This is a genomic window from Rhizobium sp. GN54, assembly GCF_021026345.1.
Lineage (GTDB): Bacteria > Pseudomonadota > Alphaproteobacteria > Rhizobiales > Rhizobiaceae > Mycoplana.
The window spans coordinates 280,929-396,271 of sequence record NZ_JAJNCZ010000003.1 but is presented as its reverse complement, the minus strand read 5'-3'; the positions used below and the strand labels follow the sequence as shown (position 1 = coordinate 396,271).

The following is a 115,343-nucleotide window of genomic DNA, read 5'->3' as shown; positions in this document are numbered from 1 at the left end:
GCCTGCGGCGGTTCGGCCTGCGCCCGGTGCTCGACCCGGTGATGGTGGCGACCTCCGGCGACCGGCTGCTGCGTGAGGAGGCGATCGCCGCGCTGGTCGGGGAACTCGTGCCGCTGTCGCTGATCGTGACGCCGAACCTGCCGGAAGCGGCGCTGCTGACGGATACGCCGGTTGCCGCCGACTGGGCCGCGATGACCCGCCAGGCCGAGGCGATCATGAAGGCCGGCGCGGGCGCGGTCCTCGTCAAGGGCGGCCATGGCGACGGCGCCGAGAGCGCCGACCTCTATTTCGACGGCAACGAGGTGCGCCGCCTGTCGGCCCCCCGGATCGAGACGCGGCACGACCACGGCACGGGCTGCACGCTGGCAGCGGCGATCACCGCCAACCTCGCCAGGGGACACGATCTCTTCGCGGCGGCCGCCATGGCCAGGGCCTACCTGCAGCAGGCGCTCTTGGCCGGGCGCGACCTCGTCGTCGGGGGCGGCCGGGGGCCGGTGCACCATTTCCACCGCTGGTGGCCGGCTTGAGCCGGCGGCTGCTCGCATCGATGGAGGCCGTGCTCGGCCTTCTGTGCGCGCTTATCCTTGCCGCACTCCTTGCCATCGTGCTGGCCTCCGTCGTCCTGCGCTACGTCTTTCATACCGGCGTGGTCGGCGTGGAGGAGCTGTGCATATGGCTGCATGTGGCGCTGATCGCGCTCGGCATGCCGCTGGCCCTGAACGGCGCGCTGGCGATGCGGATGGACCTGTTCTCGCGCAGTCTGCCGGCACGCTTTCGACAGTTTGGCGGCGACGTCTTCAGCGTCGTGGCGGCGCTGGTGATGGTGTCCGGCAGCCGCGAGATCATGGGCCTGCTCGGCGGCATCTCGCCGATGCTGGGGCTGCCGGAATGGGTGCGGTTCGGCTTTCTCGGCGGCGGCGGCCTGCTGCTGCTCGCAGCGCTTTTGCTGCAGCGGATGGCGGAGGGCCGGCTGGCGCCGGTGCTGTCGTCCCTTGGCGTCGGGGCGGCCGGTTACCTGGCGGTGCCGCATCTGGCGGTCGGGACCACCCTGCCGCCGAGCCTGTTCCTCGCGCTCGTCGCTGGGCTCGGCCTCATGGCCGCCGCGCCGCTGCCGCATGCCTTTCTCGCCGCCGCCTATGTGGCGATCGCCTTCGGCGCGAGCCTGCCGGAGCCGGCGATCGTCTCCTCCGCCGTCTCCGGCATGTCGCGGTTCCTGCTGCTGTCGATCCCCTTCTTCCTTCTCGCCGGCGGACTTCTGACCGTTTCGGGAGCCGCCGGGCGCCTCGTCCGGCTGGCCAAGGCGCTGGTCGGCCACCGGCGCGCAGGCCTGGCGCAGACGACGCTGCTTTCGGGGGTGTTTTTCTCGGGTGCTTCCGGCTCGTCGGTCGCCAACGCTGCCTTCGGCGCGTCGACCTTCTATCCCGAACTCGTCCGTAACGGCTATCCGCCGCCGAAGGCGGGTGCGATCATCGCCGCGACCTCGGTGCTGGACAACGTCATTCCGCCATCGATCGCCTTCCTGCTGCTGGCGGCGGCGACCAGCCTGCCGGTCGGTCCGCTGCTCGTCGGCGGCGTCTTCGCCGGTGGGCTGATGGCGGCCTGCCTTGCCGTCGCCATCCACGCCTGCGCGGACGAAGGCAGTTCGGGCCGGCCGGCATCGAGAGACGACCGGAGGACGGCCGCGGCAGCCGCGCTGCCGGCGCTCGGCCTCGGCGTGATCGTCGTTGCCGGCATCCGCCTCGGCATCGTCACCGCGACGGAGGCTGCGGCGGTCGCCGCCTTCTATACGCTCGCCCTCGGGATGGCCGCAGGAACGACGGCCGGAACGCTCTGGTCTTCCTTCCGGCGGGCCGCCGCGGAGGCGGCCGCAATCGGCCTGCTGATCGGCTCGGCCGGCCCGTTCGCCGCCCTTCTCGCCATGGACGACATCGCCGGCGCGGTGGCGCAGATCGTCTCGGGTTTCGGCGGGGGGGCGCTTGCGGTGCTGCTGCTTTCGAACGCGGTGCTGCTCCTGATGGGGCTGGTGCTCGACATCGGCGCGGCGATCCTGCTGCTCGGCCCAATCCTGCTGCCTGCCGCCGTCTCGGCAGGCATCGATCCCGTCCAGTTCGGCGTGATCGTGGTCGTCAACCTGATGATCCACGGTCTGACGCCGCCGCTCGGCATGCTCGTCTATGTCGTCGGCGGTGTCACCGGGGTGCCGGCGCCGGCGCTGTTCCGCGCCGTGCTGCCCTATCTCGCAGCCCTGCTCTTCTCCCTCTTCCTTCTCAGCGCCTATGCGCTTCTGTCGTGATCGGAGCCTTCATGACCCGCCTGACCCGCCGCCTGTTCCTCCGCTCTTCCGCAACTGCCGCGATGCTGGCCGCCCCGGCGCTCGTGCGCCCGGCGCACGCACGCGCGACGACGATCACCGTCGCCTCCCTGCTCGGCGAGGACAAGCCGGAAACGAAGATCTGGCGGCAGATCGCCGAGACGGTCGAGGCGCGACTGCCCGGCCGGTTCCGCTTCAATGTCGTCGCGAACGGGGCGCTCGGCGGCGAGAAGGAGGTGGCGGAGGGGGCCAGGCTGGGCTCGGTCCAGGCGAGTCTCGCCACCCTGTCGTCGCTGGCGGGCTGGGTGCCGGAAGCGCAGATCCTCGACCTGCCGTTCCTCTATCGGGATGCGGATCACGTGCGCCGGGTCGTCGAGGGGCCCGTCGGTGAGGACCTGAAGCTCAGGCTGCAGGCGCAGAACTTCGTCGTCGGCGGGTTCATCGACTACGGCGCCCGGCACCTCCTGACCAAGGAACCGGTCACCGATCCGGCGCAGATGCAGGGGATGAAGATGCGCGTGATCCAGAGCCCGCTTCACACGAGGCTGTGGAACGCCTACGGCGCCATTCCCGTCGGCATCCCCATCACCGAGACCTACAACGCGCTGTCGACCGGCGTGGCCGATGCGATGGACCTGACGAAGTCCGCCTATGCCGGCTTCAGGCTCTACGAGGTCGTGCCGTACCTGTCCGAGACCGCCCATATCCGCGCCTCCGGCGTGGTCTATTTCGCCGCCGGCTTCTGGAACGGGCTTCCGGAAACCGAGAGGGAAGTCCTGCGGGAGGCTTCGGCGCTGGGGGCCGACGCTTTCAACCGGCTGATCGTCGAGGACGAGGCGGCGTCCGTCCGGCAGGCGGTCGCGGGCGGCGGCGTGGTCGTCGAGGTCGATGCGCGGGAGGCGTGGGAGCGCGGCGCCGAGACCGTGTGGCGGGACCTTGCGGACGTCGTCGGCGGCTGGGACAGGATTGAGGCGGTGCAAAGGGCGTAGGCCATTTTGGCGTGGCGGCGATGCGCCCTGCGCAGCCAATAGGGCTATCCCCAAAAGACCCGCCGCGGGCAGGGTCCGATTACGCGGCCCGCGTACAGGAATAAGGGGTGTAAAGGTCAGGGTTGCTGACGGCATTGCCCGCACTGCGTGTGGCGAGGGATCCTGCCGCCGCGCCTGCCGGAGCGTGCTCAATAATTCAATTTAGATCCAAGGATTTAGCTCTCACCCGATCCCGGCGGTCGCCAAATGCGTGTGCGAGCCCGATGTGATTCCCTGCAACCTGATGACCCGGCAGCGAAAAAGGCGCGGTCGGCTGCCTTCACCCGCATCATCCGGGAGAGATATGCGCGCTACCGCGCGCTTAGCGACATGGCGTAGGGATCAATCTTCTTGTGGTCCGGATGCACACCTTATCTAAGACCAAAGGTTGTGCGTTCCGTGACGGCAATGGCCACCGTGCACCCACCTTACGACTGTGAAGGCAGCCAATATCATCATTGTTAGAAGCACTTAACTTCTGGATTCCGCCTGGGGCCCGGCTGATACTTCGACACTTTCGACGGTCAAGGCTCGAGGGTATCGCGTGGTTGAAATTCATCCGACCGCCATTTTCTTCGGTAACGGCACATTGCTCCTTCGCTGCGCGGAAGCCTTCCGCGCAGCGGGCGGAAGGCTCGCCGGCATCGTCACCACCGATCCGCAGATCGCCGCCTGGGCGGAGGCCGAAGACCTCTCCCACGGGGCGTTCGACGAGGCCGAGATCGGGCAGGAGGCGGACTATATCTTCAGTGTCGCCAACCTCACTGTCCTGTCGCCGGCGACCCTGCGCAGGGCGAGGCTCGCGGCGGTCAATTTCCACGACGGGCCGCTGCCGGCGCGGGCGGGATCGAACGTTCCGGCCTGGAGCGTCATCGAGGGGGCCGCCGAGCATGCGGTGACGTGGCACGAGATGACCGGGCACGTGGACGCCGGCCGCGTGCTGAAGCAGCGGCGCTTCCAGATCGGGCCCAACGACACGGCCTTCAGCCTCAACGCGCGATGCTACGAGGCCGGTTTCGAGAGCTTCTGCGAACTGCTGCCCGAGCTGATGGAAGGGCGGTGCGCGCCATCGCCGGTCACGGGCGAACGGGTCTGGTATGCGAAGGCGAAGCGGCCCGAGGCGCTCGGCACGCTCGATTTCGCCGCGCCGGCCGGCGCGCTCTGCCGCATGGTGCGCGGCCTGAACTTCGGCGGCTACGTGAACCCGCTCGGGCTCGCCAAGCTGTGGACGGGGACGGCGCTCCTGACGGTCGGCAGGCTCGAAATCGTCACGGACGTTGCAGGAACAGCCGGAGCCGTCGTCGCCAGCGACGGCGATATGGTCACCGTCATGGCGGCCGATGCCGGCGTGCGGCTGGGCGGGCTCGCCGATCTCTCCGGCAGGCCGGTCGATCCCGTCGCAGCCGGGCTCATGCCGGGCGTCGTGCTGCCATCGGTTCGCGACTGCCCCGCGCCGGAACCGGCGGAGACGGGCAAGGCCGAGCCGGAATGGGAAGCCGAATTGCGGCGGGCCGTCCCGGCGCTGCCGCCCTATCCGCTGTCGCACACGGCCGGCAGCGGCACGGCATTGCTCGAGACGGAACGGGCGGACGCCGACACGCTTGCGGCGGCCTGGCTCGCTTGGATCGCGGGCCTGACCGGGCAGGCGCGGGCGACGATCACCTGCCTCGAACCGGACGCCCAGGCTCCCCGGCCGTCCCGGGTCCCCTGGCTTTCGGACCGGCGCCCGGTCACGCTCGACATCACAGCCGGCATGACGCCGCACGATGCGACGGAGGCGTTGCGGCTTGCGCGGCAGGCCGCGTTCGCGCGGGCGCCGATGGCGGCGGATCTGCCGCTGCGCCTCGCCGACGCGGAAGCGAGGCAGAGGGCGCAGCAGGCGCTCGGCGTCGTGTTGGCAACGCGGGCGGAACAGGGGCCAGAGGGTGCCGCCGTGCAGCTCTGCACCGATCCGCCGTCGATCCGCACCGCCAGTGGCCGTTTCGCGCCGGCGGTGCTCGCAGCGCTTGCCGCGGACTTTTCCGTCTTTCTCGACGCGTTCGTGACGCGGGCGGGTGCGCCGCTTGCGACGCTGCCGCTCGGGCGCGAGATGGCGGCCGTGAGAAACGATGTTTCGGGCGTCGAACCGCGCACGATCCATGCGATGATTGCTGATATATGCGCCTCGACGCCGGACGCACCGGCGCTGGAAGCGGGTGCGACCCGGCTGAACTTTCGCGAGCTCGACGCCCGGGCGGCGCGGCTGGCGGGCGCGCTCGCCGAACGCGGCGCGGCCCCGGGTGTCGTTGTCGGGCTCTGCCTCGAGCGCTCCGTCGAACTGGTGGTGGCGATGCTCGCCATCCTGAAGACGGGGGCCGCCTACCTGCCGCTCGATCCCTCCTATCCAGCCGAGCGCATCGGCTTCATGCTCGAGGATTCCGGCGCGCCGATCGTCGTGGCGAGCCGTTCTGCGGCCAGCCGGCTGGCGCTCGATCCCGGCATCGTCATCCTGTCCGACGCGGTCGGGCCTGCTGTCACGGATGCGCGCGGCATGCCGGGCGACCTCGCCTATCTCATCTATACGTCCGGCTCGACCGGCCGGCCGAAGGGCGTGATGATCGCCCACCGGAACGTTGCCAACTTCTTCGCCGGCATGGACGCCACCGTGCCCCTTTCCCAAGGAGCGCGCCTGCTGGCGGTCACGTCCGTGTCCTTCGACATCTCGGTGCTGGAAATCCTCTGGACGCTCGCCCGCGGCGCGACGCTGGTGCTGCAGGCCGACGGGGCGGGCGAGGGCGCGCTTCCGGCCTTTTCCCTCTTCTACTTCGCCTCCGAGGCGGCCGGCAGCGGCCACCAGGCCTATCGGCTGCTGCTGGAAGGGGCGCGCTTTGCCGATGAGAACGGCTTCGAGGCGATCTGGACGCCGGAGCGGCATTTCCACGCCTTCGGCGGGCTCTATCCGAACCCGGCCATCAGTTCGGCAGCTCTTGCCGGGCTGACGAAGAACGTCAAGCTGCGCGCCGGATCGACCGTGATGCCGCTGCATCATCCGGTGCGCGCGGCCGAGGACTGGGCGCTGGTCGACAATCTCTCCAACGGCCGTGCCGGCCTGGCGCTGGCCTCGGGCTGGCAGCCCAACGACTTCCTGCTCCGGCCCGAGGCCTTCTCCGACCGGAAGGAGATCATGCTCGGTTCGATCGAGACGCTGCGGACGCTCTGGCGGGGCGAGGCGATGGCGTTTTCGGGGCACGACGGCGAGCCGGTCGAGATCCGGATCCATCCCCGTCCGGTGCAGCGGGACATGCCGCTGTGGCTGACCGCGGCCGGCAATCCCGAGACGTTCGAGGCCGCCGGTCGGCTGGGCTGCGGCGTGCTCACCCATCTGCTCGGCCAGACGCTGGCGGAGGTCGAAGACAAGATCCGCGCCTACCGCGTGGCGCGCGCGAAAGCCGGCCATGCCGGCCCGGGCCACGTGGTGCTGATGCTGCACACCTTCATAGGCGAGGACGAGGAAGCTGTGCTCGCGGCCGCGCGCCAGCCGATGAAGAGCTACCTGAAGAGCGCCGTCGATCTCGTGCGTCGCGCCGCCTGGACCTTCCCGACGATCGTCGAGCGGGCCGGGAAGGCGGGGATGACCCCGCAGGAGGTGTTCGAGAAAGAGGAGCTTTCCGCTTCCGAACTCGACGCGCTGCTCGACCATGCCTTCGAACGCTACTACCGGACGGCGGGCCTGTTCGGAACGCCGGAGACGGCCGGGGAGATCGTGCGCAACGTGGCGGCCATCGGCGTGGACGAGATCGCCTGCCTGATCGACTTCGGCGTCGAGGCCGAGACCGCGCTCGCCAACCTGCCGAACATCCGGCGGCTGATGGACAGGCTGCAGGCGGAAGGCGGCATTTCCCGCAAGGCTTCCGTCGCCGAGGACATCGTCGCCGGCCGCATTACCCACCTGCAGTGCACGCCGTCGATGGCGACCTATCTCGCGGGCGATCCGGCCGGGCGGCAGGCGCTCGGACGGCTCGACTGCATGATGGTGGGGGGCGAGGCCTTCCCGCCCGATCTCGCCCGCAGCCTGCGGGCAGCGTTGCCGGGGACGCTTCTCAACATGTACGGCCCGACGGAGACGACGATCTGGTCCTCGGTCGCGCGGCTGGATGCCGTTGGCGACCGCGTGCCGCTCGGCGCGCCCATCGCCAACACGGATCTGAGCGTGCGCTCGCCCGCGGGCCTGCCGCTTCCGAACCTGATCGAGGGCGAACTCTGGATCGGCGGTGCAGGGCTCGCCCGCGGCTACTGGGGCCGGCCGGAACTGACGGCCGAGCGCTTCGTGGATACGCCCGAAGGCCGCTACTACCGCACCGGGGACCTCGTCCGCCGTCATCCGGACGGAACGCTGGAGTTTCTCGGCCGGATCGACGGACAGGTGAAGATCCGCGGCCACCGGATCGAACTCGGGGAGATCGAGGCGCTGCTCGCCTCCGAAGACGGTGTCCGGCAGGCGGCCGTCAGGGCGGTGGAATACGGCCAGGGCGACGTGCGCCTCGTCGCCTATGTGACGGCCGGCAAGACGCAGCCTGTCGTCAGCGGGCTGCGTGCGCTCCTCGCGACCAAGCTGCCCGACTTCATGGTGCCGTCGCAGATCGTCGTCCTGGAGCGCATGCCGTTGACGCCGAACGGCAAGATCGACCGCAAGGCGCTGCCCGTGCCGCAGGCCCGCGCGGAACGGGGCGAGATGACGACGGCGGAGGGCGATATCGAGGCCGGCATCGTCGAAATCTGGCGCGAGGCGCTGGGGCTTGACGAGGTCTCGGTCACGGAAAACTTCTTCGACCTCGGGGGACATTCGCTGCTGGTCGTCCAGGTCCAGCGGCGGATGAGGGAGAAGCTCGGGCGCGAGGTCGCCATTACCGATCTCTTCCGCTTCCCCACCATTCGCGCGATTGCCGCGCACCTGGCAGGCGGGGCCGCCGCGACGGCCAGCGCGGCCGATCGCGGCGCCGCGCGAGCCGCCGCACGCCTTGCCCGCTTCGGGCGACGTTGAGGCGGCAGGGATCGCTCGCCGGGCAAACCGGACAAATCTCGAAGGGAAGATGGACAGCCGATGGACAGGACCCTACCCGACCAACGCATCGCAATCATCGGGCGCGCCGGGCGCTTTCCCGCCGCGCGCAATGTCGGCGAGTTCTGGTCGATGCTGTCTGCGGGACGATCGGCCGCGCAGCGGCTTACCGAGGCGGACCTGATCGCTGCCGGCGTCAGCCGCAAGGCGCTTGCCGATCCCGCCTATGTGCGTGTCGCGCACGTGCTTCCCGACATGGAATGCTTCGACGCCGGCTTCTTCGGCTTTTCGCCGCGGGAGGCGGCCATTCTTGATCCGCAGCACCGGCACTTCCTGGAATGCGGCTGGGAGGCGCTGGAGGATGCGGGCTATGTTCCGGAACGCTTCGACGGGCGGATCGGCGTCTTCGCCGGCTCGGGCATGCAGGCCTATCTTCCCTTCAATCTCCTGTCCAATCCCGAGCTCGTCGAGGAGATCGGCCTGTTCCTCCTGCGCCACAACGGCAACGACAAGGATTTCCTGCCGACGCGGCTGTCCTATCTCCTCAACCTCACCGGCCCCTCGATCGCGGTGCAGACCGCATGCTCGACATCGCTCGTGGCAATCCACACGGCGATCGGTTCGCTCCTGAACATGGAATGCGACATGGCGATCGCCGGCGGGGTGACCATCGAACTGCCGCACCGCACCGGTTATCGCTATGCGGAAGGCGAGATCCTGTCGTCGGACGGGCTCTGCCGTGCCTTTGACGACGACAGCCGGGGCACCGTATTCGGCTCCGGCGCAGCACTCGTGGTGCTTCGGCGCTACGAGGACGCGCTCGCCGACGGCGACGACATCAAGGCGGTGATCCTTTCGAGTGCGGTCAACAACGACGGTGCCGGCAAGGCGAGCTATCTCGCACCGTCCGTCGACGGACAGGCGGAAGCCGCGGCGGAAGCCCTGGCGCTCGCCGGCGTCGAGGCCGGCAGCCTTTCCTACATCGAGACGCACGGAACCGGAACGCCGATCGGCGACCCGATCGAGCTTGCGGCCCTGAAGCAGGTCTACGGTGCCGCGCCCGCAGGCAGTATCGGCATCGGATCCGTCAAGACCAATATCGGCCACCTGGATACGGCCGCGGGGGCGGCGAGCCTCATCAAGGTGGTGGAGGCGCTGCGCCACGGCCACCTGCCGGCGAGCCTCAATTTCCGCAAGCCCAACAGCCGCTTCGATTTTGCCGCAAGTCCCTTCCGGGTCGTCGCCGAGGGCCGTGAATGGCCGTCGTCGAACGGTCCGCGGCGTGCCGCCGTCAATTCGCTCGGTGTCGGCGGAACCAACGCCCACATGATCGTCGAGGAGGCGCCGCCCCGCCCGCAGGCGACCGCTGCCGCCGAATGGCGCTTCTTCCCCTTTTCCGCCCGCAACGAAGCCGCGCTCGAGCGGCTGCGCGAACGGTGGAAGTCCCACTCAGACGGGGAGGTTCCGGAGATGGCGGACATCGCATTCACGCTCAGGCAGGGGCGTCGGCATTTCGCCGAGCGCTTCGCGATCGCGGCCCGCACGGACGACGACCTGAAGGGGGCCCTGGCTGCCAAGGCGACGCCGCTCCGCCGGCACGGCAAGGCGCGCTCCAAGCCGCCGCGGATCATCTTCATGTTCCCGGGAGGTGGCGCCCAGTATCCGGGTGCGGGTGCCGGGATGATGGCGTCGTCGCCCGTCTTCGCCGCTGCGGTGGACCAGTGCTTTGCGATCTTGCCAGACACCGCGCCTTCGGACCTGCGCCAGGTCATGTTCGGTGCGCGCCTGAACGACGAGGGCGCCCGGGTCAAGCTCTCGCGCTCGAGCTACGCCATCCCGGCCCTGTTCATCCTCGAATATGCCTATTGCCGGCTCTGGGAGAGCTGGGGCATCCGTCCGGACGCCATCGTCGCCCACAGTGCCGGCGAATATGCCGGCGCGCTGGCCGCCGGCGTTCTGGGGCTTGCCGATGCGCTGAAGATCGTGACGTTGCGCGGGCGGGTGATGGAGCAGGCGCCGGCCGGCGCGATGACCTCCGTGCCGCTCGGCGAGATGCGCGTGCGCGAACTGATCGGCGAAGGGCTCGACATCGCCGCGATCAACACGGCCCATTCCACCATCGTGTCCGGCCCCGTCGCCGGCATCGAGGCGCTGGAGGCGCAGCTTGCCGGCAGCGAGCACGAGGCCCGGCGCGTCCATATCGACGTCGCCGCCCATTCGCGGCAGCTGGACGACCAGCTCGACTGCTTCCGCGACGGGCTCGAGGGCATATCCTTCCGGCAGCCGACCGTGCCGATGGTCTCGTCGCTGCGCGGCAGCTGGGCCGACGGGCAGGACTTCGTCTCGGCCGACTACTGGGTACGCCATCTGCGGCATACGGTCCGCTTCGCCGATGCGGTCGCAGCCGTGCTCGAAGCGCCCGACAGCGTCGTCATCGAGGTCGGCCCGGGGCAGACGGTCGGGCCGCTGGTGGCGGCCGCGACGACGAAAAACGCGCCGCTGGCGATCCTTCCCTCGGCGCCGCGCCCGCGCGACGGCGAGGACGAGATGGGTGTGGCCGTGGCCGCGCTCGGCGGGCTCTGGGCGAACGGCGTCGAGCTGGACGCCGACCGGCTTCCGGGCGGCAGCGGCCGGCGCGTGTCGCTGCCGACCTATCCGTTCGAGAAGGAACGGCACTGGATCGAGCCCGGTCGCGGCAAGGCTGCTGCGGAGAGCGACGCCGCACCGCCGCTCGCGCGCATCGCCGATCCGGCGGACTGGGTGGAAGTCCTCGAATGGACGGAGCGGCCGCGTTCGGGCGGTGCCGCCGACCTTGGCGGCGACTGGCTGGTGCTTGCCGGCAGCGATGCGTTTTCCGAGGCCGTGCTCGCCCGGCTCGGCGCGGCAGGTGCACAGATGACGGTGCTGCGGGCCGGCGACGGTTTTGCCGTCGCGCCGGGCGGCTTCGTGCTTCGTCCGGATGCGCCGGACGATTTCGACGCGCTGGCCGCGGCGCTGCCGGCCGTGCCCCGCCGGGTGCTCTGCCTCTGGGGCGCCGATCCTGCCCTTTCGGAACCCGCCTTCGACGCCTCCTATCTGCTCGCCCGGTTCTTGCAGCAGGCAGACCCCGAGCCGGGGACGCGGCTGGTGCTTGTCTCCTCGGGGGCGGCATCCTTGCCCGATGCCGCGCCCGGTCTTGAGGCAGAGCGGGCGGAACTCGCCGCCTTGCTCGGCGTCGTCAGGGTCGCCCCGCGTGAAATTGCCGGCCTTGGCGCTATCCTCGCCGATATCGGGCCGGATCCTGACCCGTCCGATGTGACGGCACTTCTGGCGGAAGCTTCCGGCAGCGACGAGGCCGATCACGTGGCCCTGCGCGGCAGGCGCCGCTTCGTCCGCACCCGCACGCGCGTGCCCGCGCCGGCCCCCGCGGGCCTCCCCGGCCGGCTGCGCAAGGGCGGGGTGTACCTCATCACCGGCGGCACGGGCGGCATCGGGCGCGCGCTTGCAGTGTGGCTCGCCCGCTCGGCGGGGGCCCGGCTGGCGCTACTCTCGCGTTCGGCAATCGACGACGCGGCGCTGCGCGGCGAGATCGAGGCCGAGGGCGGGGCGGTCCTGTTCCTGCAGGCGGATGTCGCCGACGAGGCTGCGATGGCGGAGGCGATCGGGACGGTGCGGTCCCGGTTCGGGGCGCTGCACGGCGTCATCCATGCGGCCGGCATCCTCGACGATGCGCCGCTGGCGACCCGGCCGCTCGAGGCGGCCAAGGCCGTGATGCGGCCGAAGCTTGCCGGCGCCATGGTGCTGAACCGGCTCCTGCCGGAGGGCAGCATCGATTTCTTTGCCGTGATCTCCTCGTCCTCCGTCGTGATCGGCGGGGCCGGACAGACCGGCTATGCGGCGGCGAACGCGGCGCTCGAGGCGCTGGCCGCCGCGCGCGGGGACGGGCTGTCGATCGCCTGGGGGGCCTGGCGCGACATCGGCATGGCGGCGCGCGCCTATGGCGCGGGCGAGGCCGTCGTCGGCGATCCGCTGCTGGGGCAGCGTCACGACGAGCCGGGCGGCAGGATCCGCTTCGAGACGGTGATCGATCCGGAAGGCGACTGGCGGGTCTCGGAGCATGTGGTCGCGGGGCAGCCGGTGTTGTGCGGGACGGCCTATGTCGAGCTCGCCCAGGCGGCGGCAGAGGCGGTGATGGGCGCCGGCCTGTTCGAGCTTTCGGCGCTTTCCTTCGCCCTGCCGATGACCTTCGACGGCATGCCGCGCCGCGTCATCATTCGCCTGCAGCCGCAGGGCAGGGGCTACGACATTTCGATCGAGAGCACGATCGGTGCGGAACGGGCGCCGGTGGAGCATGTCCGGCTCCAGGTGGTCGCGGCCGGGCCGGCCGGGACGAGCCTGCCGAGTTCGCTCGATATTCCGCTGCAAGGGGCCGGTGCGCCCGGCGGTGGGCGGGCGCCGCAACAGGACGTCATCGCCTTCGGTCCCCGCTGGAACTGCATCGAGGCGCTGCGCGCCGGCGACGGCGTCGCGGAGGGCGATTTCCGCCTGGCCCGACCGTTCGGGGAGGACCTGCGGACCCATGCCCTGCATCCGGCGCTGATGGACATGGCGATGACGGTCGGGCTCGCCGCGCTGGACCGGCGCGAGGGCCGGCTCTGGGTGCCGATGTCGATCGGGCGGATCCGCGTCTTCGGGCCGCTGCCCGCGGCGATCTCCAGCCGTGCCGTCCGGGTCGATGGCGAGCCGGGACGGTTCGTGTCGTTCGACGTCGCCGTGTTCGACCGGGAGGGCCGCCTCGTCGCGCTGCTCGAAAACCTCTCGATGCGCGAGGTCGAGCGCGACAGCTTCGGTGGTTCGGCCACGCAACCGGGCCTGACGGCGCAACTGATGGCGACCGGAATCCGCGCCTGCGAGGCACAGGACCTGTTTGCGCGCGTCTTCGCGCATCCGGGTCGACAGTTGCTCGTCTCGCCGGTGTCGCTGGATCACGTCCGCCTTGCGCTCGCCGAGGTCGCGACACCTTCGCCCGCACACACCGCCCGGCAGGGTGGCGGCGGCCGGATCAGCGATCCGGTGACCGTGCAGCTTTCGGCGATCTGGACCGAGATCCTCGGCGTTTCCAGTATCGGGCCGGACGACGATTTCTTCGCGCTCGGCGGTCATTCGCTCAATGCGGTGCGGATGTTTGCGCGCCTGCGCAAGGAATTCGGCGTCGCGATGCCGCTTGCGACCCTGTTCCAGGCGTCGAAGCTCGGCGAACTCGCAGCCCTGGTCCGTGCCGAGGTCCCGCATGCGGAGACGGCCGTCGCGGTGGCAGAAGCACCGGACGCGCCTGCACCGGACACGGCGGCCGTGCGCCGTGTCGGAATGACGGAGGGGCAGCGTGAACTCGCAACCGCGATCAGCATCAATCCGGCCGCGTCGCTGTCCTACAACCTGTCCTTCAGCCTGCACCTCGACGGCGCCATCGACAGCGCGGCGTTGCGCATCGCGCTGGACGGGATCGTCGCGCGCCACGACAGCCTGCGGGCGTCCTTCGACGTGTACGCCCAGACGATGACCATCCATCCGCACCGGGAGGCGAGCTTCGAGGAGGCGGATCTCTCCGCCCTCTGTGAGCTGAAGCAGAGAGCGCGGCGCGACGCGCTGCATGCGCAAAACGCGCGCGCGCCCTTCGACCTGGTCAACGGGCCGGTGCTGCGCGCCCTGCTGCTGCGGCTTTCGTCTTCAAGGGCGGAGCTCGTGCTGTTCGTCCACCACATCGCCTGCGACGGCTGGTCGATGGGCGTGCTTCTGGCCGATCTCTCCGCGCTCTATACGGCGGCGCTGACGGGACGGCCGGCGGGGCTTCCCGCGCCGACCGGCATTGCCGCGCTGGTCGCGGCCGAGGCGCAATGGGCGGAGGGCGCGGACGCCGCGCGTCATCGCGACTACTGGCTGAAGAAATATTCCGGGCCGCTGCCGGCGATCGACCTGCCGACCGACCGGCCCTATCCGGTCGTGCGCGGCACGCAGGCGGACCGGGTGGAGACCAGGCTCGACACCGACCTTGAGGCATCGCTGCGCGCCCGGGCCCAGGAGGCCGGCACGTCGCTTCGCAACGTCGTCCTCGCCGCCTTCCGCTACTACCTGTCGCGGCTGTCGCGGTCGACCGACGTGGTGATCGGGGTGCCCGCCTCGGGACAGCTCGCCCATCGTCTGGAAGGCGCGGTCGGGCATGGCGTCAGCCTGCTGCCGGTGCGCGGGACCATCCGCCCGGATGTGAAACTGGGCGAACTGCTGGCGCAGACCCGGCAGGAGCTTCTGGAAGCGATCGACCATCAGAGCTATTCCTACGGGGCGCTGATGCGTGATCTCCAGGTGCCCCGCGATCCGTCGCGGCTGGCGCTGGTTCCGGTCGTGGTCAACCTGGACGGCCTTGCCGACATCGGCGATCTCCGTCTCGGCGATACGCCGGCGCGAATCGAGGTCAATCCGACCGGTCACGAATATTTCGAGCTCTTCTTCAACCTGTTCGACGCGCCGGGCCGGGTCGAGTTCTCGTGGAACTATGCGACCGCGCTGTTCGACCGCGAGACCATCGCGCACCTGGCGACGAACTTCGGGCAGTTCCTCGCAGCGATCGCGTCGGCCCCGGCGGGGCTCGAGACGCCGGTCTTGGAGCTCCTGCGTGGCGACACCGGTCGGCCGGCGAGCGGCAGCCATGTCGATCCGGCGGCTGCTGGCCCGCAGACGATCGTGGAGGTGTTCCGAAGCGTCGTGGCCCGGGCGCCCGCCCAGGTCGCCGTGCGCTATCTCGACCAGACGATGGACTACGCGACGCTCAATGCACGTTCGGACGCGCTGGCGGCGCTTCTGGCATCGGAAGGGGTTTGCCATGGCGATCTCGTCGGCATTTCGTCGAGCCGATCGCTGCTCCTGCCGGTCGCAGTCCTCGGAGCGCTGAAGGCGGGTGCCGGCTATGTCCCCTTCGACGTGACGCTGCCGGCCGACCGGCTGCAGTTCATGGCGCGGGATACCGGCATCAAGGTGCTGCTCGGCGCGTGCGAGGCGGTCTCGGCGACCGGGGTCCGCACGATCGCGATGACGGACCTGCCGACCGGCCCGGCCCGGCCGCCGGAGCCCGGCATCACCGGCGAGACGATCGCCTATGTGATGTTCACCTCGGGGACGACCGGAGTGCCGAAGGGCGTGGTGCTGCCGCACCGTTCCGTCATCCGGCTGCTCAGGGATACCGACTGGCTGCGGCTCGGCCCGGAAACGGTGACACTGCATTCCTCCGCCTTTGCCTTCGACACCTCCATCATCGACATCTTCGGGGCGCTGCTGCACGGTGGAACGATGGTGGTTCCGCCGGACGGGACGCTTTCGATCTCCGAGCTTTCCGACGCGATTTCGAGCCAGGGCGTCAACACGCTATGGCTGACATCCGGATTGTTCCATGCCGTGGCCGACCTGCGGCCCTCGACGTTTGCGCGTGTCGACCAGGTCGTGGTCGGCGGCGACGTGGTGTCGCCGACGCATGTGGCGCAGGTGATGACGGCCTGCCCGGGGCTGACGGTGATCAACGGCTACGGACCGACGGAAAGCAACGTCACCAACGCCCATGCCGTGACGGCGGCCGATCTCGACCGCGGGCTGCCGCTGCCGATCGGCAAGGCCATTCCCGGAACGCAGATCTACATCGTCGACGATGCGCTGCAGCCGGTGCCGACCGGGATGATCGGCGAATTGTGCATCGCCGGCCGCGGCCTGGCGCTTGGCTACTGGAACAGGCCGGAACTGACCGACCAGAAGTTCGTGGCCGCACCCTGGAATGACAAGCTCCGGCTCTACCGTTCCGGGGATCTCGCGATGGATCCGGGCGACGGCGTTCTGCGCTTCTTCGGGCGCGCCGATACCCAGGTCAAGGTGCGCGGTTTTCGCGTCGAACTGACGGAAATCGAGGGCGCGCTCGAGAGCCATCCCGCGATCCGCCAGGCGGTCGTGGTGGCAAAGGTGCCGGAGGGACAGGCCGACAAGATCCTGGTGGCCTATTTCATCGCCGACGGAACGGCACCCACTTCCGACGCGCTTTCCGAGCACGTGGCGGGGATCCTTCCGGAATTCGCCCGTCCGGCCTTCTTCGTCGCGGTGGACGAGATCCCCCTCAACCAGAACGGCAAGATCGACCGCGGCCGCCTGCCGGAGGTGCGGATCGAGGCGCTGGCGGATCCGGCGGCGGAAATGCCGCGCGGGGAGGCCGAGACGCGGGTAGCGGCGATCTGGTGCGAGGTGCTGGGCGTCGACCGGATCGGGGCCAATGCGAACTTCTTCGCGCTCGGCGGCCACTCGCTGCTGGCGGTCAGGCTGTTCGACCGCATCCGGCGCGAATTCGGCCACGACCTGCCGATCTCGACGCTGTTCGCCAACCAGACGGTGCGGGAGCTCGCGGCACTTCTGGAGCGCGATGCCGCGTCGATAGAGGGGCCGGATGCGCCGGATGCGCCTTGGGACACGAGCACCGTCATCGATCCCGGCCCGGATGCCGGCGGCATGCCCTTCTTCGTCGTCGGCGGCGTCGGCGGCAACGTCAACAACCTCTTCGAACTCGGCACCCTGCTCGGGCGCAAGCGCCCGGCGATCGGCTTCCAGACCCGCGGGGTCCAGGGGCACGCGCCGCATTCGAGCATCGAGGAGATGGCGGCGGAGAACATCCGCTACCTGCGCCGGCACCAGCCGGAAGGGCCCTATATCCTCGCCGGCTATTCCGGCGGCGCCTATACGGCGCTGGAGATGACGCGGCAACTGGAGGCCATGGGCGCCAGGGTGGAGCGGCTGTTCGTGCTCGACACCTATGCGCCATCCTTCGCGAGGGACTTCCAGCCGCTCGTTCAGCTGACGCCGCGCCAGAGGCTGGAAAACGAGATCGCGCTCATGCGCGACGAGGGGATGCCCTATTTCTGGAGGCGGCTGTCGGTGAAGGTGCGCAAGTTTGTCCAGCGTGGCCCCGTGCTGGAGATGATCAGGCGGACGAACCTGCCGCTCTATCGCCAGCGCCAGGTCGAGCGGCTGTGGATGGCGGCGGCCCGGCAGTATGAGGGCGGCCCCATCGCCGCACCGGTCACCCTGTTCAGGACGCACCCGCTCCACCTTGTCCAGAAGCTGACGCTCGAGGCGGATCCGACGCTCGGCTGGAAGGCGTTCGTCGCGCCGGAGCGGCTGGAAACGCCCTGGGTCGCGGGCGACCACCTGACGATGCTGCGCACGGAGAACGCGCGCAGTCTCGCCGCCATGATCGAGGAGAGGCTGTCGTCGTGAGGCGGGGTGCGGGCGGCAAGGGCGACTGAGGCAAACGCGGCCGCGGGATATCGCCCGTCACTGGACGGCGAGGCGCAACTGCTCCTGGAGGAAGGTTTCGATCTCGGCAATCAGGCCGTATTCATGCAGATCGGCGTGGCCGCCGCCCGGCAGCTCGACATATTTCTTCGGTTCCGGCGCCTCCTGGAACAGGCGGCGTGCACGCTCCACCGGCAGGGCCCGATCGAGCCCGCCGTGAACCAGCAGCTTCGGCACCTTGATGTTGCGCAGGTGATCGACGATGTCGTAGCGCTCGGACCACATCAGCCGGCAAAGCGGGATGCCGAAGTAGCGGTCCTCGTAGAAGAGGCAGGTCCTGTAGGGGGCGGCCTCGAAGATCACGGCGCCGAAATCGCGCTCTTCCGCAAGCCGGCTGGCGACGCCCGCGCCCAGGCTGAAGCCGTAGAGCACCCGGCGATCGGGATGCAGGGTCTGTCCGAGAAGTGTCTCCATCTGGTCGTAGAGCGCGCGCGCGTCCCGCGCGAAATTCGCGGCGTTCGGCTTGCCCGCGGTCCCGCCCGATCCGCGATACTCCATCATCACGATGCCGTAGCCTGCCTCGATCAGGCTGCGGAGCCGTCCCATCGAGCCGCCGATGCTCGACTGGTTGCCGTAGAAGCTGAGGATCACGGGCCGCCCGTCGGCCGGGGCGGCGATCCAGGCATGGATGCGGGCCCCATCCTCCGACGTGTATCCGACGACCCTCACCGTAGAGGGCAGGCCGAACTCGGCCGGGCTGTTGGGCTCGGGGTCGAAGCGATACATGCCGTAGTTCTGGAAGACCCAGATGCCGCCGGCGACGGTGGCCGCGGCGACGGCGATCACGCCAAGGACAATCTGCACCACGCCCATGCCATCTCCCGCTGCCCGCTGCCGCCCGGATGCGACCACGACGAGAGCAAGCCGGCGCAGGTTGCCCGCGCCGCGAGCTGCCGCCACTCGCATGACGGGTAGCGTAGCGGCTGCCTCAATAGGCTGCAATCTGGCCAAAGGGGGGAGATCGGGACATTGTCCGCGCATGGACGACAGCATTTGCGTTGCTGTCGCCTACGCCTCCGCCATCGGCAGGCGTATCGAGACGCGTAGGCCCGGCCCGCCGTTTTCGAGCTGGATATCGCCGCCCACGGTGTGGATGATGCTTTCGGCTATGGCAAGGCCGAGCCCGGCACCGCCGCTGCTGGTGTCGAGCCGCTCGCCCCTTCGGAGCACGTGTGCCAGCTTTTCCTCCGGTATGCCGGGGCCGTCATCGCGGATTTCCAGCAGGATGGAACTGCCGTTCCGTGCAGCCGTGATCGAGACCTGCGAGCGCCCGTAGCGGACCGCATTTTCCGTCAGGTTGCCGAGCAGTTCGGAGAGGTCGTCCGGGTCGATGCGGGCGAACAGGCCGTCGGGAATGTCGATGTTCCACTCGATGGACGCGGCGGCCGGTGTGCGGCAGACGACGGCCACGACGCTCGATACGACGCGCGCGACCTCCGAGCGCGCCGAATGCCCCTGGCCGGCGATGCGCGCGCGCGCCATCTCGTGATCCACCAGCCGGCGCATGACGGCGATCAGGGCCTCGATCTCGTCGGCCGCTTCGGCCTCGCCGCGCTGCCTGAGCCGCAGGACGTCACCGGAAAGCGCCTGGAGGGGGGTCTTGAACGCATGCGCCAGTTCGGAGGCGCGCTCGCGCGCCTTGCGCAACTGCTCCTCGCGCGAGGCCAGCAGCGCGTCGACTTCCATCGTCAGCGGCTGGACCTCGTCGGGAAAGGCGACGCCCAGGCGCTGCGCGCCGCCGCTGCGGATCTTCGCAATCCGGGCGCGGAGATCGGCCAGGGGACGCAGGCCGATAACGATCTGGGCGAAGCTCGCGGCCATCAGCACCGCGGCCAGAAGGGCGAGGAAGGGCGCGAGATCGCGGCGAAAGGCCGCCGTCGCCCTGGAAATGTCCGAGCGGTCGATGCCGACCGCGGCCAGCACCGGCCGATCGCCGAGCTGATGCCGGGTGATGACTTCCCTTGCAAGCACCAGCAGGTCGGCGCCCGACGGTCCTTTCAGGGAGAATTCGCGGGGTGCCGAGGACGACAGTTGCGGGAGATCGAGCGCCTCGTCCCACAGCGAACGCGAGCGGCGTTCCAGGCCTTCGCCCTCGATCTGCCAGTAGAGGCCGGAAAGCGGCGTCTGGAAGCGCGGGTCGACCGGGGGGCGGACGACGTCGATCTCTCCCGAACCGTTCCGGCCGAGGCCGGCGATCGTCTGGTCGAGATGCAGCCGCAGTTCCTCGACCACGCGGCGCTCGACATGCCGCTCGAACAGGAAGGACAGGCCGAAGAAGGCGACGATCAGCGCGACGCCGATCGAGGCTGCGCCGGCCAAGGCGAGCCTGAGCCGTAGGGAGCGCCGCGAGATCACCCGTCCTCGCCCATGAGGTAGCCGAAGCCGCGCCGCGTGGCGATCATGTCGCTGCCGAGCTTCTTGCGCAGGCGGGCGATCATCGCCTCCAGCGCGTTCGCATCCCGCGAATAGTCATCGCCATAGACGTGGTCCTGCAGTTCGGATGCGGGCACGACGCGGCCGCGGTGGTGGGCGAGATAGCTGACCAGCCGGAATTCGAAGGGGGTGAGGCTGAGCGGCATGCCGTCGACGGCGACGCGCATGGTGCGGGTATCGACAACCAGGCGTCCGATCTCGATCGTGGCCGCACCGTGGCCGACCGAGCGGCGGATCAGCGCGCGGACGCGGGCGAGCAGTTCCTCGAACTGGAAGGGCTTGGGCAGGTAGTCGTCGGCGCCGGCATCGATGCCCTCCACCCGCTCGGCCCAGCTTCCGCGCGCCGTCAGGACGAGAACCGGCATGTGCCGGCCGTTCATGCGCCACTGCTTGAGGATGCTTATGCCGTCCATTCCCGGCAGTCCGAGATCGAGGACGATCAGGCCGTAGTCTTCGGTGTCGCCCTTGAACCAGGCCTCCTCGCCGTTCTGCACGAGATCGACGGCATAGCCCGCCGAGGCCAGCACCGTTCGGATGTCCTCGGCGATGCGCTTGTCGTCTTCCGCAACGAGCAGCCTCACTCGTCCTCCTCGCGCTCCAGTATCTCGGCCGTCCTGGCGTCGACTTTGACCTCGACGACCCGGCCCGACGGATTGATGATCTCGAGTTCGTACACGTAGCGCCCGTCATCGTGCTCGAACTCGATCTCGATGATATCGCCGGCGACCTCCTTGCGCACCGCCTCGATGATCTTCTCCAGCGGCAGGGCCTGCCCGAGCCTCAGTGCCTCGCGGGCCTCGTAGTGCTCGCGGGCGTCGTTTGCGTCGTCGTCGTCATCATCCTGCGCGGTTTCGCTCAATGCGACCACCGGATAGAGGACGAGACAAGCCGCCAGCACCCGAAGGCCGGCGCGTATGGTTCTTCGATTTGTGAACATGCTCTTGCATATCCGGGCGAAGCTGACAACTCACTGACAGCCGCTGTCAGGACGGCAAAAGGCGGTGTCGTCCACTGTCCGGCCATTCACCACGGCGCCGGCCGGTTTTCGGCGGTGCCTTCACCCGGAATGGAAAGGATGCTGGACATGGCCAGATTGAACGGGACGACGAAAGCCGATCTGCTAAAGGGAACAGGCAGGGACGACGACATCTCCGGACGCGACGGTAACGACACGCTCTACGGCTATGCCGGCAATGACGACCTGGAAGGCGGCGCGGGCAACGACCGGCTCGACGGTGGCTCCGGACATGACGAACTCGAGGGCGGCAGCGGCAACGACACGCTGATCGGCGGGGCCGGCAACGACGACCTCGAAGGCGGCGCCGGCAAGGACCTGTTCGTCTATCACTCCGGCCGCGACGAGATCGACGATTTCAGCGTCCGCGACGACAAGATCAGCCTGTCCAAGTCGCTTGGCATCGATTCCTTCGCCGAGCTGATGGGCAAGGCGCGCCAGGTCGATGACGGCGAGGACGTGCTGTTCAATTTCGGCGGCGGCAACACGCTGCGCCTTGAGGACGTGAAACTTTCGAGCCTGAAGGCTTCGCATTTCGGCTTCGACGCGTCCTCGACGGCCGATCCGGCACCCTCCCAGGACGGCCGGCACAAGGGTACGAGCAAGGCCGATACGATCGATGCCGGCGCCGGTAACGACGTGGTCTGGGGCTATGGCGGCAACGACACGCTGCGCGGTGGGTCCGGTCACGACGAGCTGGAAGGCGGCTCCGGCCGGGACAGGCTCTACGGCGGCACCGGCAATGACGAGCTGGAGGGCGGCAAGGGCAACGACCGGCTCTATGGCGAGGGCGGCAACGACGATCTCGAGGGCGGCTCCGGCAACGACTGGCTCGACGGCGGCAGCGGCCGCAACGAACTGCATGGCGGCAGCGGCGCCGATACCTTCGTCTTCACCCGCGGCTATACCGAGATCGAGGACTACCGTGCCGGCACCGACACGGTCCGGATCGGCAAGTCCCTCGGCGTCTCGGACTTCGACGAACTGGTGGCGCTGGCGCGTCCGGTGGACGGCGGCGACGACCTGCGCTTCGACTTCGACAACGCGCGGCTGACACTGGAAGACACCACGCTCTCCGAACTGCGCGAAGGCGACTTCCTCTTCGTCTGATCCCGCTTCCTGCCGAAGGCCTCGCCCCGCAGCAGGGGCGGGGCTGCTTACGAACCGGCATTCGCCGCCACGACGCCGCCGGTTCGCAACATTGCCCGATCCTCTCGCATGCGGAAGCGATCGGCAATTTCGCGCGACAATCGCCTGCCGATCGTGTAGGAACGGATGCACGATAGCACGGAGATGGCAGCGGTTGAATACGGTGACGGACCTCGACCTTCGCAACGAAACCGCCGGCATTCGCGGGCGGATCCTGGAGGTCCTGTCGCGGCTGCCGTGGGATGGACGCTCGTTCGAACACGGCGTGCCCGGCCTTTCCCTCTTCCGCGTCGTCGAGCCCGCGGGGCCCTTCTCCACCGTCTACGAGCCGTCCCTGTCGGTGATCGTCAAGGGAAGCAAGCGCGTGCATGTGGGCGGGGAGACCTTCGTCTACGACGAGCGGTGCTTCTTCCTGACGGCGATCGGCCTGCCGATGAAGGGGCAGATCTGCGAGGCGAGCGAAGGGGAGCCCTACGTTGCGGCATCGCTGCGGCTCGATCTGGAGAAGCTGCGGCGGCTGATCGCCGACTTCGATCTCAACGGCGCGGAGACGAACGGCCGCGATCTCGACGTTGCGGTCGGGGTGGCGACGCCGGAGCTGTTCGATGCCTTCTACCGATTGATTTCCCTTGCGAATTCGCCGCAGGATATCCCGTTCATGGCGGGCCACGTCCATGGCGAGATCCTCTACCGGCTGCTGACGGGCGAGCAGGGGGCGCGGCTGAGGCGGATCGCGCTCAGCGGCACCAGCAGCAATCGCGTGGCAAAGGCGGTCGCCTGGCTGAAGGAGAACTATACGCGGCCGCTGCGGGTCGAGGAGCTCGCCGAGGTCGCCAACATGGGCGTTTCCACCCTGCATCATCATTTTCGCGCCATGACGGCCATGAGCCCGCTGCAATTCCAGAAGCAGCTTCGGCTCCATCACGCGCGCGATCTCATGCTTGCCGAACCGCTGGATGCGGCCACCGTGGCGCTCAGGGTCGGCTACGAGAGCCCGACCCAGTTCAGCCGCGAATATCGCAGGATGTTCGGCCATCCGCCGGTCCGGGACATCAAGGTGATCCTCAATTCGGACGATTCCACGCGCCGGGGTTCGGTGGGCTAGGACGCCTTCTCGCCCTGCCGGGTCGCGGAAATGTTACCGGTCGATCGGCAACGACTGGCCCTTCCGACAGGATCGGGCAATAATCCGGCAGGATCGTTTCTATCCCCTGCAGCCACCTTCTCCTATCGTGCATCCGCTCGCATGGCTCGCTGCCGTGGCGGCTCCCCCCGGCATTCACATGTCGTCCGCCCCAGCTTCATGCCTCAACGCAAGGAGACAATCATGGTGACTGTAACCATCAACGGCACCGAACACAGCGTGGACGCCGAGCCGGACATGCCCCTTCTCTGGGTCATCCGCGATCTCGTCGGTCTCACGGGGACGAAGTTCGGATGCGGCATGGCCCAGTGTGGCGCCTGCACGGTTCATGTCGACGGCGTCCCGGTCCGGTCCTGCCAGACCTTCGTCGGCGACATCGAGGGCGCGCAGGTGACGACGATCGAAGGCATCAACGGCAAGGTCGCCGAAACGGTGCAGGCGGTCTGGGCCGATCTCGACGTGCCGCAATGCGGATACTGTCAGTCCGGTCAGATCATGTCGGCGACCGACCTTCTGACCAACAATCCGAAGCCGACCGACGACGACATCGACGCCGCCATGTCCGGAAACCTCTGTCGGTGCGCCACCTATCACCGCATCCGGGCCGGTATCCACGAAGCAGCAAAACGTCTGGAGGCCTGAGCGATGTTGCCTAAAATGATGCAATTGATTCCCCTGCCGATGGCGCAGCCCCAGGCGTCCCGCCGCCAGTTCCTGCTGGGCGCGCTCGCCGTCGGCGGCGGCCTTGCGGTCGGCTTCAACGTCGTCACCGCGGCGCCGGCGCTCGCGAGCGAGACGGCCGGTGACGGGCAGCACAGCTTCTCTCCCTATGTCGTCATCGACGGCGAGGGCAAGGTGACGGTCCTGTCGTCGCAGTTCGAGATGGGGCAGGGCTCCTATAACGGCCTCGCGACACTGGTGGCCGAGGAACTCGGCGCCGACTGGGCGACGATCGACGTGGTCGGCGCGGCCGGAAACGTCAAGGTCTACGGCAACCTCGCCTTCGGCGGGGCGATCCAGGGGACTGGCGGCTCCACCTCGATGACGACCTCGTGGGAGCGTTACCGCAAGGCGGGTGCCGCCGCCCGCGCCATGCTGGTCGCGGCAGGTGCCGCCGAGTGGGGCGTGAACGCAGCGGAGATCACCGTCGAGAACGGCGTGCTGTCGCATCCGTCCGGAAAGAGCGGGCACTTCGGGGTCTTCGCCGCCAAGGCCGCGGCCCTGCCGGCTCCGGCCGAGGTGACGCTGAAGCAGCCGGCCGAGTGGACGCTGATCGGCAACGAGAAGCTGAAGCGCTTCGACAGCGCCAGAAAGGCCAACGGAACGCAGCAGTACACGATCGACGTGAAACTGCCGGGTCTGCTGACGGCCGTGATGATCCATCCGCCGCTCTTCGGCGCGACGGTGAAGTCGTTCGACGCCGCGGAGGCGAAGAAGGTCAAGGGCGTGGTCGACGTCGTCGAGACGCCCCGCGGCGTCGCCGTGGTCGGCGACACCATGTGGGCCGCGATCAAGGGCCGCGATGCGGTGACCGTCGAATGGGATGACACCGCTGCCGAAAAACGCAGCACGACCGACCTGATGGCGACCTATCGCGATCTCGCCGGCAAGCCGCCCGTCGCCACGGCCCGCAACGACGGCAACGTCGAGACGGGCTTTCAATCGGCCGCCAAGGTGCTCGAGGCAAGCTTCGAGTTCCCCTATCTGGCGCATGCGCCGATGGAACCGCTCAACGCGGTGGCGCGGATGAACGAGGACGGTACGCTGGAGGTCTGGGGCGGACTGCAGTTCCCGGACGTCCAGCAGCAGATCGCCAGCCAGATCGCCGGCGTTGCCGTGGACAAGGTGCACCTCCACGTCATGAAGGCGGGCGGCAGCTTCGGCCGCCGGGCCACGTTCGACGGCGACATCGTGGCCGAGGCCGTGCATGTGGCCAAGGCGATCGGCTTCCGGGCGCCGGTGAAGGTGCAGTGGACCCGCGAGGACGACATGCGCGCCGGGCGCTACCGGCCGGCCTATGTCCACCGCGTCAAGGCCGGTCTCGATGCGGACGGCAAGCTCGTCGCCTGGGAGAACCATGTAGTCGGCCAGTCGATCATGTCGAAGACCGCCTTCGAGGGCTCGATCCAGAACGGCGTCGATCCGACCTCGGTGGAGGGGGCAAGCAACCTGCCCTATGCCATTCCCAACCAGAAGGTGGGCCTGACGACGACCGAGGTCGGCGTTCCAGTTCTGTGGTGGCGTTCGGTGGGTTCGACCCACACCGCATTCGCGGCCGAGGTGTTCCTCGACGAGGTGGCCGAGGCGGCGGGGCGTGATCCAGTCGAGTTCCGGCTATCGATGCTGGAGCCGGATTCGCGCCATGCGGTGGTGCTCAAGCTCGTGGCCGAGAAGGCCGGCTGGGACCAGCCGCTGCCTGAGGGCCGCTTCCGTGGGGTCTCCGTGGCCGAGAGCTTCGGCTCGGTGGTGGCGCAGGTGGCCGAGGTTACGGCGGACGGCAGCGGCGGGATCAAGGTCGAGCGCATCGTCGCCGCGGTGGACTGCGGCCTGGCGGTCAATCCCGACCAGGTCCGTTCCCAGGTCGAGGGCGGCATCGGCTTCGGCCTCGGCTCGATCCTCGGCGAGGAGATCACCCTGACCGGGGGCGAGGTCGACCAGGGCAACTTCGACACCTACACGCCGCTCAGGATCGATGCGATGCCGACGGTGGAGGTCCATATCCTGGCCTCCGCCAATCCTCCGTCCGGCATCGGCGAGCCCGGCGTTCCGCCGACCGGCCCGGCGGTGGCGAATGCCGCCTACCGCGCGCTCGGCAAAAGGATCCGCGTCATGCCCTTCGCCAAGGCGCTGAACGTCTGATCGACGAATGCCCGGCCGGCCGCCGTTGCCGGCCGGGCTTCATGATGTTCGACGGCCCCGCCCGACCCGTCGGGCCAGCCGGATCCGCTTCGCCCGCCTGTCCCGATGGACAGCCCAGCGCAAGCCTCGCTTCCTATCTCCCCTCGATACGGTCCTGCCGCGATTGCGTCGTCGATGACGCGTCCCGATGCAGGCCAGGCATTGAAATGACCCGCGACCGTCCTAGGTGCCGCGGGAAGAGGGGAGAACGACATGACGTCGGACGACGGACACGGCAACGGAGAGATCAGCGAGGAGACGATTGCGCGGTTTCTCGAAGGCGGCAACGGTGAGGTCCTGACCGACATGCTCGTCAGCGCGCTGCGCGAAGCCCATCGCTTCCTCGGCGAGCAGATGCCGGCCGAGACCCGGCACTGATTGCAGGGCCCGTGACCCGATGGGGTTCGTCCCACCGGGCCGGATCCGTCATTTGCCCTCGAAATTCGGGCTCCGCTTCTCGACGAAGGCTGCCATGCCTTCCTTCTGGTCGGCGGTGGCGAACAGCGAGTGAAACAGCCGGCGCTCGAACAGGATGCCTTCGCGCAGGCCCAGCTCCAGCGCCCGGTCGACCGCTTCGCGGGCCGCCGTCGTCGCGGCCTTTCCATAGCCGGCTATGGTTTCGGCTGCCTGAAGCGCCTCCGCCATCAGCCGTTCGGCGGGAACGACGCGGGCGACCAGGCCGCAGCGTTCGGCCTCGGTCGCGTCCATCATCCGGCCGGTGAGGATCAGGTCCATGGCCTTGGCCTTGCCGACGAGCCTGGTCAGGCGCTGCGAGCCGCCCATGCCGGGGATGACGCCCAGCTTGATCTCGGGCTGGCCGAACACGGCCGTTTCGGCGGCGAAGATCATGTCGCACATCATCGCGAGCTCGCAGCCGCCGCCGAGCGCGTAGCCGGAGACGGCGGCGATCTTCGGCGTGCGCAGGGCGGCAAAACGCTCCCAGCCGGCGAAGAAATCGTCGTTGTACATTTCCGAGAACGACTTCTCCGCCATCTCCTTGATATCGGCCCCGGCGGCAAACGCCTTGTCCGAGCCGGTGATGACGAAGCAGCCGACGCCAGGATCGCGGTCGAGCGGGGCAAGCTCGCCGCCGAGCGCCAGCATGATCTCGGAATTGAGCGCGTTGCGCGCGGCCGGCCGGTTCAGCGTGACGACGACGACGCGGCCCTGACGTTCGACGATGATCGGCTTTTCCAAAGGCGTTCTCCTGTTTCCCTAGTCGCGCCAGTCAGGCGCCCGGCGCGGACTTATCGCGCAACATGTTGATGATGCCAGAGAAATCCTTCTCCGCGAAACCCTCGTCGGCGAAGAGCTGGTAGAGGCGCGCGGCCTTGGCGCCGAGCGGGGTCATGGCACCGGTGTCCTCGGCTGCGGCCTGCGACAGCTTCAGGTCCTTCAGCATCAGCGCCGCGGCGAAGCCGGGCTCGTAGCCGCGGTTTGCGGGCGATGCCGGCACCGGGCCGGGCACCGGGCAATAGGTCGTCAGCGACCAGCACTGTCCGGAGGAGACGGAGGCGACGTCGTAGAGCGCCTGATGGGTGAGGCCCAGTTTTTCGCCGAGCACGAACGCCTCGCCGACGGCGATCATGCTGATGCCGAGGATCATGTTGTTGCAGATCTTCGCCGCCTGGCCGGCCGTGGCGGCGCCGCAGTGGATGATCCTGCTGCCCATCGCCTTGAAGAGGGGTTCCGCGTCGGCAAAGACCTCGGCCGCGCCGCCGACCATGAAGGTGAGCGTGCCCGCCGTGGCCCCGCCGGTGCCGCCCGAGACCGGGGCATCGAGCGCCGGGCAGCCTTTCGCGGCCGCAAGCGCATGGGCCTTTCCGGCGCTGTCGATGTCGATCGTCGAGCAGTCGATGAGGCGCGTGCCGGTTGGCACCGTCTCTACGAGTTCCTGCCAGACCGAGAGGACATGCTTGCCGGCCGGGAGCATGGTGATGACCGTGCCGGCCCCGGAGACCGTCTCGGCAAGGGAGGGGAAGGTGGCGATGCCGTTCTGCCGGGCGAGTTCCAGCGAAGGGGCCGAAAGGTCGAAGCCGCGGACGTCGTGGCCCGCCTTCGCCAGGTTCGCGGCCATGGGCCCGCCCATGTGGCCGAGGCCGATGAATGCGACGGAGGTCATGCGCGCTCTCCTTTCCCGGATGCGTCCGGAAACAGCGGGTCGACCGGGGGCTTGAAGAACGCGGCGACGTCCGCGTCGGTAACGTCGGCGAGCCGTGCCGGGCGCCATTGCGGATTGCGATCCTTGTCGATCACGGCGGCGCGCACGCCCTCGTAGAAATCATGGCTCTTCAGGACGGCCGCGGTGGCGGCGAACTCGTTTTCGAGGCAGGCCTCCAGCGACGGTGCCGCGCGACCGAGACGCAACAGACGCAGCGTGACCTTCAGGCTCAGCGGCGACCTCGCCTGCAGGGCGGCAAGCGTCTCCATCGCAAAAGGCGTGCCGTCTTGCTGCAAGGCCCGGATGATGTCCTCCATCGTGTCGAAGGCGAAGAGCCGGTCGATGGCCGGCTTCTGTCGTGCGACGGCGGCATCCGGCGGAGGCACGGCGAGGGCGGCAATGGCCGCCGACGCGTTTGCCCGCGAGGCCTGGGCCAGAAGGCTCGCCAGCGCGTCCACCAGCGCCGGAAGCCCGGCGGCGGGAAGGCAATGGTCGGCAAGGCCGAAGGCGATCGCGTCGCCGGCTAAGAGCTGTGTCCCGGTCAGGGCCGCATAGGTGCCGAGTTCGCCTTTCCTGCGCGTCAGGAACCACGAGGCGCCGACATCGGGAAAGAAGCCGATGCCGGTCTCAGGCATGGCGAGCCGGGTCCGCTCGGTGACGATGCGGTGGCTGCCGTGGACCGAGACGCCGGCGCCGCCGCCCATGACGATCCCGTCCATGAAGGCCACATAGGGCTTGCGCAGACGCGCGAGCCGGGCGTTCATGCGGTATTCCTCGCGCCAGAAGGTCACTGGTGCGTCCGAGCCGGCCTTGCCGCCTTCGTAGATCATGCGGATGTCGCCGCCGGCGCAGAGCCCGCGCTCGCCCTCGCCGGTGACCAGCACGGCTGCGATCTTCGGGTCGTCCTCGAAGTCGTCCAGCGCGCGCTCGATGTCGCGCACCATCGCCAGCGTCAGGCTGTTCAGCGCCTTCGGCCTGTTGAGCCGGATTCGACCGAGCGCGCCGGTCCGCTCGACCAGCGTCTGGATCTCCGCCGCAGCCGCGGCCGTGGTTGCGGGGTCAGATGTGGAGGGCATGGCCAAGCGCCTTCAATGCGGCTTCCTGCAAGCCTTCGCTGCGGGTCGGGTGGGCGTGGATGGTGCCGGCGATATCCTCAAGCCGGGCGCCCATCTCGAGCGCCAGCGAAAACGTGCTGGAGAGCTCGGAGATGCCGGCGCCGACGGCCTGCAGGCCGAGCACCAGGTTGGTATCGGCGCGGGCGACGACGCGCACGAAACCGTCCTCCGACTGGGTGGTCATGGCGCGGCCGTTGGCGCTGAAGGGAAACTGGCCGATGCGCACCTCGTAGCCCTGGGCGCGGGCCTCGTCCGGCGACAGGCCGGCCGTGACGATTTCCGGATCGGTGAAGCAGACGGCGGGGATCGAGCGCTTGTCCCACGCGCGCTTGCGGCCGGCGACGATCTCGGCGACCATCTCGCCCTGCGCCATCGCCCGATGGGCGAGCATCGGTTCGCCGGTGACGTCGCCGATCGCATGGATGCCTCGCATGGAGGTGCGGCAGCGGTCGTCGATGCGGATGAAGCGTCCGGAGCGTTCAAGGTCGAGTTCCTCGAGCCCCCAGCCCTCGGTGCGCGGCCTGCGGCCGACGGTGACGAGGATCCTGTCGGCGGGCAGCGCCTGTTCCTTGCCGTCGGCGGTCTCGATCAGGAGACCGTCGCCCTGGCTGGAGAGCCCTTTCGCCTTCGTGTCGGTCAGGACCTGCACGCCGAGCTCGGCAAGACGCCTTGCCACCGGCTTGACCAGCTCGGCGTCGTATTGCGGCAGGATCTGCGGCGTCGCCTCGACCACGGTCACTTCGCTGCCCATCTTGGCGAAGGCGGTGCCGAGCTCCAGGCCGATATAGCCGCCGCCGACGACTACGAGCCGCTTCGGCACGGAGGCCAGCGACAGGGCCTCGGTGGACGAGATCACCGGCCCGCCGAAGGGCAGGAACGGCAGTTCGACCGGTTCGGAGCCGGTGGCGATGACGACGGTCTCGGCGCGGATGACCTGCGTGCCGGTTTCCGTCTCGACCTCGACCGTCTTGCCGTCGCGGAAGCGCGCGGGGCCGTGCACGATCTTGACCCTGGCCTTGCGCAGCAGCCCCAGCACGCCGCTGTTCAAGCGGCCGACAATGCCGTCCTTCCAGCGCACCGTCTGGGCGAGGTCGAGCCTCGGCTGTTCGACGGAAATGCCCAGCGCGTCCGAGGCCGAGCTCATGTGGCGAACCCTGTCGAATTCCTCGGCGGCATGGATCAGCGCCTTGGAGGGGATGCAGCCGATATTGAGGCAGGTGCCGCCGGCCTTGACGGCCTCGACGATGACGGTGTCGACACCGAGCTGGCCGGCGCGGATGGCGCAAATATAGCCGCCGGGGCCGGCGCCGATGACGAGAAGCTTGCAGACGATCTCTTTCATTCGATCAGCCTTCGATGAAGATCAGGGCGGGGGTTTCGAGCAGCGTCTTGATCCGCTGGACGAAGATCGCCGCGTTCCATCCGTCGACGATCCGGTGGTCGAAGCTGGACGAGAGGTTCATGATCTTGCGCGGAACGAATTGCGTTCCGTCCCAGACGGGCCGGACGGCGATCTTGTTGACGCCGACGATCGCCACTTCCGGATGGTTGATGATCGGCGTGGTGACGATGCCGCCGAGCGCGCCGAGCGAGGTTATGGTGATGGTCGAGCCGGACAGTTCCTCACGCGCGGCCGTGCCGTTGCGGGCCGCCTCGGCGAGCCGCGTCAGTTCAATGGCGCTGTCCCAGATCGAACGCGCCTCGGCATGGCGCACGACCGGGACGATGAGGCCCGCCGGCGTCTGGGTGGCGATGCCGATGTGGACGGCACCGTAGCGGGTGACGATGCCGGCGTCGTCGTCGAAGGTGGCGTTGACGTCCGGCTGCTCGGCGAGCGTCCGGACCATCGCCCGCATCAGGAAGGGCAGGATCGTCAGCTTGGGCTGGTCGGGCTTGCGGGCCTCGTTCATCGTCGCCCGCAGGTCCTCCAGGTCGGTGACGTCCACCTCCTCGACATAGGTGATGTGGGGGATGCGCGAGGCGGAGAGCCGCATCTTCTCGGCGATCCGGCGGCGCATGCCGGTGACCTTGATCTCCTCGGTCGCCGTCTTCCGGGCAAGGCCGGCCGGGGCTATGGCGGGCTGGGCGCCGCGGGCGAGGAACTGGTCGAGGTCGTCGTGGCCGATGCGGCCTGCGGGCCCGGTGCCCGTCACCTGGCGCAGGTCGATGCCGGCCTCCTGGGCGCGGAGCCGGACGGCGGGCGAGGCCAGCGGCCGTTCCGCGGGCTCGCGCGGGACGGGACGCTCGGTGGGCTTGCGCGCTTCCGGCGCCATGGTCTCCGTGGGGGCCGCACTGGCCGGTGCAACTGCTGCCGGCTGTTGCTTGATGGGCTCGGCGCTCGCCCGCTCCCTCGCCTCGGCCTTCGGGGCAGGTTCGGTCGCTGCCGGGACTTCCGCCGCCACCGGTTCGCCCTCGCCGGCGATCTCGATCCGCAGCAACGGCGCCTTGACGGCGACGGTGTCGCCGACTTCGGCGCCGAGCCAGAGCACGGTGCCTTCGACCGGCGAGGGGATCTCGACGGTGGCCTTGTCGGTCATGACGGCGGCGAGCACCATGTCCTCGCGCACCGGGTCGCCCGGCTTGACGTGCCATTCCACCAGCTCGGCCTCGGCGACGCCTTCGCCCACGTCCGGCATCTTGATGATGAATTCACCCATCCCTCAGCCCTCCATCACTTCTTTCAGCGCGCGACCGACGCGGGCGGGGCCGGGGAAATAGTCCCATTCCTGCGCATGCGGATAGGGCGTGTCCCAGCCGGTGACGCGCACGACGGGTGCCTCGAGATTGTAGAAGCAGTGTTCCTGGACCAGCGCTGCCACCTCGCCACCGAAGCCGGAGGTCAGCGTCGCCTCGTGGACGACGACGCAGCGGCCTGTCTTCTTGACCGACTGGACGATCGTGTCGAGGTCGAGCGGCAGGAGGCTGCGCAGGTCGATCACCTCGGCGTCGATTCCGGTCTCCTCGGCCGCGGCGAGCGCGACGTGGACCATGGTGCCGTAGGCGATCACGGTGACGGCCTCGCCCGGCCTGCGCACCTCGGCTTTGCCGATCGGAATGGTGTAATGGCCGTCGGGAACCTCGCCGAGGTCGTGCTTCGACCACGGGGTGACGGGCCTTTCGTGATGGCCGTCGAAGGGGCCGTTATAGAGCCGCTTCGGTTCCAGGAACATCACCGGGTCTGGATCCTCGATCGCGGCGATGAGCAGGCCCTTGGCGTCGTAGGGATTGGAGGGGACGATCACCTTCAGGCCGCAGACATGGGTGAACAGCGCCTCGGGGCTCTGGCTGTGCGTCTGGCCGCCGAAGATGCCGCCGCCGGTCGGCATGCGCACGACGATCGGGCAGGTGAAGTCGCCATTGGAGCGATAGCGGATGCGGGCGGCCTCCTGGGTGATCTGGTCGTAGGCCGGGTACATGTAGTCGGCGAACTGGATCTCGATGCAGGGCTTCAGGCCGTAAGCCGCCATGCCGATCGCCGTTCCGAGGATGCCGGATTCGTTGATCGGCGCGTCGAAGCAGCGGGTCTTGCCGTATTTCGCCTGCAGGCCCTGGGTGCAGCGGAAGACGCCGCCGAAATAGCCGACGTCCTCGCCGAAGACGACGACGTTGTCGTCGCGCCCCATCGATACGTCCATCGCGCTGCGGACGGCCTCGATCATCGTCATTCTTGCCATGTCAGTACCCTGCCTTCTGCCGCTGGCGGCGGATATGGGCGGGCATTTCCGCATAGACGCCCTCGAAGATGTCGCGCACGGACGGCTTGCCGCCCGCATGCAGCGTGCCGTGGCTCTCGGCCTCCTTCTGCGCCTGGATCACCTCGTCGAGGATCTCGGCCTCGCTCTGGGCATGGCGCTCCTCCGACCAGACGCCGCGGACGATCAGGTGCTTCTTCAGCCGCAGGACCGGGTCGCCCAGCGGCCAGGCTTCCGATTCGGTCTTGGGACGGTAGGCGCTCGGATCGTCCGAGGTGGAATGCGCGCCGACGCGATAGGTGACGTATTCGATCAGCGTCGGGCCGAGGTTCTGCCGCGCGCGCTCGGCCGCCCATCTGGCCACCGCGTAGACGGCGAGGTAGTCGTTGCCGTCGACGCGCAGGGCGGGGATGCCGAAGCCGAGGCCGCGGGCGGCGAACGTGCCCGAGCCACCGCGGGCGATGCCCTGGAAGGTGGAGATGGCCCACTGGTTGTTGACGATATTGAGGATGACAGGCGCCTTGTAGGTGGAGGCGAAGACTAGCGCCGAATGGAAATCGGATTCGGCGGTCGAGCCGTCGCCGATCCAGGCGGCGGCGATCTTCGTATCGTTCCTGATGGCCGACGCCATCGCCCATCCGACGGCCTGCACATATTGTGTGGCGAGGTTGCCGGAGATGGTGAAGAAGCCGTGCTCCTTCGACGAATACATGATCGGCAACTGCCGGCCGCGCAGCGGATCGGCCTCGTTCGAGTAGATCTGGTTCATCATCTCGACCATCGGATAGTCGTCGGCGATCAGGAGCCCTGCCTGCCGGTAGGTCGGAAAGTTCATGTCGCCCTTGGCGAGCGCCTTGCGGAAGGCGCAACTGACGGCCTCCTCGCCGAGGTGCTGCATGTAGAACGAGGTTTTGCCCTGCCGCTGCGCCATCAGCATGCGGGCGTCGAAGGCGCGCAGCTTCATCATGTTGCGCAGGCCGGCCAGAAGCTCCTCGTCGGAGAGCAGCCCGGCCCAGGGCCCGACCGCCTCGCCGTCACGGTTCAGCACGCGAATGATGGAGTAAGCAAGGTCACGGATCTCTTCCGGCGCCACATCGACGGGAGGCCGCGGCACGGAGCCCGCCTTCGCTATCTTGACGGTGGAAAAGTCCGGTTGGCCGCCCGGCCGGACGGCGGGTTCGGGCACATGCAGGCTCAGGGGATGGATGTCAGTCATGCGTGCTCCCGTAGGTTGGCGAAAGCCCCCTCATCCGCCCTTCGGGCACCTTCTCCCCGCGGGGGAGAAGAGGGAGCATGCGGCTGGCACTGCGTTTCCAAGCCACTGTCACAGAGCTTCGGCTCTTTGTCCGGATAGATCGAAAGGTGCCGAAAATGTCCTCTTCTCCCCAGCGGGGAGAAGGTGCCCGAAGGGCGGATGAGGGGGGCGTCGAGGCGCTTCAACACAGTCAACAAGCGGTGTTCCTTACAGGTTCCGGGCAATGACGATGCGCTGGACGTCGCTGGTTCCCTCGTAGATCTGGCAGATCCGGACGTCGCGGTAGATGCGCTCGACCGGATAGTCGGCCATGTAGCCGTAGCCGCCGTGGATCTGGATCGCGTCCGAGCAGACCTTCTCGGCCATTTCGGAGGCGAAGAGCTTCGCCATCGAGGCCTCGGTGAGGCAGGGTTGCCCCGCTTCCTTCAGTTGCGCCGCGTGCAGGACCATCTGGCGGGCGACCTCGATCCGGGTCGCCATGTCGGCGAGGCGGAAGGCGACGGCCTGGTGCTCGACGATCGGCGTGCCGAAGGCCGTGCGCTCGCGGGCATAGTCGCGTGCCGCCTCGAAGGCCGAGCGCGCCATGCCGACGGCCTGCGCGGCAATGCCGATGCGCCCGCCCTCCAGGTTCGACAGTGCGATCCGGTAGCCTTCGCCCTCGCCGCCGAGGCGGAGATCGGCGGGGATGCGCATCGCGTTGAAGGCGATCTGGCAGGTGTCGGAGGAATGGAGCCCGAGCTTCTGTTCCACCCGCACGACCTCGTAGCCGGGCGTGTCGGTGGAGACGATGAAGGCGGAGATGCCCTTCTTGCCGGCATCCGGATCGGTGACGGCGAAGACGATGACGACGTTGCCGTTCTTGCCCGAGGTGATGAATTGCTTGGCGCCGTCGATGACGTAGTGCTCGCCGTCGCGGCGGGCGCGGGTCTTCAGGTTCGAGGCGTCGGAGCCGGCCTGCGGCTCGGTCAGCGCGAAGCCGCCGATCCATTCGCCGGATGCCAGCTTCGGCAGGAAGCGCTGCTTCTGCTCCTCCGTGCCGTATCTGAGGACCGGCACGCAGCCGACCGAGCTGTGCACGCTCATGATGGTCGAGCAGGGTCCGTCGCCGGCGGCGATCTCCTCCAGCGCCACGGCATAGGCGACCGTTCCGGTCTCCGACCCGCCATAGGTCTCCGGCACCAGCATGCCGAGGAAGCCGAGTTCGCCCATCTCGCGCAGTTCCTCGCGGGGAAAGCGGCTCTCGGCGTCGCGTTCGGCCGCCCCCGGCACGAGCCGCTCGCGGGCGAAGTCGCGCGCCATGTCGCGGATCTGGATCTGCTCTTCGTTCAGGATCATGCGCCGGTCTCCTCCCCGAAACCGTTGAAGCCGCTCAGTGCATTTCGACTGCGAGCGCGGTCGCCTCGCCGCCGCCGATGCACAGCGTCGCCATGCCGCGCTTCATGCCGTAGCGCTCGAGCGCCGAGAGCAGGGTGACGATGACGCGGGCGCCGGATGCGCCGATCGGGTGGCCGAGCGCGCAGGCGCCGCCGTGGACGTTGACCTTGTCGTGCGGCAGGTCGAGGTCGCGCATCGCCGCCATGGCGACGACGGCGAAGGCCTCGTTGACCTCGAACAGGTCGACGTCCTTCAGCTCCCAGCCCGTCCGGTCCGAAAGCTTGCGCAGCGCGCCGATCGGGGCCGTGGCGAAGAGGTTCGGCGCCTGCGAATGGGTGGCGTGGCCGATGATGGTCGCCAGTGGATCGATGCCTTCCCGCTCGGCCTGCGAGCGCCGCATCAGCACCAGCGCCGCGGCGCCGTCCGAGATGGACGAGGAATTGGCAGCCGTCACCGTCCCGTTTTCGCGGAAGGCCGGCTTCAGCGTCGGGATCTTCTCCAGTCTCGCCTTGCCCGGCTGCTCGTCGCGGCCGACCACCTGCTCGCTCTTGCCGTCCCGCACCGTGACCGGCGCGATCTCTGCGTCGAAGGCGCCCTTCTCGATCGCAGCTTGCGCGCGGGTCAGCGAGGTGACGGCGTAGTCGTCCTGCGCGGGGCGGGTGAACTGGTAGGCCTCGGCGCAGTCTTCGGCAAACGTTCCCATCAGGCGGCCCCTGTCATAGGCATCCTCCAGCCCGTCGAGGAACATGTGGTCGACGACCCGGCCGTGTCCCAGGCGGTAGCCGCCGCGGGCACGATCCAGCAGATAGGGCGCATTCGTCATGCTTTCCATGCCGCCGGCGACGGCGACTGCGGCGCTGCCCGCGGCGATCAGGTCATGGGCGAGCATCACCGCCTTCATGCCGGAGCCGCACATCTTGTTGACGGTCGTGGCACCCGTGCCGAAGGGCAGGCCGGCGCCAAGGGCTGCCTGACGGGCGGGCGCCTGGCCCTGGCCGGCCGGCAGCACGCAGCCGAACAGCACCTCGTCGACCGTTTCGGGGTTCACGCCGCTGCGGTCGAGCGCTGCGCGGATCGCGGTCGCCCCGAGTTGCGGCGCCGTGGCGCCCTTCAGGTCGCCCTGAAAGCCGCCCATGGGGGTCCGCGCCATGCCGACGACGACAACCGGATCTTCCATCGTCATTTCATTTCCTCCCGGGCCTGGTTTGGCCGACATGGTTCAGCGCGGCGGCAAGCGCAGCGCACCGTCGAGGCGGATGACCTCGCCGTTGAGCATCACATTCTCGCAGATGTGGCGAGCGAGTGCGGCAAACTCCGGCGGCCGGCCGAGGCGCGGAGGGAAGGGCACGCTCTTTCCCAGCGCATCCTGCACCTCCTGCGGCATTCCCGCCATCATCGGCGTCTCGAAGATGCCGGGCGCGATGGTGACGACGCGGATGCCGTGGCGGGCGAGTTCGCGGGCGATCGGCAGGGTCATGGCCGCCACGCCGCCCTTGGATGCCGCATAGGCCGCCTGGCCGATCTGGCCGTCGAAGGCTGCGACGGAGGCCGTGCTGACGATGACGCCGCGCTCGCCGTCCTGCTCCGGCGCCTCGTTTGCGATCGCCGCGGCGGCGACCCGGATCATGTTGAAGGTGCCGATGAGGTTGATGGCGAGCGTGCGGGCGAAGCTGTCCAGCCGGTGCGGGCCGTCGCGGCCGATCACCTTCTCGCCCGGTGCGACGCCGGCGCAGTTGACCAGGCCGTGCAGGTGGCCGAAGCGGGCGATCGCCGTGTCGACGGCCGCCTGCGCGTCCTGTTCCTGCGTTACGTCGGTGCGGAGAAAGACGGCGGCATCGCCGAGCTCGGCCGCGATCCGTGTGCCGGCCTCTGCGTTGACGTCGGCGATGACGACATTGGCGCCCTCGGCCGCCAGCATGCGGGCGACCGCAGCGCCGAGGCCGGAGCCGCCGCCGGTGACGATGAATGACTTGCCGCCGATCAGCATGGCTTCGCTCCCACGAGGCCGACGAGATCCGCGAGGCGATCGCGATATGCCATGCAGTCCTCCCAGCGCTGCATTGCCGCCGGGCGCATACCCGACGTTTTCCGGATTCTATTCCGGCGGAATATTGCAAGCGATGACCGAAGCATCTCGATTTTTCGGCCGATTTTACCATATGCTTGCGCCCATGACGATGACGGAAACCGGGCGGCGGATGATATCGCCCTCCTTCGTGGAGGAGGCGCTCGATTGCCTGCGCCGGGCCGGGCGTCCGGTGGAGCCGTTGCTGGCGGCGATCGGCCTGCCGGCCGTGATCGACGCGCCCGTCTCGGCGGAAAGCTACGGCGCGCTCTGGCTTGCGATTGCGGCCGAGGTGGACGACGAATTCTTCGGCATGGGCGGGCGGCCGATGCGGCGCGGCAGCTTCACCCTGCTCTGCCATTGCGTGCTGCATGCCGGCACGCTGGAGCAGGCCCTGCGGCGGGCGCTGCGCTTCCTCGACGTGGTGCTGGAGGATCCGGCTGGACGGCTGGATGTTGCCGACGGGCTGGCGCAGGTCACGCTTTCGGATCGCGACGGGCCGCGTTCGGCTTTCGCCTACCGGACCTACTGGATCCTGCTGCACGGGATTGCCTGCTGGCTGGTGGGGCGCCGCATCCCGATCCGCTCCGTCGATTTCCGCTGCCCCGAGCCGCGGCAGGCGGCGGACTACCGGCTGTTCTTCGGTGCGCCGGTGCGCTTCTCCCAGCCTGCGAGCCGGCTTTCGTTCGACGCCAGCGTGCTGAAGCTGCCGGTCGCCCGCAGCGAGCAGGCGCTGAAGCAGTTCCTGCGCGGCGCCCCGGCCAATATCCTCGTTCGCTATCGCTACGACGCCGGGCTTGCCGCGGGCGTGCGCAGGCGCCTGCGGCAGGTGCCGCCGGCGTCGTGGACGGGTTTCGAAGCACTTGCCGCGCAGATGCGCATCGCGCCCTCGACGTTGCGGCACAGGCTGCAGGCGGAGGGGCAGAGCTATGGCGGCATCAAGGACGAGATCCGCCGGGAGATGGCGATCGAGATGCTGCAGACGAGCGCGCTCGGGATCGGGGAGATCGCGGTGCAGCTCGGCTTTTCCGAGCCCAGCGCCTTCCACCGCGCCTTCCGCAAGTGGACCTCGAAAAGTCCGGCCGCCTATCGCCGCGAAACGACACCCGGCCGGCCCTAGATCTCTGCAAGGCGACCGCCGGTTCAGGCGTCGAACGCGACGGTCGCCCTGCCGGCCGTGATATCGACCAGCATGCGGGTGATCGTGTCCGCCGACTTTTCCGGAAGCGCCACGGCGAGTTCCGCGCCGGTATCGATGAACCTCTCATTGTCGATGCGCACGCCGGGTGCGGAGGCGAGGCGGGCCTTGACGAGCGCGAGATCGGAGAAGACGCAGGTGACGCGTGCCTCGACGCGGACGACGAGCTCGATCTTGTCCATCGTGCGCAGGCATGCCGCCGCGGTGCCGCCATAGGCGCGCACCAGGCCGCCGCTGCCGAGCAGGATGCCGCCGAACCAGCGCGTCACCACCACGGCGACGCCGTCGAGCGCCTGGCCGTCGATCGCCTGGAGGATCGGCTTGCCGCCGGTGCCGGAGGGCTCGCCGTCGTCGCTGAAGCGATAGACCTGGCCGATGCGCCAGGCAAAGCAGTTGTGGTTCGCCGCGGGGTCGGAATGGGCTGCGGCAAAGTCCCTTGCCGCCTGCTCGCCGGCAATCGGGCCGGCCACGGCGCGGAACCGGCTCTTCTTGATGTCCTGTTCGAAGGTGGCGGTGGCATGCAGGGTGAACACGGGTCTTGACCGTTCTCGGGCGGAATGTTGCGTCCCCGGACGTGCGCGAGGCTGCGGCATGCGGACTTGTCGCAGAAGCTGGGCGTTCTTGCCAGCCCTTGCCTCTTTCCTGCCACTGGATGTCGCGAACCGATGCGCCCGCATCGCCGGGCCGACTTAGCTTGCGCTCCCATGCGGGCCTTGCCAAATCCGCCGGCGATTGAGATATCGTCAACCGCCGAACGGCGGAGGCCCGGCCGGAGCGAGCGTATCGACAGCGAGAGTGGAACCGATGAAGAGCTATGTACTGACCGTATCTTGCGTCTCAACCCGCGGCATCGTGGCCGCCGTGACCGGCTACCTCGCCGACAAAGGTTGCAACATCGTCGATTCGTCGCAGTTCGACGACCTCGAGACCGACATGTTCTTCATGCGGCTGACCTTCATCAGCCAGGAAGGCGCCACCGAGGCCGACATCAGGGAGGGCTTCGAGCCGGTTGCCAAGACATTCGGCATGACATGGCAGATGCACGACAGCGAAGCGCGGATGAAGGTGCTTCTGATGGTCTCGCGCTTCGGCCACTGCCTGAACGACCTGCTCTACCGCTGGAAGATCGGCGCGCTGCCGATCGACATCGTCGGCGTCGTCTCCAATCACTTCGATTACCAGAAGGTCATCGTCAACCACGACATCCCCTTCCACCACATCAAGGTGACGAAGGAGAACAAGCCGCAGGCCGAGGCGCGGCTGATGGAGATCGTCGAGCAGTCGGATGCCGACCTGATCGTGCTGGCCCGCTACATGCAGGTTCTCTCCGATGCGGTCTGCAAGAAGATGTCCGGCCGGATCATCAACATCCACCATTCGTTCCTGCCGTCGTTCAAGGGCGCCAACCCCTACAAGCAGGCGTTCGAGCGCGGCGTGAAGCTGATCGGCGCCACCGCGCACTACGTCACCGAGGATCTCGACGAGGGTCCGATCATCGAGCAGGACGTCGCGCGCATCACCCATGCGCAGTCGGCCGACGACTACGTCTCGATCGGCCGCGACGTGGAGAGCCAGGTTCTCGCCCGCGCCGTGCACGCCCATATCCATCACCGCGCGTTCATGAACGGCAACAAGACGATCGTCTTCCCCGCGAGCCCGGGCTCCTACAAGTCCGAGCGGATGGGCTGAGGACTGCGAGATATGGAACAGACAGAAGGCCGGCGGAGGATCTCCGCCGGCCTTCTGTTTTTGCCCGATGCGCGGGCGCCGTGGCTTCCGGACTCAGAGGCCGAAGGCATCCTTGAACTGGTACCACCAGGAGCCGATGGTCGAGTACTGGGCGCGGAAGGTGCGGCCGCCGGGGAAGGGGATCCAGGGCAGCCTCTCGAACTGGCTGTATCGGCTGACATCGCCGTGGATCGCCTCGCTCAGGATCTTGCCGAAGAGGTGTGATCCGGTGACGCCGTGGCCGCTGTAGCCGTGGGCGAAATAGGTATCCTTGCCGATCTTGCCCATCTGCGGCACACGCGAGAAGGACAGCGCGAAGTTGCCGCTCCAGGCATAGTCGATCGCAACACCCTTCAGCGACGGGAACACCTTTTCCAGATTGGGCTTCAGCTTGGCGCGGACGTCGGCCGGGTCGATGCCGCCATAGACGGTGCCGCCGCCGAAGATCATGCGCTTGTCCGCCGACAGGCGGAAATAGTCGAGAATGTAGCGCACGTCCTCGACGCACATGTCGCTCGGGATCAGCGCGTCGGCGCGCTCGGCCCCGAGGGGCTCGGTGGCGATCATCTGGGTGGAGACCGGCATGACGCGGGAGACGAGCTTCGGCACCACATTGCCGAGATAGGCGTTGCCGCAGAGGACGGCGACATTCGCCGTCACCCGGCCCTTGGCGGTGTGGATCACCGGCCGCTCGGCCTCGTGCTCGACCCTCGTCACCGGGGACTGTTCGTAGACCGTGCCGCCGAGCGTCTCCAGTGCGGCGGCCTCGCCGAGGACGAGGTTGAGCGGATGCATATGGCCGCCGGTGCGGTCGAGCATGCCGCCGACATAGGCGTCGGTGTTCACGAGCTTGCGGATGGCCTGGCGGTCGAGAAGCTCGTGGTCGTCCATGCCGTAGCGCTGCCACAGCGCCTTCTTGTGCTCCAGTTCCTTCATATGGGCGCTGGTATAGGCCGCATAGATATTGCCGTCCTTCAGGTCGCATTCGATACCGTACTGGCTGACGATGCGGCGGATGATGCGGCCGCCCTCCTGCACGAGCGAGCCGACGAAGGCGCCGGCTTCCTCGCCGTAGCGGCGCCGGATCGTGTCGAGGCTGGCGTTCAGGCCGTTGACGACCTGGCCGCCGTTGCGCCCGGAAGCCCCCCAGCCGACCCCGGCCCCCTCGACGACGACGACCTTGTAGCCCTTCTCGGCGAGGTGGATGGCCGTCGACAGGCCGGAATAGCCGGCGCCGAGCACGGCGACGTCCGCCTCCACATCGCCCTCGAGCACCTTCGGCGTGCGGATGATGTTGCGGGAGGCGGCATAGTAGCTGCCGGGATAGCTGCCGTCGCCGGCGTAGGATCGTGCGGACTTGGAGACAGTGTCGAGCATCAGACGATTTCCAGATAGGCGCTGAATTCGAAGTCGGTCACCTGTTCGGCGAAGCCGGCGATCTCCTGCCGCTTGCAGGCGATCAGCATGGAGCGGAAATCGGGATCGAAGATTTCAGAGACGATCGGGCCGTTCTCGAAGGCGGTCACCGCCGAGCCCCATTCGCTGGGGATGCGCGTGGCCTTGGCCTGGTAGGCGCGGCCGGTGACGGGCGCCGGCGGATCCCACTTGTTGCGGATGCCGGTCAGCGCCGCACCCAGGATGCCCGCCATGACGAGGTAGGGGTTGGCGTCGGCGCCGGCGACGCGATGCTCGATGCGGCGCGCGGCGGTGTTGCCGCCGGGAATGCGGATGGCTGCCGTGCGGTTCTCGTAGCCCCAGGTGATCGAGGTGGGGGCGTGCGTGTCCGGCCGCAGGCGGCGGTAGGAGTTGTAGTGGGGGGCGAAGAGCAGCGTCGTCTCGGCCATGCCGCGGGTGAGCCCGGCGACCGCATGGCGCATGATGTCGGAGCCGAGTTCGGTGCCGTCGTCGAAGACGTTGCGGCCGTCCTCGTCGACCAGGCTGAAATGGACGTGCATGCCGCTGCCGGAGCGCAGGCCATAGGGCTTGGCCATGAAGGTGGCGGCAAAGCCGTGCTTGCGCGCCACGCCCTTGATGATGCGCTTGAAGAACAGCGCGTCGTCGGCCGCCTTGAGCGGATCGTCGGTGTGCATCAGGTTGATCTCGAACTGGCCGATGCCGTTTTCGGCGACGGCCGAATCCGCCGGCACGTTCTGGCGCTCGCACTCGGCATAGACGTCGGAGAAGAACTGGCCGAAGTCGTCGAGTTCGTCGATCGACAGGATCGCGTCGGAATCGAGCCGCTTGCCGGTATAGGGCGAGATCGGCGGCTCGGCGTGGTCCGGCTCGGAATCGATCAGGTAGAATTCCATCTCGGAGGCGACGACCGGCCTGAGCCCGAGCTCGTGGTACTGGCGGACGATGTGGGCGAGCGCCTGGCGCGGATCGGCCAGGAAGGGCTCGCCCGTCTCCTTGAACAGCCACAGCGGCACGACTGCGCTGGGTTTGAGTGTCCAGTTGACCGGCAGGGCGCCGCGCCCGGTCGGGCTGCAGATGCCGTCCATGTCGCCGCTGGCGAAGACCTGCGACGAGCCGACGATGTCCTCGCCCCAGACGTCGACGCCGACGATGGACAGCGGCATGCGGATGCCGCCCTCGAGCACCTTCTTGGCCTGCCCGATCGGCACGCGCTTGCCACGAAGGATGCCGTTCAGATCGCAGACGACGGCCTGGATGCTCTCGACGGAATCGGCGTTCGCAAGCCAGTCCTGCGACTCGAAATCAGACATGAACCCCTCGCATTCTTCTGTCTTTTTACAATATCACATATTGATTTTTGTGATCACATTTTGAAAATATGCACACTTTCTTGTTTCCGGTCAAGCTGGTAAGAGCGGAACGGAGCGGGGACTCGAATCGGCACCGGGCGTGTCCTGGCCGGCCAGGAGGGGACTTTGGCAGTTTTGAAACTGGAGCCGCTCGACCGGCCCGAAGGCATGACGACCCACGAATACGCGCACCGCCGGCTGCGGCAGGCGATCATGGTGGGCTCCATCCGCCCCGGGGAGTCGCTGACCATCCGCGGTATCGCCGAGGCGATGGAGAGCAGCCCGACGCCGGTGCGCGAGGCGCTGCGCCGGCTCTCTTCCGAGGGCGCGCTGAAGGTGCTGGACAACCGGCGCATCATGGTGCCGAGGATGACCGCCGAGCGGTTCGGCGAATTGATCGCGCTCCGCGCCACGCTGGAGCAGCATGCCGCGCGCCGAGCCGTCGGGCACATCACCGAGAAGCAGATCGACCGGCTGGTGGCGATCGACAAGGCGCAGGACGAGGCGATCGCACAGAACGACAACGCGACCGCGCTGCTTTTGAACCAGGAATTCCACCGCACGCTCTACACCGCCAATCCCGACCAGATCGTCATGCCGATGGTGGAAAGCGTGTGGCTGCAGCTCGGCCCTTTCCTCGGCATCGCCATGGCGCATGTGGCGCAGCTCTATTTCGTCGACCGGCACCAGGAGGCCATCGCAGCACTCCGCAAGCGCGACGAGGAGGCGGTGGCGTCGGCGATCAATGCCGACATTTGTGAAGGGATCGGCGGCTTCGAGCGAGCGGCGATCGAAAACCTGCTCCGGCTGGCCGGACAGTAGGGCCGACGGGATCGGCCGGAACGCATCGGGAGGACTGAACGGCATGGCATTTCCATTGTTTGATCTTTCGGGTCGGCGGGCGCTGGTGACGGGCTCGGGGCAGGGCATCGGCTTTGCGATCGCCGAGGGCCTTGCAGCCCATGGCGCGAGCGTGCTCGTCAACGGCCGCTCGGCGGAGAAGCTCGCAGGTGCCGTGCGGGTGCTGCGCGACAAGGGCTACGGCGCCCAGGCCGCTCCCTTCGACGTCACCGACGGTGCCGCCGCCGCACAGATGGTCGCCGTCATCGAGGCGGAAACGGGGCCGATCGACATCCTGGTCAACAATGCCGGCATGCAGTTCCGCGCGCCGCTCGAGGATTTTCCGGCCGAAAAGTGGGACGAACTCCTGAGGACCAACGTTTCCAGCGTCTTCCATGTCTCCCGCGCCGTCGCCCGTCCGATGATCGCGCGCGGGCGCGGCAAGATCATCAACATCGCCTCGGTGCAGAGCGAGCTCGCCCGCACCGGGATCGCGCCCTACACGGCGACGAAGGGAGCGGTCCGCAACCTCACGCGCGGCATGAGCGCCGACTGGGCGAAATACGGGCTGCAGATCAACGCGATCGCGCCCGGCTATTTCAAGACGCCGCTGAACAAGGCACTGGTGGAGGACCCGGACTTCACCGCCTGGCTGGAAAAGCGAACGCCGGCCGGCCGCTGGGGCGAGGTCGGCGAACTCGTCGGGGCCGCCGTCTTCCTCGCCAGCGACGCCTCCTCCTTCGTCAACGGCCACACGCTCTATGTCGACGGCGGCATGAGCACGTCCGTCTGACGATGCGAAGGCTGCGCCTTGCCTCGGGGCGCACGGCATGCATTGATCGCGGCAATGCAATCGTGAATTCGGGGCCTTTTCCATGAAAACGGATGTCATCGTTCTGGGCGCGGGCGTCGTCGGCATCTCGACGGCGATCCATCTGGCGCGGCGGGGAAAGTCGGTCGTTCTTGTCGACCGCCGCGGGCCGGCCGAGGAAACGTCCTACGGCAATGCCGGGCTGATCCAGCGCGAAGGCGTCTTTCCCTACGGCTTCCCGCACGATTTCGGGGCGCTGTTCCGCTATGCGCTGAACAACACGATCGATGCGCACTACCACCTGTCGGCGCTTCCGGGGCTGGTTCCGTTCCTTCTGCGCTACTGGTGGCATTCGGGGTTCACGCAGCACCAGCGCATCGCCCATCTCTATGCGCCCCTGATCGAGAACTCGGTCACCGAGCACGCCGACCTGATCAAGGCCTCGGGCGCGGAGGCGCTGATCCGCAAGGACGGCTGGATGAAGGTGTTCCGCACGGAGAAGGCCCGGGACGCGGCCTATGCGGAGGCCGAGCAGCTTTCGGCGAAGTTCGGCGTCAACCACCAGAAGTTCACCACCGAAGAGATGAAGCGGCTGGAGCCGCATATCCGCGCCGAGCTGACGGGCGGCCTGCGCTGGACCGATCCCTGGTCGATCCTCGATCCCGGCGGGCTGCTGAAGGCCTATGTGCAGTATTTCCAGTCGCTGGGCGGGACGCTGATGGCCGGCGACGCGGCGACGATCGAGCACGTGCTGGAAGGCGAGGGCTGGCGGATTGCGACGCCAGAGGGGTCGCTGGCGGCGACAGACGTCGTCGTCGCGCTCGGGCCCTGGGCGGATACGGTGACGCGCAAGTTCGGCTATCACTTTCCGCTCGCGGTCAAGCGCGGCTACCACATGCACTATGGCGCGGCAGAGGGCGCGCGGCTCAACAACTGGGTGCTCGACGCCGAACGCGGCTACTTTCTGGCGCCGATGAACCGCGGCATCCGCCTGACGACGGGTGCGGAATTCGCCAAGCGCGACGCGCGCAAGACGCCGGTGCAGCTTCGCCGGGCGGAGCGGGTGGCACGCGAGTTCTTTCCCCTCGCCGAGCGGCGCGACGAGGAGCCGTGGATGGGGGCGCGACCCTGCACGCCGGACATGATGCCGGTCATCGGCAAGGCGCCGCGCCATGCCGGACTGTGGTTCGCCTTCGGTCATGCCCACCACGGCATGACGCTCGGGCCGGTGACGGGGCGGGCCTTGGCGGAAAGCATGCTCGGCGAGAAGACGATCGTCGACCTCGCCCCTTACCGTGCGGACCGGTTCCTGGCGTAGCGCCGGTTGCGCCGTCTTCTCCCGATCCCGGCTAACGGCTGATGCGCGTGGACAGGATGATGGACGAGAGGGTGCGCTCGACGCCGTCGATTTCCCCGATCCGGTCGATCAGGTGGTCGAGTTCGGCGATCGAGGCTGCGGCAACGATCGCGATCAGGTCGAACGATCCCGAGACCGAATGCAGGGCGCGCACCTCGGCGATCGCGTGAAGCTCGCCGGTGATGCGCGAAAGCGTCTTCGGCGCGATGGTGATGAGGACGTGCGCCTTCACCATGCCGCCCTCGTATTCGTCCGACACCCGCACGCCGTAGCCGGTGATCACGCCGTCGCGTTCCAGCCGCTCGATCCTGGCCTGCACCGTCGTGCGCGACAGGCCAAGGCGGCGGGCGATCGCCGAGGTCTGTTCCCGGGCGTTCTCGCTGAGGATGGCGAGCAGTTCGCGATCCTTGGGACTGAGCGTCGTTGTGACCATCTTACTCGTCATTCTGCCGATATCGATGATGCATTATGCCCTATCCGCAGCTGTGAATCGACAGGGAACGAGCGCAGAATCAAGGAGAAATTACAGCCTGCGGGGAAAACAAAATGAAAGAAATCGTCGTCATCGGCGCGGGAAAAATCGGCTCCACCATTGCGCGCCTGCTGGCGCACAGCGGTGACTACCGGGTCACGGTGGTAGACCGTTCCGCCGAGCAGCTCCTGTCGATCGAAGAGCACAAGGCGGTCACCACCGCCGTGGTCGACATCGCCGATGCAAAGGCGCTGGTCACATTGCTGGAAGGCCGCTTCGCGGTGCTCAGCGCTGCGCCCTACCACCTGACGGTCGCGATCGCCGAAGCCGCGGCTGCGGCCGGCGTCCACTATCTCGACCTGACCGAAGACGTCGAATCGACCCGGCAGGTCAAGCGCATCGCCGAGACGGCAAAGACCGCCTTCATCCCGCAATGCGGACTGGCGCCCGGCTTCATCTCGATCGTCGCCAACGATCTCGCCAGCCATTTCGACACGCTGGAGAGCGTGCGCATGCGCGTCGGCGCCCTGCCGCAATATCCCTCCAACGCGCTGAACTACAATCTCACCTGGAGCACGGACGGCGTCATCAACGAGTACATCGAGCCGTGCGAGGCGATCGTCGAGGGCGCGCTCGTCGAGGTGCCGGCGCTGGAGGAGCGCGAGGAATTCTCGCTCGACGGCGTCACCTACGAGGCCTTCAACACCTCGGGCGGCCTTGGAACGCTCTGCGAGACGCTGAAGGGCAAGGTGCGCACGCTCAACTACCGGACGATCCGCTATCCCGGGCATGCGGCGATCATGAAGGCGCTGCTCAACGACCTCGGCCTGCGCCACCGCCGCGAGGTGCTGAAGGATATCTTCGAGAACGCCCTGCCGGCGACGACCCAGGACGTCGTCATCGTCTTCGTCACCGTCTCCGGCCGCAAGGACGGGCGCCTGATCCAGGAAACCTACGCCAACAAGATCTACAGCGCCGTCATCGCCGGCCGCATGCATTCGGCGATCCAGATCACCACGGCCGGCTCGATCTGCGCCGTGCTCGACATGCTGGCCGACGGCTCGTTGCGGGCAAAGGGTTTCGTCAAGCAGGAAGAGATCTCGCTCGACACGTTCCTGGCCAACCGCTTCGGTCACTATTATGCGCAGGAGCATCACGGCACGCGCGCGGCGGGATAACGTCGCCTCAATGTCCGGATGAAGCAGGACGCCCCGGGGAAACCCCTGGGGCGCTTTCTCTTTGCGTGCCCACCGTCGTGACACGCGCCAACAAAGACTGCCCCTCACCCTGACCCTCTCCCCGCAGGCGGGGAGAGGGAATGGAGACGGCGCGGCGTTCGTCCTTCTCCCCGTTCACGGGGAGAAGGTGGCGGCAGCCGGATGAGGGGTGAAACACTGCGGCTGCAACGGATGCAGCCGCGCAGGCTCGTCAGCCAAGCCTTGCGCACGCTTCCGCAATCCGCCTCAACGCTTCCTTCAGTTCCGTCTCCGACGTGGCATAGGAAATGCGGAAGTAGGGTGAGAGGCCGAAGGCGGAGCCGGGGACGACGGCGACGTGGGCGACGTCCAGAAGGTAGTCGGTGAAATCGGCGTCGGTTTCGATCGTCCTGCCTGCCGGCGTCTTCCGGCCGATCAGGCCGGCACACCCGGCAAATGTGTAGAAGGCGCCTTCGGGCGTGCGGCAGTCGATGCCGGGGATGGCGTTCAGGGCTGTGACGACGAGGTCGCGGCGCTGCCGGAAGCTCTCCTGCCGCTCCTTGAGAAAGCCCTGCGGCCCGTTCAGCGCCTCGACGGAGGCTGCTTGGCTGACGGAGGAGGGGCAGGAGGTCGCCTGGCTCTGGATCACCGCCATCGCCTTGATCAGCGCCCTGGGGCCGCCTGCATAGCCGATCCGCCAGCCGGTCATGGCATAGGCCTTCGACACGCCGTTGATCGTCAGCGTGCGATCCTTCAGTCGCGGCTCGATCGCGGCTGGGGTGACAAAGCGGAAGTCGTCATAGACGATGTGCTCGTACATGTCGTCGACCATCAGCCAGACATGCGGGTGGCGCAGCAACACCTCCAGCAGCGGGCGGTAGTCGGCCTCGCCATAGGCTGCGCCGGACGGGTTCGAAGGCGAGTTCAGGAGCACCCAGCGCGTCCGCGGCGTGATCGCGCCTTCCAGCTGCTCCGCCTTCAGCCGGAAGCCGGCGGACGCGTCGCAGGGGATCAGCACCGGCACGCCGCCGCAGATCTCGACGATGTCGGAATAGGAGGTCCAGTAGGGCGTCGGGATGTTCACCTCGTCGCCCGGATCGATGCTCGCCATGAAGGCGTTGAACAGGATCTGCTTGGCGCCGGTGGCGACGGTGATCTCGTCTGGCGCATAGTCGACGCCGTTCTCGCGGCGGAATTTTTCCGCGATCGCCTTCTTCAGTTCCGGCGTGCCGTCGAGGGCGGTGTACTTCGTCTCGCCGCGGTCGATCGCGGCCTTGGCCGCTTGCTTGACGTTGTCCGGCGTGTCGAAATCCGGCTCGCCGGCGCCGAGGATGATGACGGGATGGCCCTCGCGCTTCATCTGATTGGCGCGGGCGCCGATCTGCAGGATCTTCGAGACGCCGATCGCGGCGATCCGCGAGGCGGGCCTGAAGCCCGCCTCCTCGATCTTGGTTGCCATGGTCATGGACGCTTCCTTCGCTGCCTATTCGATGTCGAAGGAGACGCCCTGGGCCAGCGGCAGGGCCTTGGAGTAGTTCACCGTGTTGGTGGCGCGGCGCATGTAGGCCTTCCAGGCGTCCGAGCCGGATTCGCGGCCGCCGCCGGTTTCCTTCTCGCCGCCGAACGCGCCGCCGATCTCCGCACCGGAGGTGCCGATGTTGACGTTGGCGATGCCGCAATCGGAACCGTCGGCGGACAGGAAACGCTCGGATTCCTGCATGTCCAGCGTGAAGATCGACGAGGAGAGGCCGGCTGCGACGGCGTTGTGGTCGTCCAGCGCCTTGTCGAAGTCGGAATACTTCATGACGTAGAGGATCGGCGCGAACGTCTCTTCGAGCACGGGGCCTGCCTGCTTCGGCATTTCGACGATCGCCGGCTTGACGTAGTAGGCGGTGTCCTTGCCGGCGTCGGTGACGCGATGGCCGCCGGTAACCTTGCCGCCTTCGGCTTTTGCAGCCTCCAGCGCCTTCTGCATGTTGTCGAAGGCCTGCCTGTCGACCAGCGGGCCGACAAGGGCGGAGGTTTCCAGCGGGTTGCCGACGGAAACGCTCTCATAGGCCTTCTTCAGGCGCGGGACGAGCTGGTCGTAGACGCTGTCGTGGACGAACAGGCGGCGGAGCGTGGTGCAGCGCTGGCCGGCGGTGCCCATGGCGCCGAAGGCGATGGCCCTGAGCGCCATGTCGAGGTCGGCGGTGGGGCAGACGATGCCGGCATTGTTGCCGCCAAGCTCGAGGATCGAGCGGGCGAAGCGTTTTGCCAGGCGCGGGCCGACTTCCTTGCCCATGCGGGTGGAGCCGGTGGCGGAGACGAGCGCGACCTTCGGATTGTCGACGAGGGCCTCGCCGGTGGCGCGGTCGCCGATCAGCACCTGCGAGAGGTTCTTCGGCGCATCGCCGAAGCGGGCGATGGCGCGCTCGAGGATCGCCTGGCTGGCAAGGGCGGTGAGCGGGGTCTTCTCGGACGGCTTCCAGACGACCGGGTTGCCGCAGACGAGCGCAAGTGCCGCGTTCCACGACCAGACGGCGACGGGGAAGTTGAAGGCGGAGATGATGCCGACGACGCCGAGCGGATGCCAGGTTTCCATCATGCGGTGGCCGGGGCGCTCGGTGGCGATCGTCAGGCCGTAGAGCTGGCGGGACAGGCCGACGGCGAAATCGCAGATGTCGATCATTTCCTGCACTTCGCCGAGGCCTTCGGAGGTGATCTTGCCGGCCTCGATGGAGACGATGCGGCCGAGATCGGCCTTGGCGGCGCGCAGTTCCTCGCCGAGCAGGCGGACGAGTTCGCCGCGCTTGGGCGCCGGCACGAGGCGCCAGGCCCTGAAGGCTTCGTGAGCGGCGTCGATCGCCTTGGCGGCGTCGGCTGCGGAATGGGTCTTGAGCCTGGCGATCTCTTCGCCCGAAACCGGGCTGAAGGAGGCCATGTCGCCGTTCTGCCAGGCGGACGCCGGCACGCCGAGCTTGTCGAGAAGCTTCGCGGTTTCCTGTTTTACATCGACCTTGGTCATCGTCCTGTTCTCCGTTTTCACTGTGTCTTGCAGGCGGCGGGCCGCCGTTTCTCTCAGAAGGTGACGCTGCCGAGCGGGCCGGGCGAGGTGAGCGCCTTCAGCCCCGCAGCCAGCCGGCGGATCTCGCCCGGCGTATATCGGTCGTAGAAGACCCGGTTCTTGCGGCCGATCGCATGTTCGGCACTGTAGCTTCCGCCAAAATCCTCGACGGCGACCTTGAACACCCATTCGCGCAACGCCGCCTCGAAGCCGGGACCGGCAAGGCGCTGGTCGTCGGCGGGGACGACGAGGTTGAAGTGCACACCGCCGTCGCCGATATGGCCGAAGTCGCAGATCGTGACGCCGTCGAACCGCGCCGGCATCTCCGCCTTCATATGGGCGAGGAAGCGCATGATATCACCCCGGCGGAAGGAAAGATCGAAGGCGATCAATCGCCCGCTATGCTTCACGCCTTCCGACAGCGCATGGCGCAGCGCCCACATCTCGTGCGGCGGGCCGACGAAGGCATCGGCGAGCGGCGCGTCCTCGCGCTCCCAGATGCCGGCCAGCACGTCTTCGAGCACGGCGTCGAGCGGCTGCTCGCCCTCGCGCGGTGGCGAGGTACGGGAGATCTCGGCCAGAATGACGAAGTCCGGGACGAGGCCGCCCTGGAAGGGGTTGCGCAGCGCGGGCACATGGGCGAGCGCGGCGGACACGGCGTTTTTCGACATGCCCTCGAAGGCGGAGAGGTAGCTGCCGAGCGCGTCTTCCATGGCCACCAGCAGATCCGGCACGCGGTCCGGCGCGGACGGTACGAGGAAGGCGGTGGCGGTCTGGCGCGGCAGGGGCTCGAGGTTCAGCACGCATTCGGTGACGATGCCGAAGGCGCCTGAGGTGCCGATGAAGAGCTGCTTCCAGTCGACGCCGGTATTGTTTTTGCGCAGGCCGGAGCCGAGTTCGAGCACGGTGCCGGCCGCGTCGGCGAGAACCACCGTCAGCCCCAGCACGTTGCGACGAACGTCGCCGTAGCGCAGGAAGCGCGAGCCGCCGGTATTGGTTGCGATCATGCCGCCGAGGCGGGGATCGGCGCCGAGGTCGATCGAAAAGAACAGGCCGGCCTCTTCCAGGCGCCGGTTGACCTCGGAAAGGCGAAGGCCCGCTCCGGCCGAAACCGTCCGGTTGATCCGGTCGAGATCGAAGGGAGCGGCCAGGCGATCGAGGCTGAGGATGCCCTGGCTGCCGGTTGCGTCGGGGGTCGAGCCGGAGACGAGGCCGGTGTTGCCGGACTGCGGCACCAGCGCGATGCCGTTCTTCACGCAATAGGAAACGACGGCGGAGGTCTCGGCGGTCGAGGCAGGACGGGCGACGAAGGCGGCGCTGCCCTTGTCGTAGCGCGCGCCGGTCTCGTAGGCGGCCATGTCGGCGGGGCCGGTGAGAAGTCCCTTCCCGCCGAGCATCTGCCCCAGCGCCTCGATATGCTTGCTTTCGATCATCGGCCGACCGTCACTCCGCGGCGTCCGCCATGCTGGCCATGCCGAGGCACTCTTCCATAGAGGCCTTTTCGATGCCCGCATAGTGGGCGAATTCGTCGAGCACGGCCACACCGAGGTCGCGCTCGAACATCACCTGGTTGGGGCTGGCGGCGAATTCCTGCGCGGCGTCGTCGCCGAGGTTGGACTGGAAGATGCCGGCGGCGGAGACGGGCAGGAAGTCCTCGTAGACGATCGGATCGAACTGGACATGGCCGGAAGCGATCAGCGCCTCGATGTCCCCGCCGGGGTGCCGGCCGGAGGCCTTGGCGGTGCGCCCTTTCTCCGTCAGCGAATAGGCGAAGTAGCCGAGGCCGGCCTTGCGGATCTCGTTCCAGTCGTCGGGGAAGGCGGCGAAGACTTCTGTGAGCGCTGCCTCGTATTCAGCGGCGTTGGAGCCGTCGGCGGCGGGGCGGGCGATGGCACGGGTGTCGCCCAGGAGCCTGTCGTAGAGGGCGCGGCCCTTCGGCGTCAGCGCGATGCCGCGCTGCTCGATCTCGCCGAAGCGGGCGGTGTGCGATCCGGTCTTCCACGCGCCGTCCTCGCCGATGAAGGAGACCGGTTCCTCCAACGCCTTGAACGAGGTCTGGCGCAGGAGGATCGCGCACTTGCGGGTCGGCGGACCCTCGACGACGGCCTTGGGCGCGATGCCTTCTTCCGGCATCAGCGCCTGCACCCGGTCGATGTCGAGCGTGCGCGGCGTCAGGTGATTGATGTGCGGGCCCCTGAAAGAGACGACGTCGGCGATCAGGCGGTGGGCGTCGTGCAGGCGCCGGTACATGCCGGCGCCGACGATCGCCCGGTCGTGCCAGCGGAAGGTTTCCAGCACCTCGCCGACGAAGGCCTTCGCATCGGCGGCGTCGAGGCCGCCGTCGCGCTCCGCCTTGTCGACCAGCTCGATGGCGCGGTCGGTGAAGATTTTCCGGGCCGCCAGGACCTTTGCGGCTTCGTTGCGCAACGCCACGTCGGCGACCAGGTCGAGGCGGAGCAGCGAGGTGAAGACACGGAAGGGGTTGCGCTTCAGGGCCGCGTCGCCGACCGGCCGGAAGGCGGTGGAATGGACCGGAACGCCTGCGGTCGACAGATCGTAGTAGCCGACCGGATACATGCCCATCACCGAAAAGACGCGGCGCATCATCGAGAGTTCTTCCGCCGTCCCGAGACGGATCGCGCCGTGGCGCTCCTGCGAGATGCGCTCCAGCGAATCGGTGGCTTCCAGCCGGCCTCGAAGCTGCGGGTCGGCTGCGAGCGTCTCGCCGTTGACGCGGGCCACGAGCGCCATCAGCGTGCCGTAGGCCGGCACCTCGTCGCGATACATGGCCGACATGGCGGCGGAGAAATCCGAGCGGATCGCGTCGGCGGATACGTGGGATCGATCTTTCATGGGCGGCCTGTCCCGTCTTGATAACGCGCTATCCCCGGCGGAAAACCGCTTCACACTTTTCCCGGAATTGCTCTACAAGGGGCAAGGGCCCCGATCATTCTCAAAACGGATCATAACGGATCGGAATGCCGATTGATCGCGCGTGTTCTGAACAGGTTGATGCGAGAGCCGAATGAAGTTGAGCCGCAGGCTGATCCCCGACGTGACCACGCTGCAGGCGTTCGAATGCGCTGCGCGCCATGGCAGCTTCACCCAGGCCGCCAACGAGCTGAACCTCACCCAGAGCGCCGTCAGCCGCCAGATCAAGGATCTCGAGGAGCAACTTGGCGTGCTTCTGTTCGAGCGCGTGCGTCAGCGCGTCGTGCTTTCGGAGGACGGCCGCCGGTTCCTGCCGGAGGTGCGCAAGCTCCTGCACCAGACGGAAGAGACCATGCTGCGCGCCATGTCGGCGGCGCGCTCCGACCACAGCCTGACGATCGCCACGCTGCCGACCTTCGGCAGCCGCTGGCTGACGCCGCGCCTGCCGGCCTTCCTGGACCGATATCCGGGCACGGTGATCAACGTCGCCTCGCGCTCCGCCCCCTTCGATTTCGACGAGGAGAGCTTCGATCTCGCCATCCACTACGGCCAGCCGGTATGGGCGCGCGCCAGTTGCTCCTATCTCTGCAGCGAGGTGATCCTGCCGGCGGCGAGCCCCGAGCTTCTGCGGCAGTGGCAACTCGATGAGCCCAAGGATCTGGAGCGCGCGCCGCTGATGCACCTGGCGACCCGGCCGAAGCTCTGGGCGCAATGGTTCGAGATCAATGGCGGGGCAACCGAGACGGCCTATCGCGGCCACCGCTTCGACCAGTTCTCGATGGTAATCGAGGCGGCGGTCGCAGGTCTCGGCTTCGCGCTGCTGCCGCGCTACCTGATCGAGCAGGAGCTGGCCAGCGGGCGTCTTGCCGTCGTCTTCGACCGGCCGATGCAGACCGACAACAGCTATTATCTCGTCGTGCCGGAAGGGAAGCTGGAAAACTCGCTGAGCCAGGCCTTCCGGGCCTGGATCGGGACGCAGGTCAATTGAGGCGTCGGCCGTGGCCGGCTCATTCGCGTCGAGAATGACCCGGTGCCGAAACAGCACTTTCCTCCTTGCAGGCGATGGCGGAATGTGGCGCCATCCGGACATGGCTTTCACGCAGACTGAAGAAGAAACCCGATGCAGAACGATCCCCGCTCCCACGGCCTCTGGGAGCTGACCGCCCCGCCCGCACCTGAGACCCAAGCCCTTGCCGGCCCGGCCGAGGCTGACGTGGTGGTCGTCGGCGGCGGCTTCACCGGCTTTTCCGCAGCGCTGCATCTGGCCGAGCGCGGAAGCCGCGTGGTGCTGCTGGAAGGCAAGGAGATCGGCTTCGGCGGGTCGGGTCGCAATGTCGGCCTTGTCAATGCCGGCATGTGGACCATGCCGGACGAGTTGCCGGGTGTGCTGGGACAGCTCTACGGCGACCGCCTGCTCGACCTGCTCGGCAATGCGCCGAAGCTCGTCTTCGAGCTGGTCGAAAAGCATGCGATCGATTGCGAGATCAATCCGGCCGGCACGCTGCATTGCGCGGTCGGCAGGTCCGGGCTGGAGGAACTCGAAACGCGCGCCGAGCAATGGGGGCGCCGTGGCGCGCCGGTGACGCTGCTCGATGCCGCCGAGACGGCGCGGCGGGTCGGCACCGACGCCTATGCCGGCGCCCTGCTCGACAGGCGCGCCGGCACGATCCAGCCGCTCGCCTATGTGCGCGGACTGGCGAAGGCGGCGATCGCCGCGGGCGTGCAGGTCCATACCGCGAGCCCCGTCGTCGGCGCCGAGCGGACGGGCAAGCAGTGGACGGTCAGGACCGAGCGGGGCTCGGTGTCGGCGGACTGGGTGGTCGTCGCCACCAATGCCTATACGGTTGCGCCCTGGGCAGAGGTGCGCGCCGAACTCGTCCACCTGCCCTATTTCAATTTCGCCACGAAGCCGCTGTCGCCGGACCTGCAGAAGAAAATCCTGCCCGGTCGGGAGGGGGCGTGGGACACGGCGGAAATCCTGTCCTCGTTCCGCTTCGACAGGCGCGGCCGCCTCGTCTTCGGCAGCGTCGGCGCGCTGCGCGGGACCGGGGCCGCGATCCACAGGGCCTGGGCCCGGCGATCGCTGAAGAAGCTGTTTCCCGAGATTGGCGGCGTCGAGTTCGAGGCCGAATGGTACGGGATGATCGGAATGACGGTCGACAACCTGCCGCGCTTCCACCGGCTGGCGGACAACGTTATCGGCTTTTCCGGTTATAACGGCCGCGGCATTGCGCCCGGAACGGTGTTCGGCAAGGTGCTGGCGCGCCATATCGCCGGCGAGATCGTCGAGGGCGACCTGCCGTTGCCGGTCACCGAGCCGATGGCGCAGTCCTTCCGACCGATCCGCGAAGGCTATTACGAGGTCGGGGCACAGCTCGCGCATCTGGTGCAGGCGCGCATCTGAGCGGGCGATCCCGCTCCGGACGAAAAGGCCCGCGTGTCCTTCGACCGCGGGCCATTTCCGTTCAGGGTTTTCCCGTCCTCAACGCGTCGGGATGCGCGGCAGGAAGACGGTGAGGATGCCGAGCAGCGGCAGGTAGGAGCAGATCCGGTAGACGAATGCGATGCCGTGGCTGTCGGCGAAGACGCCGAGGGCTGCGGCCCCCAGGCCGCCGGCGCCGAAGGCGAAGCCGAAGAAGACCCCGGCGATCAGGCCGACGCGACCGGGAACGAGTTCCTGCGCGAACACGACGATGGCGGAGAAGGCCGACGAGAAGATCAGGCCGATGACGACGGTCAGCACGCCGGTCCAGAACAGGTTCGCATAGGGCAGCAACATGGCGAACGGGATGACGCCGAGGATCGAGAACCAGATGACGAAGCGGGCGCCGAAGCGGTCGCCGATCGGTCCGCCGAGGAAGACGCCGGCGGCCGACGCTCCGAGGAAGAGGAACAGCATCAGCTGCGCTTCCTGCACCGACAGGCTGAAGCGCTCGATGGTGTAGAAGGTGAAATAACTGCTGATCGAGGACATGTAGACGTTCTTCGTCGTGGTCAGCAGCACCAGGATGAACAGGGCCCAGGCGACACGGCCGCCCGGCAGGGGCAGGGTGCGGCTGGCGGGGCCGTGATGGGCCGTACGGATGCGTTCGCCGGCATACCAGCGGCCGACCCAGGTCAGGATCACCATGCCGAGCAGGGCGACCACCGTGAACCAGGCGATGCTCGACTGTCCGAAAGGCAGGACGATGAAGGCGGCGAGCAGCGGGCCGATGGCCGTTCCGGTATTGCCGCCGACCTGGAACAGCGACTGCGCCAGGCCGTGGCGGCCGCCGGAAGCGGCGCGTGCGACGCGCGAGGATTCCGGATGGAATACCGCCGAGCCGAAGCCGATCAGGCAGGCGCCCAGCACGAGGACCGGGAAGGAATGGGCATAGGCGAGGAAGAACAGCCCGAAGAAGGTGCTGCCCATGCCGAGCGGCAGCGAGAACGGCATCGGCCAGCGGTCGGTCACCAGGCCCACGACCGGCTGCAGCAGCGAGGCGGTGACCTGGAAGGCCATGGTCAGAAGGCCGATCTGGACGAAATCCAGGGCATAGTTGTCCTTCAGGAGCGGATAGAGCGACGTCAGCAGCGACTGCATGATGTCGTTCAGCATGTGACAGACGCTGACCGCGACGATGATGGAAAAGCTGGTCTGTGCGGCGCGCGCCGGCGCGGTGGGAACTGCCGTCGACATACGACCTCGATCGAAACTGGTGTTGAGTGGATTGTTGCGTGTTTGCTCAAGCGTCCCATAGCGCGGTTGTGTTCTGCCTGCTTTTGTGCTGTGGTCCATTTCTTTCGCGAGTGGGCCAAAGATGCAGAAGCTCGATCCTGCGGTGCTGTCCGTCCTGGACGAGGCGCACATCCGCAATCTCCAGTCGATGGAACAGTCCAACGCGGACGTGCTGGTGCATAGCAGCGAGGTTCCGAGCGGCTATGTCGTGCCGCCCCACAGCCACCGGCGCACGCAGGTCCTGTGCGTCTTTGCCGGCGTCGTGGTGGTTTCGACCAAGCGGGGGCGCTGGATGATCCCGCCGGGCCATGCGCTCCTGATCCCGCGGGGGCTCGAGCATTCTGTGGAGATGTACAGCGACGTCAGCATGCGCTCGATCTACGTGCTTTCGCCCGTCGGCCGGGCCGCGGCTGCAGCGCCGACGGTGCTGGAGGTCTCCGCGCTCGCCCACCATCTGCTGGCGGAGGCGATCCGGCTGAAGGGGCAGGAGGACGACGGCCGCCGGGAGGATCTGGTGATGGCGCTGCTGGTTGACGAGATCGGCCGGCTGCCGGAGCAGCCGCTGGGCCTGCCGTTCCCGGCCAGTGACCGGCTGGCCGCGCTCTGCCGCGAATTTCTCGACCGCCCGATTCCCGGCGCCAAGATCGACGACTGGGCGGGACGGCTGAACATGAGCCGGCGTTCGTTCACCCGCCTGTTTCGCGAGGAGACCGGGGTCAGCTTCGCCACCTGGCGGCAACAGGCCTGCATCTTCGCCTGCATGCCGCGGCTTGCGCGCGGCGAGCCGGTGACGACGGTGGCGCTCGATGCCGGCTATGAGAGCGTTGCGGCCTTCATCACCATGTTCAAGCGCATGCTCGGCGCCTCGCCGCGCACCTATTTCACCGCCCGCCAGGCGGCTGCCTGAGACGATGCGTCTCAAAAAGACCGGCCGACGCCGCCGCTAGGGCACTGTTCCTCGCGCCGCTTTGGGATTAGGAAGGATCTGCGGGACCCAAATCGGGACGCAACCGGGAGCGCTGGCCGCACGGGGAGTGGACGTGTCGAGGACAATTCTGATCATCGGGATAGGCGCTGGCAATCCCGAGCACATGACCGTTCAGGCGATCAACGCGCTGAACCGCGCAGACGTGCTTTTGATCCCGACCAAGGGGGAGGAGAAGGCCTTCCTCGCCGACATGCGCCGCGACATCTGCGAACGCTACCTCACCAGTTCCGATACCCGCATCCATGAATACGCGGTGCCGAGGCGGCGCACGGACGGTCCCTACGGCGACGGCGTCGACGACTGGCACCATGCGATCGCGCGGATCTACGAGGACCTGATCCTCGAACGATCCGGCCCGGAGGACACGATCGGCCTGCTCGTCTGGGGCGACCCGATGCTCTACGACAGCACGATCCGCATCGTCGACCATGTGCGCGCCGGCCGCCGCGTGGCCTTCGACCTCGAGGTGATCCCCGGCATCACCAGCATCCAGGCGCTGTGCGCCAGCCGCAAGATCGCGTTGAACCGCATCGGCCGCCCGGTGGAGATCACCACCGGGCGCCGGCTCTCGCAGGGCTGGCCTGATGGTGCGGACGATGTCGTCGTCATGCTCGACGGCGTCGAGGCGTTTCGCTCGGTGGCCGATCCCGAGGCGGAGATCCACTGGGGCGCCTATCTCGGCACGCCGCTGGAGATCACGGTTTCCGGCCGGCTCGGCGATGTGACCGAGACGATCTCCGACATGCGCGGCCGGGCACGCGCGGAGCACGGCTGGATCATGGACACCTACCTGATCCGCCGGTCGCCGGGAGAGGCCGGGGAGGGCGAGGTATGACGACGCCATCGTCCCTCCCGTCGGAAAATGGCCTGCCGTCTGCGGCACAGCCGACTCCTTCCCTGCGCCGCGGCGCCTGCCCGTCGCTTGCGACCCCGATGCAGACGGGCGACGGGCTTTTGGTGCGGTTGCGCCCGGCGCGCCCGAGTCTTGCCCCTGCCGACTATATTGCGATTGCGCGACTGGCCGCGGACCATGGCAACGGCCTGCTGGAGGTCACCGCCCGCGGCAACCTGCAGCTTCGTGGCCTGAAGGATGATACGGTCCAGCCGCTTGCGGCAGGGCTCGCCGATGCCGGCATCGATTTTCATCGCGGTGTCGCGGTCGAGACGCCGGCCCTGTCCGGGCTCGATCCGGACGAGGCTGCCGATGCGACGCCGCTTGCGGCTGCGATCCGGCAGACGATCGCCGGGCCGTTGTCGCGGCTGCGGCTGGCGCCGAAGCTCTCGATCGTCGTCGACGGCGGCGGGCGGCTGAGCCTTGCCGACATGGTGGGAGACATCCGGCTTGACGCCGTTCGTCGGGGCGGGGACCTGTTCTGGCGGCTTTCGGTCGGTGGCGACGTGCGCTCGGCGCGGCCGGTGGCCGCCGTGGCGGACAGGGATGCGCTTGCGGCACTTGCCACTGTGCTCCGGGCGCTCGACGGGACGGGGCCGGCGGCGCGTGGCCGCGACCTGGATGCCGGGGCCTTGCGGGGCGCGCTTGGCACCATCGCCGTCGATGCGGACTTTCCGGTCCTGCCGGCGTTTCCGCCGTCGCCGGTCGGCCGTCATGTGGTCGGGACGCGATCGGTGCTGGGCATCGGCCTGCCCTACGGCGCGACGGATGCCGCCACGCTCGAAGGCCTGATGCGCGGACTTGCCAGTCTCGGCGCGACCGGGATCAGGCTGTCGCCGCACCGGGCGCTGCTGATCCTCGGCCTGTCCGCCGCGAGGATGGATGCCGCGGCTGCGCTGGCCGGGGAGGCGGGCTTCTGGACGCGGGCGGATGCGCCCGGCAACGCGATCGCCGTCTGCGCCGGTGCCGCCGGCTGCGCCTCCGGGACGTTCGACACGAAGGCCGTTGCCGACCAACTGGTCTTGCGCGCGCCGGACCTCTTGGATGGGGCGATGACCGTCCACGTTTCCGGATGCGCGAAGGGCTGCGCGCATCCGGCGCCGGCCGTGCTCGCGCTGTGCGGGCGGGCGGACGGGATCGGGATGGTGTTCGACGGCCGGAGCGGGGACAGGGAACTGGCGACGCTTTCGGCTGAAGAGATCGGCAGGACCATGGAAAGGCTCGCGGCGCTCGTCCGCGAGCGGAGATTGAAGGGAGAGACGGTGCGGCAGGCGATCGAACGGCTCGGAGCCGGGGCGATCGCCGACATCGTTCGGCAAGGCAGGCAATGACAGACTACAATTACATCAAGGACGGCAACGCCATCTACGAGAAATCCTTCGCGATCATCCGCGCCGAGGCCGACCTCGCCCGGTTTTCGGAGGACGAGACGGACGTGGCGGTGCGGATGATCCACGCCTGTGGGCTGGTCGAGGCCGCAGCGCATATCGCGTTTTCGACCGATTTCGTCGCGGCGGGTCGAGCAGCGTTGCGCGACGGCGCGCCGATCTTCTGCGATGCGGAGATGGTTGCCCGCGGGGTGACGGCGGCACGGCTGCCGGCGGGCAACGCGGTGATCTGCACGCTGCGCGACCCGCGTACGCCCGGGATCGCCGGCGAGATCGGCAATTCGCGCTCCGCCGCCGCCATCCGGCTGTGGCTGGAGCGGCTGGCCGGTTCCGTCGTCGCCATCGGCAATGCCCCGACGGCGCTGTTCTACCTGCTCGAACTCTTGCGCGACGGCGCGCCGAAGCCGGCTGCGATCCTCGGCATGCCGGTCGGCTTCGTCGGCGCGGCCGAATCGAAGGCGGCGCTGGCGGAGAACTCCTACGGGGTGCCCTACGCCATCGTCCGCGGCCGCATGGGCGGCAGCGCGATGACGGCGGCGGCGCTCAATTCGCTTGCGAGGGCAGGGCTGTGAGCCGGCTTGCGACAGGACGCCTCTATGGCGTGGGAACGGGGCCGGGCGACCCGGAGCTGCTGACGCTGAAGGCCGTGCGCGCGATCGGCGAGGCCGACGTGCTCGCCTACTTCGCCAAGGCCGGCCGGTCCGGCAACGGCCGGGCGATTGTCGAAGGGCTGTTGAAGCCCGGCATGATCGAGCTTCCGCTCTACTATCCGGTGACCGTCGAGATCGACAAGGAGCACGACGACTACAAGAACCAGATCACCGCCTTCTACGACGCCTCCGCCGCGGCGGTCGCCGAGCATCTTTCGGCCGGCCGCACGGTCGCCATTCTCTCGGAGGGCGATCCGATGTTCTACGGCTCCTACATGCACCTGCATGTGCGTCTTTCGGATCGCTTTCCGACCGAAGTGATCCCCGGGATCACCGCGATGTCGGGTTGCTGGTCGCTCTCGGGCCTGCCGATCGTGCAGGGCGACGACGTGCTTTCGGTGCTGCCAGGGACCCTGGGCGAAGGCGAGATGTCGCGCCGGCTGGCGGACACGCAGGCGGCCGTCATCATGAAGGTCGGGCGCAACCTGCCGAAGATCCGCCGCGCGCTCACTGCCTCGGGACGGCTGGTCGAGGCGATTTATGTCGAGCGCGGCACCATGCCGGAAAGCCGGGCGGTGCGGCTGTCGGAGAAGCTGGACGACAGCGCCCCCTATTTCTCGCTGGTGCTCGTCCCCGGCTGGAGCGGCAGGTCATGAGCGGCACGCTCCACGTGATCGGCACCGGACCCGGCAATCCGGACCAGATGACGCCGGAGGCGGCGCGGGCGGTCGCAGCCTCGAGCGAGTTCTTCGGCTATTTCCCCTATATCGATCGGCTGTCGCTGCGGCCGGACCAGAAGAAGGTCGCCTCCGACAATCGCGAGGAACTGAACCGGGCGCAGGCCGCCCTGCAGCGGGCGGCGGAGGGCGTGAACGTCTGCGTCGTTTCCGGCGGCGATCCCGGTGTCTTCGCCATGGCGGCGGCGGTCTGCGAGGCGATCGATGCGGGACCCGCCGGATGGCGCGAAGTCGATCTCGTCGTCGTCCCCGGGGTGACCGCGATGCTGGCCGTCGCCGCCCGGATCGGCGCGCCGCTCGGCCATGATTTCTGCGCGATCTCGCTGTCGGACAACCTCAAGCCCTGGGCGGTGATCGAGACGCGGCTGCGCCTCGTGGCCGAGGCCGGGCTGGTGACGGCGCTCTACAACCCGATCAGCAAGGCCCGTCCCTGGCAGCTCGGCAAGGCGTTCGAGATCCTGCGTATGGTGCTGCCGGCGGAAACGCCGGTGGTGTTCGGCCGCGCCGCCGGCCGGCCGGACGAGCAGATGCTGGTGATGCCGCTCGGCGAGGCGGATGCCGGGAGGGCGGACATGGCCACCTGCGTCATCATCGGATCGGCGCAGACGCGGGTGATCGCCCGCGCGGGCCGGCCCGATCTCGTCTATACGCCGCGCTTCCTGCCGCCGGAGGCGACATGATCGATCAGCGACAGGATCCCGTCTATCGTTTCCGCCGTGGCGACACCGCGGCTCGCGGTGCGCTCGACCATGACCACCGGCAGACCCAGCACACGAGCAGCGGCGATCTTCGCATAGGTCGCCGCGCCGCCGCTGTTCTTGGAGACGAGCGCGTCGATGCGATGATCGCGCAGCAGCGCGATCTCGTCGTCGACCGTGAAGGGGCCGCGGGCAAGCAGATAAGTGGCATGCGGCACGGTCAGCGGCGGCTCGACGGGATCGACGCTGCGGACGAGATAGGCATGCTGGGGGGCGGCGTTGACGTGATGCGTCTCCTGCCGGCCGATCGCGAGGAAGACCCGCATCGGCGCCTCGCCGAGTGCTGCGACCGCGTCCTGAAGCGTCGCCACGCACGTCCAGCGGTCCCCCTCGACCTTTTGCCAGCCGGGGCGCTGCAGGCGGAGGATCGGCGTTTCCACAAGCTCGGCTGCGCGTTCCGCATTGGCCGAGATCTGCCGCGCGAACGGATGGGTCGCGTCCACCAGGAGATCGATCTGCTGTGCGGCCAGATAGCCGGCCAGCCCGTCTGCGCCGCCGAAGCCGCCGGTGCGGACGGGGACTGGCTGCGGCGCGGGGTCGAGGGTGCGGCCGGCAAGCGACAGCGTCACCTCGAGATCGCCACGCGCGGCCAGCCGGCCGGCAAGTTCGCGGGCCTCGGCGGTGCCGCCCAGAATGAGGATGCGTTTCTTGTCCACGGCTGATCCGTCCACCTTGCCTGCCGCAGCCCCCTGGCTCACCATCGTCGGGATCGGCGAGGATGGTCTAGCCGGTCTTTCCGACGCGGCCAAGGCGACAATCGCAAAGGCGGAAATCGTCTTCGGCGGTGCGCGGCACCTGGAGCTCGCATCGCCGGCGATCGCCGGGGATCGCCGGGGATGGTTGAGCCCGTTCGAGCGCTCCGTCGAGGCGGTGCTGGCCGTGCGGAACCGGCCGGTCGTGGTGCTGGCATCGGGCGATCCTTATTTCTTCGGCGTGGGCGTCACGCTGTCGCGCGCGATTCCGCGCGCGGAGATGACGGTGCTGCCGGCGCCCTCCTCCTTCAGCCTCGCCGCCTCGCGCATGGGCTGGGCGCTGCAGGATACGGTCTGCTTGTCGCTGCACGGCCGGCCGGTCGACCTGATCCGGCCGCATCTGCATCCCGGCGCCCGCATCCTGGCCCTGACCTCCGACAGCGACGGGCCGAAGGCGCTTGCGAGGTTGGTTTCCGAAGTCGGATTCGGCCGGTCGGCCTTGACGGTGCTCGAGGCGCTCGGCGGCCCGCGCGAACGGGTGCGTACGCAACGGGCGGACGGCGCGGCGCTCGACGGCATCGACATGCTCAACGTCTGCGCGGTGGAGGTGGTCGCCGATGCGGAAGCCCGTATCCTGCCTTTCACGGCGGGGCTCGACGACGGGCTGTTCGAGCACGACGGCCAGATCACCAAGCGCGAGGTGCGGGCGCTGACGCTTTCGGCGCTGGCGCCGCGGCGCGGCGAGTTGTTGTGGGACATCGGCGCGGGCTCCGGCTCGATCGGCATCGAATGGATGCTGGCCGATCCGTCGTTGCGGGCGGCTGCGATCGAGGCCGTGCCCGAGCGGGCGGCGCGGATCGCCCGGAATGCGGGCTGGTTCGGCGTGCCCGGCCTGACGGTGGTCGAAGGGGTCGCACCCGCGGCGCTGGCCGGCCTGCCGGAGCCCGACGCGGTCTTCATCGGTGGCGGCGGCAGCGAGGACGGGGTGTTCGAGGCTGCGGTCGCGGCATTGAAGCCGGGCGGCCGGCTGGTCGCCAATGCGGTGACGACGGAGATGGAGGCGGTGCTCCTGTCCGCCCATTCCCGGCTCGGCGGCTCGCTGACGAGGATCGACGTTGCGCGCGCCGCTCCCGTCGGACAGATGACCGGCTGGCGGCCGGCGATGCCGGTGACGCAATGGAGCTGGACGAAGCCGGCGAAGGCATAATCGACGACGGCCGGGGGCCGGCCGTTTGAACAAGGCTGCGCGCGATCCGGCCGGATCGGCATGGTAGAGGGATCGAGGAAACAGAATGACCGTCCATTTCATCGGCGCCGGGCCGGGCGCCGCCGACCTGATCACCGTCCGCGGGCGCGACCTGATCGGCCGCTGCCCGGTCTGTCTCTTTGCCGGCTCGATCGTGTCGCCGGAGCTTCTGCAATATTGCCCGCCGGGCGCGCGTATTGTCGATACCGCGCCGATGTCGCTCGACGAGATCGAGGCGGAATATGCGCGCGCGGCCGCGGCGGGCGAGGACGTGGCGCGACTGCATTCGGGCGATCTCTCCGTCTGGAGCGCGGTTGCCGAACAGATCCGCCGGCTGGAGAAGCTCGGCATCGACTATACGCTGACGCCCGGCGTGCCGTCGTTTGCAGCGGCGGCGGCGGCGTTGAAACGCGAACTGACGATCCCCGCGGTGGCGCAGAGCCTGGTGCTGACCCGCGTCTCCGGCCGCGCCTCGCCGATGCCGAACCGGGAGACGCTACAGGGCTTCGGGGCAACCGGGGCGACGCTCGCGATCCATCTGGCCATCCATGCGCTGGATGAGGTGGTTTCGGACCTGACGCCGCTCTATGGCGGCGATTGCCCCGTGGCGATCGTGGTCAAGGCGTCCTGGCCGGACGAGCGGATCGTGCGCGGCACGCTTGCGGACATCGCCGCCAGGGTCGCCGAGGAACCGATCGAGCGCACGGCGCTGATCTTCGTCGGGCGGACGCTCGCGGCCGAGGACTTCCGCGAAAGCTCGCTTTACGATCCGGCCTACCAGCGGCGTTTTCGCGGGCGGGGCGATTGAGGCGCTGACGTAAGGCCGGTCAGCGCTCTGGCGCGGTCGCCATGTCCTCGAAGGCGAGAGAGGCCTTCGAGCGGTGGCGCTCGCGATGGCGCAGCATCAGGAACTGGCGCTCCGGCAGGGTGAAGTCGAGCTTCACGAGCCGGCCCGCGTCGATGTCCGCCTGCACGATCAGTTCCGACAGGGCCCCGAGAAACGGGCCCGCCTGCACGGCGGCGCGGACTGCTTCATTCGAGGGAAGCGTCAGTTCCACCGCCAGTTGGCCCGGTTTGGCGTCCAGGGCAGAGGTCAGGACGGAGCGGGTGCCCGAACCCGCCTCGCGCAGCACCCAGCGCGCGGCAAGAAGGTCGTCGCGCTCGACACCGCGGCGTTGTGCCAGCGGATGCTCCGGCAGGGCGACGACGACAAGGCGATCGCGGGCGATGACCCGCTGCGCCAGGAGCGGGCTATCAACCGCACCTTCCACGAGACCGATTTCTGCCGCGCCGTCGATGACGGCCGCGGCGACGAGTTCGGTGTTGGCGGCGCTGACGCGCAGGTCGACACCCGGATATCGTTGGTGCAGCCGCATCACCACCGGCGGCAGCCAATAGCTGGCGATGGTCTGGCTGGCAGCCAGCGTCAGCGAACCCCGCCGCAGATCGCCGACCTCCGCCAGGAACAGCTCCGCTTCCCGTGCGCGCGCGACCGTCGCCTTTGCTTCGGTCAGGAAGGCGCGCCCTGTTTCGGTCAGTTCGATCCGGCGCCCGGTCCGATGAAAGAGGGCAACCGAGTAGCGTTCCTCGAGCGTGCGGATGGCGGAGCTGACGGCCGATGGGGTCAGGTGCAGCGACAGCGCCGCCTGGGTGAGGTGCTCGCGTTCGGCGACGGCGATGAAGATGCGGAGCTGTTCCAGTGTCATGGCGATCATTCAATAAAATCGAACGAAACGTACCCTATTTACCGATGGATTGCACAATAAATTTCCATCATTGACTGTGTATGAGCAAAGCCATTCCATTTCGTGCCCATGCCCCCGGTGTCTTTCTCTCGCTGGCCATCGCCGGTCTTGCGCTTCTGGGCGATCTCGCCGAGCGGCAGCTTGCAGGTGAGGCCTGGCTCGAGGCGCTCGTACTGGCGATCCTCCTCGGTGCGGTTGCCCGCCTCCTGCTCAGGCGCCCTCATCTCTTCGACCCCGGCATCGATTTCACCGCCAAGTACTTTCTGGAGATCGCCATCGTCCTGCTGGGTTCCGGGATCAGCGCGGCGGTGCTGGCCTCGATCGGGCCGGCAATGCTCGGCGGCATCGCACTCGTCGTGTTCTGCATGCTGGCGGTCAGCTATGGCATCGGCCGCTTTCTCGGCCTGCCGAAGCGGCTGGCCGTGCTCGTCGCCTGCGGCAATTCGATCTGCGGCAATTCGGCGATCGCCGCGACCGCGCCGGTCATCCGGGCGCGGCCCGACGATGTGACCTGCTCGATCGCCTTCACCGCCGTGCTCGGCGTGCTGACGGTGCTGCTATTGCCGTTGCTGGCGCCCGTCCTGCAGCTTTCGGGCGTGGATTACGGCATCCTTGCCGGCATGACCGTCTATGCCGTTCCGCAGGTCTTCGCGGCGACGGCCCCGGTCTCGGCCGTCAGCGTGCAGATGGGCATGCTGGTCAAGCTCGTGCGCGTGATGATGCTCGGGCCGGTCGTGCTGCTGCTGTCGCTGGTGTCGGCGATCCGGGCCGGCGGTGATCGCCGCCGGCCGCCGCTGCACCGACTCGTCCCGTGGTTCATCGTCGGGTTCCTGCTGATGCTGGCGGCCCGCTCCTTCGGCCTGATCGGCGAGACGGCGGCCACCGCCATGAACACGGCATCCGGTGCCCTGACCGTGATCGCCATGGCCGCCCTCGGGCTTAGCGTGGACATCCGCAAGGTGATGCAGGCCGGGATGCGGGTGAGCGCCACCGTGCTCCTGTCGCTCCTGGCGCTGCTTGCGGCGAGCTACGCGATGATCCTGCTGCTACAGGTCAGCCCGGCCTGACGGGTTTACTCGGCGGCGGCTGCGAGCGGTGCCGGGACATAGTTCAACACCGGCCCCAGCCAACGCTCGACCTCGGCAACGGGCATGCCCTTGCGTCGGGCATAGTCCTCGACCTGGTCGCGCTCGACCTTGGCGACGCCGAAATAATAGCTCTCGGGGGAGGCGACGTAGAGGCCGGAGACGGAGGAGCCGGGCCACATGGCCATGCTCTCCGTCAGCTGGACGCCGATCTCTCTCTCCGCGTCGAGCAGGCGGAACAGCGTCGTCTTCTCGGTGTGGTCGGGCTGGGCCGGATAGCCGGGCGCGGGCCGGATGCCGGCATAGGGTTCGGCGACGAGTTCCTGGGGCGAGAAGGTTTCCCCCGCGGCATAGCCCCAGAGTTCCTTGCGGACGAATTCGTGCATGCGCTCGGCGAAGGCCTCGGCGAAGCGGTCGGCCAGCGCCTTGACCAGGATCGACGAATAGTCGTCGTTGGCGCGCTCGAAGCGCTCGGCGATCGCGATCTCGCCGATGCCGGCGGTGACGACGAAGCCGCCGACATAGTCGGCAATGCCGCTCTCCGCCGGCGCGACGAAGTCCGAGAGCGCCAGGTTGGGACGGCCGTCGCGCTTGGAAAGCTGCTGGCGCAGGGTGAAGAGCGTCGCGAGCTCCCGGCTGCGGCTGTCGTCCTGAAAGAGCCGGATATCGTCGCCGATGGCGTTGGCCGGCCAGAAGCCGACCACGGCCTTCGGGGTAAACCATTTCTCGGCGATGATCTTCTCCAGCATGGCCTGCGCATCGGCAAAGAGCTGGCGGGCGGCCGCGCCCTGCTTCTCGTCGTCGAGGATCTTCGGATAGACGCCCTTCAGTTCCCAGGTCTGGAAGAACGGCGTCCAGTCGATGTAGCGGGCAAGCTCGGCCAGATCCCAGTCCTGCCACACGCGGGTGCCGAGGAAGGAAGGCGTCTTCGGGCGGTAGGCGGACCAATCCGGCCTGAAGGCGTTGTCGCGGGCCCTGGCCAGCGGCAGTCGCTGCTTTTCCGCCTCGGCCCGCCTATGGGCGTCGGCCACCTTGCGATACTCCGCCTGCAACGTCTCGACATAGCCCTGCCGCGCGTCCGGCGACAGGAGGCTGGAGACGACGCCGACGGCGCGGCTGGCATCGGTGACATAGACCGCCTGGCCGCGGTCGTAGCGCGGGTGGATCTTCACGGCGGTGTGGACGCGGCTCGTCGTCGCGCCGCCGATCAGCAGCGGGATGTCGAAGCCCTCGCGCTCCATCTCGTTTGCCACATGCACCATCTCGTCGAGCGAGGGGGTGATGAGGCCGGAAAGCCCGATGATGTCGACGTTCTCGGCTTTCGCGGTCTCCAGGATCTTTGCTGCCGGCACCATCACGCCGAGGTCGACGATCTCGTAGTTGTTGCAGGCCAGAACGACGCCGACGATGTTCTTGCCGATGTCGTGCACGTCGCCCTTGACCGTGGCCATCAGGATCTTGCCGGCGCTCTCGCGCACAGCACCGCCGTTTGCGCGCTTTTCCTCTTCCATGTAGGGCAGCAGCACGGCGACTGCCTGCTTCATCACGCGGGCGGACTTCACCACCTGCGGCAGGAACATCTTGCCTGCGCCGAACAGGTCGCCGACGACGTTCATGCCGGCCATCAGCGGGCCTTCGATGACATGCAGCGGGCGGGCGGCGGCGCGGCGCGCCTCTTCGGTGTCCGCCTCGATGAATTCGGTGATGCCGTTGACGAGGGCGTGCTCCAGGCGCTTTTCGACCGGCCATTCGCGCCAGGCGAGATCCTTCTCCTTCGCTTCCTTGCCGCCCGCGCCCTTGAAGCGCTCGGCAATCTCAAGCAGCCGCTCGGTCGCGGTGCCGCCACCCTTGGGGGCCCGGTTCAGCACCACGTCCTCGCAGGCCTCGCGCAGATCCGCATCGATCGTGTCGTAGACGGCGAGCTGGCCGGCATTGACGATGCCCATGTCCATGCCGGCCTGGATGGCGTGGTAGAGGAAGACGGCGTGCATCGCCTCGCGCACGGGCTCGTTGCCGCGGAAGGAGAAGGAGAGGTTGGAGACGCCGCCGGAGACATGCGCATGCGGCAACGTCCCGACGATCTGCCGCGTCGCCTCGATGAAATCGACGCCGTAGTTGTCGTGCTCCTCGATGCCGGTGGCGACGGCGAAGATGTTGGGGTCGAAGACGATGTCCTCCGGAGCGAGGCCGGCGACCTCGGTGAGCAGCCGGTAGGCGCGCGAGCAGATCTCGATCTTGCGCTGCTGCGTGTCGGCCTGGCCGGTCTCGTCGAAGGCCATGACAACGACGGCAGCGCCATAGGCGCGCACGAGCCGGGCATGGTGCAGGAAGGCTTCCTCGCCTTCCTTCAGCGAGATCGAATTGACCAGCGGCTTGCCCTGGGTGCATTTCAGGCCCGCCTCGATGACTTCCCATTTCGAGCTGTCGATCATCACCGGCACGCGGGCGATGTCCGGCTCGGCGGCGACGAGGTTCAGGAACTCCGTCATCGCCTTTTCCGAATCGATCAGGCCCTCGTCCATGTTGATGTCGATCACCTGCGCGCCGTTCGCCACCTGGTCGCGGGCGACGTCGAGGGCGGCCGCATAGTCGCCGGCGGTGATGAGCTTGCGGAATTTCGCCGAACCGGTGACGTTGGTGCGCTCGCCGACATTGACGAAGGGGATGTCCTTGGTGAGCGTGAAGGGTTCCAGCCCGGACAGCCGCATGTGGCGGGGAATGTCCGGGATCGCACGCGGCGCGTGACGGGCCGCGGCCCTGGCGATCGCCTCGATATGGGCCGGCGTCGAACCGCAGCAGCCGCCGACGATGTTGACGAGGCCGTCGCGCATGAAGCCTTCGATCTGGGCGGCCATCTGCTCCGGCGTCTCGTCGTAGCGGCCGAAGGCGTTCGGCAGGCCGGCGTTCGGATAGGCGCAGACGAAGGTGTCGGCGACGGACGAGATCTCGTCCAGATGGGCGCGCATGGCATTGGCGCCGAGGGCGCAGTTCAGCCCGATCGAGAAGGGGTCGGCGTGGCGGACCGAATTCCAGAAGGCTTCCGGGGTCTGGCCGGACAGCGTGCGGCCGGAGAGATCGGTGATCGTGCCGGAGATCATGACCGGCAGCTCGATGCCCTTTTCGGCGAAGACCTCGCGGGTGGCGAAGATCGCCGCCTTGGCATTCAGCGTGTCGAAGATCGTCTCGATCAGGATGATGTCGGCGCCGCCGTCGATGAGGCCGCGGAGCTGGTCGGCATAGGCGAGCTTGAGGTCGTCGAAGGTGACGGCGCGGTAGCCCGGGTTGTTGACGTCCGGCGAGATCGAGGCGGTGCGGTTGGTCGGGCCCAGCGCGCCGGCGACGAAACGGCGACGGCCGTCCTTCTCCTGCGCGCGCAGGCCGGCGCGGCGGGCGAGGCGGGCACCGTCGCGGTTGAGCTCGTAGACCATGTCCTCCATGCCGTAGTCGGCCTGGGCGATCGTGGTGGAGGAAAAGGTGTTGGTCTCGAGGATATCGGCGCCGGCAAGCGCATAGCGATAGTGGATGTCCTCGATCGCGGCCGGCTGGGTCAGCGTCAGGAGGTCGTTGTTGCCCTGCTGATGGCAGGCGCACTCGCCGAAGCGGCTGCCGCGGAAATCGTCCTCGACGAGGCCGAGCGTCTGGATCTCGGTGCCCATGGCGCCGTCGAGAACGAGGATGCGCTCGCGCGCGGCGGCGCGTAGCGCATCGGCGATGTCCTTGCCATTGCGGGGTGGTAGTTCGGGACCAAAAAGGTCGTCGAGGTCGGCCGATGCCATGGCGAAGCCCTCCGATGCAGCATGTCTGCATCGGAGATCACATAAAGATATGTTTATGTCAATATGTCTTTATGCGGAATCAGTGCGGCCGGCCTGATCGTCCCGCGAGCCGCTCGAACAGCGAACGGAGCCGGACGATGTCCGGATCGCGGTCCCTGTAGGGTGCGAGCTTGACGAGTTCCTTCAGGGCCTCTGCCGGAAGATCGGCGCCGCGCGGCTGCCAGAGGAGCCACGAGATGAAGACGGATTCCGGCTTTCCGGAGCCCGAGGTGTTCTGTTCGATGGTGACATGCATGACTTTCCCCAATCTGGAATTGGGGGATGACCGGACGCACGCAAGCTGGAGATCCGCCTTGACGCGGAGCAAGCGCACCCGTGGGACACCCCGCCCATGGACGTTATGAGTTCATCAGGGCAGGTCTCCTGGCTTGCGGGTCGTTGCTTCTGTCCGGCCTTCCCGGCACGAAACGTGCCAGTGGCATGGGGGACAGCAGCTCGCCGCCTACAGTTGCGGGGGCAGCGCCGGAATGGATGGCTACCCATCGCACCGGCTTCCCTCTTCGCTTCCTCGTCGCGAACGATTCGGAAGAACCCTGATGGCCGCAAGGTGGCCCGAAGGCGACGGCGATGTCAACGCAGGCGGGCGGGTTATCGACGGAATTGGATACGGGCATGGAACCCTTGCCGGATGCGCCGCGTTCAGGTCCCGTTCACCGCTGGTCACGTAGGCCAAGGGTGGTATCTCATGGCCTTGATATTGTTGGAGTCGCCTTGCCCCTGCCTTCCAGTTCTGTTGCAACAGCCTGCCATTGCGGCTAAAGAAAGCCGTTTTCATGCGCCACGCAGAAGCGGGAGAAGACCCTGCCGCCCGTTACATGCCGCCCGTCGATCGAGGGCGCATTTTCGTGCGCATGGAATCCGCTGACGGGGTCGTACGGAGGAACGCATGACGCCGTCCTGTTGCACAAGTCCGCTCGGATGATCCCTGCCTGCCGAACGTAAGTCCGGCCGCGGCCGGATCCACCAACCCTGCTCGAAAAACAGAAAAAAGCTGATGTCCCTTCACAACCGACCACAGACCTCGTCGCGCGAGACGGAATCCAAGCAGATCGACTACAATGATTCGATCCGGGATACCTATTTCACCCTCGAGGAGCTGAGTGCCTGCGGTGAGGATCTGGCGCGGAACGGCGCGAATTCGCTGCCGGGCTTCACGCCGTTCGACTTCCGCGCCCGCCACCGGGAAAACGAGAAGGAAATCCTCCGGGTCTACCAGACAACGGCCCGCGACGTCGAAGCCGGCGCGACGATCACGCCGGCGGCGGAATGGCTGCTCGACAACTACTACGTCGTCGAGGAGGCGATCCAGGAAGTGCGCCGCGACTTCCCGCGCCGTTTCTACCGTCAGCTGCCGACGATGAAGGTCGGCGAGGTCGAGATCCCGCGGACGCTCGCGCTCGGCTGGCTCTACGTCGCCCATACCCAGAGCAGCGTCTCGCGCGAGAGCCTGACGGCGATCGTGGAAGGGTTCCAGAAGGCCGAGGCCTTCAAGATCGGCGAACTCTGGGCGCTGCCGTCGATTGTCCGCTTTATCCTGATCGAAAACCTGCGGCGCATTTCCAGCCGTGTCGAGCGTTCGCGCGGGATGCGCCGCAAGGCGAATGAGGTGGCCGACGAGCTGATCCGCCAGAACGACCCGGAAAAGAGCATCGTGATCCTGCGCGAGATCGAGCATCTCGTCGCCGACAACACCTTCGTCGCCCAGCTGCTCTATCGTCTGCGTGACGGGCTGCAGGCATCGGGCGCGGCGATCCAGTGGCTGGAAAAACAGATCGAGGCGCGCGGGACCGACCTGGAAGAGGTCCTCGTCGCCGAGCAGAACCGGCTTTCCTCCGGCAATGTCACGATGAGCAACCTGATCAAGGGGCTGCGCACGATCGACGATACGGAATGGCCGGTCTGGGTCGAAAGCGTCAGCCGCCTCGATGCGGCGCTGCGCGAGGGCTCGGACTATACCGAGCTCGATTTCGGCTCGCGCAACGCTTACCGCGATACGATCGAGAAGATGGCCCGCCGCTCCGGCAAGACGGAGCTGGAGGTGACGCAGCTGGCGCTCGCCATGACCGCCGAGGACATGGCGGCGGGTAACGTCGCCGGTGCGCATGAGGCCAATGTCGGCAGCTACCTGGTCGGCAAGAAGCGCGACATCCTGGAAAAGCGGATCGGCTACCGCCCCTCCATCCTGCAGCGCATCGTGCGCTTCAGCCGCTCGCTCGACTGGTTCGCCATCGCCGGGCCTGTGATCCTGCTGACGCTGCTGGCCATGGTCGGGGTCTACTACTTCCTCGACCAGATGGACATTCCGAACGGCGCCTGGCTGATCATGCTGGTCCTGTTCGCCGTGCCCGCCTCGGAGGGCGCCGTCGGGCTCTACAACACGCTCGTCACCCTCTGCGTGAAGCCGACGCGGCTGGTGGGCTACGAGCTGCGCGAGGGGATTCCGGAGGAGGCACGCACGCTCGTCGCGGTCCCCTGCCTGATCTCCAAGCGCGACCATGTCGACGAACTGGTGCGTAACCTCGAGGTTCACTACCTCGCCAATCCGCGTGGCGAGATCTATTTCTCGCTCGTCAGCGACTGGGTCGACAGCAAGGCCGAGGAGACGCCGGAGGATCTCGAGGTCCTCGAATACGCCAAGCGCGAGATCGCGCTGCTTTCGGCACGCTATGCCTATGACGGCCGCACGCGCTTCTACCTGCTGCACCGCCGGCGCCAGTTCAATCCGCAGGAAGGCGTGTGGATGGGCTGGGAGCGCAAGCGCGGCAAGCTGCACGAGCTGAACCTGCTCCTGCGCGGCGACGGCGACACCAGTTTCCTGCCCGGCGCCAACGCCGTCCCGGAAAACGTCCAGTACGTCCTGACGCTTGATTCCGACACGCGCCTGATGCGCGACGCGGCCACCAATCTCGTCGGCAAGCTCCACCACCCGATCAACCGCCCGCTGATCGATCCGCAAACCCAGCGGGTCGTCGCCGGCTACAGCATCCTGCAGCCGCGCGTCACCCCGTCGCTGACGACGGGCGACGAGGCCTCGACGTTCCAGCGCATCTTTTCGGCGAACCGGGGCGTCGACCCCTATGTCTTCACCGTCTCCGACGTCTACCAGGACCTCACCGACGAGGGCACGTTTACCGGCAAGGGCCTCTATCACGTCGATGCCTTCGAGGCGGCGCTGAAGGGCCGCATCGAGGAAAACTCCATCCTCTCGCACGACCTTCTGGAAGGCTCCTATGCGCGCTGCGCGCTCGTCACCGACGTGGAATTCGTCGAGGATTTCCCGATCCGCTACGAGGTCGAGAACTCGCGCCAGCATCGCTGGGCGCGCGGCGACTGGCAGTTGCTGCCCTATATCTTCAAGCCGTCCAGCGGGGTTTCCATGCTCGGCCGGTGGAAGATGTACGATAACCTCCGCCGCTGCCTGATCCCGATCTGCTGGCTCGTGGCCTCCGTCATGGGCTGGTACTACATGGAGCCGCGCCAGGCGCTGATCTGGCAGCTCGTGCTGATCTTCCTCTTGTTCGTCGCGCCCACGCTGTCGCTGTTCACCGGCGCCGTGCCGCGCCGTAGCGACATCGTCGCCCGCGCCCACCTGCAGACGATCCTCTCCGACATCCGCGCGGCCAATGCGCAGGTGGCGCTGCGCATCGTCTTCATCGCCCACCAGGCGGCGATGATGGCGGACGCCACGATCCGCTCGCTCTACCGCATGTTCTTCAGCCGCAAACACATGCTCGAATGGCGGACGGCCGCCCAGGTGCACAGCTCGTCCGGCGGCGGCATCTGGTCATACTACCGCGACATGTGGCAGGCGCCGGCACTGGCCCTGGTTGCCGTCGGCCTGGCGCTGTTCTCCAAGACCGGCCTGCCCTTCATCGCCGTCCCCTTTGCGGCGATCTGGATCCTTTCGCCGGCGATCGCCTGGTACGTCAGCCAGTCGGCGGAGACCGAGGACCAACTGGTCGTGCCCGAGGGCGTCGTGACCGAGCTTCGCAAGATCGCAAGGCGCACCTGGCGCTACTTCGAGGAATTCGTCACCGCCGAGCAGCATTTCCTGCCGCCCGACAATTTCCAGGAAACGCCGCAGCCGATGCTCGCCGAGCGTACCTCGCCGACGAACATCGGCGTCTACCTGCTGTCGGTGGTTTCCGCGCGCGACTTCGGCTGGATCGGCTTCGAGGAGACGGTGCGCCGCCTCGAGGAGACGGTCTCGACGATCGACAGCATGCCGAAGTTCCGCGGCCACCTCTACAACTGGTATCGCACCAACACGCTGGAGACGCTCGGGCCGCGCTATGTCTCGGCGGTGGACAGCGGCAATCTCGCGGGTCACCTGATCGCCGTCTCTTCGGTCTGCCGGGAATGGGCGGAGGCGCCGTCGGCGCATCTGCGCGGCAGCCTCGACGGTATCGGCGACGCAGCCTCGATCCTGTCGGAAGTGCTGGCCGAACTGCCCGACGACCGCAAGACCGTGCGCCCGCTGCGCCGGCTTCTCGAGGAGCAGATCGCCGGTTTTCATAATGCGCTCGCCGCGGTTAAGCGCGAGCACGAGTTCGCCTCGATCCGCGTGATCAATCTCGGCGTGCTGGCCCGCGACATCGGCAAGCTGATCGCCAACCTCGACCATGAGATCAAGAGCGCGCAGAGCGCGGAAGTGGTGAAGTGGGCGAATGCGCTGGTGGCCAGCTGCGAAGGGCACATCGCCGACAGCATGTTCGACCTCGGCAGCATCGAGGCCTTGCGCCAGCGGCTCGTCGTGCTGCGCGACCGCACCCGCGACATCGCGTTCTCGATGGATTTCGGCTTCCTGTTCCGGCCCGAACGGCGGCTGCTGTCGATCGGCTACCGGGTCGAGACCAACGAGCTCGACGAGGCCTGCTACGATCTGCTCGCCTCCGAGGCGCGCCTGACCAGCCTGTTTGCGATCGCCAAGGGCGACCTGCCGACGGAGCACTGGCACAAGCTCGGCCGCCCGGTCGTGCCGATCGGTTCGCGCGGCGCGCTCGTCTCCTGGTCCGGCTCGATGTTCGAGTACCTGATGCCGCCGCTGGTCATGCAGGAGCCGCAGGGCGGCATCCTGAACCAGACCAACAACCTGATCGTCAAGGAACAGCAGAACCACGGCCGGCGCCTCGGCACGCCGTGGGGCATCTCGGAAGCGGCGTTCAACGCCCGCGACCACGACATGAACTACCAGTACACCAACTTCGGCGTGCCCACGCTGGGCCTGAAGCGCGGCCTCGGCCAGAATGCCGTGATCGCGCCCTATGCCTCGCTGCTGGCGACGCAATATGCGCCGAAGGCCGCCCTCGACAACCTGAACGAGCTGCGCAAGCTCGGCGCGCTCGGCATCTACGGCTTCCACGACGCGGTCGACTTCACGCCGACGCGCGTGCCCGAGGGCAAGCGCTGCGCGGTCGTGCACAACTACATGGCCCACCACCACGGCATGTCGATCGCAGCCGTCGCCAACGTCGCCTTCAACGGCGCGCTCAGGGCGCGCTTCCATGCCGACCCGGTGATCGAGGCGGCCGAGCTGCTGCTGCAGGAGAAGGCGCCGCGCGAGATCCCGATCATCAACACCAAGCGCGAGCCGGAAACGGTCGGCAGCACGCAGGCCGACCTGCTGCGCCCCGAAGTCCGCGTCATCAAGGATCCGGTGTCGGAAGACCGGGAGGCGGCTTTCCTCTCCAACGGCCACTATTCGGTGATGCTGACGGCGACCGGCTCCGGCTACGCGCACTGGAACGGCCAGTCGGTGACCCGCTTCAAGCCCGATCCGGCGGAAGACCGCTGGGGCACCTTCGTCTTCCTGCGCGACACGGCCACGAACGAATGGTGGTCGACGACGGTCGAGCCCAAGCGCGCCGAGGGTGAGGAGGCGAAGACCCAGTTCAGCGACGACAAGGCGGAATTCATCAAGACCGTCGGGACGCTTTCGAGCGAACTGGAGTGCATCGTCGCCACCGAGCACGACGCCGAAGGGCGGCGGCTGACGCTGCTGAACACTGGCGCCGAGGACCGCTTCATCGAAGTGACCTCCTACATGGAGCCGGTGGTCACGACGGACGATACCGACACGGCGCATCCGCTGTTTGCGCGCATGTTCCTCAAGACCGAGATCGGCCGCCGCGGTGACGTCGTGCGCATCTTGCGCAACAAGCGCAGCCCGGGCGATCCGGATATGTGCGTGGCGCACCTGATCGTCGACAACGCCGGCTCGCGCCGGACGGAGGTCGAGACCGACCGGCGGAACTTCATCGGCCGCGGCCGCAGCCTCACCACTGCCGCAGCCTTCGAGCCGGGGGCGCAGCTTTCAGGCACGGACGGCTTCACGCTCGATCCGATCGTGTCGCTGCGCCGCGTCGTGCGCGTGCCGGCCGGCAAGAAGGTGAAGGTGATCTTCTGGACGATCGCCGCCCCCAGCCGGGAAGAGCTGGACCGGGCGATCGACCGCTACCGGCACCCGGAGGCGTTCAACAACGAACTCATCCACGCATGGACGCGTTCGCAGGTCCATCTGCGCCATATCGGCGTCACCTCGCAGGAGGCGGCGAGCTTCCAGGCGCTCGGCCGCTATCTCGTCTATCCCGACATGCACCTGCGCGCGGATGCTGCCACCGTCCAGGCGGGCCTTGCCTCGCAGTCGGCGCTGTGGCCGCTGGCGATCTCGGGCGATTTCCCGATCTACGTTCTGCGCATCAACGACGATGCCGACCTGGAGATCGCCCGCGAGGCGCTGCGGGCGCAGGAATACCTGCGCCATCGCGGCGTGCTGGCGGATCTCGTGATCCTCAACGAGAAGGCGTCGTCCTACGCACAGGACATGCAGCACACGCTCGAGCAGCTGTGCGAGAACCTCAGGATGCGCGGCCAGTCGGACGGCATCCGGCAGCACATTTTCTCGGTCCGCCGCGACCTGATGGACGTGTCCACCTGGCAGGCGCTGCTGGCGACCGCACGTGCCGTCTTCCACGCGCGCAACGGATCGCTGTCCGACCAGATCGAGCGTGCCATCTCTATCTTCGCCACACCGGCCGTTGCCGCAGCGGAAGAGGCGCGGCATGCCGCGCCCGCCCCCGCTGCAGGGCCCAAGGGGCAACCCGCGGCGATCGACGGCGGCGACCTGGCCTTCTGGAACGGCTATGGCGGCTTCGACGCGGCGCGGCGCGAATATGTCGTCAAGGTCCGCGGCGGCGAGGGAACCCCGCATCCGTGGATCAACGTGATCGCCAACGAGCACTTCGGCTTCCACGTCGCAGCCGAAGGCGGGGCCTTCACCTGGAGCCGCAATTCGCGCGACTACCAGGTCACCCAGTGGACCAACGACCCGGTCATCAACCGCCCGGGCGAGGCCTTCTACGTCAAGGACCGCGACAGCGGGGCGGTGCACGTTCCCTTCGCCGGCCTGTCGCGTGATCCGTCCGTCCTGTTCGAGGCCTGGCATGGCCTCGGCTATTCCGCCTTCCGGTCCGCATCGGGCGGGCTGGAGCTGGATCTCGTGCAGACGGTCGATTCCGAGCGTCCGGTGAAGTATTCGCGCCTGATCGTGCGCAACACCGGCAAGTCGGCGCGCAACCTGTCGGCCTATGGCTATGTCGAATGGGTGCTCGGCAACAATCCGGCCAAGACGGCACCGTTCGTCCTGTGCAGCCAGGACGAGGCGAGCGGGGCGATCCTTGCGACGAACCCCTACAGCCTCGACTATACGGGCCGTGTCGCCTTCTTCGCCACGAACGGCAAGCTCGCCGGCGTCACGGCGAGCCGGCGCGAGTTCATCGGCCGACAGGGAGACATCGTCATGCCGGCGGTGCTTTCGTCCGGTGCCGGCCTGTCTGCCACGATGGAAAGCAACGGGGCGCCGTGCGCGGCGCTCGCGACGGACTTCAAGCTGCAGCCCGGCGAGGAAAAGGAGATCCTGTTCGTGCTCGGCGACTGCGACAACGCCGAGGCAGCGAGCGCGCTGGCCGGCGAGGCCGTCTCGGCATCGATCGATGCGGCTCTTGCGAAGATGCGCGGTTTCTGGGGCGAGTTCACCGGCACACTGCAGGTCGAGACGCCCGATCCGGCGCTGAACCTGATGGTCAATACGTGGCTTCCCTACCAGAGTCTCGGCTGCCGGGTGCTGGCCCGGGCCGCCTTCTACCAGGCGAGCGGGGCCTTCGGCTTCCGCGACCAGTTGCAGGACACGCTGGCTTTCCTGACGCATCGGCCGGAACTTGCCCGCAAGCAGATCCTGAACGCGGCATCGCGGCAGTTCCAGGAGGGCGACGTCCAGCACTGGTGGCTGCAGGAAACGGGAGCGGGCGTACGGACGATGATTTCGGACGACGTCGTCTGGCTGGCCTATGCGGTCACCCAGTACTGCGGGTCGACCGGCGACCATGCGATCCTCAGCGAGAAGCTGACCTTCATCGAAGGGCCGCCGCTTGCGGAGGGGCAGCACGATTCGTTCTTCAAGCCCGGCCGTTCGGCGGAAGAGGCGGAGCTCTACGAGCATTGCGCCCGCGCGCTCGACCTCGCCATCCGGCGGACGGGCGAAAACGGCCTGCCGCTGATCCTCGCCGGCGACTGGAACGACGGCATGAACCGCGTCGGCGAGGCCGGCAAGGGCACGAGCGTCTGGCTCGGCTGGTTCCTGGCCGGCACGCTGCGTGCTTTCGCGCCGATTGCACGCGAGCGCGGCGACAACCATCGCGCCCGCGTCTGGCTCGAGCATCTGGAGACGCTCAAGGCGGCGCTGGAATCGGCCGGCTGGGACGGCGCCCACTATCGGCGCGGCTATTTCGACGACGGCAGTCCGCTCGGTTCACAGGGCAACGCCGAGTGCCGCATCGATTCGATCGCGCAGTCGTGGAGCGTTCTTTCCGGCGAAGGCGACGAGGAGCGGGCACGGCTCGCCATGGACGCGGTGCTGGCCGAGCTCGCCGACAGCGAGACGGGGATCATCAAGCTGTTCACGCCGCCCTTCGCAGACAGCCAGCAGGATCCGGGCTACATCAAGGCCTATCCGCCGGGCGTGCGCGAGAACGGCGGCCAGTACACGCATGCCGCTGCCTGGGTGGTGATGGCGCTGGCGGTGCAGGGCCGGGCGGACGACGCCTGGAACTGCCTGAACATGCTGAACCCGATCAAGCACGGGCAATCTCCGGAGGCGATCGAGACTTACCGCGTCGAGCCCTACGTGGTCGCGGCCGACGTCTATGGCGAGGGCGAGCGCAAGGGCAGGGGCGGCTGGACCTGGTATACGGGATCGGCCGGCTGGCTTTATCGGGCTGCCGTCGAGGGCGTGCTCGGCATCCGCAAGGAGAACGGCCGTCTCGTGGTCGAACCGGTGATCCCCTCGCACTGGTCCGGTTTTTCCGCGACGGTCACGCTTGACGGCGTCAAGCACGAAATTCGTGCGGAACGCAAAGCCGACGGCAAAATCGACGTGAAGATAAATGAAACTGTCATAAAGAGCCCACAAGAAGAGTATTCGCTCTAGGCTCGGATTTCAGACATTGGGGCATGTCGGTTCCAGCGGGTGACGCGGGGGCCGCCGTGCCCCTTTTCACGTCGACTGTTCGGGAAGGCAGGCATTGGTGCGGAATGACAAAACCATGAGCGTGGCGGAGATGCCGGTGGCAAGGCCGGCGCGTGACACGCGGATCGACGTGCTGCGCGCGCTGGCGCTGATCGCGATCTTCATCAACCACGTTCCGGGCAACCTGCTCGAACACCTGACGCACAAGAACTTCGGCTTTTCCGATTCGGCCGAGGCCTTCGTGCTGATCTCGGGCATTTCGGCAGGTCTGGCCTTCGGGGCGACGTTCGTTCCGGGCAAGCGCCTCGCCGTCAGCGTGCGGGTCCTGCGGCGTTCCTTCAGCCTCTATGTCGCCCACGTGATGACGAGCCTGGTCACGTTTGCAATCTTTGCCGGCGGGGCGCTCTGGTTCTCGCGGCCCGACCTCCTGTCCGAGATCAACCTGCGCGCGGTGGTCGACCGGACCGAGGAGGGGCTGCTCGGCATGGTGCTGCTGGGCCACCAGTTTGGCTACAACAACATCCTGTCGATGTATGCGGTCATCCTGCTGATGCTGCCCGGCATGCTGTGGCTGCATGCGCGCAATCCTGCCCTGATGCTGGCGCTGTCCGGGTTGCTGTGGCTTGCCGCAGGCCTCTGGAACATCGCGCCGTCCAATCTCCTGGACGACGGCTACTGGTTCCTCAATCCCTTCTCCTGGCAGTTCCTGTTCGCGATCGGCCTTGCCGCCAGCAGCCGCGCCCGGCAGGGCGCGTTGCCCGAGGCGAACAGGGCGGTGATCGCCCTGTGCTGCGCCTATCTCGCGGTCTCCTTCGTCTGGGTCGTGCTGTCGCTCTGGTGGATCGATACGTCGTTCGGCCTGCCGGCGGTGATCACCGGTTTCGACAAGACCTTCCTGTCGGCGCCGCGGCTCCTGCACGTGCTCGCGCTCGCCTATCTCGTGGCGATGGTCCCCGCACTGTCCGGCTGGCTGGCCCTGCCTGAGGCCCATTCGCTGACGGCGGTCGGCCGCCATGGCCTGGCGATCTTCATCTTCGGGACGATCCTGGCGATGGTCGGCCAGGTGCTGGTGTTCATCTCGGGCAAGAGTGTTCTTGTCGGCACGGTCTACGTGACGGTTGGGATCGGGCTCCTGTTCGCCTATGCGCGCTACCTGGACTGGCTGGCGGGACTGTCGAGGCCGATCGCCGCCAAGGCCGGCAAGCAACCGGCCTGACGCGGCCAAAACCCGGCAGCGGGTTCGCCCTTCTTCCGAATGCGTGAGAGATGCCCGGGCCGATTGCCGGCGCTTGCAAAGCGAAACGCCGCACTCGAAACCGAATGCGGCGCTTGATCGTTGGACGGCTAGGCGCCTCAGGCGGCGGTATGGCTCTTGCGGACGTCCTCGTCGGTGAGGATGCCGCTTGCCCGCAGCAGCGCTGCGAAACGGCCGTTGCTCTGGCTGAGCTCGTGGAAGGTGCCCATCTCGGCGATACGGCCATGGTCGAGGAACAGCACCTTGTCCGCCTCGCGCACCGTCGACAGGCGGTGGGCGATGATGAAGGTGGTGCGGTTCTTGCGCAGGTTGTCGATCGCCGCCTTAACGCGGGCCTCGGTCTCGACGTCGAGGGCGCTCGTCGCCTCGTCGAGCACGAGGATCGGGGCATCCTTGAGGATGGCACGGGCGATCGCGATGCGCTGGCGCTCGCCGCCGGAGAGGCGATTGCCGCGCTCGCCGACACGGGTGTCGTAGCCTTCCTGGCGCGACTGGATGAAGTCGTCGGCCGCCGCGGCCTCGGCCGCATCCATGATCTCGACATCCGTGGCGCCCTCGCGGCCGAGGCGGATATTGTCGGAGATCGAGCGGTTGAGCAGGCCTGCGTCCTGGAAGACGGTGGCGATCGAGCGGCGCAACGACTTGCGGGTTACCGTGGAGATGTCGACGCCGTCGATGAGGATCTGGCCGCTCTTGGGGTCGTAGACGCGCTGCAGCAGGTTGACGAGCGTGGTCTTGCCGGCGCCCGTGGGGCCGACGATCGCGACCGTCTGGCCGGCCTCGGCGGTGAACGAGATGTCGCGGACACCCTGCGTCGCATTGGCGAAGTCGAAGTTGACGTCGCGAAACTCGACCTTGCCGCGGACATCGCTCAGCTCGCCGGCATCGGCCGGCTCCTCGCGGTCCTTGACGGAATCCTCCAGGACGAAGAAGTCCTCGAGCTTGGCGCGCGCCTCGAAGATCTGCTCGGCAAACTGCTTCATCTGGTCCAGGCGACCGATGAGAAGGCCTGCGAAGCCGATAAAGGCGATGACGTCGCCGACGCGCAGCTCGCCGCGCTGGACGAGGACCGTGCCGATCACGAGGATCGTCATCATCGAGATCGTCGAGGCGATGCGGTTCAGCGCGCTTGCGAGCGCCCACCAGTCGAGCACCGGATACTGGGCGTTGATGAGCTGCTGGGCGAACTGCTTCAGCTGCTTCGTCTCGGCCTCGATGCGGTTGTAGCTGTGCACCACCGAGACGTTGCTGATGGAGTCCGACACGTGCGAGAAGACGGTGTGATAGTGGCCCTCGACCGAGGCCTGGCCGTCGCGGGTCTTGTTCATCACCACCTTGCCGATGATGACATAGGCGACACCGAGAACGACGAGCACCAGCGACAGCCGGTAGTCCATGACGAAGGCGGTCGGCACCAGCAGGACAAGCGCGATCGCGGTCGCCAGATGGGTGCGCATGAATTCGAGCCAGAGGCCGAACATGGTCTCGCAGGCGCGCAGCAGCGTGTGCAGCGCGTTGGAGGTGCCGCGCTGGCTGTGCCAGGAGAGCGGCATGGAGATGATCCGTCCGAAGGCTTCCGTGATCAGGCTGGCGCGGCGGCCATGGGCCAGCCGGTCGGCCTCGCGGGCCACCAGGACGAAGGCGATCGTGTTGAACACGCCGAAGCCGGCCCACATCAAAAGCATGGGCGTGACGGCACCCTTCGACGAGATGGCGTCGATGATCTTGCCGAAAAGCACCGGCTCGGCGATGGTGATGACCGCCAGCACGACGTTTGCGACGACGATTGACGACACGCGGAACCGGTATACCGATAGATAGCTTAGCGCCCGCGTGTAAACCTGAAACAACGACACTTCGAAACCCTTTCGCGGTCCTGTATTGTGCACTGCGACAGCCCCTCGGGACGGATGCATGCACACGGTCTGCGGCCGGTCCTCCCCGGGAGGCTCTGTCTGTCGGCCGCATCTTCAGCGATGGCTGAATGCTATTTGCTTGTCGATGAATGGACGCTGAACGGTACGTTGCCAAATCGGCGCAACTTGATAAACGGATCGGCGGCGGGTGTTTTTCCCGCGTCGTGCCCGTTTTGCGAGCAGGGCGCTCGAGTGACAAAATGTATTGGAGGGGCCGCGTGTCCGGTCGATTTTATTATGAACATCAATCTTCTGGCCCAGTTTACGGGCCTGCTCGATGAACTAACGGCACCCGGCGAACTCCTGCCGGAGTTCGAGCGGCTGCTCGACCGATACGGCTTCGACTACTACGTCGTCACGCGCCAGCCGAAGCCTCACGAGGATGTGATGGCCCTGGTGCTGGCGGGGCGCTGGCCTGAGGGATGGCCGGATATCTACGCCCGGAAGAAATACATCGTCATCGATCCGACGGTCCAATATCTCAACCATGCCCATGCCGCCTTCCGCTGGCGCGATTCCCTGACGGCGCTGCATGCCAATCCCCATCGCAAGCGGATGGAGCGGATGATGGTCGATGCGCGTAACAACGGCCTGGAGGACGGCTACACGTTCCCGGTCCACGGACGCCGCGGCCTGCTTGGAAACATCACCGTCGGCGGCAAGCCGGTGGACCTGCATCCGGCCGAGATCGGGCTGTTCGAGAACGTCACCAAGAAGCTCTTCTGGAAGCTGCTGCAGCATGCCGATCCGCAGAAGTCGGCGGCGCTGTCGGCGGAGATCAACCTACACCTGACGCGCCGCGAAATGGAGGCGCTGAACTATCTCGCCGACGGCATGACCTCCCACGAGATCGCCCGCGTGCTGAAGATCTCCAACCACACCGTCGACTGGTACATGAACGGCATCCAGGAGAAACTGAAGGCCAAGAACCGGCACCACGTGGTCGCCCTGTCGTTCCGGCTGGGGCTGATTTCCTGACGGTGCAAATCGTCTGCGTCGGCATAAGGCGGAAATTGAACTTCCGTTTGGGACTCGCTAATGTTTCTTTTCGCGGGTGCAGCATTCCCGCGCCCAAGTCAATGAGGAGTCCGACTTGCCCATATCCAAGATCCTTGTCGCCAACCGTTCCGAGATCGCCATCCGCGTGTTCCGCGCGGCCAATGAGCTCGGGCTGAAAACAGTCGCGATCTGGGCCGAAGAGGACAAACTTGCGCTGCACCGCTTCAAGGCGGACGAGAGCTACCAGGTCGGACGCGGACCGCATCTTGCCCGCGATCTCGGGCCGATCGAGAGCTATCTCTCGATCGAGGAGGTGATTCGCGTCGCCAAGCTTTCCGGGGCGGACGCCATCCATCCGGGCTACGGCCTTCTGTCGGAAAGCCCCGAATTCGCCGAGGCCTGTGCGGCAGCCGGCATCACTTTCATCGGCCCGAGGCCGGAGACGATGCGCCAGCTCGGCAACAAGGTGGCCGCGCGCAATCTGGCGATCTCGATCGGCGTGCCGGTCGTGCCCGCGACCGATCCGCTGCCGGACGACATGGCGGAAGTCGCCCGCATGGCAGAGGAGATTGGCTATCCGGTGATGCTCAAGGCCTCATGGGGCGGCGGCGGCCGCGGCATGCGGGCGATCCGCGACCCCAGGGACCTCGCCCGCGAGGTTACGGAGGCCAAGCGCGAGGCGAAGGCGGCCTTCGGCAAGGACGAGGTCTATCTCGAAAAGCTGGTCGAGCGGGCCCGCCACGTCGAAAGCCAGGTCCTCGGCGATACGCATGGCAATGCCGTGCATCTCTTCGAGCGCGACTGCTCGATCCAGCGGCGCAACCAGAAGGTCGTCGAACGCGCGCCGGCACCTTACCTGAGCGAGGCGCAGCGGCAGGAGCTTGCGGACTATTCGCTGAAGATCGCCCGGGCCACCAACTATGTCGGCGCCGGCACGGTCGAGTACCTGATGGACGCCGATACCGGCAATTTCTACTTCATCGAAGTCAATCCACGCATCCAGGTCGAGCACACCGTCACCGAGGAGGTGACCGGCATCGACATCGTCAAGGCGCAGATCCACATCCTCGACGGCTTTGCCATCGGCACGCCGGAATCCGGCGTGCCCGCGCAGGCGGACATCCGCCTCAACGGCAACGCGCTGCAGTGCCGCATCACCACCGAGGATCCGGAGCAGAATTTCATTCCAGACTACGGGCGCATCACCGCCTATCGCGGCGCCACCGGCTTTGGCATCCGCCTCGATGGCGGTACGGCCTATTCGGGCGCGGTGATCACGCGCTACTACGACCCGCTCCTGGAAAAGGTGACCGCCTGGGCGCCGACGCCGGAGGAAGCGATCCAGCGCATGGACCGGGCGCTGCGCGAGTTCCGTATCCGCGGCGTCGCCACGAACCTGACCTTCCTGGAAGCGATCATCGGCCACCCGAAGTTCCGCGACAACAGCTACACGACGCGCTTCATCGATTCGACGCCGGAGCTGTTCGCGCAGGTGAAGCGCCAGGACCGCGCGACCAAGCTTCTGACCTACCTGGCCGACGTCAGCGTCAACGGACATCCCGAGGCGAAGGGCCGGCCGATGCCGTCCGACGACATCGCCGCACCGGTCGTGCCCTATTCGGAAGGCAATATCGCAGCCGGCTCCAAGCAGAAGCTCGACGAACTCGGCCCGCAGAAGTTCGCCGAATGGGTTCGCGCGCAGAAGCAGGTGCTTCTCACCGACACGACCATGCGCGACGGGCACCAGTCGCTGCTGGCCACCCGGATGCGCACCTACGACATCGCCCGCATCGCCGAGACCTATGCGCGCACGCTGCCGCAGCTGTTCTCGCTCGAGTGCTGGGGCGGGGCGACCTTCGACGTCTCCATGCGCTTCCTCACCGAGGATCCGTGGGAGCGCCTCGCCATGGTTCGCGAGGGCGCGCCGAACCTGCTGCTGCAGATGCTCCTGCGCGGGGCGAACGGCGTCGGCTACAAGAACTATCCGGACAACGTGGTGAAGTATTTCGTCCGCCAGGCGGCGAAGGGCGGCATCGACGTGTTCCGCGTGTTCGACTGCCTGAACTGGGTGGAGAACATGCGCGTCTCGATGGACGCGGTGGTGGAGGAGAACAGGATCTGCGAGGCGGCGATCTGCTACACCGGTGACATCCTGACCTCGGCCCGGCCGAAATACGACCTGAAATACTACACTGCCCTTGCCGCCGAACTGGAGAGGGCCGGTGCCCACATCATCGCGCTGAAGGACATGGCGGGCCTGCTGAAGCCGGCGGCCGCGCGCGTGCTGTTCAAGGCGCTGCGGGAGGCGACCGACCTGCCGATCCACTTCCATACGCACGACACCTCGGGGATCGCGGCTGCGACGGTGCTCGCCGCCGTCGAGACCGGCGTCGACGTGGTGGATGCGGCGATGGACGCGCTTTCGGGCAACACCTCGCAGCCCTGCCTCGGCTCGATCGTCGAGGCGCTGCGCGGTTCGGAGCGCGATCCGGGGCTCGACCCGGAATGGATCCGCCGCATCTCGTTCTACTGGGAGGCGGTTCGTCACCAGTATGCGGCGTTCGAAAGCGATCTCAAGGGGCCCGCCTCGGAGGTCTATCTGCACGAGATGCCGGGCGGCCAGTTCACCAACCTGAAGGAGCAGGCGCGTTCGCTGGGGCTGGAGACGCGCTGGCACGAGGTGGCGCAGGCCTATGCCGACGCCAACCGCATGTTCGGCGATATCGTCAAGGTGACGCCGTCCTCCAAGGTCGTCGGCGACATGGCGCTGATGATGGTCAGCCAGGACCTGACGGTGGCCGATGTCGAGGATCCCGTCAAGGACGTCTCCTTCCCCGAATCGGTCGTCTCGATGCTCAAGGGCGATCTTGGCCAGCCGCCGGGCGGATGGCCGAAGGCGCTGCAGGAGAAGGTGTTGAAAGGCGAGGCGGCCTATACGGACCGGCCGGGCTCGCTCTTGCCGGATGCCGATCTCGACGCCGAGCGCAAGGCGATCGAGACCAAGCTGGAGCGGAAGGTCAGCGACTACGAGTTCGCCTCCTACCTGATGTATCCGAAGGTGTTCACCGACTACGCGCAGGCGGCCGAGACCTACGGGCCGGTCAGCGTGCTGCCGACGCATGCCTATTTCTACGGGATCGCCTCGGGCGAGGAGCTCTTCGCCGAAATCGAGAAGGGCAAGACGCTCGTCGTCCTCAACCAGACACAGGGCGATGTCGACGAGAAGGGCATGGTCAAGGTGTTCTTCGAGCTGAACGGCCAGCCGCGCCCGATCAAGGTCCCCGATCGCAACCGCGGGGCTTCCGGCGCCATCCGCCGCAAGGCCGAAGCCGGCAACACTGGCCAGCTCGGCGCGCCGATGCCGGGCGTCGTCTCGACGGTGGCCGTCGCGGCCGGCCAGTCCATCAAGGCCGGCGACGTGCTGCTTTCGATCGAGGCCATGAAGATGGAGACGGCCCTGCATGCCGAGAAGGACGGCACCATTGCCGAGGTCCTCGTGCGCGCCGGCGACCAGATCGATGCCAAGGACCTGCTGATCGTATTCGGCTGATCGCGGAACTCGCCGGGCGTCCCGAAGGGCGCCCGGCAGCTTCCGGGTGGGGAGATCGCTTGCAGGCCCGGACGTGCGCGGTCATGCGGTGACGATCCGGTTCTCGGGGTTGTCCAAGCGTTGAATGCCGTGCGCGCCGGGCGACTGCTGCGGCGGTCCGGCCATCTTCATCAAGCCAGTGGTTGCCATCGATGACGTTCACCATTCGCAGCGCCGCAGAAGGCGACCTTACCGAGATCGCCGGCATCTATCGCGAATCCGTCCTCAACGGCGTCGCCTCCTACGAGATCGAGCCGCCCACGCTGGACGAGATGCGCGCCCGCTTTTCCGCCATCACGGCGGCGCGCTATCCCTATATCGCCGCCACGGACGCGGACGGGGCAATTCTCGGCTATGCCTATGCCTCCGCCTTCCGCACGCGGCCGGCCTACCGGTGGCTGGTGGAGGACTCGATCTATCTTGCGCCGGACGCGCGCGGGCGCGGCGTCGGCAAGGCGCTGCTGGTGGAACTCGTGGAACGTTGCACGACGCTCGGTTTCAGGCAGATGATCGCCGTGATCGGCGGCGCACACCCCGCCTCGGTCGCGGTGCACCGCGCGGTCGGTTTCGAGCATGGCGGGCTGATGAAGGCGACCGGTTTCAAACACGGCCGGTGGCTCGATACGGTGATCATGCAGCGCGCGCTCGGCGAGGGCGCCTCGAGCGATCCGGCGTCTGACACTTTCCCGGGAAACAGGGACGCCTGACGCGCCCGTCTATTTCTCGACCAGCTTCAGGGCCTTGTCGAAGACCTTCAGCACCTGCTGCAGGTCGCGTCCCCGCTTGAGGATCACGCCGTGGGTGTTGACGACGCTGTAGGCGCCCTGCTTCGACGCCAGCTTCGGGTTCTTCTCGACCCGGAACAGCGGCATCTCGCCGGAGCGCTTGAAAATCGAGAACACCGCCTTCTCATGGGTATGGTCGATCGCATAATCGCGCCACTCTCCCTCTCCGACCATGCGGCCGTAGATCCGGAGGATGGAGTCGAGTTCCTTGCGATGGAAGGTGACCGGAAGCGGGTCTTTGCGGTTGCGGTATTCCCCCAGGTCGACGACGACGCTCGACCCTTGGGACACGGCTTCTCCCGGCGACAAATCCGGTTGATCAGTCATCAGTTCTCCGCACTTCGACAATGACGGTTGGATGACAGTGTGCCTCACCTGAAGGGAATTGCAAGCGCCGGAGGCCGGCGCGCGGTGCCGATATTGCCCAGCGAGCCTGCATCGGCACGAAAAACAGGCAGAAATTTCGCCGGCACCGACAGGTCTCATTTGCGCGGTTGCGGGCCGAATTCGAGACAGCCGGAGGCCCGGAAATGCGGTCTTGTGGCCGGATTTCCACAGAAACGCTCATCGATTTGCACGCGCATATGTCGCCCAAACGCCTGAAAATGCGGGGGAGTTGTCCCGATCCGGGACGTCCGTTAACCAGTACGGCACGGCAAAATGCGCGCTTGCCCCATTTCAGACAAATCCGCGCCCAAATTTTCTAGGAAAGTCACGACGCTGCCCTGCAGCCGAACCGCTTTGCATGTGCGGGAAATCGGTCGGCCACAGGGGCACGCGTCGAAGCTCATCCTGTATTCCGTTGCCGGAAGCTTCGTCAAGGTCCGGCCCGGCGTGTCTTCGAACCCTCAAGCCCCAGCCCCTCGAAGATCCCGGTCCGGACCCCCCCCTTTTTCTTCTCACATCATCGAACTGCCGGAAGGCAGGTTCTACTGCCGGCGTGCCGTCTGCGGCAGCGTCGGCCTGATGACCGTCGCGCCGATAATGGCGCCGGGCGTGTCGCCCGTCTTCATGCGCTGCACGAGGATGGCGCAACCGCCCGTGCCCTTCTGGCTCAGGATGCTGGCCGGCAGGACGAGGGTGGTCTCCTGTCCCTCCCACATGCCGATCGTCTCCATGTCGCGCACCGCATGCCAGTAGGTGACCCTCCGACCGCGGTTCTCGCCTTCCATGATGTCCACGTCCTGCTGATCGTCGAAATAGGCGGCGAAGACGTTCGCCTTGCCGTGGCCGTTGCCGATGCGAATGCGGATCTCGTCCTGGACGATCTCCGCGGAAACCTCGACCGAGAGACCGCGGCCCTGTGCGTTGAGCGTTTCGATCTGGCTGCGGATCTGCCCCAGTTCCCCACCGTTGACATGTGCCCGGCCGTTGATGACGGCCTGCGGGGTGTAGACGCTGCCGCGTCCGAACATGCGGGCATAGTCATACTGGCGTTCGGTGTTCTCCTTGGTCGACAGCGTATCCGTCCAGCCGAGGTAGTTCCAGTAGTCGACATGATAGGCGAGTGCCACCACCCTGCCTTCGCGGATCAGGGTCTCCAGCGCCTTGTCGGCCTTCGGGCAGGACGAGCATCCCTGGCTGGTGAACAGTTCGACAACGCCGATCGGTTGCTGCGTGGCCGCTTCCTGCGCACGCGCGCCGCCGACTGCCGGAAGGATGGCCAGCAGGCTCGCAATGCAACCAATGATAAGCGGTCTGGACATACGGAATTCCGGAGAAAATGCAGGCGAGGTGCCATCGTCGGCGACCGTCATACCCGCTTGCACAGTCAACAGGAAGTCACGATGGAGTGAGACTTCCCTTGCGGGAACTATGCCCCAAAAACAAATGCCGGGGCAATCGCCCCGGCATCGTATCGACTGGAATTCCGGTCGGGATCAGGCGGCGAGGTCGCGCAGAACCGTCTGCAGGATGCCGCCGTTGTTCATGTAGGTGACCTCGTCGAGCGTATCGATGCGGCAGAGGAGCGGAACCTCCTTCACCGAGCCGTCGCCATAGGTGATCCTGGCGATCTTGCGCTCGCGCGGCTTGATTTCGCCCTCGAGGCCGTCGATTTCGACGATTTCGTCGCCCTTCAGGTCCAGACTTGCCCAGGTCGTGCCTTCCTCGAAGACGAAGGGAACGACGCCCATGCCGACGAGGTTGGAGCGGTGGATGCGCTCGAAGGACTGGGCGATCACTGCCTTGACGCCGAGAAGGTTCGTGCCCTTGGCCGCCCAGTCGCGCGAGGAACCGTTGCCGTATTCGACGCCGGCGAAGATGACGAGCGGGACGCCTTCTTCCTTGTACTTCATGGCGGCGTCGTAGATCGACATCTCTTCCTTGGACGGATAGTGGATGGTGTAGCCACCTTCCTTGCCGTTCGGACCGAGCATGTGGTTGCGGATGCGGATGTTGGCAAAGGTGCCGCGCATCATCACCTCATGGTTGCCGCGGCGCGTGCCGTACTGGTTGAAGTCGGCGACGCCGACGCCATTCTCGATCAGGTAGGCACCGGCCGGCGAAGCGGCCTTGATCGAGCCTGCCGGCGAGATGTGGTCGGTGGTGATCTTGTCGCCGAACAGGCCGAGCACGCGGGCGCCCTTGATGTTCTTGATGCCCGCGCCCTTCTTGCCCATGCCGACGAAGTAGGGCGGGTTCTGCACGTAGGTCGACTTGTCGTCCCAGGCATAGGTCTGCCCTGCCGGAACCTGCACGGCCTGCCAGTTTTCGTCGCCCTTGAAGACGTCGGCATACTTGGTGGCGTAGAGTTCGCGGGTGACGTACTTCATGATGAAGTCCTGGATCTCCTTCGACGAGGGCCAGATGTCCTTCAGGTAGACCGGCTTGCCGTCCTTGTCCTCGCCGATCGGCTCCTTGGTCAGGTCCTTCTGGACCGTGCCGGCCAGCGCATAGGCGACGACCAGCGGCGGCGAGGCCAGGTAGTTGGCCTGGACGTCCGGCGAGATGCGGCCTTCGAAGTTACGGTTGCCCGAGAGCACGCCGGCGGCGATCAGGCCCTTGTCGTTGATCGTCTTGGAGATCGGCGCCGGCAGCGGACCGGAGTTGCCGATGCAGGTGGTGCAGCCGAAGCCGACGAGGTTGAAGCCGAGCGCGTCGAGGTCCTTCTGCAGGCCGGACTTGGCGAGGTATTCGCCGACCACCTGCGATCCCGGCGCGAGCGAGGTCTTCACCCAGGGCTTGGTCTTCAGGCCCTTCGCGACGGCGTTGCGGGCCAGCAGGCCGGCGGCGATCAGCACGCTCGGGTTGGAGGTGTTGGTGCAGGACGTGATGGCGGCGATCGCCACGTCGCCATGGCCGATGTCGTAGTCCGTGCCTTCGACGGCATAGCGGTTCGAAAGCTGGCCCGGCTTCTTGTAGTCGTCTTCGAGCGCGGTGGCGAAGTTCGGCGCGATCGTCTCGAGCGGCAGGCGGCCTTCGGGGCGCTTCGGGCCGGCCATCGAGGGCACGACGTCGCCGAGGTCCAGTTCCAGCGTGTCGGTGAAGACGAGGTCGGAGCCGTCGCCGTCACGCCACATGCCTTGTGCTTTCGAATAGGCTTCGACGAGGGCGATCCGCTGCTCTTCGCGGCCGGACATGGTGAGGTAGTTGATCGTTTCGGCGTCGACCGGGAAGAAGCCGCAGGTGGCGCCGTATTCCGGGCCCATGTTGCCGATGGTGGCGCGGTCGGCCAGCGTCATGTTGTCGAGGCCGGGGCCGAAGAATTCGACGAACTTGGAGACGACGCCCTTCTTGCGCAGCATCTGCACGACTGTCAGTACGAGGTCGGTGGCGGTGACGCCTTCCTTCAACTTGCCGGTCAGCTTGAAGCCGATCACTTCGGGCAGGAGCATGGAGACCGGCTGGCCGAGCATGGCCGCTTCCGCCTCGATGCCGCCCACACCCCAGCCGAGAACGCCGAGGCCGTTGATCATCGTGGTGTGGCTGTCGGTGCCGACGCAGGTGTCGGGATAGGCGATCGTCTCGCCGTCCTCTTCCTTGGTCCAGACGGTCTGGCCGAGATATTCGAGGTTGACCTGGTGGCAGATGCCGGTGCCGGGGGGAACGACGCGGAAATTCTTGAACGCCTGCTGGCCCCACTTGAGGAAGCGGTAGCGCTCGCCGTTGCGCTCGTATTCGAGCTCGACGTTGCGGGCGAAGGCGGTTGCGGTGCCGAATTCGTCGACGATGACGGAGTGGTCAATGACGAGGTCGACGGGCACGAGCGGGTTAATCTTCTCCGGATCGCCGCCGAGCGCCTTGATGCCGTCACGCATGGCGGCGAGGTCGACGACGGCGGGAACGCCGGTGAAGTCCTGCATCAGCACGCGGGCCGGGCGGTAGGCGATCTCGCTCTCGACCAGGCCCTTGTTCGAAAGCCAGGCGGCGACGCTCTCGATGTCCTTCTTCGTGACCGAACGGCCGTCTTCGTTGCGCAGCAGGTTCTCGAGCAGAACCTTCATCGAATAGGGAAGCTTCGAGACGCCGGCAAGGCCGTTCGCTTCTGCCTTCGGCAGGCTGTAGTAAACATAGTCGACGCCGTCGACCGTGAGGGTCGAACGACAGTTGAAGCTGTCTAGGGACTTGGACATTTATACCCCGTCTCGTCTGATCGCCAAAAGCTGACGTACGAACGCCCGTGCGCTTGAGAAGCGCGAAATGGGATGCGGGTGCGGTCATTTCCGCTGTCCGTACGCGGAAATCATTCCGGGTTCGGCGCAAGGATGATATTCACGCCGACCGCTGGCGTGTTGCGGGCCTTATAGATAATTTCTAAGGAACGATCCAGAGGACCGGTGTAAGGATCGGAAGAATTTTTTGCAGTGCGGCCAAGGTCGCAGAGGGAAAGTGGACAGATGCGCCTCGTTGCCGAGCGCCTGAGTGCAAGACGGGGCGAAGACCTGATCTTCCGGGACATCTCCTTCGACATCGGCGCCGGCGAGGCGCTGGTGGTGAAAGGTCCGAACGGGTCGGGCAAATCAACATTGCTGCGCGTCGTGGCCGGCCTGCTACCGCGGGAAACCGGCAAGGTCAGGCTTGTCGGCGAGGGTGACCACGCGTTCGAGACGGTCGCATCCGCCTGCCACTATCTCGGCCACCGCAACGCGATGAAGCGCGAACTGACGGTGGAGGAGAACCTGCGCTTCTGGAAGGACTTCGCCGGTGATTCGGCCGGCGACTCCGGCATCGGCATCGACGCGGCGGCCGACGCCGTCGGCCTCGGTGGCATCGTGCACCTGCCCTTCGGCTATCTCTCGGCCGGCCAGCAGCGACGGATGGCGATGGCGAAGCTGCTCGTCGCCTGGCGGCCGGTCTGGATCCTCGACGAACCGACGGCGGCGCTCGATGCGGCTGCCGAGACGATGTTTGCCGGCCTCGTGAAGGCGCATCTCTCTCGCGGCGGGCTGGCGATCGCCGCGACGCACCAGCCGCTCGGACTTGGAGCGGTGAAGGAGTTGCACATGGCGGGGTTTGCCGAGGCTTCTGCGGAGGCATGGGCGTGAGGATGGCGATATCCGTAACCCCCCTCTGCCCTGCCGGGCATCTCCCCCTCAAGGGGGGAGATCGGATAGCCGCCACGCTCTGCCCTCAAGCAGCCGATCCGTTTGGCGCAACGACGAGGCAACGGATTTTGACAGCAAGACGCAGCAATCGTTTCGGCCAACGGTGGTACTCCTTGCCGATCTCCCCCCTTGAGGGGGAGATGCCCGGCAGGGCAGAGGGGGGGACGCTCCCTGCGCCAATCCGGGCAGTGCGGCGCGACAATCGGTTGCCCGAACGGAACATGCACCCATGACCGCGCTTCTCGTCCGCGACCTCAAGCTTGCCGTGCGCGCCGGGGGCGGGGCGATGATCGGGGTCCTGTTCTTCATGACCGTGGTCGCCGTCATTCCCTTCGGCGTCGGGCCGGACCTGAACCTGCTTGCCCGCATCGGCCCCGCGATCCTGTGGATCGGGGCGCTGCTGGCCGCTCTGCTCGGTCTCGACAGGCTGTTCCAGGCCGAACGCGAGGACGGTTCGCTCGACCTCATCCTGATGCAGGAGACGCCGCTGGTGCTGACGGTGCTGGTCAAGTGCCTGGCGCACTGGATCGCGACCGGGCTGCCGCTGGTGATCGCCTCGCCGCTCCTGGCGCTGTTCATGAACATGGACGCGCCGGCGATGGCGGCGACCATGCTGACGCTTCTCGTCGGAACGCCGGCGATCACCTTCATCGGGGCTGCGGGTGCGGCCGTCGCCGTGGCGCTGCCGCGCGGCGGGCTGCTCGTCTCCATCCTCGTGCTGCCGCTTGCCATCCCGGTGCTGATCTTCGGCGTCAGCGCCGTCTATGCCGCCGTGCAGGAGCCCGCGCCATTCCTGCCGCCGTTCCTGTTCCTGACCGCGCTGACGCTCGTCTTTGCCGTCATCGGCCCGGTCGCCGCCGCCGCGGCACTTCGCGCATCGACGGATTGACGCAAATGTGATTGATGGCGGTCAATTGCAGCGATGGGGCGAAAGCGGTAGATAGAGCCCATGAGCGAACAGAGCCTGGCCATCCGCAAGTTTTCCGATCTCGCCAACCCGACCCGGTTCCTGGCGTTGAGCGCGATCGTCTGGCCATGGATGGCGGCGGCGACGGCGCTGTTTTTCGCCATCGGCCTCTATCTCTGTTTTTCGACCGTCGGCGACTACCAGCAGGGCGAGACGGTGCGGATCATGTACATCCACGTCCCCGCCGCCTGGCTGTCGATGATGTGCTACTCGGTGATGGCGCTCTCGGCGCTCGGAACCCTCGTCTGGCGGCATCCGCTCGCCGACGTCTCGGCGAAGATGGCCGCGCCGATCGGCGCCTGTTTCACCTTCATCGCGCTCATCACCGGTTCGCTGTGGGGCAAGCCGATGTGGGGCACCTGGTGGGTGTGGGACGCGCGGCTGACCTCGGTGTTCGTGCTCTTTCTGATGTATCTCGGCCTGATCGCGCTGAACCGCGCGGTCGACGATCCGACGCGGGCGGCCAGGGTGAGCGCCATCCTGATCCTCGTCGGTTTCGTGAACATCCCGATCATCAAGTTCTCGGTCGACTGGTGGAACACGCTGCACCAGCCGGCCAGCGTCATCCGCCTCGACGGACCGACGATCGACCCGGAATTCCTGCGCCCGCTCGTTGTCATGGCGATCGCCTTCACGCTGCTGTTCTTCACGCTGCACATCCTTGCGATGCGCAACGAGATCCTGCGCCGGCGCGTGGCGACCCTGCGGCGGCTGGCCGCGCGCGCCGCCGGGCATGGCGCGGCTGCCCGCGAGGAGACGCTGCGATGAACCATGCCACCTATGTCGCCGCCGCCTATGCGGCCGCCTTCCTGACAGTTGCCGCCCTCATCCTCTGGGTCTGGCTCGACGGCCGCGCGCGCCGGCGCGAACTGGCGGCGCTGGAGGCCGCCGGCATCCGCCGCCGCTCTGCCGGAGAGGCGAGATGAGCGTGCCGGCAGACGAAAAGGCGGCGCAAGCAAGGCCGTCCGGATCGCGCACGCGCGTGCTGCTGGCGCTGTTGCCGCTGGCGATCTTCGTGGCGCTGGCGGCGATCTTCTTCTTCCAGCTGCGCTCGGGGCGCGATATCTCGGAGATCCCGTCGGCGCTGATCGGCACGAAGGCGCCGTTCCGCGATCTGGAACCCCTGGCGGGGGCGATGCGCGACGGCGTTGCGATCCCGGCGCTGGGCACCGAGACGACGAAGGGCAAGCTGACCCTCGTCAATTTCTGGGCGTCCTGGTGCGTACCCTGCCGGCAGGAGCATCCGGCGATCATGGCGCTGTCGCAGGATCCGCGCCTGACCGTCGTCGGCGTCAACTACAAGGACGGCAACGAGAACGCGCTGCGCTTCCTCGGCGAGCTCGGCAATCCGTTTGCCGCCATCGGGCTGGACCCGAACGGCAAGATGGCGATCGACTTCGGGGTCTACGGCATTCCGGAAAGCTATCTCGTCGGCCCAGACGGCACGATCCTCTACAAGAAGGTCGGTCCGTTCGACGAGAACAGCCTGAGGAACGGACTGATGCCGGCGATCGAGAAGGCACTGGGCGCACCCGCACAGGCGGGCTGACCGTCAGGTGGCAGGGCTGGCCGCGCTGTCGGCCGCCCCTGCCGTCCTCAGGGCGTCTTGGTCTCTGCCGGTTCGGCCGAATACTTCATGATCAGCGGCATCTGGGCGAGCGTGAAGAGGATGGTGATCGGCATCGTGCCCCAGACCTTGAAGGCCACCCAGAAGTCCGTCGAGAACTGGCGCCAGACCACCTCGTTCAGCACGGCGAGCACCAGGAAGAACAGGCCCCAGCGCAGCGTCAGCTTGCGCCAGCCCTCGTCGGTCAGCTTGAAGGCGGCGTTGAAGACGTAGCCGAGCAGCGGCTTGCCGAAGGCAAGGCCGCCGAGCAGGATCGCGCCGAACAGCGTGTTGACGATGGTCGGCTTCATCTTGATGAAGGTGTCGTTCTGCAGCCAGAGCGTCAGCGCGCCGAAGACGAAGACGACGATGCCCGAGACCAGCGGCATCATCGGGAGCGTCCGCGTCAGCACCCAGGAGACGACAAGCGCGGCCGCCGTGGCTGCCATGAACAGGCCGGTGGCGATGAAGATCGGGCCGCCGAGCTCGGCAAGGGCGGGGAAATGCCCCGCCAGCCATTCGCCGCGCGAATTGGCGAAGAAGAAGACGACGAGGGGCCCAAGTTCCAGCACCAGCTTCAGCGCCGGGCTGATCTTGGGCTTGCCGGCGTCGTCCAGCGTCTCGATGATCCTGTCGTTGCTCATGCCTCAACCCCTGCAATCGCCTGCGCGAAATCCTTCGCCTCGAACGGTTCGAGATCTTCGATCCCTTCGCCGACGCCGATGAAATAGACCGGCAGCTTGTGCTTGGCGGCAATCGCCACCAGGATGCCGCCGCGTGCCGTACCGTCCAATTTTGTCATGATCAGGCCGGAGACGCCGGCGACGTTGCGGAAAATTTCCACCTGGTTCATCGCGTTCTGGCCCGTCGTGGCGTCGAGCGTCTGCAGCACGGTGTGCGGCGCGTCCGGATCGAGCTTGCCGAGCACGCGGACGATCTTTTCCAGTTCCGCCATCAGCTCGGCCTTGTTCTGCAGCCGGCCGGCGGTGTCGACGATGAGGACATCGCTCTTCTTTTCCTTCGCCTGCTCATAGGCCTCGTAGGCGAGGCCGGCGGCGTCGGCGCCGAGCTTGGAGGAGACGATGTCGGAGCCGGTGCGCTCGGCCCAGATCTTCAGCTGTTCGATCGCAGCGGCGCGGAAGGTGTCACCCGCGGCCATCATCACCTTCAGGCCGGCGCCCGACAGCTTGGCTGCGAGCTTGCCGATCGTCGTCGTCTTGCCCGTGCCGTTGACGCCGACAACGAGGATGACGTGCGGCTTGTGCGAAAGATCGAGTTCGAGCGGCTTTGCGACGGGCTCGAGCACCTTGGTGATCTCGCCGGCCATGATGCGGCCGACGTCCTCGCCGGTGACGTCCTTGCCGTAGCGCTCGGCGGCGAGCGTATCGGTGATGCGCAGCGCCGTCTCGACGCCGAGGTCGGCCTGGATCAGGAGATCTTCCAGATCCTGCAGCGTCGCATCGTCGAGCTTGCGCTTGGTGAAGAGGCTGGCGATCTGGCCGGTCAGTTGCGTCGAGGTGCGCGCCAGGCCGGCGCGCAGGCGCTGGAACCAACTGAGCCTTGGGGCGGGTGCCGCAGGCTGTTCCTTCGGCTTGTGGTCGGCCGTGGAGAAGCCCTTCGGCAGCACCGGTTCGGGGCGGCTTTCCTCGGCGACGTCCGGCTCGGCCGGCTTCGTCTTTCTTGCCTTGGGTTTTACGGGCCTTGCCGGGGGTGCGACGGGTTCGTCGGCGGGCACGGGCGAGGGTTCGGAAAGCGCCGCCTCCGCATCGGCATCGGCCGCCCGGAAGTCGTCGTCGGTCGCCGCAGCGTTCGCTGCTGCTTCGGCTGCCTCGATCTCCTCATGGGCGTGCTCGACGCCGCCGAGGCCGATATTGACCAGTTCGGCGGCGCGGATCGCCTCCGCCTCGGGGGTCAGCGCCGTTTCCGGCTCCCCTGCGGCTTCCCCGGCTTCACCGGCAGGCCCGGCCAGGTCCGGTGCCGGGCCGCCGGCCGTCTCGATCTCCGGCGCGATCACCTCGTCGGGCGCCAGGGGCAGCGAGTGGGTGACCGGCGGGAGCGGGTAGATGTCGACCTGCGGCTCGCGATGATGTGCCGCCTCGGGATTGGCAGCCTCGGCCTCCTCGAGCAGGAGATCATGCTCGCCGGCAGGTTCGACCGGTGCGGCGTCGAGCGGTGCCGACTGCGGAAGACCGGCGTCCTCGACCTGGGGGACCGGAGCGGGCTTTACGGCCTCCTCATGCGTTTGTGGCGCAGGGGCTGCGTCCTTGCCGAAGGTGAAGACTTTCTTGATGAAGCCGAAGGCCATGAATGATTTCCGCTAGTTGCGAACGGATGCGGGGTCTGCCCGCACGGTCAGGTGCTTGCCATTGTGGCCGGTGACGACCACCGAAACAAGTTCACGCGGGACAAGGCCTGCGGCATCGGCCAGCGTGAAGTTCTCCGTATGCGCCAGTCCGTTGTTTTCGACAAGGATCGTTTGCCGGCTTCCCACCATGGCGGAGAGATGGGCCAGTTGCAGCTTTTGTCCAGTCTCGCGCAGGCGCGCGGCGCGCTCCTTGACCAGCGTCCGGTCGAGTTGCGGCATGCGTGCCGCCGGCGTGCCGGGCCGGGGGCTGTAGGGGAAGACATGCAACTGCGCGATGCCGCATGCCTCGGCGAGTGTCGCACTCCGCTCCGCCATCTCCGCCGTCTCGGTCGGAAAGCCGGCGATCATGTCGGCGCCGAAACTGATCTCCGGCCGGAGGCTGCGCGCCTCGCGACAGAAATCGATCGCGTCCCGGCGAGAATGCCGCCGCTTCATCCGCTTCAGGATCAGGTCGTCGCCGTGCTGCAGGGACAGGTGCAGATGGGGCATGAAGCGCGGCTCGTCGGCGATCAGGTCGAAGAGATGGCTGTCCGCCTCGATGCCGTCGATGGAGGAGAGCCTGAGCCGGAGGATATCCGGCACCTGCTTCAGGAGCGTCTTTGCCAGCAGGCCGAGGCTCGGCTGCCCGGGGAGGTCGGCGCCGTAGCTCGTGGCGTCGACGCCGGTCAGCACGATCTCGCGGTAGCCGCCGTCGACGAGCCTGCGCGCCTGGTCGACGATCGCGCCCATCGGCACGGAGCGGGAATTGCCGCGACCATAGGGGATGATGCAGAAGGTGCAGCGGTGGTCGCAGCCGTTCTGGACCTGGATGAAGGCGCGCACGTGGCCGTCGATCGCCTTGACCATCTGCGGCGCGGTCTCGGTCACGCCCATGATGTCGTTGACGCGGACCTTCTCTTCCGCCGAGACGCCGAAATCCGGCAGGGACCGGTAGGAGGCGCTCCGCAGCTTTTCCTCGTTGCCGAGCACGGCGTCCACCTCCGGCATGCCGGCAAAGGTTTCCTGCTCCGTCTGCGCGGCGCAGCCGGTGACGATGATGCGGGCATGGGGATTGTCGCGGCGGGCGCGGCGGATCGCCTGGCGGGCCTGGCGCACGGCCTCGCCGGTGACGGCGCAGGTGTTGACGAGGATGGCGTTGTTCAGCCCCGCCTTCTCGGCCTCGCCGCGCATCACTTCCGATTCGTAGGTGTTGAGACGGCAGCCGAAGGTTATGACCTCGACGCCGCTCAAAGCGCGGCCGCTCCGCCTTCGGCCCCGTCGCGCCGCCAGGTCCCGGTTGCGGGATCGACGGTGCCGGACCACTCCCATTCGGCGGGCCCGGTCATGATCACGTGGTCGTCGCTCTCGCGCCACTCGATGTCGAGCGTGCCGCGGTTCGGGCTGCTGGCGACGGTGACGGCGACCTTGCGCCCGGTGCGGCCCGTCCGGGCGCCGCTGACGGCGGCGGCGCAGGCGGCGGAGCCGCAGGCGAGCGTCAGCCCGGCGCCGCGCTCCCAGGTCCGCGTCGTCATCGACGAGCGCGAGGTGACCTCGGCGAGCGTGATGTTGGCCCGTTCGGGGAAAATCGGATGGTTCTCGAGCAGCGGGCCGAAGCGGGCGAGGTCGAAGGACATCACGTCGCGATCGACCCAGAAAATGGCGTGCGGATTGCCCATCGACATGGCCGAGGGCGAATGCAGCACGGGATCGTCGATCGGGCCGATCTGCAACTCGATACGGCGGGTGTCGAAGAACTCCTCGGAAAGTGGGATCCTGTCCCACTCGAAGACGGGCTTGCCCATGTCGACGGAGATCGTGCCGTCCTCGTGCTCCACCGCATTCAGGATGCCGGCGACGGTCTGGAAAGCGAAGGCCTTCCTGCCGGTTTCTGCGGCAAGCGCCTGGACGACGCAGCGCGTGCCGTTGCCGCAGGCCTGCGCCTTGCTGCCGTCGCAGTTGAGAATGTCGATGAAGGCGTCGGTGCCGTCCGCCTTCGGATCGTGGATCGCCATGATCTGGTCGAAGGCGGTCTCGGCGTTCGCGGTGAGCGCGACCGCCGCCTCCGACGTCACCCGGTCGGTGCGGCCGCGCATGTCGACGACCAGGATCTTGTTGCCAAGCCCGTTCATCCTCGCGAATGCGACAAAGTCTGCCATGTTGCCCATCCCGTCGGGCGCCGATTGCCCGCTTTCCGGCGTATATGGCGGAATTGCAGGGAAATTACCAGTGGCAGGCGAGCCTATCCGGCCTCAGGCAAAGCTCTCTTCCACCAGGGCATGCACCCGGTTGAAGGCGGCCCTGGCGCCCTCGGCCACCCTGATCTCGTCTTCTTCCGACAGGGGCAGCGTGTTGTAGGCGGAAACGAAATTGCGCCAGTGCAGGCCGCGGCCGCTCGGATGGCCGGCGAGATGCCGTGCGCCGTCCTCTTCCGACAGGCCGAGCTTGATCGCTTCCTTCAAGAGGAAGGCGGCGCCGAGGTTCGACCCTTCGGCGACGTAGACCCAGCCGAGCGCCGTCGGCAGGTCGAGCGCGCCGTTCCGGCCGGCGATGTCGGACGGCTCGTTGCCGGTGACGTCGCGGATATCCTGCCTGATCGCCTCGAAGCGGCAGCGGTCGGCAAGGCCCGGCAGCAGCCGGTTCAGTTCCGGCGCGGCATAGAGCGGGGCGACATCGGTATGGAAGCCGTGCTGCACGGACAGAAACCGTGCGTATCGTTCCTTGGTCGCGAAGGGCTCGGCGGCCATGATGCGCTTGTCGAGACGGTCGTGCGTGGCTTCCGTCATCGCCTTCAGACGCTGGATGCGGGTGGCTTCGGCGGGATTTTCCAGTTCGGTCTGCATTTCTTTCCCCAAAAACTCATGAATTAGCGTATCAAGCAAATGTGAGCATCTTTCGTCAAGGCGGGAGTTCGAGGACGCATGCTGTTCTGCCGGTTCCGGCGCATTTTCGGCCTCCATCCTTGACTTCGGCGCAGCTTTCCTGTTTATCCGCGCCATCTGCGACAAGTTCAGACACTTGAAGCCGCCGACCGGGACCCGAGAAGGTATAAAGCGATCCCGGAGGTCAACACCCGACAGCGCTATGCGCCCTCGGGTGGTTTTTGGCTTTGCGTCTTGTTTTCGTCGCAGAGTGCACCGACGTTTCCGGGAAGCCGGAAACCAGAAGGACGACGCGATGTTTGAAACACTCCAGGACCGCCTTGGCGCCATCTTGAATGGGCTGACAGGCCGCGGTGCGCTCTCCGAGGCCGACGTCTCGGCGGCGCTGCGCGAGGTCCGTCGCGCGCTCCTGGAAGCGGACGTGGCGCTGGAAGTGGTCCGCTCCTTTACCGATGCGGTGCGCGAGAAGGCGGTCGGCGCGGAAATCCTGAAGTCGATCAAGCCCGGCCAGATGGTCGTCAAGATCGTGCATGACGAGCTGGTCTCGATGCTCGGCTCCGAGGGCGTCTCGATCGACCTCAATGCGGCTGCGCCCGTCGTCGTCATGATGGTGGGCCTGCAGGGCTCGGGCAAGACGACCACCTCGGGCAAGATCGCCAACCGGCTGAAGACGCGCGACAAGAAGAAGGTCCTGATGGCCTCGCTCGACACGCGCCGTCCGGCCGCGCAGGAGCAGTTGCGCCAGCTCGGCGTCCAGACCGGCATCGACACGCTGCCGGTTATCGCCGGCCAGTCGCCGACCGACATCGCCGCCCGCGCCGTGCAGGCGGCCAAGCTCGGCGGCCACGACGTCGTCATCCTCGACACCGCTGGCCGCACCCATATCGACGAGCCGCTGATGATCGAGATGGCGGAGATCAAGCGGAATTCCAACCCGCACGAGATCCTGCTCGTCGCCGACGCGCTGACCGGCCAGGACGCCGTCAACCTCGCCCGCAACTTCGACGATCGTGTCGGCATCACCGGCCTCGTGCTGACCCGCATGGACGGCGACGGCCGCGGCGGCGCGGCGCTTTCCATGCGCGCCGTCACCGGCAAGCCGATCAAGCTGATCGGCGTTGGTGAGAAGATGGGCGAGCTGGAGGAGTTCCATCCCCGCCGCGTCGCCGACCGCATCCTCGGCATGGGCGACATCGTCTCGCTCGTCGAGAAGGCGGCGGAGAACATCGACGCCGAGAAGGCGGCCGCCATGGCCGCCAAGATGGCCAAGGGCAAGTTCGACCTCAACGACCTCGCCGACCAGCTGCGCCAGATGCAGAAGATGGGCGGCATGGGCGGCATCATGGGGCTGATGCCCGGCATGGCCGGCATGAAGGACAAGATGGCCGCCGCCGGCCTCGACGACAAGATGTTCGGGCGCCAGATCGCCATCATCTCGTCGATGACCAAGGCCGAGCGCACCAATCCCGACCTTTTGAAGCACTCCCGCAAGAAGCGCATCGCGGCCGGCTCCGGCACCGATGCGGCCGACATCAACAAGCTTCTGAAGATGCACCGCCAGATGGCGGACATGATGAAGATGATGGGCGGCAAGAAGGGCGGCGGCATGATGAAGCAGATGTTGGGCGGCCTTGCCGGCAAGATGGGCCTCGGCGGCGGCATGGGCGGGATGCCCGACCTGTCGAAGCTCGACCCGAAGCAACTGGAAGCCCTGCAGAAGCAGGCGGAAGCCGCCGGCATCAAGCCGGGCGGCGGCCTGCCGGGCCTCGGCGGCAATGGCGGGCTTCCGGGCCTTCCCGGCAAGTTGCCCGGTCTCGGTGGCGGATTCCCGGGCCTTCCCGGCCTGCCGAAGAAGAAGTGAGGGGGCGATGATCGATCCGGACATCAAGAAGCAACTGGCCGAGTATCGCCAGTCGATCGACAATATCGACGCCGCCCTGGTGCATATCCTGGCCGAGCGCTTCCGCTGCACCAAGGCGGTCGGCGTGCTCAAGGCCACCCACGATTTGCCGCCGGCGGACCCGGCGCGCGAGGAATACCAGATCGAACGCCTCCGCCGCCTGGCGAAGGACGCCAATCTGGACCCGGATTTCGCGGAGAAGTTCCTGAACTTCGTCATCCGCGAGGTGATCCGGCATCATGAAGCCATCGCCGCCGATTACAGCGGCTCCAACAACCAGCATACCGCTTAGAGAAAAGCGGTCAGTCATTCGCTCAAGGAGAAATGAAATGTCCCTGAAGATCCGTCTCGCCCGTGGTGGTTCCAAGAAGCGCCCCTACTACCAGATCGTCGTTGCCGACGCCCGTTCGCCGCGCGACGGCCGCTTCCTGGAGAAGGTCGGTTCCTGGAACCCGATGCTCGGCAAGGAAGACGCCAAGCGCGTCGAGCTCGACGCCGACCGTATCAAGGACTGGCTTGCCAAGGGCGCCCAGCCGACCGACCGTGTCCTGCGCTTCCTGAACGAGGCCGGCCTTGCCAAGCGCGACGCCCGCAACAACCCGGAAAAGGCAAAGCCGGGCAAGAAGGCGCTCGAGCGCGTTGCCGAGAAGAAGCAGAAGGCCGAAGACGCCGCTGCTGCCGCTGCTGCCGAGTAATCGCCGGCCGGGCCAGATTCCAGCGGGCGGCGTGTCTCATGCCGCCCGTTTTCGTTTGGGCCCCAACCCTTGTCTGATTGTGTGAGCGCGGACCGGATCGATGAACAAACTTCAAAACCCCGTGCTGATGGGCACGATCGGCGCAGCGCAGGGCCTGCGCGGCGAAGTCCGCGTCAAGAGCTTCACGCTCGACCCCGTTTCGCTCGGCGACTACGGAAACCTCCACAGCGAGGACGGCCGGGTCTTCGAGGTGCTGGAGATCCGCGAGGCCAAGGAGATGGCGGTGGTCCGTTTCCGCGGCGTGAACGATCGCACGGCGGCGGAAGCGCTGCGGGGCCTGGACCTCTACATCGAGCGCGACAAGCTGCCGGACGAGGAACTGGACGACGACGAGTTCTTCTATGCCGATCTCGAAGGACTGGAAGCGGTCGATGCGACCGGGCGCAGCCACGGCACCGTCAGCGGCATCTTCGATTTCGGCGCCGGCGATCTTCTGGAACTGAAGGGGCCCGGCAGGCGGCCGGTACTCATTCCCTTCTCCGAGACGGCCGTGATCGAGATCGATCTCGAAAACGGCCGTCTGCTGATCGATCCCGTCGCTGCCGGCCTCGAGGGCGACGACGAGGAGGGGCCGGGCAGCCGCAGGCGGCGCCCGCCGCGCAAGGAGGAATGACGTGGCTTTCCGCGCCACCGTCCTGACCCTCTACCCGGAGATGTTTCCGGGCTTTCTCGGCCAGTCCCTGTCCGGCAAGGCGCTTGCGCGCGGCGACTGGCTGCTGGAGACGGTGCAGATCCGCGATTTCGCCACCGATCGCCACCGGACCGTGGACGATACGCCGGCCGGCGGCGGAGCCGGCATGGTGCTCAAGCCCGACGTGCTCGCAGAGGCGATCGACCACGCATCGCCGGAGGGTGACACGCGGCCGCGGCTGCTGATGAGCCCGCGCGGCCGGCCGCTGACGCAGCAACGCGTCCGCGAGCTTGCGGCGCAGGAAGGCGCGGTCATCGTCTGCGGCCGGTTCGAGGGCGTGGACCAGCGCGTGATCGACGCGCGCGGGCTCGAAGAGGTCTCGATCGGCGACTACATCCTTTCCGGCGGGGAGCCGGCGGCGATGATCCTGCTCGACGCGGTCGTGCGCATTCTGCCCGGCGTGATGGGCAATGCGCTGTCCGGCGTCCATGAGAGCTTCGAGGGCGGGCTTCTGGAGCATCCGCACTATACGCGGCCGCAGGTCTGGGAGGGCCGGGAGATCCCGCCGGTGCTGACTTCCGGTCACCACGGCGAGATCGAGAAATGGCGGATCGCGGAGGCGCGCCGGTTGACCGGGGAGCGCCGCCCGGACCTGCTCGGCCCTCAGCCCGAGACGAAATAATAGACCGTCAGGATCCCGCCGACCGCGACGACGAGGGCGCGGATGACTGTCTGCGGAACGCGGCGGGCCACCCAGACGCCGGAATAGCCGCCGATCGCGCCGGCGGGGATCATCACGGCCGCCTGCGGCCAGCCGACCACTTCGCCGCTTGCGAAGATGACGATGGCGATGCCTGCGACCACCATGGCGAGAAAGTTCTTCAGCGCGTTCAGCCGGTGGTAGTCTCCGCCCTTGGAGAGGCCGAGCACGGCGAGCGTCATGATGCCCATGCCGGCACCGAAGAAGCCGCCGTAGATCGAGGTCGCGAACTGGCCGGCGAGCCCGAGCGGGCCGAGCGGCTGTTCGGCATGCAGATGCTTCGGCTTCAGGAGCGGGCCGGCGGCGAAGACCGCGGTCGCGCCCAGCAGGAGCCAGGGCACGAGCGCGCGGAAGCCCGGATTGGACATGGAGAGCAGGATCAGCGCGCCGGCAAGCCCGCCGACCAGCGACAGCGCGCCGACGACGCGCGCCTCCTTCCAGTCGGCGCGGATCTCGCGCCGATAGGCGAGGGCGGAGGTGACGTAGCCGGGGAACTGGGTGATGGAGGAGGTGGCGTTGGCGACGATCGGCGGCAGGCCGGTGAGCGTCATGGCGCCGAAGGTGAGAAAGGTGCCGCCGCCGGCAATCGCGTTGACCACGCCGGACAGGAAGCCTGCGACGAACAGAATTGCGGCATCGACGATCGACATGATATCTCCCTGTAGTGTCCCCCTGGCCGCCTCGGCGCGGCGGCCATTCCTCCTGGAGCGCTGATATCGCCCGCAGTCGTCGGCCGCAATCCTCCAAAAGCCGGAAGGGCCGATGATTTATCGCGCTGCGAGGGATGACAAGCGCTGCCGAATGGTGTATTGCGCGCACGGTTTTGGGATCGTCCCGGAAAGCCGAAAGCAAAGAATGGCGAATCCGCTCCTGTCCGGCAACGGGCATTTCCCCGAGGTTCTCACCGAAGGGACAAGGTCGAGCGCTCTGGCTGTTTCAGAAGAACGTAAAGGTTAGACCGATGAACATCATTGAACAGCTCGAGGCCGAACAGGCCGCAAAGATCGCCGCCAAGCGCACCCTTCCGGAATTCTCCCCGGGCGACACGCTCCGCGTCAACGTCCGCGTGACGGAAGGCAGCCGTACCCGCGTGCAGGCCTATGAGGGCGTCTGCATCGCCCGTTCCGGCGGCGGCATCAACGAGAGCTTCACCGTCCGCAAGATCTCCTACGGCGAAGGCGTCGAGCGCGTGTTCCCGATCTTCTCGCCGCTCGTCGAGAGCGTCGAAGTCGTCCGCCGCGGCAAGGTCCGTCGCGCCAAGCTCTACTACCTGCGCGACCGTCGCGGCAAGTCGGCTCGTATCGTCGAGAACACCGGCACCCGCGCCCGCAAGCTGAACGACGCCGAGCGCGCCGCCGTCGCCGAGGAAAAGGCACGTCTCGAGGCCGAGAAGGTCGCAGCCGCACAGGCGCTCGCCGCCGAGAAGGCAGCAGCTGAAGCCGCCGAGGCAAAGGCCGCCGAAGAGGCAGCAAAGAACGCTGAAGCAGCGGCAGAATAAGTTATCGATCCCATCGGATTGACGAAAAGGCGGCTCTCGGGCCGCCTTTTTGCCGTCTGCTACCGGCTAACCGTCTGCTCCGCTGCGGGAAAAGCCCTTCTCGCGAAAAGGCCGCCCGCCGGCAACGGGATGCCAATCCATATCAGCAGGAGAATGCCGGTCGCGGCGCGAAGCCAGGCGTTTCGGCGGGACTGCGAGAGGTCGATTGATTCCAGGATGGCCTGAGCGTCACCCGCTTGCGATGCAGGAACACGAAGTTCGATTCCCCCAAGCGCCGTGACGTGATGCCATGCGACAGACGCATGATGATAAGAATGTGGCAGCACGAAAATGCCGGCAGCCCCCAGGATCGAGATGGCCAAAGCGGCTGCTTCCGTGCCATAAGCCCAGCCCACAGTTACAAAATCCCGCGACCTCAAAGGCATGCCAGCTCCGATACCACAAGAGCAAATGCCAGCCACTGCATTTGCCTGGATGCGCTATATTCTTCCAGTTGCTTCCGTACAGCGTTGCATATCAGAAGATGCCACTGGAAGTTCATTTCCGCCGAGTATGGTCGGAAAGGTCGGATTTTTCGCCCGCGCAGTGACCGGAGCACATTCAAGCTTGCCAGTATCGATTGTTCTGTGACACGTTTCGCGTGCCACACTCTCTCTGGAGCACTTCGATGTTTTCCCGCCGTACCGTTCTCGCCGGGCTCTCCGCCCTTGCCCTCATGCCCGTCACGGCCTCTGCGGCCGGGCTTCCGGATCTCGGCGGCAAGACGGTCGTGGTCGTCACCGAGAACGCCTATCCGCCGCTGCAGTTCGTCGATCCGAAGAGCGGCGAGCAGGTCGGCTGGGAATACGATGCGATGAACGAGATCGCCAAGCGGCTGAACTTCAAGGTCGAGTACCAGAACACGAGTTGGGACGCGATGATCCAGGCGGTTCATGACGGCCAGTACGAGATCGGCATGACCGGCATCACCATCAAGGACGACCGCAAGGAGAAGGTCGATTTCTCCGATCCCTACATGCGCTCCCAGCAGTTCATGCTGGTCCGCGGCGACGAGGACCGCTTCACCGACGCCAAGAGCTTCGGCGCCTTCGCCGACGGCCTCGTCGGCGCGCAGCCGGGCACCTCGCCGTTCTATGCCGCCGTCTACGAGATCCTCGACGGCAACGAGCAGAACCCGCGCATCAAGCTGTTCGAAACCTTCGGGGCGACGGTACAGGCGCTGAAGGCGGGCGACGTCGACCTGGTGCTGACCGACAGCGTTGCCGCCAAGGGCTATGTCGACGCGTCCGACGGAACCCTGAAGGTGATCGGCGACCCGCTCGGCACGGAAGACTTCGGCTTCATCTTCCCCAAGGGGTCGGAACTCGTCGCGCCCGTCAACGCCGCGATCGCCGAATTGAAGGCGGACGGCACGCTGGACGCTTTGAACAAGAAGTGGTTCCTCGACTACAAGATGGGCCAGTAAGCCCTTCATGGCTGCCGCATCCCGGAATTCGGACACGACGAAGGGCGACTATCCCTGGTGGCTGGTCGCCCTTGTCGCGATCGGTCTTGCGCTCGCCGTCGTGATCGCCGCCAACGAGATCTACGCGCAGGTCTTCGGCGTGATCCTGCAGGGCCTGTGGGTGACGATCTTCGTCACCGTCGTCGGCTTTCTGCTGGCCACCCTTCTCGGGCTCGGCGTGGCGCTGCTCGGCCTCTCCGACCACGTGGCGCTGCGCCAGGCTGCCCGCTTCTACACGGAAGTGATCCGCGGCGTGCCGATCCTGGTGCTCTTGTTCTATATCGCCTTCGTCGGCGCGCCGGCGGTCGTGGCGTTCGTGAACTTCGTGATCGGCCCCCTCGTCGCCGCCGGCTATGTCGAGCCCTTATTGGTGCGGGACGTCTCGCTGATGTGGCGGGCGATCCTGGCACTGACGATCGGCTATTCCGCCTTCATCGGCGAAGTGTTCCGCGCCGGCATCCAATCGGTGGACAAGGGACAGGTCGAGGCAGCCAAGGCGCTCGGCCTGTCGCGCAGCCAGCGCTTCCGCCTCGTCGTGCTGCCGCAGGCGATCCGCGTCATCCTGCCGCCGCTCGGCAACGACTTCGTAGCGATGGTGAAGGATTCCTCGCTCGTCTCGGTGCTCGGCGTCTCCGACATCACCCAGATGGCGAAGATCTATGCCTCCGGCTCCTTCCGCTTCTTCGAGACCTATTCGATCGTCGCCTATGTGTACCTGATCCTGACGATCGGACTGTCGCTGGCGCTGCGGGGCGTGGAGAGGCGGCTGCGCAGGGGAGCCGGGAACTGAGGCGTCTGCCCGTGCAATATTGCTGCCTGCCGGTAAAACTGGTATAGGCCGGCCATGGAATCCAAATTCGCATGCATTGGCGCGCGTATTTTCGTACTGCAGGACCACAAGCGCCTGCCGGTACGGTTCTTCGCGCGGGTATGCGGGGCGCTTACGAGCCGCCTGGCCTGATCCTCGCCGGATCCGCGGCCCGGCCGCATTTGTATTCCAATTTCCATCGCATCACTCGGATGAAGAGCCATGAGCGCACCTCGTACCCTCTATGACAAGATCTGGGACGACCATGTCGTCAACACGCAGGAAGACGGCACCTGTCTTCTCTACATCGACCGGCACCTCGTTCACGAGGTGACCTCGCCGCAGGCCTTCGAGGGCCTGCGCATGGCCGGTCGCAAGGTTCGCCATCCGGAAAAGACGCTCGCCGTCGTCGACCACAACGTGCCGACCTCGCCGGATCGCAAGAACGGCATCAAGAACGAGGAAAGCCGCATCCAGGTCGAGGCGTTGGCCAAGAACGCTGCCGACTTCGGCGTCGAGTACTATTCGGAGAACGATATCCGCCAGGGTATCGTGCACATCGTCGGTCCCGAGCAGGGCTTCACGCTGCCGGGCATGACGATCGTCTGCGGCGATAGCCACACCTCCACGCACGGCGCCTTCGGCGCGCTGGCGCACGGCATCGGCACGTCCGAGGTCGAGCACGTGCTCGCCACGCAGACGCTGATCCAGAAGAAGGCGAAGAACATGCTGGTGCGCGTTGACAACCAGCTGCCGCCCGGCGTCACGGCCAAGGACATCATCCTCGCCATCATCGGCGAGATCGGCACCGCCGGCGGCACCGGCTACGTCATCGAGTTCGCCGGCGAGGCGATCCGCTCGCTGTCGATGGAGGGCCGCATGACGATCTGCAACATGACGATCGAAGGCGGCGCCCGCGCCGGCCTGATCGCGCCGGACGAGACGACCTTCGCCTACGTCAAGGACAAGCCGCGCGCGCCGAAGGGCAAGGCCTGGGACATGGCGCTCGACTACTGGAAGACGCTGCACACCGACGAGGGCGCGCATTACGACCGCGTCGTGGTGCTGGATGCGGCCAACCTGCCGCCGATCGTCTCCTGGGGCTCCTCGCCGGAAGACGTCATTTCCGTCCAGGGCAGCGTTCCCGATCCGGACGAGATCGCCGACGAGACCAAGCGGGCCTCCAAGTGGCGCGCGCTTGACTATATGGGCCTGAAGCCGGGGACGAAGATCACCGACATCAATATCGACCGTGTCTTCATCGGTTCCTGCACCAACGGCCGGATCGAGGACCTGCGGGCCGTCGCCAAGGTGGTCGAGGGCAAGAAGGTCGCTTCGACCGTGTCCGCCATGATCGTTCCGGGCTCCGGTCTGGTGAAGGGACAGGCGGAAGCCGAAGGTCTCGACAGGATCTTCAAGGAAGCCGGTTTCGACTGGCGCGAGCCTGGCTGTTCGATGTGCCTGGCGATGAACGACGACCGGCTGAAGCCCGGCGAGCGTTGCGCCTCGACCTCGAACCGCAACTTCGAGGGCCGCCAGGGCTTCAAGGGCCGCACGCACCTCGTCTCGCCGGCCATGGCGGCGGCAGCCGCCGTTGCCGGCCACTTCGTGGACATCCGCGAATTCAACTGACTGCCTGGCGGTGCCATCTGATCGCGAGGGCCGTCCCGTCCGGGGCGGCCCTCATGCATTTTGACAGCCGAAACGGTCGCATTTCATGCTTCGGGGCTTTGTGGATGCACGCAATTGTCGCAAGATCGGCGGCACGCTCTTGCGCCACGCACTGATAAGGAACGGACATGACCGATCGCCGCCTCTTGCTGTTGCGCCACGCCAAGTCCGCCTGGCCGGACGGGGTTGCCGACCGCGAGCGGCCGCTCGCGCCGCGGGGGCAGAAGGCGGCCCCGCGCATCGGCGAATATCTTCAGGCCGAGAAGCTCATCCCCGATCTCGTCCTCGTCTCCAGCGCCCGCAGGACCGTGGAGACATGGGCACTGGTCGCGCCCCGTCTGCCGAAGGGCACGGAAGGGCGCGAGATCGACGTCCTCTACGAGGCGCCGGCCAACCGGCTGCTGGAGATCGTTCGCGCGACCGATGCGTCGGTTCGCACCCTCATGCTGATCGGGCACAATCCGGGCCTGCAGCATTTCGCCGCCGCGCTCATCGGAGCCGGGGAGGGCAGGGCGCTGAGGAGGCTTGAGGAAAAGTTTCCGACGGCGGGACTGGCGGTGATCGACCTGCCGCTCGCGCTCTGGTCCGACCTGCATGCGGGGACAGGCACGCTCGAGCGCTTCGTGACGCCGCGATCGCTGGAATGACAGGTGAGGGCGGCCGGAAGGGTTCCCGGCCGCCGGTGGCAAGAGGTCGTGTCGCCGCGCTCAGAAATCGGCTGTCTTCGGATCAGGCCCGATGCGGGCGTCCGCGCGGTCCAGCGCGGCAATCGCGGCCAGGTCGTCGTCGTCCAGCTTGAAGTCGAACACCTGGAAGTTTTCCTCGATCCGCGACGGGGTCACCGATTTCGGGATCACGACCAGGCCGTTGTCGATATGCCAGCGGATGATCGTCTGCGCCGGCGTACGGCCGTGCTTGCGTGCGACCGCGCCGATCGTGGGGTCGTCCAGCAACTGGCCCTGGCCGAGCGGGCTCCAGCTTTCGGTCACGATGCGCCGCGGGGCATGGGCCTGACGCGCCGCCTTCTGCTGAAAGTCGGGATGAAGCTCGATCTGGTTGATCACCGGCTCCTCGCCGGTCTCGGCAATGATCATCTCGAGATGCTCGGGATAGAAGTTGGAGACGCCGATCGACCGTGCGCGGCCCTCTGCCTTCAGGCGCACGAATGCCTTCCAGGTGTCGACGTAGAGGCCCTTCCGCGGCGCCGGCCAGTGGATGAGGTAGAGATCGACATAGTCGGTGCCGAGACGCTTCAGGCTTTCGTCGAAGGCCTTCAGCGTGGAATCGAAGCCCTGGCTGTCGTTCCAGAGCTTGGTGGTCAGGAAGATGTCCTTCCGGTCGACGCCGGACGAGCGGATGCCCTCGCCGACGCCTTCCTCGTTGCCGTAGATGGCCGCGGTGTCGATATGGCGGTAACCGGCGGCGAGGGCCGTCTTGACCACCGGCGCCGCCACGTCGTCGGGCGTGCGCCAGACGCCGAGTCCGACCTGGGGGATGGTGTGGCCGTCGCTAAGGGAGATGGCAGGGGTCTGGGTCACGAAAGGTCTCCATGTATGAATGCGTCAAATCGGATGACAGGCGCCGGTGCGGAACGCCCGCGGGGAGGCCGCAGGTCCTGGCGCGACCAGAAAGATATAGGAACCCGGTCCAAGGTTTCCACCTCGGTCGGCAGGAGGCCGGGGCGATGCGCAGCGCGGGATCAGACCACCTTCAGCATCGTTGCGCGGCCAAGATGCGGCAGCAGCCGGCGCATGTCGGCGGCGCGGATGGCGACGCATCCAGCCGTCGGCTCGAAACCGGGACGGATCAGGTGGAAGAAGATCGCCGATCCCAGGTTCCGACGGCGGGAGGTGACGTTCCAGTCGAGCACCAGGCAGGCGTCGTAGAGCCCGTCCTTGCGCTTCATCTCCTCGTGGCTCGGCCCGAAGGGGCTGCGGACGAGGCGATTGTAGTTCGGATCGCGCGGATCGTCGCACCAGAGCATGTCCGGGCGGATGCGCCGCATCGGCAGCCGGGTGGACATTCCCCGCATCCGGTCGCCGCGGAAGAAGCCGCCAAGCAGCCGCATCGCGGCGATCGGCGTGGCGCCGTCGCCCTCGCGCTTGCGGGTAGTGGTACCGCTCCGGCCGATCGCCGCGGGGATGGACAGGATGCCGTATTGCAGGATGGCGCGGCTTTTCGTCCGAGGCGCGCGCCGGACCACGATTGTGCCGCGATTGTCTGGTGCTGTCGCTTTTGCCCGTCTCATCACCGGTGCCTATCCATTGCTCACGCGAATGTGCGTTGCCCGGAA

The 115,343-nt window shown here is 67.2% G+C and carries 87 protein-coding genes and 1 riboswitch (1 of these 88 only partly in view); of the genes, 47 read left to right on the top strand and 40 right to left on the bottom strand.

All coding sequences use genetic code 11. The features are described from left to right. The 5 genes from thiD to LQK81_RS11025 form a co-directional block, all read left to right on the top strand. Nucleotides 1-527, top strand: the 3' portion of a protein-coding gene (thiD, locus tag LQK81_RS11045; RefSeq protein WP_230806272.1) for a bifunctional hydroxymethylpyrimidine kinase/phosphomethylpyrimidine kinase. The gene continues 274 nt to the left of window position 1, outside the view; only the last 527 of its 801 coding nucleotides appear in the window; its start codon lies off the left edge, out of view; it ends in the stop codon at nt 525-527. Between the two features lie 20 nt (nt 528-547). Next, a complete protein-coding gene (locus LQK81_RS11040) occupies nt 548-2,293 on the top strand; it encodes a TRAP transporter large permease subunit (protein WP_330166547.1) in 1,746 nt (581 codons plus the stop codon). An 11-nt stretch (nt 2,294-2,304) separates the two neighbouring features. Continuing rightward, nucleotides 2,305-3,300, top strand: coding sequence for a TRAP transporter substrate-binding protein (locus LQK81_RS11035; RefSeq protein ID WP_230806270.1), 996 nt, complete (start codon nt 2,305-2,307; stop codon nt 3,298-3,300). A 583-nt stretch (nt 3,301-3,883) separates the two neighbouring features. Next, nucleotides 3,884-8,359 carry a MupA/Atu3671 family FMN-dependent luciferase-like monooxygenase gene (locus LQK81_RS11030; protein WP_230806268.1) on the top strand — a complete coding sequence of 1,492 codons (4,476 nt, stop codon included), beginning with the start codon at nt 3,884-3,886 and terminating at the stop codon, nt 8,357-8,359. 60 nt (nt 8,360-8,419) lie between these two features. Beyond that, nucleotides 8,420-17,656 (top strand): non-ribosomal peptide synthetase/type I polyketide synthase, encoded by a 9,237-nt coding sequence (locus tag LQK81_RS11025; protein ID WP_230806266.1) that lies wholly within the window; start codon nt 8,420-8,422, stop codon nt 17,654-17,656. A 57-nt stretch (nt 17,657-17,713) separates the two neighbouring features. On the opposite strand, the gene LQK81_RS11020 is transcribed toward LQK81_RS11025, so the two are convergent. From LQK81_RS11020 to LQK81_RS11005, 4 genes are all read right to left on the bottom strand, one after another. Beyond that, entirely contained in the window at nt 17,714-18,541 is an 828-nt protein-coding gene (locus LQK81_RS11020) for an alpha/beta hydrolase (RefSeq protein WP_230806264.1), read from the bottom strand. A gap of 201 nt (nt 18,542-18,742) precedes the next feature. Next, a complete protein-coding gene (locus LQK81_RS26345) occupies nt 18,743-20,089 on the bottom strand; it encodes a sensor histidine kinase (protein ID WP_230806263.1) in 1,347 nt (448 codons plus the stop codon). Next, nucleotides 20,086-20,748 carry a response regulator transcription factor gene (locus tag LQK81_RS11010; RefSeq protein ID WP_230806261.1) on the bottom strand — a complete coding sequence of 221 codons (663 nt, stop codon included), beginning with the start codon at nt 20,746-20,748 and terminating at the stop codon, nt 20,086-20,088. Before LQK81_RS11010 ends, LQK81_RS26345 begins: the two co-directional genes overlap by 4 nt. Then, the gene (locus LQK81_RS11005) at nt 20,745-21,104 is read right to left on the bottom strand and encodes a PepSY domain-containing protein (RefSeq protein WP_230806258.1); all 360 of its coding nucleotides are present in this window, start codon (nt 21,102-21,104) and stop codon (nt 20,745-20,747) included. Before LQK81_RS11005 ends, LQK81_RS11010 begins: the two co-directional genes overlap by 4 nt. Before the next feature lie 147 nt (nt 21,105-21,251). Between LQK81_RS11005 and LQK81_RS11000 the strand changes: the two genes are divergently transcribed. From LQK81_RS11000 to LQK81_RS10980, 5 genes are all read left to right on the top strand, one after another. Then, entirely contained in the window at nt 21,252-22,292 is a 1,041-nt protein-coding gene (locus tag LQK81_RS11000; protein ID WP_230806257.1) for a calcium-binding protein, read from the top strand. A gap of 193 nt (nt 22,293-22,485) precedes the next feature. Continuing rightward, entirely contained in the window at nt 22,486-23,436 is a 951-nt protein-coding gene (locus tag LQK81_RS10995; protein ID WP_230806255.1) for an AraC family transcriptional regulator, read from the top strand. 222 nt (nt 23,437-23,658) lie between these two features. Continuing rightward, a complete protein-coding gene (locus tag LQK81_RS10990) occupies nt 23,659-24,117 on the top strand; it encodes a (2Fe-2S)-binding protein (RefSeq protein WP_230806253.1) in 459 nt (152 codons plus the stop codon). A gap of 3 nt (nt 24,118-24,120) precedes the next feature. Beyond that, on the top strand, nt 24,121-26,334 hold the full coding sequence (locus LQK81_RS10985; RefSeq protein ID WP_230806251.1) for a xanthine dehydrogenase family protein molybdopterin-binding subunit: 2,214 nt from the start codon (nt 24,121-24,123) through the stop codon (nt 26,332-26,334). A 252-nt stretch (nt 26,335-26,586) separates the two neighbouring features. Next, entirely contained in the window at nt 26,587-26,751 is a 165-nt protein-coding gene (locus tag LQK81_RS10980) for a hypothetical protein (RefSeq protein WP_230806249.1), read from the top strand. Between the two features lie 48 nt (nt 26,752-26,799). Here the strand turns inward: LQK81_RS10980 and LQK81_RS10975 are convergent, their stop codons facing one another. From LQK81_RS10975 to LQK81_RS10930, 10 genes are all read right to left on the bottom strand, one after another. Next, on the bottom strand, nt 26,800-27,570 hold the full coding sequence (locus LQK81_RS10975) for an enoyl-CoA hydratase (protein WP_230806247.1): 771 nt from the start codon (nt 27,568-27,570) through the stop codon (nt 26,800-26,802). A 31-nt stretch (nt 27,571-27,601) separates the two neighbouring features. Continuing rightward, complete coding sequence (gene mmsB, locus LQK81_RS10970) at nt 27,602-28,495, bottom strand: 3-hydroxyisobutyrate dehydrogenase (RefSeq protein WP_230806245.1); 894 nt, start codon at nt 28,493-28,495, stop codon at nt 27,602-27,604. After that, a complete protein-coding gene (locus LQK81_RS10965) occupies nt 28,492-29,610 on the bottom strand; it encodes an enoyl-CoA hydratase/isomerase family protein (RefSeq protein WP_230806243.1) in 1,119 nt (372 codons plus the stop codon). The genes mmsB and LQK81_RS10965 overlap by 4 nt, the downstream gene beginning before the upstream one ends. Further along, a complete protein-coding gene (lpdA, locus tag LQK81_RS10960; protein ID WP_230806241.1) occupies nt 29,594-30,991 on the bottom strand; it encodes a dihydrolipoyl dehydrogenase in 1,398 nt (465 codons plus the stop codon). The genes LQK81_RS10965 and lpdA overlap by 17 nt, the downstream gene beginning before the upstream one ends. A gap of 4 nt (nt 30,992-30,995) precedes the next feature. Further along, entirely contained in the window at nt 30,996-32,306 is a 1,311-nt protein-coding gene (locus tag LQK81_RS10955; RefSeq protein ID WP_230806239.1) for a dihydrolipoamide acetyltransferase family protein, read from the bottom strand. Nucleotides 32,307-32,309: 3 nt separating this feature from the next. Then, nucleotides 32,310-33,323, bottom strand: coding sequence for an alpha-ketoacid dehydrogenase subunit beta (locus LQK81_RS10950; protein WP_230806237.1), 1,014 nt, complete (start codon nt 33,321-33,323; stop codon nt 32,310-32,312). 1 nt (nt 33,324) lies between these two features. Next, complete coding sequence (locus LQK81_RS10945; RefSeq protein WP_230806235.1) at nt 33,325-34,557, bottom strand: 3-methyl-2-oxobutanoate dehydrogenase (2-methylpropanoyl-transferring) subunit alpha; 1,233 nt, start codon at nt 34,555-34,557, stop codon at nt 33,325-33,327. A 246-nt stretch (nt 34,558-34,803) separates the two neighbouring features. Beyond that, a complete protein-coding gene (locus tag LQK81_RS10940; protein WP_230806233.1) occupies nt 34,804-35,931 on the bottom strand; it encodes an acyl-CoA dehydrogenase family protein in 1,128 nt (375 codons plus the stop codon). 34 nt (nt 35,932-35,965) lie between these two features. Next, nucleotides 35,966-37,153: an acetyl-CoA C-acyltransferase gene (locus LQK81_RS10935; protein WP_230806231.1), complete on the bottom strand. Its 1,188-nt coding sequence runs from the start codon at nt 37,151-37,153 to the stop codon at nt 35,966-35,968. 36 nt (nt 37,154-37,189) lie between these two features. Further along, the gene (locus tag LQK81_RS10930; RefSeq protein ID WP_230806229.1) at nt 37,190-37,957 is read right to left on the bottom strand and encodes a 3-hydroxyacyl-CoA dehydrogenase; all 768 of its coding nucleotides are present in this window, start codon (nt 37,955-37,957) and stop codon (nt 37,190-37,192) included. 190 nt (nt 37,958-38,147) lie between these two features. Here LQK81_RS10930 and LQK81_RS10925 point away from each other — a divergent pair, with 190 nt between their 5' ends. Beyond that, entirely contained in the window at nt 38,148-39,155 is a 1,008-nt protein-coding gene (locus LQK81_RS10925) for an AraC family transcriptional regulator (protein ID WP_230806536.1), read from the top strand. A 23-nt stretch (nt 39,156-39,178) separates the two neighbouring features. Here the strand turns inward: LQK81_RS10925 and LQK81_RS10920 are convergent, their stop codons facing one another. Then, complete coding sequence (locus LQK81_RS10920) at nt 39,179-39,766, bottom strand: IMPACT family protein (protein WP_230806227.1); 588 nt, start codon at nt 39,764-39,766, stop codon at nt 39,179-39,181. A gap of 271 nt (nt 39,767-40,037) precedes the next feature. Between LQK81_RS10920 and purU the strand changes: the two genes are divergently transcribed. Next, complete coding sequence (gene purU, locus LQK81_RS10915; RefSeq protein ID WP_230806225.1) at nt 40,038-40,922, top strand: formyltetrahydrofolate deformylase; 885 nt, start codon at nt 40,038-40,040, stop codon at nt 40,920-40,922. Between the two features lie 93 nt (nt 40,923-41,015). On the opposite strand, the gene LQK81_RS10910 is transcribed toward purU, so the two are convergent. Next, complete coding sequence (locus LQK81_RS10910) at nt 41,016-42,338, bottom strand: NAD(P)/FAD-dependent oxidoreductase (protein ID WP_230806223.1); 1,323 nt, start codon at nt 42,336-42,338, stop codon at nt 41,016-41,018. Further along, a complete protein-coding gene (locus LQK81_RS10905; protein WP_230806221.1) occupies nt 42,338-43,687 on the bottom strand; it encodes a glutamine synthetase family protein in 1,350 nt (449 codons plus the stop codon). Before LQK81_RS10905 ends, LQK81_RS10910 begins: the two co-directional genes overlap by 1 nt. 207 nt (nt 43,688-43,894) lie before the next feature. On the opposite strand from LQK81_RS10905, the gene LQK81_RS10900 reads away from it, so the two are divergent. The 3 genes from LQK81_RS10900 to LQK81_RS10890 all read left to right on the top strand — a co-directional run bounded on the left by LQK81_RS10900 (nt 43,895) and on the right by LQK81_RS10890 (nt 46,695). Further along, nucleotides 43,895-44,548, top strand: coding sequence for a GntR family transcriptional regulator (locus tag LQK81_RS10900; protein ID WP_230806535.1), 654 nt, complete (start codon nt 43,895-43,897; stop codon nt 44,546-44,548). A gap of 43 nt (nt 44,549-44,591) precedes the next feature. After that, nucleotides 44,592-45,359 (top strand): SDR family oxidoreductase, encoded by a 768-nt coding sequence (locus LQK81_RS10895; RefSeq protein WP_230806219.1) that lies wholly within the window; start codon nt 44,592-44,594, stop codon nt 45,357-45,359. An 82-nt stretch (nt 45,360-45,441) separates the two neighbouring features. Then, the gene (locus LQK81_RS10890; protein ID WP_230806217.1) at nt 45,442-46,695 is read left to right on the top strand and encodes an NAD(P)/FAD-dependent oxidoreductase; all 1,254 of its coding nucleotides are present in this window, start codon (nt 45,442-45,444) and stop codon (nt 46,693-46,695) included. 31 nt (nt 46,696-46,726) lie between these two features. Here LQK81_RS10890 and LQK81_RS10885 read toward each other — a convergent pair whose 3' ends face one another. Next, nucleotides 46,727-47,179: an Lrp/AsnC family transcriptional regulator gene (locus tag LQK81_RS10885; RefSeq protein WP_230806215.1), complete on the bottom strand. Its 453-nt coding sequence runs from the start codon at nt 47,177-47,179 to the stop codon at nt 46,727-46,729. Between the two features lie 101 nt (nt 47,180-47,280). Between LQK81_RS10885 and LQK81_RS10880 the strand changes: the two genes are divergently transcribed. Beyond that, nucleotides 47,281-48,384 (top strand): saccharopine dehydrogenase family protein, encoded by a 1,104-nt coding sequence (locus LQK81_RS10880; protein WP_230806214.1) that lies wholly within the window; start codon nt 47,281-47,283, stop codon nt 48,382-48,384. Nucleotides 48,385-48,634: 250 nt separating this feature from the next. Here LQK81_RS10880 and LQK81_RS10875 read toward each other — a convergent pair whose 3' ends face one another. From LQK81_RS10875 to hglS, 4 genes are read right to left on the bottom strand one after another with little or no spacing between them, the layout of a single operon-like run. After that, nucleotides 48,635-49,867 (bottom strand): pyridoxal phosphate-dependent aminotransferase, encoded by a 1,233-nt coding sequence (locus LQK81_RS10875; protein ID WP_230806212.1) that lies wholly within the window; start codon nt 49,865-49,867, stop codon nt 48,635-48,637. Between the two features lie 18 nt (nt 49,868-49,885). Beyond that, nucleotides 49,886-51,409 (bottom strand): L-piperidine-6-carboxylate dehydrogenase, encoded by a 1,524-nt coding sequence (amaB, locus tag LQK81_RS10870; protein WP_230806210.1) that lies wholly within the window; start codon nt 51,407-51,409, stop codon nt 49,886-49,888. A 53-nt stretch (nt 51,410-51,462) separates the two neighbouring features. Continuing rightward, nucleotides 51,463-52,881, bottom strand: a complete 1,419-nt coding sequence (locus tag LQK81_RS10865) for an FAD-binding oxidoreductase (protein ID WP_230806208.1) — start codon at nt 52,879-52,881, stop codon at nt 51,463-51,465. Between the two features lie 10 nt (nt 52,882-52,891). Further along, nucleotides 52,892-54,301 (bottom strand): 2-oxoadipate dioxygenase/decarboxylase HglS, encoded by a 1,410-nt coding sequence (gene hglS / locus LQK81_RS10860; protein ID WP_230806206.1) that lies wholly within the window; start codon nt 54,299-54,301, stop codon nt 52,892-52,894. Between the two features lie 172 nt (nt 54,302-54,473). Between hglS and LQK81_RS10855 the strand changes: the two genes are divergently transcribed. Both LQK81_RS10855 and LQK81_RS10850 read left to right on the top strand, forming a co-directional pair. Continuing rightward, nucleotides 54,474-55,367: a LysR family transcriptional regulator gene (locus tag LQK81_RS10855; RefSeq protein ID WP_230806204.1), complete on the top strand. Its 894-nt coding sequence runs from the start codon at nt 54,474-54,476 to the stop codon at nt 55,365-55,367. A 132-nt stretch (nt 55,368-55,499) separates the two neighbouring features. Then, nucleotides 55,500-56,783, top strand: a complete 1,284-nt coding sequence (locus LQK81_RS10850) for an NAD(P)/FAD-dependent oxidoreductase (protein WP_230806203.1) — start codon at nt 55,500-55,502, stop codon at nt 56,781-56,783. Nucleotides 56,784-56,861: 78 nt separating this feature from the next. Here the strand turns inward: LQK81_RS10850 and LQK81_RS10845 are convergent, their stop codons facing one another. Continuing rightward, complete coding sequence (locus LQK81_RS10845) at nt 56,862-58,058, bottom strand: MFS transporter (RefSeq protein WP_230806201.1); 1,197 nt, start codon at nt 58,056-58,058, stop codon at nt 56,862-56,864. Between the two features lie 121 nt (nt 58,059-58,179). Between LQK81_RS10845 and LQK81_RS10840 the strand changes: the two genes are divergently transcribed. The 6 genes from LQK81_RS10840 (at nt 58,180) to LQK81_RS10815 (ending at nt 63,432) form a co-directional block, all read left to right on the top strand. After that, entirely contained in the window at nt 58,180-59,004 is an 825-nt protein-coding gene (locus tag LQK81_RS10840; protein ID WP_230806199.1) for an AraC family transcriptional regulator, read from the top strand. Between the two features lie 133 nt (nt 59,005-59,137). Then, nucleotides 59,138-59,920, top strand: a complete 783-nt coding sequence (gene cobF, locus LQK81_RS10835; RefSeq protein ID WP_330166545.1) for a precorrin-6A synthase (deacetylating) — start codon at nt 59,138-59,140, stop codon at nt 59,918-59,920. Then, on the top strand, nt 59,917-61,308 hold the full coding sequence (gene cobG, locus LQK81_RS10830; RefSeq protein WP_230806198.1) for a precorrin-3B synthase: 1,392 nt from the start codon (nt 59,917-59,919) through the stop codon (nt 61,306-61,308). Before cobF ends, cobG begins: the two co-directional genes overlap by 4 nt. Next, nucleotides 61,305-61,937 carry a precorrin-8X methylmutase gene (locus tag LQK81_RS10825; RefSeq protein ID WP_230806196.1) on the top strand — a complete coding sequence of 211 codons (633 nt, stop codon included), beginning with the start codon at nt 61,305-61,307 and terminating at the stop codon, nt 61,935-61,937. The genes cobG and LQK81_RS10825 overlap by 4 nt, the downstream gene beginning before the upstream one ends. Beyond that, on the top strand, nt 61,934-62,671 hold the full coding sequence (locus tag LQK81_RS10820) for a precorrin-2 C(20)-methyltransferase (protein ID WP_230806194.1): 738 nt from the start codon (nt 61,934-61,936) through the stop codon (nt 62,669-62,671). The genes LQK81_RS10825 and LQK81_RS10820 overlap by 4 nt, the downstream gene beginning before the upstream one ends. Next, on the top strand, nt 62,668-63,432 hold the full coding sequence (locus LQK81_RS10815) for a precorrin-3B C(17)-methyltransferase (protein WP_230806191.1): 765 nt from the start codon (nt 62,668-62,670) through the stop codon (nt 63,430-63,432). Before LQK81_RS10820 ends, LQK81_RS10815 begins: the two co-directional genes overlap by 4 nt. Here the strand turns inward: LQK81_RS10815 and LQK81_RS10810 are convergent. Next, complete coding sequence (locus LQK81_RS10810; protein ID WP_230806189.1) at nt 63,396-64,166, bottom strand: cobalt-precorrin-6A reductase; 771 nt, start codon at nt 64,164-64,166, stop codon at nt 63,396-63,398. The genes LQK81_RS10815 and LQK81_RS10810 overlap by 37 nt on opposite strands. On the opposite strand from LQK81_RS10810, the gene cbiE reads away from it, so the two are divergent. Then, the gene (gene cbiE, locus LQK81_RS10805) at nt 64,150-65,409 is read left to right on the top strand and encodes a precorrin-6y C5,15-methyltransferase (decarboxylating) subunit CbiE (protein ID WP_230806187.1); all 1,260 of its coding nucleotides are present in this window, start codon (nt 64,150-64,152) and stop codon (nt 65,407-65,409) included. The genes LQK81_RS10810 and cbiE overlap by 17 nt on opposite strands. Before the next feature lie 85 nt (nt 65,410-65,494). After that, the gene (gene cobM, locus LQK81_RS10800; protein ID WP_230806185.1) at nt 65,495-66,256 is read left to right on the top strand and encodes a precorrin-4 C(11)-methyltransferase; all 762 of its coding nucleotides are present in this window, start codon (nt 65,495-65,497) and stop codon (nt 66,254-66,256) included. A 19-nt stretch (nt 66,257-66,275) separates the two neighbouring features. Here the strand turns inward: cobM and LQK81_RS10795 are convergent, their stop codons facing one another. Further along, nucleotides 66,276-67,163 carry a LysR substrate-binding domain-containing protein gene (locus LQK81_RS10795; protein WP_330166544.1) on the bottom strand — a complete coding sequence of 296 codons (888 nt, stop codon included), beginning with the start codon at nt 67,161-67,163 and terminating at the stop codon, nt 66,276-66,278. Between the two features lie 71 nt (nt 67,164-67,234). Here LQK81_RS10795 and LQK81_RS10790 point away from each other — a divergent pair, with 71 nt between their 5' ends. Then, a complete protein-coding gene (locus tag LQK81_RS10790) occupies nt 67,235-68,260 on the top strand; it encodes a YeiH family protein (RefSeq protein ID WP_230806184.1) in 1,026 nt (341 codons plus the stop codon). A 5-nt stretch (nt 68,261-68,265) separates the two neighbouring features. Here the strand turns inward: LQK81_RS10790 and metH are convergent, their stop codons facing one another. Together metH and LQK81_RS10780 are read right to left on the bottom strand one after the other, a co-directional pair. Continuing rightward, on the bottom strand, nt 68,266-72,054 hold the full coding sequence (gene metH / locus LQK81_RS10785; RefSeq protein WP_230806182.1) for a methionine synthase: 3,789 nt from the start codon (nt 72,052-72,054) through the stop codon (nt 68,266-68,268). A gap of 79 nt (nt 72,055-72,133) precedes the next feature. After that, the gene (locus LQK81_RS10780) at nt 72,134-72,349 is read right to left on the bottom strand and encodes a hypothetical protein (RefSeq protein ID WP_230806180.1); all 216 of its coding nucleotides are present in this window, start codon (nt 72,347-72,349) and stop codon (nt 72,134-72,136) included. A gap of 101 nt (nt 72,350-72,450) precedes the next feature. Continuing rightward, a riboswitch (cobalamin riboswitch) is annotated at nt 72,451-72,665 on the bottom strand. Between the two features lie 443 nt (nt 72,666-73,108). Here LQK81_RS10780 and LQK81_RS10775 point away from each other — a divergent pair. Together LQK81_RS10775 and LQK81_RS10770 are read left to right on the top strand one after the other, a co-directional pair. Continuing rightward, nucleotides 73,109-81,598 carry a GH36-type glycosyl hydrolase domain-containing protein gene (locus LQK81_RS10775; protein WP_230806178.1) on the top strand — a complete coding sequence of 2,830 codons (8,490 nt, stop codon included), beginning with the start codon at nt 73,109-73,111 and terminating at the stop codon, nt 81,596-81,598. A gap of 115 nt (nt 81,599-81,713) precedes the next feature. Beyond that, a complete protein-coding gene (locus LQK81_RS10770) occupies nt 81,714-82,853 on the top strand; it encodes an OpgC family protein (RefSeq protein ID WP_230806176.1) in 1,140 nt (379 codons plus the stop codon). Between the two features lie 137 nt (nt 82,854-82,990). Here LQK81_RS10770 and LQK81_RS10765 read toward each other — a convergent pair whose 3' ends face one another. Continuing rightward, nucleotides 82,991-84,748, bottom strand: coding sequence for a glucan ABC transporter ATP-binding protein/ permease (locus LQK81_RS10765; RefSeq protein WP_230806175.1), 1,758 nt, complete (start codon nt 84,746-84,748; stop codon nt 82,991-82,993). Nucleotides 84,749-85,045: 297 nt separating this feature from the next. Here LQK81_RS10765 and LQK81_RS10760 point away from each other — a divergent pair, with 297 nt between their 5' ends. From LQK81_RS10760 to LQK81_RS10750, 3 genes are all read left to right on the top strand, one after another. Further along, on the top strand, nt 85,046-85,786 hold the full coding sequence (locus LQK81_RS10760) for a LuxR family transcriptional regulator (protein WP_230806173.1): 741 nt from the start codon (nt 85,046-85,048) through the stop codon (nt 85,784-85,786). 115 nt (nt 85,787-85,901) lie between these two features. Next, nucleotides 85,902-89,357, top strand: coding sequence for a pyruvate carboxylase (pyc, locus tag LQK81_RS10755; RefSeq protein ID WP_230806171.1), 3,456 nt, complete (start codon nt 85,902-85,904; stop codon nt 89,355-89,357). 191 nt (nt 89,358-89,548) lie between these two features. Further along, nucleotides 89,549-90,103, top strand: coding sequence for a GNAT family N-acetyltransferase (locus tag LQK81_RS10750; RefSeq protein ID WP_230806170.1), 555 nt, complete (start codon nt 89,549-89,551; stop codon nt 90,101-90,103). Between the two features lie 9 nt (nt 90,104-90,112). Here LQK81_RS10750 and LQK81_RS10745 read toward each other — a convergent pair whose 3' ends face one another. The 3 genes from LQK81_RS10745 to acnA form a co-directional block, all read right to left on the bottom strand. Then, nucleotides 90,113-90,508 (bottom strand): DUF2794 domain-containing protein, encoded by a 396-nt coding sequence (locus LQK81_RS10745; RefSeq protein WP_230806168.1) that lies wholly within the window; start codon nt 90,506-90,508, stop codon nt 90,113-90,115. Between the two features lie 602 nt (nt 90,509-91,110). Further along, a complete protein-coding gene (locus tag LQK81_RS10740; RefSeq protein ID WP_230806166.1) occupies nt 91,111-91,887 on the bottom strand; it encodes a DUF1223 domain-containing protein in 777 nt (258 codons plus the stop codon). 174 nt (nt 91,888-92,061) lie between these two features. Further along, nucleotides 92,062-94,755: an aconitate hydratase AcnA gene (gene acnA / locus LQK81_RS10735; RefSeq protein ID WP_230806164.1), complete on the bottom strand. Its 2,694-nt coding sequence runs from the start codon at nt 94,753-94,755 to the stop codon at nt 92,062-92,064. 264 nt (nt 94,756-95,019) lie between these two features. Here acnA and ccmA point away from each other — a divergent pair, with 264 nt between their 5' ends. The 5 genes from ccmA (at nt 95,020) to LQK81_RS10710 (ending at nt 98,243) form a co-directional block, all read left to right on the top strand. Further along, nucleotides 95,020-95,667: a heme ABC exporter ATP-binding protein CcmA gene (ccmA, locus tag LQK81_RS10730; RefSeq protein WP_230806162.1), complete on the top strand. Its 648-nt coding sequence runs from the start codon at nt 95,020-95,022 to the stop codon at nt 95,665-95,667. Nucleotides 95,668-95,956: 289 nt separating this feature from the next. Beyond that, complete coding sequence (ccmB, locus tag LQK81_RS10725) at nt 95,957-96,616, top strand: heme exporter protein CcmB (RefSeq protein WP_230806160.1); 660 nt, start codon at nt 95,957-95,959, stop codon at nt 96,614-96,616. A gap of 60 nt (nt 96,617-96,676) precedes the next feature. Next, a complete protein-coding gene (locus LQK81_RS10720; protein WP_230806158.1) occupies nt 96,677-97,462 on the top strand; it encodes a heme ABC transporter permease in 786 nt (261 codons plus the stop codon). After that, complete coding sequence (ccmD, locus tag LQK81_RS10715) at nt 97,459-97,620, top strand: heme exporter protein CcmD (protein ID WP_230806156.1); 162 nt, start codon at nt 97,459-97,461, stop codon at nt 97,618-97,620. The genes LQK81_RS10720 and ccmD overlap by 4 nt, the downstream gene beginning before the upstream one ends. Next, nucleotides 97,617-98,243 (top strand): DsbE family thiol:disulfide interchange protein, encoded by a 627-nt coding sequence (locus LQK81_RS10710; protein ID WP_230806154.1) that lies wholly within the window; start codon nt 97,617-97,619, stop codon nt 98,241-98,243. Before ccmD ends, LQK81_RS10710 begins: the two co-directional genes overlap by 4 nt. Before the next feature lie 47 nt (nt 98,244-98,290). On the opposite strand, the gene LQK81_RS10705 is transcribed toward LQK81_RS10710, so the two are convergent. From LQK81_RS10705 to LQK81_RS10685, 5 genes are all read right to left on the bottom strand, one after another. Continuing rightward, nucleotides 98,291-98,944, bottom strand: coding sequence for a septation protein A (locus LQK81_RS10705; RefSeq protein WP_269064825.1), 654 nt, complete (start codon nt 98,942-98,944; stop codon nt 98,291-98,293). Next, nucleotides 98,941-100,605: a signal recognition particle-docking protein FtsY gene (ftsY, locus tag LQK81_RS10700; protein WP_230806152.1), complete on the bottom strand. Its 1,665-nt coding sequence runs from the start codon at nt 100,603-100,605 to the stop codon at nt 98,941-98,943. The genes LQK81_RS10705 and ftsY overlap by 4 nt, the downstream gene beginning before the upstream one ends. A gap of 12 nt (nt 100,606-100,617) precedes the next feature. Continuing rightward, a complete protein-coding gene (gene mtaB, locus LQK81_RS10695) occupies nt 100,618-101,895 on the bottom strand; it encodes a tRNA (N(6)-L-threonylcarbamoyladenosine(37)-C(2))-methylthiotransferase MtaB (protein WP_230806150.1) in 1,278 nt (425 codons plus the stop codon). Then, on the bottom strand, nt 101,892-102,800 hold the full coding sequence (dapF, locus tag LQK81_RS10690; protein ID WP_230806148.1) for a diaminopimelate epimerase: 909 nt from the start codon (nt 102,798-102,800) through the stop codon (nt 101,892-101,894). Before dapF ends, mtaB begins: the two co-directional genes overlap by 4 nt. A gap of 93 nt (nt 102,801-102,893) precedes the next feature. Next, a complete protein-coding gene (locus LQK81_RS10685; protein ID WP_230806146.1) occupies nt 102,894-103,484 on the bottom strand; it encodes a biliverdin-producing heme oxygenase in 591 nt (196 codons plus the stop codon). Between the two features lie 334 nt (nt 103,485-103,818). On the opposite strand from LQK81_RS10685, the gene ffh reads away from it, so the two are divergent. The 5 genes from ffh (at nt 103,819) to trmD (ending at nt 107,491) form a co-directional block, all read left to right on the top strand. After that, nucleotides 103,819-105,384, top strand: coding sequence for a signal recognition particle protein (ffh, locus tag LQK81_RS10680; RefSeq protein ID WP_230806144.1), 1,566 nt, complete (start codon nt 103,819-103,821; stop codon nt 105,382-105,384). Between the two features lie 7 nt (nt 105,385-105,391). Next, nucleotides 105,392-105,715, top strand: a complete 324-nt coding sequence (locus LQK81_RS10675) for a chorismate mutase (protein WP_230806142.1) — start codon at nt 105,392-105,394, stop codon at nt 105,713-105,715. A gap of 37 nt (nt 105,716-105,752) precedes the next feature. After that, the gene (rpsP, locus tag LQK81_RS10670; protein ID WP_230806141.1) at nt 105,753-106,118 is read left to right on the top strand and encodes a 30S ribosomal protein S16; all 366 of its coding nucleotides are present in this window, start codon (nt 105,753-105,755) and stop codon (nt 106,116-106,118) included. A gap of 100 nt (nt 106,119-106,218) precedes the next feature. Continuing rightward, a complete protein-coding gene (rimM, locus tag LQK81_RS10665; RefSeq protein ID WP_230806139.1) occupies nt 106,219-106,791 on the top strand; it encodes a ribosome maturation factor RimM in 573 nt (190 codons plus the stop codon). 1 nt (nt 106,792) lies between these two features. Then, on the top strand, nt 106,793-107,491 hold the full coding sequence (trmD, locus tag LQK81_RS10660) for a tRNA (guanosine(37)-N1)-methyltransferase TrmD (RefSeq protein ID WP_230806137.1): 699 nt from the start codon (nt 106,793-106,795) through the stop codon (nt 107,489-107,491). Here the strand turns inward: trmD and LQK81_RS10655 are convergent. Then, nucleotides 107,473-108,219, bottom strand: coding sequence for a sulfite exporter TauE/SafE family protein (locus tag LQK81_RS10655; protein ID WP_230806135.1), 747 nt, complete (start codon nt 108,217-108,219; stop codon nt 107,473-107,475). The genes trmD and LQK81_RS10655 overlap by 19 nt on opposite strands. A gap of 311 nt (nt 108,220-108,530) precedes the next feature. On the opposite strand from LQK81_RS10655, the gene rplS reads away from it, so the two are divergent. Then, nucleotides 108,531-109,067, top strand: coding sequence for a 50S ribosomal protein L19 (rplS, locus tag LQK81_RS10650; protein ID WP_230806133.1), 537 nt, complete (start codon nt 108,531-108,533; stop codon nt 109,065-109,067). A gap of 59 nt (nt 109,068-109,126) precedes the next feature. Here the strand turns inward: rplS and LQK81_RS10645 are convergent, their stop codons facing one another. Then, nucleotides 109,127-109,429: a hypothetical protein gene (locus LQK81_RS10645; protein WP_230806132.1), complete on the bottom strand. Its 303-nt coding sequence runs from the start codon at nt 109,427-109,429 to the stop codon at nt 109,127-109,129. 305 nt (nt 109,430-109,734) lie between these two features. On the opposite strand from LQK81_RS10645, the gene LQK81_RS10640 reads away from it, so the two are divergent. From LQK81_RS10640 to LQK81_RS10625, 4 genes are all read left to right on the top strand, one after another. Continuing rightward, entirely contained in the window at nt 109,735-110,532 is a 798-nt protein-coding gene (locus LQK81_RS10640) for a basic amino acid ABC transporter substrate-binding protein (RefSeq protein WP_230806130.1), read from the top strand. 7 nt (nt 110,533-110,539) lie between these two features. After that, a complete protein-coding gene (locus LQK81_RS10635; protein ID WP_230806128.1) occupies nt 110,540-111,361 on the top strand; it encodes an amino acid ABC transporter permease in 822 nt (273 codons plus the stop codon). 240 nt (nt 111,362-111,601) lie between these two features. Then, nucleotides 111,602-113,011, top strand: a complete 1,410-nt coding sequence (gene leuC / locus LQK81_RS10630) for a 3-isopropylmalate dehydratase large subunit (protein WP_230806126.1) — start codon at nt 111,602-111,604, stop codon at nt 113,009-113,011. A 167-nt stretch (nt 113,012-113,178) separates the two neighbouring features. Next, a complete protein-coding gene (locus LQK81_RS10625; RefSeq protein ID WP_230806124.1) occupies nt 113,179-113,697 on the top strand; it encodes a SixA phosphatase family protein in 519 nt (172 codons plus the stop codon). 60 nt (nt 113,698-113,757) lie between these two features. Here the strand turns inward: LQK81_RS10625 and LQK81_RS10620 are convergent, their stop codons facing one another. Together LQK81_RS10620 and LQK81_RS10615 are read right to left on the bottom strand one after the other, a co-directional pair. Continuing rightward, complete coding sequence (locus LQK81_RS10620) at nt 113,758-114,588, bottom strand: aldo/keto reductase (RefSeq protein WP_230806122.1); 831 nt, start codon at nt 114,586-114,588, stop codon at nt 113,758-113,760. A gap of 161 nt (nt 114,589-114,749) precedes the next feature. Continuing rightward, nucleotides 114,750-115,298 carry a L,D-transpeptidase family protein gene (locus LQK81_RS10615; RefSeq protein ID WP_230806120.1) on the bottom strand — a complete coding sequence of 183 codons (549 nt, stop codon included), beginning with the start codon at nt 115,296-115,298 and terminating at the stop codon, nt 114,750-114,752. Nucleotides 115,299-115,343 lie beyond the last annotated feature (45 nt).

Excerpts from the sequence above, each read along its gene's own strand:
- LQK81_RS10965 (WP_230806243.1), bottom strand. The coding sequence starts at position 29,610 with ATGCCCTCCACATCTGACCCCGCAACCACGGCCGCGGCTGCGGCGGAG.
- LQK81_RS11025 (WP_230806266.1), top strand. The coding sequence starts at position 8,420 with ATGGACAGGACCCTACCCGACCAACGCATCGCAATCATCGGGCGCGCC.
- LQK81_RS10655 (WP_230806135.1), bottom strand. The coding sequence starts at position 108,219 with ATGTCGATCGTCGATGCCGCAATTCTGTTCGTCGCAGGCTTCCTGTCC.
- acnA (WP_230806164.1), bottom strand. The coding sequence starts at position 94,755 with ATGTCCAAGTCCCTAGACAGCTTCAACTGTCGTTCGACCCTCACGGTC.
- LQK81_RS10635 (WP_230806128.1), top strand. The coding sequence starts at position 110,540 with ATGGCTGCCGCATCCCGGAATTCGGACACGACGAAGGGCGACTATCCC.
- ccmB (WP_230806160.1), top strand. The coding sequence starts at position 95,957 with ATGACCGCGCTTCTCGTCCGCGACCTCAAGCTTGCCGTGCGCGCCGGG.
- LQK81_RS10885 (WP_230806215.1), bottom strand. The coding sequence starts at position 47,179 with ATGACGAGTAAGATGGTCACAACGACGCTCAGTCCCAAGGATCGCGAA.
- LQK81_RS10945 (WP_230806235.1), bottom strand. The coding sequence starts at position 34,557 with ATGACTGACATCCATCCCCTGAGCCTGCATGTGCCCGAACCCGCCGTC.
- amaB (WP_230806210.1), bottom strand. The coding sequence starts at position 51,409 with ATGACCAAGGTCGATGTAAAACAGGAAACCGCGAAGCTTCTCGACAAG.
- LQK81_RS10815 (WP_230806191.1), top strand. The coding sequence starts at position 62,668 with ATGAGCGGCACGCTCCACGTGATCGGCACCGGACCCGGCAATCCGGAC.
- LQK81_RS10745 (WP_230806168.1), bottom strand. The coding sequence starts at position 90,508 with ATGACTGATCAACCGGATTTGTCGCCGGGAGAAGCCGTGTCCCAAGGG.
- hglS (WP_230806206.1), bottom strand. The coding sequence starts at position 54,301 with ATGAAAGATCGATCCCACGTATCCGCCGACGCGATCCGCTCGGATTTC.
- metH (WP_230806182.1), bottom strand. The coding sequence starts at position 72,054 with ATGGCATCGGCCGACCTCGACGACCTTTTTGGTCCCGAACTACCACCC.
- LQK81_RS10780 (WP_230806180.1), bottom strand. The coding sequence starts at position 72,349 with ATGCATGTCACCATCGAACAGAACACCTCGGGCTCCGGAAAGCCGGAA.
- LQK81_RS10910 (WP_230806223.1), bottom strand. The coding sequence starts at position 42,338 with ATGCTCGACACTGTCTCCAAGTCCGCACGATCCTACGCCGGCGACGGC.
- LQK81_RS10865 (WP_230806208.1), bottom strand. The coding sequence starts at position 52,881 with ATGATCGAAAGCAAGCATATCGAGGCGCTGGGGCAGATGCTCGGCGGG.
- purU (WP_230806225.1), top strand. The coding sequence starts at position 40,038 with ATGAAGAGCTATGTACTGACCGTATCTTGCGTCTCAACCCGCGGCATC.
- LQK81_RS10675 (WP_230806142.1), top strand. The coding sequence starts at position 105,392 with ATGATCGATCCGGACATCAAGAAGCAACTGGCCGAGTATCGCCAGTCG.
- LQK81_RS10845 (WP_230806201.1), bottom strand. The coding sequence starts at position 58,058 with ATGTCGACGGCAGTTCCCACCGCGCCGGCGCGCGCCGCACAGACCAGC.
- LQK81_RS11035 (WP_230806270.1), top strand. The coding sequence starts at position 2,305 with ATGACCCGCCTGACCCGCCGCCTGTTCCTCCGCTCTTCCGCAACTGCC.
- LQK81_RS10905 (WP_230806221.1), bottom strand. The coding sequence starts at position 43,687 with ATGTCTGATTTCGAGTCGCAGGACTGGCTTGCGAACGCCGATTCCGTC.
- ccmA (WP_230806162.1), top strand. The coding sequence starts at position 95,020 with ATGCGCCTCGTTGCCGAGCGCCTGAGTGCAAGACGGGGCGAAGACCTG.
- LQK81_RS10935 (WP_230806231.1), bottom strand. The coding sequence starts at position 37,153 with ATGACGATGGAAGATCCGGTTGTCGTCGTCGGCATGGCGCGGACCCCC.
- LQK81_RS10955 (WP_230806239.1), bottom strand. The coding sequence starts at position 32,306 with ATGGGTGAATTCATCATCAAGATGCCGGACGTGGGCGAAGGCGTCGCC.
- LQK81_RS10900 (WP_230806535.1), top strand. The coding sequence starts at position 43,895 with ATGACGACCCACGAATACGCGCACCGCCGGCTGCGGCAGGCGATCATG.
- LQK81_RS10640 (WP_230806130.1), top strand. The coding sequence starts at position 109,735 with ATGTTTTCCCGCCGTACCGTTCTCGCCGGGCTCTCCGCCCTTGCCCTC.
- LQK81_RS10930 (WP_230806229.1), bottom strand. The coding sequence starts at position 37,957 with ATGCTGATCGGCGGCAAGTCATTCATCGTCACCGGCGGCGGCTCCGGC.
- LQK81_RS10710 (WP_230806154.1), top strand. The coding sequence starts at position 97,617 with ATGAGCGTGCCGGCAGACGAAAAGGCGGCGCAAGCAAGGCCGTCCGGA.
- LQK81_RS10685 (WP_230806146.1), bottom strand. The coding sequence starts at position 103,484 with ATGCAGACCGAACTGGAAAATCCCGCCGAAGCCACCCGCATCCAGCGT.
- LQK81_RS10740 (WP_230806166.1), bottom strand. The coding sequence starts at position 91,887 with ATGTCCAGACCGCTTATCATTGGTTGCATTGCGAGCCTGCTGGCCATC.
- LQK81_RS10615 (WP_230806120.1), bottom strand. The coding sequence starts at position 115,298 with ATGAGACGGGCAAAAGCGACAGCACCAGACAATCGCGGCACAATCGTG.
- LQK81_RS10890 (WP_230806217.1), top strand. The coding sequence starts at position 45,442 with ATGAAAACGGATGTCATCGTTCTGGGCGCGGGCGTCGTCGGCATCTCG.
- LQK81_RS10985 (WP_230806251.1), top strand. The coding sequence starts at position 24,121 with ATGTTGCCTAAAATGATGCAATTGATTCCCCTGCCGATGGCGCAGCCC.
- dapF (WP_230806148.1), bottom strand. The coding sequence starts at position 102,800 with ATGGCAGACTTTGTCGCATTCGCGAGGATGAACGGGCTTGGCAACAAG.
- LQK81_RS10880 (WP_230806214.1), top strand. The coding sequence starts at position 47,281 with ATGAAAGAAATCGTCGTCATCGGCGCGGGAAAAATCGGCTCCACCATT.
- LQK81_RS10625 (WP_230806124.1), top strand. The coding sequence starts at position 113,179 with ATGACCGATCGCCGCCTCTTGCTGTTGCGCCACGCCAAGTCCGCCTGG.
- LQK81_RS10980 (WP_230806249.1), top strand. The coding sequence starts at position 26,587 with ATGACGTCGGACGACGGACACGGCAACGGAGAGATCAGCGAGGAGACG.
- cbiE (WP_230806187.1), top strand. The coding sequence starts at position 64,150 with ATGCGTTTCTTGTCCACGGCTGATCCGTCCACCTTGCCTGCCGCAGCC.
- LQK81_RS10760 (WP_230806173.1), top strand. The coding sequence starts at position 85,046 with ATGAACATCAATCTTCTGGCCCAGTTTACGGGCCTGCTCGATGAACTA.
- ffh (WP_230806144.1), top strand. The coding sequence starts at position 103,819 with ATGTTTGAAACACTCCAGGACCGCCTTGGCGCCATCTTGAATGGGCTG.
- leuC (WP_230806126.1), top strand. The coding sequence starts at position 111,602 with ATGAGCGCACCTCGTACCCTCTATGACAAGATCTGGGACGACCATGTC.
- LQK81_RS10750 (WP_230806170.1), top strand. The coding sequence starts at position 89,549 with ATGACGTTCACCATTCGCAGCGCCGCAGAAGGCGACCTTACCGAGATC.
- rimM (WP_230806139.1), top strand. The coding sequence starts at position 106,219 with ATGAACAAACTTCAAAACCCCGTGCTGATGGGCACGATCGGCGCAGCG.
- ccmD (WP_230806156.1), top strand. The coding sequence starts at position 97,459 with ATGAACCATGCCACCTATGTCGCCGCCGCCTATGCGGCCGCCTTCCTG.
- LQK81_RS11000 (WP_230806257.1), top strand. The coding sequence starts at position 21,252 with ATGGCCAGATTGAACGGGACGACGAAAGCCGATCTGCTAAAGGGAACA.
- mmsB (WP_230806245.1), bottom strand. The coding sequence starts at position 28,495 with ATGACCTCCGTCGCATTCATCGGCCTCGGCCACATGGGCGGGCCCATG.
- LQK81_RS10875 (WP_230806212.1), bottom strand. The coding sequence starts at position 49,867 with ATGACCATGGCAACCAAGATCGAGGAGGCGGGCTTCAGGCCCGCCTCG.
- LQK81_RS10895 (WP_230806219.1), top strand. The coding sequence starts at position 44,592 with ATGGCATTTCCATTGTTTGATCTTTCGGGTCGGCGGGCGCTGGTGACG.
- LQK81_RS10840 (WP_230806199.1), top strand. The coding sequence starts at position 58,180 with ATGCAGAAGCTCGATCCTGCGGTGCTGTCCGTCCTGGACGAGGCGCAC.
- LQK81_RS10925 (WP_230806536.1), top strand. The coding sequence starts at position 38,148 with ATGACGGAAACCGGGCGGCGGATGATATCGCCCTCCTTCGTGGAGGAG.
- LQK81_RS11040 (WP_330166547.1), top strand. The coding sequence starts at position 548 with ATGGAGGCCGTGCTCGGCCTTCTGTGCGCGCTTATCCTTGCCGCACTC.
- LQK81_RS10770 (WP_230806176.1), top strand. The coding sequence starts at position 81,714 with ATGAGCGTGGCGGAGATGCCGGTGGCAAGGCCGGCGCGTGACACGCGG.
- LQK81_RS10775 (WP_230806178.1), top strand. The coding sequence starts at position 73,109 with ATGTCCCTTCACAACCGACCACAGACCTCGTCGCGCGAGACGGAATCC.
- LQK81_RS10950 (WP_230806237.1), bottom strand. The coding sequence starts at position 33,323 with ATGGCAAGAATGACGATGATCGAGGCCGTCCGCAGCGCGATGGACGTA.
- ftsY (WP_230806152.1), bottom strand. The coding sequence starts at position 100,605 with ATGGCCTTCGGCTTCATCAAGAAAGTCTTCACCTTCGGCAAGGACGCA.
- LQK81_RS10720 (WP_230806158.1), top strand. The coding sequence starts at position 96,677 with ATGAGCGAACAGAGCCTGGCCATCCGCAAGTTTTCCGATCTCGCCAAC.
- LQK81_RS10850 (WP_230806203.1), top strand. The coding sequence starts at position 55,500 with ATGCAGAACGATCCCCGCTCCCACGGCCTCTGGGAGCTGACCGCCCCG.
- LQK81_RS10855 (WP_230806204.1), top strand. The coding sequence starts at position 54,474 with ATGAAGTTGAGCCGCAGGCTGATCCCCGACGTGACCACGCTGCAGGCG.
- cobG (WP_230806198.1), top strand. The coding sequence starts at position 59,917 with ATGACGACGCCATCGTCCCTCCCGTCGGAAAATGGCCTGCCGTCTGCG.
- rpsP (WP_230806141.1), top strand. The coding sequence starts at position 105,753 with ATGTCCCTGAAGATCCGTCTCGCCCGTGGTGGTTCCAAGAAGCGCCCC.
- LQK81_RS10825 (WP_230806196.1), top strand. The coding sequence starts at position 61,305 with ATGACAGACTACAATTACATCAAGGACGGCAACGCCATCTACGAGAAA.
- LQK81_RS10705 (WP_269064825.1), bottom strand. The coding sequence starts at position 98,944 with ATGAGCAACGACAGGATCATCGAGACGCTGGACGACGCCGGCAAGCCC.
- LQK81_RS10940 (WP_230806233.1), bottom strand. The coding sequence starts at position 35,931 with ATGATCCTGAACGAAGAGCAGATCCAGATCCGCGACATGGCGCGCGAC.
- LQK81_RS11005 (WP_230806258.1), bottom strand. The coding sequence starts at position 21,104 with ATGTTCACAAATCGAAGAACCATACGCGCCGGCCTTCGGGTGCTGGCG.
- LQK81_RS10790 (WP_230806184.1), top strand. The coding sequence starts at position 67,235 with ATGAGCAAAGCCATTCCATTTCGTGCCCATGCCCCCGGTGTCTTTCTC.
- rplS (WP_230806133.1), top strand. The coding sequence starts at position 108,531 with ATGAACATCATTGAACAGCTCGAGGCCGAACAGGCCGCAAAGATCGCC.
- LQK81_RS10990 (WP_230806253.1), top strand. The coding sequence starts at position 23,659 with ATGGTGACTGTAACCATCAACGGCACCGAACACAGCGTGGACGCCGAG.
- cobM (WP_230806185.1), top strand. The coding sequence starts at position 65,495 with ATGACCGTCCATTTCATCGGCGCCGGGCCGGGCGCCGCCGACCTGATC.
- lpdA (WP_230806241.1), bottom strand. The coding sequence starts at position 30,991 with ATGAAAGAGATCGTCTGCAAGCTTCTCGTCATCGGCGCCGGCCCCGGC.
- LQK81_RS10795 (WP_330166544.1), bottom strand. The coding sequence starts at position 67,163 with ATGATCGCCATGACACTGGAACAGCTCCGCATCTTCATCGCCGTCGCC.